General features: G+C 39.6%; 115 protein-coding genes, 2 tRNA genes and 4 pseudogenes (1 of these 121 running past the window's edge). 64 read left to right on the top strand and 57 right to left on the bottom strand.

Annotated features, from left to right (window positions below; genetic code table 11):
• From cxpE to F991_RS03260, 4 genes and pseudogenes are all read left to right on the top strand, one after another.
• Positions 1–724, top strand: partial view of a chloramphenicol efflux transporter CxpE gene (gene cxpE, locus F991_RS03275; RefSeq protein WP_004668933.1) — the 3' portion only. It extends 473 nt beyond the left edge of the window; 724 of the gene's 1,197 nt are visible here — the last part of the coding sequence; the start codon falls outside the window, past its left edge; the stop codon is at positions 722–724.
• Positions 725–744: 20 nt separating this feature from the next.
• On the top strand, positions 745–1,443 hold the full coding sequence (locus F991_RS03270) for a DnaA ATPase domain-containing protein (RefSeq protein ID WP_004668932.1): 699 nt from the start codon (positions 745–747) through the stop codon (positions 1,441–1,443).
• Positions 1,444–1,556: 113 nt separating this feature from the next.
• Positions 1,557–3,419: a rhombotarget A gene (gene rbtA / locus F991_RS03265; protein WP_004668931.1), complete on the top strand. Its 1,863-nt coding sequence runs from the start codon at positions 1,557–1,559 to the stop codon at positions 3,417–3,419.
• 14 nt (positions 3,420–3,433) lie between these two features.
• Positions 3,434–5,939, top strand: a pseudogene (locus F991_RS03260) (CSLREA domain-containing protein).
• A gap of 81 nt (positions 5,940–6,020) precedes the next feature.
• Here F991_RS03260 and F991_RS03255 read toward each other — a convergent pair.
• The 5 genes from F991_RS03255 to F991_RS03235 form a co-directional block, all read right to left on the bottom strand.
• Positions 6,021–6,410, bottom strand: a complete 390-nt coding sequence (locus F991_RS03255) for a DUF3106 domain-containing protein (protein WP_004668928.1) — start codon at positions 6,408–6,410, stop codon at positions 6,021–6,023.
• Entirely contained in the window at positions 6,400–6,726 is a 327-nt protein-coding gene (locus F991_RS03250) for a hypothetical protein (RefSeq protein WP_004668927.1), read from the bottom strand. Before F991_RS03250 ends, F991_RS03255 begins: the two co-directional genes overlap by 11 nt.
• Positions 6,719–7,330: an RNA polymerase sigma factor gene (locus tag F991_RS03245; RefSeq protein WP_004668926.1), complete on the bottom strand. Its 612-nt coding sequence runs from the start codon at positions 7,328–7,330 to the stop codon at positions 6,719–6,721. The genes F991_RS03250 and F991_RS03245 overlap by 8 nt, the downstream gene beginning before the upstream one ends.
• Positions 7,331–7,487: 157 nt before the next feature.
• Positions 7,488–8,264, bottom strand: coding sequence for a TrmH family RNA methyltransferase (locus tag F991_RS03240; protein WP_004668925.1), 777 nt, complete (start codon positions 8,262–8,264; stop codon positions 7,488–7,490).
• A 60-nt stretch (positions 8,265–8,324) separates the two neighbouring features.
• Positions 8,325–9,296, bottom strand: a complete 972-nt coding sequence (locus F991_RS03235; protein WP_004668924.1) for a class 1 fructose-bisphosphatase — start codon at positions 9,294–9,296, stop codon at positions 8,325–8,327.
• 176 nt (positions 9,297–9,472) lie between these two features.
• Here F991_RS03235 and F991_RS03230 point away from each other — a divergent pair, with 176 nt between their 5' ends.
• Positions 9,473–9,664, top strand: coding sequence for an NF038105 family protein (locus F991_RS03230; RefSeq protein ID WP_004668923.1), 192 nt, complete (start codon positions 9,473–9,475; stop codon positions 9,662–9,664).
• Between the two features lie 41 nt (positions 9,665–9,705).
• Here F991_RS03230 and pal read toward each other — a convergent pair whose 3' ends face one another.
• The 10 genes from pal to F991_RS03180 all read right to left on the bottom strand — a co-directional run bounded on the left by pal (position 9,706) and on the right by F991_RS03180 (position 18,915).
• The gene (pal, locus tag F991_RS03225) at positions 9,706–10,269 is read right to left on the bottom strand and encodes a peptidoglycan-associated lipoprotein Pal (protein WP_004668922.1); all 564 of its coding nucleotides are present in this window, start codon (positions 10,267–10,269) and stop codon (positions 9,706–9,708) included.
• 40 nt (positions 10,270–10,309) lie between these two features.
• Positions 10,310–11,593, bottom strand: a complete 1,284-nt coding sequence (gene tolB / locus F991_RS03220) for a Tol-Pal system beta propeller repeat protein TolB (RefSeq protein WP_004668921.1) — start codon at positions 11,591–11,593, stop codon at positions 10,310–10,312.
• Positions 11,594–11,692: 99 nt separating this feature from the next.
• On the bottom strand, positions 11,693–13,072 hold the full coding sequence (gene tolA, locus F991_RS03215) for a cell envelope integrity protein TolA (RefSeq protein ID WP_004668920.1): 1,380 nt from the start codon (positions 13,070–13,072) through the stop codon (positions 11,693–11,695).
• Positions 13,073–13,075: 3 nt separating this feature from the next.
• Positions 13,076–13,528: a protein TolR gene (gene tolR / locus F991_RS03210; protein ID WP_004668919.1), complete on the bottom strand. Its 453-nt coding sequence runs from the start codon at positions 13,526–13,528 to the stop codon at positions 13,076–13,078.
• The gene (gene tolQ, locus F991_RS03205) at positions 13,528–14,226 is read right to left on the bottom strand and encodes a protein TolQ (protein WP_004668917.1); all 699 of its coding nucleotides are present in this window, start codon (positions 14,224–14,226) and stop codon (positions 13,528–13,530) included. Before tolQ ends, tolR begins: the two co-directional genes overlap by 1 nt.
• A gap of 18 nt (positions 14,227–14,244) precedes the next feature.
• Positions 14,245–14,658, bottom strand: coding sequence for a tol-pal system-associated acyl-CoA thioesterase (gene ybgC, locus F991_RS03200; RefSeq protein WP_004668915.1), 414 nt, complete (start codon positions 14,656–14,658; stop codon positions 14,245–14,247).
• A 156-nt stretch (positions 14,659–14,814) separates the two neighbouring features.
• The gene (locus F991_RS03195; RefSeq protein WP_004668913.1) at positions 14,815–15,708 is read right to left on the bottom strand and encodes a hypothetical protein; all 894 of its coding nucleotides are present in this window, start codon (positions 15,706–15,708) and stop codon (positions 14,815–14,817) included.
• A 168-nt stretch (positions 15,709–15,876) separates the two neighbouring features.
• Positions 15,877–16,872, bottom strand: coding sequence for a Holliday junction branch migration DNA helicase RuvB (gene ruvB / locus F991_RS03190; protein WP_004668912.1), 996 nt, complete (start codon positions 16,870–16,872; stop codon positions 15,877–15,879).
• Between the two features lie 18 nt (positions 16,873–16,890).
• Positions 16,891–17,493: a Holliday junction branch migration protein RuvA gene (gene ruvA, locus F991_RS03185; RefSeq protein ID WP_004668911.1), complete on the bottom strand. Its 603-nt coding sequence runs from the start codon at positions 17,491–17,493 to the stop codon at positions 16,891–16,893.
• A gap of 81 nt (positions 17,494–17,574) precedes the next feature.
• Complete coding sequence (locus tag F991_RS03180) at positions 17,575–18,915, bottom strand: deoxyguanosinetriphosphate triphosphohydrolase (protein ID WP_004668910.1); 1,341 nt, start codon at positions 18,913–18,915, stop codon at positions 17,575–17,577.
• Between the two features lie 397 nt (positions 18,916–19,312).
• On the opposite strand from F991_RS03180, the gene purL reads away from it, so the two are divergent.
• From purL to F991_RS03160, 5 genes are all read left to right on the top strand, one after another.
• Positions 19,313–23,143 carry a phosphoribosylformylglycinamidine synthase gene (gene purL, locus F991_RS03175; protein WP_004668909.1) on the top strand — a complete coding sequence of 1,277 codons (3,831 nt, stop codon included), beginning with the start codon at positions 19,313–19,315 and terminating at the stop codon, positions 23,141–23,143.
• A gap of 67 nt (positions 23,144–23,210) precedes the next feature.
• The gene (locus F991_RS03170; RefSeq protein WP_004668908.1) at positions 23,211–23,603 is read left to right on the top strand and encodes a hypothetical protein; all 393 of its coding nucleotides are present in this window, start codon (positions 23,211–23,213) and stop codon (positions 23,601–23,603) included.
• A 42-nt stretch (positions 23,604–23,645) separates the two neighbouring features.
• Positions 23,646–24,059: a hypothetical protein gene (locus tag F991_RS03165; RefSeq protein WP_004668907.1), complete on the top strand. Its 414-nt coding sequence runs from the start codon at positions 23,646–23,648 to the stop codon at positions 24,057–24,059.
• A 101-nt stretch (positions 24,060–24,160) separates the two neighbouring features.
• The gene (locus tag F991_RS17890; protein ID WP_004668905.1) at positions 24,161–24,292 is read left to right on the top strand and encodes a KGW motif small protein; all 132 of its coding nucleotides are present in this window, start codon (positions 24,161–24,163) and stop codon (positions 24,290–24,292) included.
• A 61-nt stretch (positions 24,293–24,353) separates the two neighbouring features.
• Positions 24,354–24,668: a YqfO family protein gene (locus tag F991_RS03160; protein WP_004668903.1), complete on the top strand. Its 315-nt coding sequence runs from the start codon at positions 24,354–24,356 to the stop codon at positions 24,666–24,668.
• On the opposite strand, the gene F991_RS03155 is transcribed toward F991_RS03160, so the two are convergent.
• The gene (locus tag F991_RS03155; protein WP_004668899.1) at positions 24,669–25,433 is read right to left on the bottom strand and encodes a nitroreductase family protein; all 765 of its coding nucleotides are present in this window, start codon (positions 25,431–25,433) and stop codon (positions 24,669–24,671) included. It abuts the gene before it with no gap.
• A 105-nt stretch (positions 25,434–25,538) separates the two neighbouring features.
• The gene (locus tag F991_RS03150) at positions 25,539–26,339 is read right to left on the bottom strand and encodes an enoyl-CoA hydratase-related protein (protein ID WP_004668897.1); all 801 of its coding nucleotides are present in this window, start codon (positions 26,337–26,339) and stop codon (positions 25,539–25,541) included.
• 109 nt (positions 26,340–26,448) lie between these two features.
• Between F991_RS03150 and F991_RS03145 the strand changes: the two genes are divergently transcribed.
• Together F991_RS03145 and F991_RS03140 are read left to right on the top strand one after the other, a co-directional pair.
• Positions 26,449–27,033, top strand: a complete 585-nt coding sequence (locus tag F991_RS03145; RefSeq protein WP_004668894.1) for a nicotinate-nicotinamide nucleotide adenylyltransferase — start codon at positions 26,449–26,451, stop codon at positions 27,031–27,033.
• A 4-nt stretch (positions 27,034–27,037) separates the two neighbouring features.
• Positions 27,038–27,433 carry a nuclear transport factor 2 family protein gene (locus tag F991_RS03140; RefSeq protein ID WP_004668893.1) on the top strand — a complete coding sequence of 132 codons (396 nt, stop codon included), beginning with the start codon at positions 27,038–27,040 and terminating at the stop codon, positions 27,431–27,433.
• 9 nt (positions 27,434–27,442) lie between these two features.
• Here F991_RS03140 and F991_RS03135 read toward each other — a convergent pair whose 3' ends face one another.
• From F991_RS03135 to dapD, 8 genes are all read right to left on the bottom strand, one after another.
• Complete coding sequence (locus F991_RS03135) at positions 27,443–27,805, bottom strand: glyoxalase superfamily protein (protein WP_004668890.1); 363 nt, start codon at positions 27,803–27,805, stop codon at positions 27,443–27,445.
• Between the two features lie 11 nt (positions 27,806–27,816).
• A complete protein-coding gene (locus F991_RS03130) occupies positions 27,817–28,386 on the bottom strand; it encodes a CAP domain-containing protein (protein WP_004668888.1) in 570 nt (189 codons plus the stop codon).
• Between the two features lie 122 nt (positions 28,387–28,508).
• Positions 28,509–28,973, bottom strand: coding sequence for a peroxiredoxin (locus F991_RS03125; RefSeq protein ID WP_004668887.1), 465 nt, complete (start codon positions 28,971–28,973; stop codon positions 28,509–28,511).
• Positions 28,974–28,983: 10 nt separating this feature from the next.
• Complete coding sequence (locus F991_RS03120) at positions 28,984–29,673, bottom strand: Dph6-related ATP pyrophosphatase (protein ID WP_004668885.1); 690 nt, start codon at positions 29,671–29,673, stop codon at positions 28,984–28,986.
• A 93-nt stretch (positions 29,674–29,766) separates the two neighbouring features.
• Complete coding sequence (locus F991_RS03115; RefSeq protein WP_004668884.1) at positions 29,767–30,183, bottom strand: hypothetical protein; 417 nt, start codon at positions 30,181–30,183, stop codon at positions 29,767–29,769.
• A 22-nt stretch (positions 30,184–30,205) separates the two neighbouring features.
• Entirely contained in the window at positions 30,206–30,883 is a 678-nt protein-coding gene (queC, locus tag F991_RS03110) for a 7-cyano-7-deazaguanine synthase QueC (RefSeq protein WP_212749346.1), read from the bottom strand.
• An 81-nt stretch (positions 30,884–30,964) separates the two neighbouring features.
• Positions 30,965–31,675 carry a 7-carboxy-7-deazaguanine synthase QueE gene (queE, locus tag F991_RS03105; protein WP_004668880.1) on the bottom strand — a complete coding sequence of 237 codons (711 nt, stop codon included), beginning with the start codon at positions 31,673–31,675 and terminating at the stop codon, positions 30,965–30,967.
• A 96-nt stretch (positions 31,676–31,771) separates the two neighbouring features.
• Entirely contained in the window at positions 31,772–32,593 is an 822-nt protein-coding gene (gene dapD, locus F991_RS03100) for a 2,3,4,5-tetrahydropyridine-2,6-dicarboxylate N-succinyltransferase (protein ID WP_004668878.1), read from the bottom strand.
• 287 nt (positions 32,594–32,880) lie between these two features.
• Between dapD and carO the strand changes: the two genes are divergently transcribed.
• On the top strand, positions 32,881–33,630 hold the full coding sequence (carO, locus tag F991_RS03095) for an ornithine uptake porin CarO (RefSeq protein WP_004668876.1): 750 nt from the start codon (positions 32,881–32,883) through the stop codon (positions 33,628–33,630).
• 84 nt (positions 33,631–33,714) lie between these two features.
• Here carO and F991_RS03090 read toward each other — a convergent pair whose 3' ends face one another.
• The 6 genes from F991_RS03090 to F991_RS03065 form a co-directional block, all read right to left on the bottom strand.
• Positions 33,715–34,638 carry a CysB family HTH-type transcriptional regulator gene (locus F991_RS03090; RefSeq protein ID WP_004668874.1) on the bottom strand — a complete coding sequence of 308 codons (924 nt, stop codon included), beginning with the start codon at positions 34,636–34,638 and terminating at the stop codon, positions 33,715–33,717.
• A gap of 80 nt (positions 34,639–34,718) precedes the next feature.
• Complete coding sequence (locus F991_RS03085) at positions 34,719–35,789, bottom strand: sulfate/molybdate ABC transporter ATP-binding protein (RefSeq protein ID WP_004668873.1); 1,071 nt, start codon at positions 35,787–35,789, stop codon at positions 34,719–34,721.
• A gap of 11 nt (positions 35,790–35,800) precedes the next feature.
• Positions 35,801–36,679, bottom strand: a complete 879-nt coding sequence (gene cysW / locus F991_RS03080; RefSeq protein WP_004668872.1) for a sulfate ABC transporter permease subunit CysW — start codon at positions 36,677–36,679, stop codon at positions 35,801–35,803.
• A complete protein-coding gene (gene cysT / locus F991_RS03075; RefSeq protein WP_004668871.1) occupies positions 36,676–37,509 on the bottom strand; it encodes a sulfate ABC transporter permease subunit CysT in 834 nt (277 codons plus the stop codon). The genes cysW and cysT overlap by 4 nt, the downstream gene beginning before the upstream one ends.
• A gap of 71 nt (positions 37,510–37,580) precedes the next feature.
• Entirely contained in the window at positions 37,581–38,183 is a 603-nt protein-coding gene (locus F991_RS03070; protein WP_004668870.1) for an RBBP9/YdeN family alpha/beta hydrolase, read from the bottom strand.
• A gap of 36 nt (positions 38,184–38,219) precedes the next feature.
• Positions 38,220–39,221 carry a sulfate ABC transporter substrate-binding protein gene (locus tag F991_RS03065; protein ID WP_004668869.1) on the bottom strand — a complete coding sequence of 334 codons (1,002 nt, stop codon included), beginning with the start codon at positions 39,219–39,221 and terminating at the stop codon, positions 38,220–38,222.
• A 552-nt stretch (positions 39,222–39,773) separates the two neighbouring features.
• Here F991_RS03065 and pabC point away from each other — a divergent pair.
• Genes pabC through tmk form a run of 3 tightly spaced genes read left to right on the top strand, consistent with a single transcriptional unit; the run spans position 39,774 to position 42,265 of the window.
• Complete coding sequence (gene pabC / locus F991_RS03060; RefSeq protein ID WP_004668868.1) at positions 39,774–40,586, top strand: aminodeoxychorismate lyase; 813 nt, start codon at positions 39,774–39,776, stop codon at positions 40,584–40,586.
• A 2-nt stretch (positions 40,587–40,588) separates the two neighbouring features.
• Entirely contained in the window at positions 40,589–41,665 is a 1,077-nt protein-coding gene (gene mltG, locus F991_RS03055) for an endolytic transglycosylase MltG (protein WP_004668867.1), read from the top strand.
• Entirely contained in the window at positions 41,666–42,265 is a 600-nt protein-coding gene (tmk, locus tag F991_RS03050) for a dTMP kinase (protein ID WP_004668866.1), read from the top strand.
• A 230-nt stretch (positions 42,266–42,495) separates the two neighbouring features.
• Here the strand turns inward: tmk and nadB are convergent, their stop codons facing one another.
• Positions 42,496–44,133 carry an L-aspartate oxidase gene (gene nadB, locus F991_RS03045; protein ID WP_171063404.1) on the bottom strand — a complete coding sequence of 546 codons (1,638 nt, stop codon included), beginning with the start codon at positions 44,131–44,133 and terminating at the stop codon, positions 42,496–42,498.
• A 350-nt stretch (positions 44,134–44,483) separates the two neighbouring features.
• On the opposite strand from nadB, the gene F991_RS03040 reads away from it, so the two are divergent.
• The 11 genes from F991_RS03040 (at position 44,484) to F991_RS02990 (ending at position 53,848) form a co-directional block, all read left to right on the top strand.
• Complete coding sequence (locus F991_RS03040; protein ID WP_004668863.1) at positions 44,484–45,860, top strand: Do family serine endopeptidase; 1,377 nt, start codon at positions 44,484–44,486, stop codon at positions 45,858–45,860.
• Between the two features lie 115 nt (positions 45,861–45,975).
• Positions 45,976–46,440 carry an acyl-CoA thioesterase gene (locus F991_RS03035; protein ID WP_004668861.1) on the top strand — a complete coding sequence of 155 codons (465 nt, stop codon included), beginning with the start codon at positions 45,976–45,978 and terminating at the stop codon, positions 46,438–46,440.
• A 155-nt stretch (positions 46,441–46,595) separates the two neighbouring features.
• Positions 46,596–48,413 (top strand): translation elongation factor 4, encoded by a 1,818-nt coding sequence (lepA, locus tag F991_RS03030; RefSeq protein WP_004668859.1) that lies wholly within the window; start codon positions 46,596–46,598, stop codon positions 48,411–48,413.
• Positions 48,414–48,490: 77 nt separating this feature from the next.
• Complete coding sequence (gene lepB / locus F991_RS03025; RefSeq protein WP_034594949.1) at positions 48,491–49,354, top strand: signal peptidase I; 864 nt, start codon at positions 48,491–48,493, stop codon at positions 49,352–49,354.
• Positions 49,355–49,383: 29 nt separating this feature from the next.
• Entirely contained in the window at positions 49,384–49,761 is a 378-nt protein-coding gene (locus tag F991_RS03020) for a DUF4845 domain-containing protein (RefSeq protein WP_004668857.1), read from the top strand.
• Positions 49,730–50,425 carry a ribonuclease III gene (gene rnc, locus F991_RS03015; RefSeq protein ID WP_004668855.1) on the top strand — a complete coding sequence of 232 codons (696 nt, stop codon included), beginning with the start codon at positions 49,730–49,732 and terminating at the stop codon, positions 50,423–50,425. The genes F991_RS03020 and rnc overlap by 32 nt, the downstream gene beginning before the upstream one ends.
• 4 nt (positions 50,426–50,429) lie before the next feature.
• On the top strand, positions 50,430–51,455 hold the full coding sequence (era, locus tag F991_RS03010) for a GTPase Era (RefSeq protein ID WP_004668854.1): 1,026 nt from the start codon (positions 50,430–50,432) through the stop codon (positions 51,453–51,455).
• A 29-nt stretch (positions 51,456–51,484) separates the two neighbouring features.
• Positions 51,485–51,679 carry an NF038104 family lipoprotein gene (locus F991_RS03005; RefSeq protein WP_004668853.1) on the top strand — a complete coding sequence of 65 codons (195 nt, stop codon included), beginning with the start codon at positions 51,485–51,487 and terminating at the stop codon, positions 51,677–51,679.
• 15 nt (positions 51,680–51,694) lie between these two features.
• On the top strand, positions 51,695–52,402 hold the full coding sequence (gene recO / locus F991_RS03000) for a DNA repair protein RecO (RefSeq protein WP_004668851.1): 708 nt from the start codon (positions 51,695–51,697) through the stop codon (positions 52,400–52,402).
• Positions 52,403–52,458: 56 nt separating this feature from the next.
• Positions 52,459–53,187, top strand: a complete 729-nt coding sequence (gene pdxJ, locus F991_RS02995) for a pyridoxine 5'-phosphate synthase (RefSeq protein WP_004668849.1) — start codon at positions 52,459–52,461, stop codon at positions 53,185–53,187.
• Between the two features lie 4 nt (positions 53,188–53,191).
• Positions 53,192–53,848 carry a MiaE family protein gene (locus F991_RS02990; RefSeq protein WP_004668846.1) on the top strand — a complete coding sequence of 219 codons (657 nt, stop codon included), beginning with the start codon at positions 53,192–53,194 and terminating at the stop codon, positions 53,846–53,848.
• A gap of 109 nt (positions 53,849–53,957) precedes the next feature.
• On the opposite strand, the gene F991_RS02985 is transcribed toward F991_RS02990, so the two are convergent.
• A tRNA-Asn gene (locus F991_RS02985) sits at positions 53,958–54,033 on the bottom strand.
• A 236-nt stretch (positions 54,034–54,269) separates the two neighbouring features.
• Between F991_RS02985 and F991_RS02980 the strand changes: the two genes are divergently transcribed.
• Positions 54,270–54,701 carry a hypothetical protein gene (locus F991_RS02980; RefSeq protein WP_004668844.1) on the top strand — a complete coding sequence of 144 codons (432 nt, stop codon included), beginning with the start codon at positions 54,270–54,272 and terminating at the stop codon, positions 54,699–54,701.
• A 117-nt stretch (positions 54,702–54,818) separates the two neighbouring features.
• Positions 54,819–55,244, top strand: a complete 426-nt coding sequence (locus F991_RS02975; protein WP_004668842.1) for a GFA family protein — start codon at positions 54,819–54,821, stop codon at positions 55,242–55,244.
• Between the two features lie 69 nt (positions 55,245–55,313).
• Here F991_RS02975 and F991_RS02970 read toward each other — a convergent pair whose 3' ends face one another.
• Positions 55,314–56,549, bottom strand: coding sequence for a pyridoxal phosphate-dependent aminotransferase (locus F991_RS02970; RefSeq protein ID WP_004668841.1), 1,236 nt, complete (start codon positions 56,547–56,549; stop codon positions 55,314–55,316).
• Between the two features lie 215 nt (positions 56,550–56,764).
• Here F991_RS02970 and F991_RS02965 point away from each other — a divergent pair, with 215 nt between their 5' ends.
• Positions 56,765–56,944, top strand: coding sequence for a hypothetical protein (locus F991_RS02965; protein ID WP_004668838.1), 180 nt, complete (start codon positions 56,765–56,767; stop codon positions 56,942–56,944).
• Between the two features lie 36 nt (positions 56,945–56,980).
• On the opposite strand, the gene F991_RS02960 is transcribed toward F991_RS02965, so the two are convergent.
• Positions 56,981–57,775 carry an A1S_2505 family phage non-structural protein gene (locus tag F991_RS02960; RefSeq protein ID WP_034595381.1) on the bottom strand — a complete coding sequence of 265 codons (795 nt, stop codon included), beginning with the start codon at positions 57,773–57,775 and terminating at the stop codon, positions 56,981–56,983.
• Between the two features lie 203 nt (positions 57,776–57,978).
• Between F991_RS02960 and uvrB the strand changes: the two genes are divergently transcribed.
• From uvrB to proB, 8 genes are all read left to right on the top strand, one after another.
• A complete protein-coding gene (gene uvrB, locus F991_RS02955) occupies positions 57,979–60,003 on the top strand; it encodes an excinuclease ABC subunit UvrB (protein WP_004668836.1) in 2,025 nt (674 codons plus the stop codon).
• 120 nt (positions 60,004–60,123) lie between these two features.
• Positions 60,124–60,708, top strand: a complete 585-nt coding sequence (locus tag F991_RS02950; protein ID WP_004668835.1) for a lipocalin family protein — start codon at positions 60,124–60,126, stop codon at positions 60,706–60,708.
• Between the two features lie 107 nt (positions 60,709–60,815).
• Positions 60,816–61,754, top strand: coding sequence for an EamA family transporter RarD (gene rarD, locus F991_RS02945; protein ID WP_004668834.1), 939 nt, complete (start codon positions 60,816–60,818; stop codon positions 61,752–61,754).
• Positions 61,755–61,977: 223 nt separating this feature from the next.
• Complete coding sequence (locus F991_RS02940) at positions 61,978–63,435, top strand: glyceraldehyde-3-phosphate dehydrogenase (RefSeq protein WP_004668833.1); 1,458 nt, start codon at positions 61,978–61,980, stop codon at positions 63,433–63,435.
• Between the two features lie 133 nt (positions 63,436–63,568).
• Complete coding sequence (locus F991_RS02935; protein WP_004668832.1) at positions 63,569–64,312, top strand: hypothetical protein; 744 nt, start codon at positions 63,569–63,571, stop codon at positions 64,310–64,312.
• Positions 64,312–64,992, top strand: coding sequence for a hypothetical protein (locus tag F991_RS02930; protein ID WP_004668830.1), 681 nt, complete (start codon positions 64,312–64,314; stop codon positions 64,990–64,992). The genes F991_RS02935 and F991_RS02930 overlap by 1 nt, the downstream gene beginning before the upstream one ends.
• A gap of 116 nt (positions 64,993–65,108) precedes the next feature.
• Entirely contained in the window at positions 65,109–66,329 is a 1,221-nt protein-coding gene (gene cgtA / locus F991_RS02925; protein ID WP_004668828.1) for an Obg family GTPase CgtA, read from the top strand.
• A gap of 66 nt (positions 66,330–66,395) precedes the next feature.
• A complete protein-coding gene (gene proB, locus F991_RS02920; RefSeq protein WP_004668826.1) occupies positions 66,396–67,529 on the top strand; it encodes a glutamate 5-kinase in 1,134 nt (377 codons plus the stop codon).
• A 72-nt stretch (positions 67,530–67,601) separates the two neighbouring features.
• Here proB and F991_RS02915 read toward each other — a convergent pair whose 3' ends face one another.
• From F991_RS02915 to F991_RS02895, 5 genes are all read right to left on the bottom strand, one after another.
• Complete coding sequence (locus F991_RS02915) at positions 67,602–69,236, bottom strand: ABC transporter permease (protein ID WP_004668824.1); 1,635 nt, start codon at positions 69,234–69,236, stop codon at positions 67,602–67,604.
• 93 nt (positions 69,237–69,329) lie between these two features.
• Entirely contained in the window at positions 69,330–70,346 is a 1,017-nt protein-coding gene (locus tag F991_RS02910; protein ID WP_004668822.1) for an extracellular solute-binding protein, read from the bottom strand.
• Between the two features lie 25 nt (positions 70,347–70,371).
• Positions 70,372–71,493 (bottom strand): ABC transporter ATP-binding protein, encoded by a 1,122-nt coding sequence (locus tag F991_RS02905; RefSeq protein ID WP_004668820.1) that lies wholly within the window; start codon positions 71,491–71,493, stop codon positions 70,372–70,374.
• 51 nt (positions 71,494–71,544) lie between these two features.
• Entirely contained in the window at positions 71,545–72,237 is a 693-nt protein-coding gene (locus F991_RS02900) for an HAD-IB family hydrolase (RefSeq protein WP_004668818.1), read from the bottom strand.
• Positions 72,204–73,409, bottom strand: coding sequence for a DUF1615 family protein (locus F991_RS02895; RefSeq protein WP_004668816.1), 1,206 nt, complete (start codon positions 73,407–73,409; stop codon positions 72,204–72,206). The genes F991_RS02900 and F991_RS02895 overlap by 34 nt, the downstream gene beginning before the upstream one ends.
• A gap of 82 nt (positions 73,410–73,491) precedes the next feature.
• On the opposite strand from F991_RS02895, the gene dusB reads away from it, so the two are divergent.
• On the top strand, positions 73,492–74,517 hold the full coding sequence (gene dusB, locus F991_RS02890; RefSeq protein ID WP_004668814.1) for a tRNA dihydrouridine synthase DusB: 1,026 nt from the start codon (positions 73,492–73,494) through the stop codon (positions 74,515–74,517).
• Positions 74,518–74,579: 62 nt separating this feature from the next.
• Here dusB and oxyR read toward each other — a convergent pair whose 3' ends face one another.
• The 4 genes from oxyR to rubA all read right to left on the bottom strand — a co-directional run bounded on the left by oxyR (position 74,580) and on the right by rubA (position 77,943).
• Positions 74,580–75,485, bottom strand: coding sequence for a LysR family transcriptional regulator OxyR (gene oxyR / locus F991_RS02885; RefSeq protein ID WP_004668812.1), 906 nt, complete (start codon positions 75,483–75,485; stop codon positions 74,580–74,582).
• 6 nt (positions 75,486–75,491) lie between these two features.
• The gene (locus F991_RS02880) at positions 75,492–76,436 is read right to left on the bottom strand and encodes an alpha/beta fold hydrolase (protein WP_004668810.1); all 945 of its coding nucleotides are present in this window, start codon (positions 76,434–76,436) and stop codon (positions 75,492–75,494) included.
• An 83-nt stretch (positions 76,437–76,519) separates the two neighbouring features.
• Entirely contained in the window at positions 76,520–77,701 is a 1,182-nt protein-coding gene (rubB, locus tag F991_RS02875; RefSeq protein WP_004668808.1) for a rubredoxin reductase RubB, read from the bottom strand.
• Between the two features lie 77 nt (positions 77,702–77,778).
• Positions 77,779–77,943 (bottom strand): rubredoxin RubA, encoded by a 165-nt coding sequence (rubA, locus tag F991_RS02870; RefSeq protein WP_004663059.1) that lies wholly within the window; start codon positions 77,941–77,943, stop codon positions 77,779–77,781.
• 347 nt (positions 77,944–78,290) lie between these two features.
• On the opposite strand from rubA, the gene F991_RS02865 reads away from it, so the two are divergent.
• Positions 78,291–78,728: an SRPBCC family protein gene (locus F991_RS02865; RefSeq protein WP_004668806.1), complete on the top strand. Its 438-nt coding sequence runs from the start codon at positions 78,291–78,293 to the stop codon at positions 78,726–78,728.
• A 162-nt stretch (positions 78,729–78,890) separates the two neighbouring features.
• Positions 78,891–80,417: a lysine--tRNA ligase gene (gene lysS / locus F991_RS02860; protein ID WP_004668804.1), complete on the top strand. Its 1,527-nt coding sequence runs from the start codon at positions 78,891–78,893 to the stop codon at positions 80,415–80,417.
• 65 nt (positions 80,418–80,482) lie between these two features.
• Here lysS and F991_RS02855 read toward each other — a convergent pair whose 3' ends face one another.
• Complete coding sequence (locus F991_RS02855; RefSeq protein ID WP_004668802.1) at positions 80,483–80,980, bottom strand: DUF2059 domain-containing protein; 498 nt, start codon at positions 80,978–80,980, stop codon at positions 80,483–80,485.
• A 167-nt stretch (positions 80,981–81,147) separates the two neighbouring features.
• Here F991_RS02855 and F991_RS02850 point away from each other — a divergent pair, with 167 nt between their 5' ends.
• From F991_RS02850 to F991_RS02830, 6 genes are all read left to right on the top strand, one after another.
• Positions 81,148–82,593: a capsule assembly Wzi family protein gene (locus F991_RS02850; protein WP_004668800.1), complete on the top strand. Its 1,446-nt coding sequence runs from the start codon at positions 81,148–81,150 to the stop codon at positions 82,591–82,593.
• Between the two features lie 256 nt (positions 82,594–82,849).
• Positions 82,850–82,948, top strand: coding sequence for a hypothetical protein (locus F991_RS17395; protein WP_004668798.1), 99 nt, complete (start codon positions 82,850–82,852; stop codon positions 82,946–82,948).
• A complete protein-coding gene (gene cysD, locus F991_RS02845; protein ID WP_004668796.1) occupies positions 82,941–83,849 on the top strand; it encodes a sulfate adenylyltransferase subunit CysD in 909 nt (302 codons plus the stop codon). The genes F991_RS17395 and cysD overlap by 8 nt, the downstream gene beginning before the upstream one ends.
• 83 nt (positions 83,850–83,932) lie before the next feature.
• Entirely contained in the window at positions 83,933–85,546 is a 1,614-nt protein-coding gene (cysN, locus tag F991_RS02840) for a sulfate adenylyltransferase subunit CysN (RefSeq protein ID WP_004668794.1), read from the top strand.
• Positions 85,547–85,688: 142 nt separating this feature from the next.
• Positions 85,689–86,204 (top strand): hypothetical protein, encoded by a 516-nt coding sequence (locus tag F991_RS02835; protein ID WP_004668792.1) that lies wholly within the window; start codon positions 85,689–85,691, stop codon positions 86,202–86,204.
• Between the two features lie 64 nt (positions 86,205–86,268).
• Entirely contained in the window at positions 86,269–86,532 is a 264-nt protein-coding gene (locus tag F991_RS02830) for a ribosomal protein L7/L12 (RefSeq protein WP_004668790.1), read from the top strand.
• 40 nt (positions 86,533–86,572) lie between these two features.
• Here the strand turns inward: F991_RS02830 and F991_RS02825 are convergent, their stop codons facing one another.
• A complete protein-coding gene (locus F991_RS02825) occupies positions 86,573–87,901 on the bottom strand; it encodes a polyamine export protein PaeA (RefSeq protein WP_004668788.1) in 1,329 nt (442 codons plus the stop codon).
• Between the two features lie 132 nt (positions 87,902–88,033).
• Positions 88,034–89,023, bottom strand: a complete 990-nt coding sequence (locus tag F991_RS02820; protein ID WP_004668785.1) for a LysR family transcriptional regulator — start codon at positions 89,021–89,023, stop codon at positions 88,034–88,036.
• A gap of 534 nt (positions 89,024–89,557) precedes the next feature.
• Here F991_RS02820 and F991_RS02815 point away from each other — a divergent pair.
• Entirely contained in the window at positions 89,558–91,159 is a 1,602-nt protein-coding gene (locus F991_RS02815; protein WP_004668784.1) for an isocitrate lyase, read from the top strand.
• A 111-nt stretch (positions 91,160–91,270) separates the two neighbouring features.
• On the opposite strand, the gene F991_RS02810 is transcribed toward F991_RS02815, so the two are convergent.
• The 3 genes from F991_RS02810 to cysS all read right to left on the bottom strand — a co-directional run bounded on the left by F991_RS02810 (position 91,271) and on the right by cysS (position 93,503).
• Complete coding sequence (locus F991_RS02810) at positions 91,271–91,747, bottom strand: copper resistance protein NlpE (protein ID WP_004668782.1); 477 nt, start codon at positions 91,745–91,747, stop codon at positions 91,271–91,273.
• Positions 91,748–91,930: 183 nt separating this feature from the next.
• Positions 91,931–92,006: transfer RNA gene (locus tag F991_RS02805), tRNA-Gly, on the bottom strand.
• A gap of 75 nt (positions 92,007–92,081) precedes the next feature.
• Positions 92,082–93,503 (bottom strand): cysteine--tRNA ligase, encoded by a 1,422-nt coding sequence (cysS, locus tag F991_RS02800; RefSeq protein ID WP_004668780.1) that lies wholly within the window; start codon positions 93,501–93,503, stop codon positions 92,082–92,084.
• A 266-nt stretch (positions 93,504–93,769) separates the two neighbouring features.
• Between cysS and F991_RS02795 the strand changes: the two genes are divergently transcribed.
• The 6 genes and pseudogenes from F991_RS02795 to F991_RS02770 form a co-directional block, all read left to right on the top strand.
• Complete coding sequence (locus F991_RS02795; RefSeq protein WP_004668778.1) at positions 93,770–94,747, top strand: KpsF/GutQ family sugar-phosphate isomerase; 978 nt, start codon at positions 93,770–93,772, stop codon at positions 94,745–94,747.
• A 3-nt stretch (positions 94,748–94,750) separates the two neighbouring features.
• A complete protein-coding gene (locus F991_RS02790; RefSeq protein WP_004668776.1) occupies positions 94,751–95,290 on the top strand; it encodes a KdsC family phosphatase in 540 nt (179 codons plus the stop codon).
• Between the two features lie 46 nt (positions 95,291–95,336).
• Complete coding sequence (gene lptC, locus F991_RS02785; protein WP_004668774.1) at positions 95,337–95,885, top strand: LPS export ABC transporter periplasmic protein LptC; 549 nt, start codon at positions 95,337–95,339, stop codon at positions 95,883–95,885.
• Complete coding sequence (lptA, locus tag F991_RS02780; protein WP_004668773.1) at positions 95,869–96,417, top strand: lipopolysaccharide transport periplasmic protein LptA; 549 nt, start codon at positions 95,869–95,871, stop codon at positions 96,415–96,417. Before lptC ends, lptA begins: the two co-directional genes overlap by 17 nt.
• Positions 96,417–97,163: an LPS export ABC transporter ATP-binding protein gene (gene lptB, locus F991_RS02775; protein ID WP_004668771.1), complete on the top strand. Its 747-nt coding sequence runs from the start codon at positions 96,417–96,419 to the stop codon at positions 97,161–97,163. Before lptA ends, lptB begins: the two co-directional genes overlap by 1 nt.
• Before the next feature lie 305 nt (positions 97,164–97,468).
• Positions 97,469–98,488 (top strand): annotated as a pseudogene (locus F991_RS02770) (TolC family protein); the annotation flags it as partial.
• A gap of 23 nt (positions 98,489–98,511) precedes the next feature.
• Here the strand turns inward: F991_RS02770 and F991_RS16990 are convergent.
• A protein-coding gene (locus F991_RS16990; RefSeq protein ID WP_155757138.1) for an IS3 family transposase occupies positions 98,512–99,656 on the bottom strand; the annotation gives its coding sequence in 2 pieces (ribosomal slippage) (positions 98,512–99,392 and positions 99,392–99,656; 1,146 coding nt in all).
• A gap of 78 nt (positions 99,657–99,734) precedes the next feature.
• Here F991_RS16990 and F991_RS02755 point away from each other — a divergent pair.
• The 6 genes and pseudogenes from F991_RS02755 to F991_RS02730 all read left to right on the top strand — a co-directional run.
• Positions 99,735–100,289 (top strand): annotated as a pseudogene (locus tag F991_RS02755) (TolC family protein); the annotation flags it as partial.
• Positions 100,286–102,409: a type I secretion system permease/ATPase gene (locus tag F991_RS02750; protein ID WP_004668761.1), complete on the top strand. Its 2,124-nt coding sequence runs from the start codon at positions 100,286–100,288 to the stop codon at positions 102,407–102,409. The pseudogene F991_RS02755 and the gene F991_RS02750, both read left to right, overlap by 4 nt.
• A gap of 20 nt (positions 102,410–102,429) precedes the next feature.
• Positions 102,430–103,620 carry a beta-barrel domain-containing protein gene (locus F991_RS02745; RefSeq protein ID WP_004668760.1) on the top strand — a complete coding sequence of 397 codons (1,191 nt, stop codon included), beginning with the start codon at positions 102,430–102,432 and terminating at the stop codon, positions 103,618–103,620.
• A gap of 154 nt (positions 103,621–103,774) precedes the next feature.
• Positions 103,775–104,359, top strand: coding sequence for an IMPACT family protein (locus F991_RS02740; RefSeq protein WP_004668759.1), 585 nt, complete (start codon positions 103,775–103,777; stop codon positions 104,357–104,359).
• Positions 104,360–104,450: 91 nt separating this feature from the next.
• Entirely contained in the window at positions 104,451–105,065 is a 615-nt protein-coding gene (locus F991_RS02735; protein ID WP_004668758.1) for an acyltransferase, read from the top strand.
• A gap of 116 nt (positions 105,066–105,181) precedes the next feature.
• Positions 105,182–106,024: a universal stress protein gene (locus F991_RS02730; protein ID WP_004668757.1), complete on the top strand. Its 843-nt coding sequence runs from the start codon at positions 105,182–105,184 to the stop codon at positions 106,022–106,024.
• Between the two features lie 119 nt (positions 106,025–106,143).
• On the opposite strand, the gene F991_RS02725 is transcribed toward F991_RS02730, so the two are convergent.
• From F991_RS02725 to F991_RS02700, 6 genes are all read right to left on the bottom strand, one after another.
• Positions 106,144–106,812 carry an O-methyltransferase gene (locus F991_RS02725; RefSeq protein WP_034595405.1) on the bottom strand — a complete coding sequence of 223 codons (669 nt, stop codon included), beginning with the start codon at positions 106,810–106,812 and terminating at the stop codon, positions 106,144–106,146.
• Positions 106,813–106,932: 120 nt separating this feature from the next.
• Positions 106,933–107,640 carry a D-Ala-D-Ala carboxypeptidase family metallohydrolase gene (locus tag F991_RS02720; protein ID WP_004668755.1) on the bottom strand — a complete coding sequence of 236 codons (708 nt, stop codon included), beginning with the start codon at positions 107,638–107,640 and terminating at the stop codon, positions 106,933–106,935.
• Between the two features lie 124 nt (positions 107,641–107,764).
• On the bottom strand, positions 107,765–108,094 hold the full coding sequence (gene fdxA, locus F991_RS02715) for a ferredoxin FdxA (RefSeq protein ID WP_004668754.1): 330 nt from the start codon (positions 108,092–108,094) through the stop codon (positions 107,765–107,767).
• 226 nt (positions 108,095–108,320) lie between these two features.
• Positions 108,321–108,887 carry a GNAT family N-acetyltransferase gene (locus tag F991_RS02710; RefSeq protein WP_004668753.1) on the bottom strand — a complete coding sequence of 189 codons (567 nt, stop codon included), beginning with the start codon at positions 108,885–108,887 and terminating at the stop codon, positions 108,321–108,323.
• A 126-nt stretch (positions 108,888–109,013) separates the two neighbouring features.
• On the bottom strand, positions 109,014–111,653 hold the full coding sequence (mutS, locus tag F991_RS02705) for a DNA mismatch repair protein MutS (protein WP_004668752.1): 2,640 nt from the start codon (positions 111,651–111,653) through the stop codon (positions 109,014–109,016).
• 378 nt (positions 111,654–112,031) lie between these two features.
• Entirely contained in the window at positions 112,032–112,502 is a 471-nt protein-coding gene (locus tag F991_RS02700; protein WP_004668750.1) for a hypothetical protein, read from the bottom strand.
• Between the two features lie 312 nt (positions 112,503–112,814).
• On the opposite strand from F991_RS02700, the gene F991_RS02695 reads away from it, so the two are divergent.
• From F991_RS02695 to F991_RS02680, 4 genes and pseudogenes are all read left to right on the top strand, one after another.
• Entirely contained in the window at positions 112,815–113,219 is a 405-nt protein-coding gene (locus F991_RS02695) for a transposase family protein (RefSeq protein WP_000669095.1), read from the top strand.
• Positions 113,220–113,256: 37 nt separating this feature from the next.
• Positions 113,257–113,649 (top strand): annotated as a pseudogene (locus F991_RS16985) (transposase family protein); the annotation flags it as partial.
• 557 nt (positions 113,650–114,206) lie between these two features.
• Positions 114,207–114,368, top strand: coding sequence for a hypothetical protein (locus F991_RS17615; RefSeq protein WP_004668748.1), 162 nt, complete (start codon positions 114,207–114,209; stop codon positions 114,366–114,368).
• Between the two features lie 377 nt (positions 114,369–114,745).
• The gene (locus F991_RS02680; RefSeq protein ID WP_004668746.1) at positions 114,746–115,024 is read left to right on the top strand and encodes a hypothetical protein; all 279 of its coding nucleotides are present in this window, start codon (positions 114,746–114,748) and stop codon (positions 115,022–115,024) included.
• The last annotated feature ends 319 nt before the right edge of the window (positions 115,025–115,343 follow it).

Here is a 115,343-nt window from a genome sequence, read left to right as displayed (position 1 = left end):
GGGTGGGCTTATTGTCCTAATTCCAGTCATTTCTTTCTACTTTTTACTGGATTGGAACAGAATGCTGCAAAGCTTCCGTCGTTTGATTCCACGTCCTTATGAAGCATCAACTTTAACTATTATTCGTGAATGCCACAGCGTATTAGGCGCTTTTGTGAAAGGGCAATTTTTGGTTATGTTGTTGTTAGGGATTATTTATGCAGTTGGATTACAGTTAATTGGCTTAGAAGTCGGTCTAATTATTGGCATGATTGCGGGTTTGGCCAGTATTATTCCTTATTTAGGATTTGCTGTTGGTATTATCGCTGCCGTAATCGCATCGTTATTTCAATTCGGTTTGGATTGGGTGCATCTACTTTTGGTGGGTGGTGTATTCTTGTTTGGTCAAATGGTGGAAGGATACGTACTACAACCCTTTCTATTGGGTGATAAAATTGGTTTATCTCCAGTCGCTGTTGTATTCGCAGTTCTCGCAGGGGCACAACTTGCAGGCTTTCTTGGAATGTTGATTGCGTTACCTGTGGCAGCAGTCATTGTGGTTTTGTTAAGACATGCGCGAGATAACTATATAAAAAGTCGGCTGTATGGTTTGCCAACTGAAATAGTAGCTATAGACGGTGGAGCTCAACATGTCAGTGTGGAAACTGAACAAGTAGCGCTTGATATTGAAATAAAAAACTCTCAAGATACAGAGACTTCAAACCCTAATGATGGCTCCAAATAAGCGGGGAAAAAATTAAATCCATGCGTCAACTGCAATTAGATATTGAACCACAACTTGATGCCCGAATTAGTGATTTTTCGGGACCAGGTTGGGGACCTATGGTTGATGCAGTGAGACAATTACATGCGGGTTTGGTTAGTCGATTTTATGTTTACGGTGGGGCAGGTACAGGTAAGAGCCATTTATTATCTGCAATTTGTGATTCTTACTTAGAGTTGGGTCGTCCTGCTATCAAAGTTTCTTTGTTAGAATTATTGGATGCGCCGATTGAAGCAATTACTTCATTAGAGTTTTATGATTTAGTTGCATTAGATGATATTGAAGCCATCAGTGGCGTTCCCCATTGGCAAAAAGCCGTTTTTCATTTGATGAACAATCATGAAGGACAGTTGGTGTTTTCTTCACGATCAGCCCCGATTGAGTTGAGACTAGAGCTCCCTGACTTACAATCCAGATTAACTCAAGCCGTCAGTGTCAAAGTTCCGAGCGGCAGTTCATTTATAGATCGACAAGCGCTGTTGCAATCCGTGATGACGCGACGAGGGATTCATTTTGATCAACAAATCGTTGATTACTTATTGCAAAACGGACCTCATCAAGCTTCGATCTTGTTACAGACACTTGCACAGCTTGAAAAAATGTTAAAAGGCGAAAAAACTAAACTCTCTAATACCACCATCAAGCAGATTTACGCATTAATAGACGAATATCGCCAATAGCATAAAATTTCTTGAGTAATTACGAGAGCTATGACAAAGTACGCACAAAGGATGTGATTGCGAAATTTGGATTTTGCAATATCAAGAAAAATGAAAAATAGAAGGAGAACGGTATGTTCAAGCGGACGCTTGCCTGTGCTTTATTTGCGATTACTGGACATGTATATGCTGCAGATATTCAAGTTACAACATTAGTTGATGAAGACAAGGATGATACCGTTTGCTCATTACGTGAGGCTGTGTTTTTTTTAAACAATAGAACAGAAGAACAATATAAAAATGGTTACAGAGGTTGTGGCAATAAAGATTCTAGCTCGACTATTATTCTTAAACGTGATCAAGAATATAAACTGAATGCTCCAATTGAAATTAAAGCAGCAATGACGATCTCGACTCAGGCGAGCACGGATTTTAATGATAGGAAAAGAGGCTTAAATAACGCCACAATTAGTGTAAATGGACAACACCGTATATTTGATATTGATGATGGTAGTGTTGAAGATGCTTTGGTTGTTGTTAACTTGAAAGATCTTAATCTTCAAGGGGCGTCAACTCGAATTGATAGTACTGGTGGTTTGATTCTCAACCGCGAAGATTTAAGAATTGAATATTCACGTCTAATCAATGGGCATGCAAATAAGGGCGGTGCAATTTATAATGCTGGTATCTTATCCAATACGCAAAAAACAGCAGGAAAATTGCTGATTTTGAATAGTATATTTCAAAATAACAAAGCTGAACAAGGTGCTGTGATTTATAGTGAAATGCCACGATATTTAATTACGCATTCAATCATTCGAGATAATGAAGGGAGTTCAGGTGCGACTGGAGCATTACTATATGTTCAAACAGGTCTGAGCGATGAAACCATTGGAAATGCCCTTTATAATCGAGACTCAGGTATACGAAATACTACAATCTTCCACAATAAAGGTGGATTTGTCGCTAATATCCGAGAAGGTATGATTCTAAATAATCTGACGATGATCAAGAATGTCGCAGGATTGTACTTGGATTCAATAGATCGAGTTGAGGTTGAAGATGGTGAAGAAGAAGATAAGACATATCCAAGTGCATATGTTTCAAATAGCATTATAGTAGAAAATGGAACGCAGAATTGTGTCGCCGCACCGAATGATACGACTATTGTTCAAAGCAATCTAACAACAATAGAATGTGATCGTAACTCAACAGATCGATTACCAAATTTTATGATTGGAAACAATAAGCTGATTGCTGGTATAAATGACGAAGGTATCTGTGATGCACCTCCAGCTGATGGATTATTGTGTCCCTATAAAATTCCTAAGGATCAAATGTTAGGTTTTTTTAAACCTCGACTATTAGCTTCATATACTAAACTATCTGATTCACTTATCGTCAATAAAGGACGCATTTATAGTGATGGAACAAGCTTCAGTTTAGCGAGTTGTGAGAGAACAGATCAACGTGGGATCAACCGTACTGGTTATAATGAATTATGTGATTTAGGTGCGATTGAGTTGGTAGTTGATCGTAGTAATATTCCAATTGCAGGTCAGGATATTTTATTTAAAGAAATCGCAAAATTTAGTATATCAGAGAGCCTGGCTGATGGTGAATTACTAGATCCAGCAACATGTGAAAAAATATTAGGTAAACGTTCAGATGGACAAGACTGGCGCTATGGATGTTTAGAAGTTGTGCAAAATCAAACACCATCAAAGGGAACTTTGACTTTGGATCAAGATGGAAATGTAACTTATGTTCCACATAGTAATTGGCATGGTGCAGATTTGTTTAAAATGCGAATTATAACCACCACCACACGATTTAATGATGCTTCAAGTAACTATATTGAAATTCCAACTAATATTGTGCAAGAGCCAAAAAATAATTTTCAAAGTAAAAAAGTGAATGTCGGTGGTGGTAGTGTCGGGTTTGGTGCAATTTTGATGCTGTTAGGTTTAATGGGATTACGCCGTTTTAAGTCATAATCAAGGATGATGAGATGAAAAATTATAAGAAAGCGTTTTTAGCGACTGTAGTAGTTGCATCAATGCCGTTGATTGCAGCAACTAACGATGGTCCAATTAAAGTCACCACTTTTTTGGATGAAGATGGTGAAAATTCTAAGGCATGTTCACTTCGTGTGGCATTGGAAACTGCAAAACGACGTACTTCTTATGGGGGATGTAAGGTAACTGACACCTCAGTGGGGACACAAAAAAGAATTCAGCTTGAGGCTGGTATCTATACTTTAAAAAGTGAGCTTACGCCACAAGTTAATGTGGCAATTTTGGGTTCTAGTCCTGTTGATTGGGACGAGAAAAATATTTTGCTTAACGATGTAGTTAACCAATATCCAGCTCAAATTCCATTACAAACAACAATCAAAGCAGAGAATTCGCGTATTTTTAATACGGCATTTTCGCAAAAGAGCTTAGTCTTAAGTAATGTGATTTTAACTGGTGGCCGTACAGCAGATTTGGGAGGTGCAATTTATGCGGGGGCCGATGTTTCATTAAATAGCACCCAAATATTGGACTCGCAGGCGGGTAAAGCTGGAGGTGCAATTTATTTAGCTGGAAATACGAGCAATTTAACGATCTCAAAAAGTTTAATCGAGAAAAATCAAGCACCAACAGGAAGTGTGCTTGCAATGCATGATAAGAATGATTTGGGTTACACGAAACGCAATATTACGATTGAATCGAGTAGTTTGGTCGATAATGGATCAGCGACCTCGAAAAGTATGCTGGAGTTTGTAGGTGAGCCAATTGTTATATTAGAGTCCAATACAATTGCTGGAAATAAAGCAAATGTCAATAGTGGTAATTTGATTAAATTTACAGGGGACACTGAAGCCGGAACGATAGGGAGTAATAGCTCTAGCGTATTAAGTAGTTTGAGTCGTTTAACTTTGCAAAATAATACGATTGTTGAGAATAATGCATTCACCACTCTGTTATACGATAAGATTGGCACTAAACGGTTAAATTTGAATATATTGGCATATAACGGTGGTGCAAATAGCTATGCTTGTCGTTATTTGCTTGGGAATACTAACGAACAGGAAGATTTTTCGTTCTCATTAGTAAGCTACAATGCCTTTGCAAGAACTGGTGCGAATCGTTGTGATTTGCCCGACGAAGTATTTAATGAAGATGAAGATAAAGAAACAAATATAGATATTAGCGGAGAACCAATTGAAAAATTCTTAAGTGGACGTATTGATGCTTCACCTTATACAGCATTTCTGCCTTTGTATTATCCAATCAATAATAAATCTGAGGCCGATAAAAAAATCAAAAGTCTAGTCGACACAGGTGTCACATCGTGTAGCCCATGGGATCAACGCGGTTTAGCTCGAATTACAGACGGTGCTTTACATTATGATCCAAAAGCTGCGAATACTTGTGATATTGGCTCGGTAGAGTTAATGCAGTTTGACTGCAGGTGATATCTTCGACCTATCTAATACATCAATTAGTAATATGTTAGACAACAATCAACGCAGTTATGATTTGTTTGAAGATTTGGTCAAAAAACCGAATAATGCGGACTTCTTAACCTATTATAAATTCCGATCAGCACAATACAAAAAAATATTGGATGCTTTTTCAGACGCTGAAAAAAGAAAAAATGCCCTTAAATATCGAGCGATTTATGTAGATTTGCGTAACTATGGATTACCTTTACCTCGAGAAGTCTCTACTGGTGAAGGAAAACCGAACGCTTTAGAATTTTTTAATCCTGAGCTATATAATATTCATGTTGAAGCTTTAGGGGTGGGGCAGATTAACAGTGCTATTACTGATGTAGAAGATGATGAAAACCTTTTTTGTAAATGGAATGCTGATCTAGAGCAAATCATGATCTATCGTATTGATGATCAGATTACACAAGCTGGTGATAAAGAGTTTTGTAAATATACCATCACATTAAAGGCTAATCCTGACATTACATCATCTGGTTTATTGCAAGCAGCATTTAATAATATTGCACCTGTTGTAAAAGATACATCTGTGACATTGAAATATAAGCAAAGTGAAACAGCCACTTTGAATCTGCTTAACTTTGCGAATGATGATGGTGACACGGGTAAAAACGGTTTAGGTCCTGAATTGAAGCCTAACAAACCATCTTTTTGGCGCAATGCTGAAGGAGTAGAACTACCGATTCGGTTATCAAATGTATCGAGTAATCTGGTCATTACCGCTGATCGTCAAGGCAAATGCCCTGCGCCTGATCAACAGGAAACCTGTTACGGTGGAAATATTTATATTAAAGAAGCCAATGCTTTCAACCCCTTTAATTTCTCATTTAACTACCAAGTTTATGATAATGATTTTCCAGAACCTATGATTTCAAATTTAGGAACTGTGAAAGTCATCAGTACAGCGACTACCACGGATGACTCGCGTAAAGCTAGTCATGGCGGAGGCGGTAGTACAGGTATCTTCTCTTTATTTGGTCTGCTGGGATTACTCACTTATCGCCGTTTAAGAAAATAGATTAAGACCAAAAAATAGCGCCTATCGATGGCGCTATTTTTTGGGATTGATTTTATATTCTTTTGATTGGCACTATATTCATTAATATTCAGCGTATTTGGCTAGATATTCTTCTCTGATGTTAACACGTTCTTCTAAGCTGGCGTTTTGCATACGTTTACGTAATGTAGTTCGTTCTTGTGTACTCATCTTTTGCCATACATCACGCATTTTTTGTTTTTCGTCATCAGGCAATTGTGTAAACCATTCCATCCGTTGTTGCAGTTGCGAACTTTGATCGGTTGGAATTTCTTTTAAGGTTTGATAGCGCTGAATAAGAACTCTTTGTTCTTCTGGGGATAAATCATCCCAGGCTTCTTCAGTCGTTGCTTTGATTGGCTTTGAAAATGGCCAAAAACGTTCCGAACCAGCAAAACTGGTTTGTAATAAACTTAATGTACACACAACAAGTGCTAATCGTTTAGCTGCCATGTCTGACCTTATCCTCACCCAAGACCATTAACATTTCCATGTCTTCTACCATTTGTGGTGAAAGTTTTGGATTGATAACAACTTGATTTTGTGGTTTATCTGCTAATTCTATAGAGTTCGGTAAAACCACAATTCCCGTAATGGCTGCGGCTAATGCAAAGCCACCCATTTTCCAAATACTATAGTAGGACGTTGATTTTTTTTGAACCTTATCCAAAACCTGATTCATCACTAACATTTTATTGTGATGTTGTGCTTTCTCAAGCTGATCAAGTTTGGAAGTCACTTGTTTGGTGAACTCATCTTTATTATTCATCTGATGATCCTCCCGTGTGTGGATTTAAATGCGCTAACGTAACTTTAAGCCCTTGAATCGCACGGTGGTAATGTGTTTTGACACTGCCTTCGCTGCAATCCATAATCTGGGCTGTGGTCATCGTATCGAAACCTTCCCAGGCTCTTAGCATAAATGCTTGTTGTTGACGAACAGGGAGTTGATTAATCGCGTTTTGAATCTCTTCCATCGTGACTGCTTGATTCAGAAATTCGAATGGGTTTGGTGTGGACTCATCTACGATATCAATAACTTCTTCATCGTCATCTAAATTCATTTTTTTAAATAAAGAAAATGGATTTGCGCGACGTGCTTCTTTGCGTCTCCAATCTTGTAATTTGTTATTTAAAATCGTATAGAACAGTGGATACCATTCTTCAGTATTTTTTTCGGCATAGGACTTATGTAAAGAGATAAACGCTTCTTGTACTAAATCCATGGCAATGCCTTGTTGGCCTTGAGTTGCACTTTCCATCATGACCAACGCACGACCTGTCACGTCTTGCATAAAAAAACGAAGACGTTGTTCAACAGTACTACAATCAGTACTGTTGTCAGTTCGAGCCTGTTTCGGTGCTAAATCCATAGAGATGGAAAATCCTGTCATGGATACCCACCATTATTCTCAATTCATTAATCATATAACGTTGAAAATGGCAGGTGCGTTGACAACTGAAGCAATTATTTTTGTAGTGTAATTGATTTCATCATCAAAAAAATCGGCTTTAATGTAATTTAACGTTTTATTGGCGCTGACGAACCATTTCAAAAAAACAGATTGAACCTGCGATAGCAACATTCAAAGATTCTTGTCCACCGGGTTGAGGAATCGCTACAGCTTGGGCATGTTCTAAAGCGTAGTCACTGGCACCTTGTCCTTCGTTGCCTAATATCCAAACACAGGCTTGGGTTAAGTCTTGTGAATATAAGCTTGTAGAGCGATGTGAACTGGTGACAAAAACTGGGATTTCAAATTTTGAAAGAATGTCATTCAGTTGAATATTTTCAAAACAGCTTAAACTAAAGTGTGCACCCATGCCTGCACGTAAGACACGTGGTGACCAGAGTGATGCTGAGCCTTGAGTACAGATAATTTGTTTGATATTGGCTGCTGCGGCTGAACGTAAAAGTGTTCCAACATTGCCTGGATCTTGAACATTTTCAAGAATGAGTGTGTCTTTACTAAAGTCAATATCTTGTGAATTTTGGGGTAAATCAATAATTGCTAGACAAGGCAACGTCGTGTCTAAAATACTTAAATCTTTGTATAAAGACTCACTAATGACAAAGACATGACCAGGATATTGGTCAATGATTTTCTCTAAATCGGGGTGTTCTAATGCTTTTTCAGTGGTAAATAAAGACGCGATTTTATTTTGTTGTTGAAACCATGCAAGACAAAGATGGATACCTTCTAGAACGGTTTGCTGATTTTTTTTTCGAGCACTATTGAGTTCGATCAGCCCACGCAAATGTTTGATTTTTGCATTGTCTTTTGATTCTAGAAAAATAAGTGACATAAAATAAACATCCAAAAGGGCAGTATAAATTTATTATAATGCCCTGATAATTAAAAGTAATTAATGATAACTTGTGACGCGTTCAACTTCATTTTTTGAACCAATAATCACGGGCACACGTTGGTGTAATTCCGTTGGTTGAATTTCCATAATACGAACACGCCCTGTTGTTGATGCACCACCAGCTTGTTCAATCAACATACTCATCGGGTTTGCTTCATACATTAAACGCAAACGGCCCGCTTTTTTCGGGTCTTTTAAATCGTAAGGGTAGAGGAAGATACCGCCACGACATAAAATACGATGGATATCGCCAACCATACATGCAACCCAACGCATATTGAAGTCTTTTTCACGTACTGAGGTTTTCCCAGCGAGAAGTTCATCAATATAACGTTTTACAGGATTTTCCCAATGACGCTGGTTGGATGAGTTAATCGCAAATTCTTGAGTATCTGCTGAAACTTGAACTTGTTCAGTCGTCAATAAGAATGTTTGAGACGTTGGATCAAATGTAAAGAATGCGACTCCAGCACCCACAGTAAGTGCTAACATCGTTGATGGGCCATAGAGTACATAGCCTGCAGCAACTTGTTCTGTACCTGCTTGCATAAAGTCAGCAGATTGAGTCACTGCATTTTTAGCAGGTAAGATAGAGAAAATCGTACCGACACACATATTAATGTCGATGTTGCTTGAACCATCTAAAGGATCAAACAAAACAAGATATTTTCCATTTTCTTGGGCAGGGGTAAAATCATCTAATTCTTCAGATGCTAGGCCGCCAACCTGAGGGTGAACTTTTAAAGCGTCAATTAAATAATCATTAGAGATTACGTCTAGTTTTTTTTGTGTTTCACCTTGAACATTTTCATTTTCAGCACTGCCTAGAATTCCTGCTAAAGCACCTTTTTGAAGTGCTAGATCAATGGTTTGACATGTCGCTGCAATTGTTTCGATGACTTGTGCCAACTCTGGAGTCAAATTCCCGTTTTGTTGTTCTAGGTATTGGGTCAAGCTGAGGTTTGACATAATTAAATAGCTCCGATTTAGCAGCGTCAAAATTGATGAAAATGAATGTGGCTATTCTAGATGAGAACGCTCAAAAATAAAAATTATCTTACTTTATTTATGTTGCTTTTATGATTACAAGCATGCCATTACATGCTATGTTGGACGGATAATAGACAGGATGTTTGGAGATTAAAATGTCAACCAAAAATTTTGAAGCGACACCGACCGAGAGTGAAGCAATCAGCTTAGAGAAAATTTCTAAAGAAAGTGTCAAGGATGCTTGGACAGCTTACGAAGCTAAACCTGAATATAAGGAATTTAATAAGCATGATTTGATTGAGTCAATGCAACCAGCAGAATCAGACGATCCCCAATCACAGACATAAAAAATGCTCACATGGTGTGAGCATTTTTTATTGCAATGTGCTTATCTCAATAATGGTGGAACTGCTTCATAGTTAATTTCTACACGGCGATTTTCTTTCCATGCAGCTTCGTTATGACCTGCATTGACTGGTGCTTCTTTACCATAACTTACAGCTTCAAGTTGCTGTGGGCTTACACCATTGGTGACCAAAAAGCTTTCAACTGCTTTGGCACGACGTTCACCTAGTGCCATGTTGTATTCACGTGTACCACGCTCATCCGTATGTCCAGTAAGTGCAACACGTGAGTTTGCATTGGCGATTAGAAATTGAGCATGCGCTTGTAGTGTTTGGTAATCTTCATTTGATAGATCACTACTATCAAAACCAAAATGTACAACACGTTTAGCTAAGAATGCTTTGTTGGCAGCGGTTACGCCTTTAGATGATGCACCCGCTAAGTTTTGAGCGTTTAATGCGGCATCTTCACTTAAACCTTCAGTACTGACAGTCGTACCCGTAGGTGTGTTTCCAGCAGTAATGTCAGTCGCTGGTTTACGGCTTGCACAACCAGTAAAAACAAGTGTAGCTGCAATGAGGGGGAGGGTTAGGTATTTCATATTCATGTGATTCTCCAATAGATCCGATTTCTTCAATAGATTAAAGTTATTTTGGTGCCCAAGCGGGTTCACGTACTTCGCCTTGCTCGCTTGGTAAATTCATACGGAAACGACCATCAGTAGACATGATCGACAATAAACCTCGATTGCCCTCACGGGTCGCATAAACAACCATTTGACCATTCGGTGAGAAGCTTGGTGATTCATCTAAACTGGTTGGGGTTAAAATATTGGTGATGCCTGTATTAATATCTTGAAGGGCTACTTTATAATTGCTACCGCTAGGGCGATGTACTAAAGCAATCTTTTTACCATCGGCACTTAGCGTACCGCGTGCATTGAAAGCGCCTCTGAATGTCAAACGTCTAACAGAATTATCAGCAAAGGTGTAGCGATAAATCTGTGGAGAACCACCACGATCAGAGGTGAAAATAAATGATTTACCATCTGGTGCATAGCGTGCTTCAGTATCAATCGCAGTATCGTTAGTCATACGTTGTACTTGGCGTGTATTCAGATTCATTTGATAGATTTCTGGATTGCCATGCATTGATGCGGTGAAGAGCATAGATCGACCATCTGGAGAGAAGCTTGGTGCCCCATTTAGTCCTCTAAAACTTGCTAAGACTTCACGTTGACCTGTCGCTAAATCCTGGAGATAAATCGCAGGACGTTTGGTTTCAAATGAAACATAAGCAATTTTTTTAGCGTCAGGTGTCCATGTTGGGGAAAGTATTGGATCACGTGATGCCAATACTGTTTTTGGTTGCTCACCATCGGTATCTGCAACTTGCAATGTGTAGCGTTGAGCAGGAGTTGCTTGGTTACGCAATACATAGGCGATGCGCCCACTAAAATCTCCAGCAATGCCTGTCAAGGCTTGATAGATTGCATCACTGATCATGTGTCCAGCTTGGCGAACACGTCCCGCAGGTACTGTTAAAACTTCATTGAGTAAGTATTGTTGCTTTTGGACATCGTAGAGTTGATAGTGAATTTCAAATGTATTGGCATTAATGGCTTTGCTTTGACCAACAACAACGTATGGAACGCCAGCATTTTGCCAATCACCAGCCTGAATCTGATTCATACTTGCTGTTGCAGGCAGATTTTTTGAGGCGCTGGTAAAGCGACCAGAACGGTTTAAATCATTTTCAACAATCGGGTAGATCGCAGAGTCATTTGTAAATGGCACGATTGCGATTTTAGGTGCTTTTTCGGGTGCTTTTGCAATTTCTAGGTGAAGTTGAGCAAAAGCTGTTACCGGAATAGCGGCACTAATCGCAGTGAAAACTGCGATGGCGATGAGATGCTTACGAGTCTTTTCCATATTTAAAATTACTTGCTTTCGTGTTTTTGTGGCTGTTGATTATTTAACATAGTTACATGCTTTGTGCTATTAAAAGCATGTAACGTTAACTATTTATTACTATTTCGCTGTGAAACTCGAAGTAAAGCTTCTTGCTTCTCGACGTGCATCAGGATCTTCTGGCATTGGGTAGGGGGCAGCAGATCTTACAGCGGCTTCTACACTTGCTTTTACGTCAGGGTCACTTGCATTAACAATGACAGATAAAACGGCACCACTATCACTGAGTGTTACACGAGCTGTAGCTTTTTGTCCTGACGACCCTGTTGGTAAGTTCCAAGCACGCTCAATTTTATTGGTGAAATCTCGCTTAGCTGTTGAAGCAATACGTCTAGATTCAGCTTTTTTCTGTGCGGCTTCTTGTTCAGCTTGTTTTGCAGCAGCAGCTTTCGCGTCTGCATCAGCTTTTGCTTTAGCATCTGCGTCGGCCTTACGTTTGGCATCTGCGTCAGCTTTCGCCTTAGCGTCTGCATCGGCTTTACGTTTCGCATCTGCATCAGCTTTTGCTTTAGCATCTGCGTCGGCCTTGCGTTTCGCGTCTGCATCAGCTTTTGCCTTAGCGTCAGCATCGGCCTTACGTTTCGCGTCTGCATCAGCTTTACGTTTAGCATCTGCGTCAGCTTTTGCCTTAGCGTCAGCATCGGCCTTACGTTCCGCGTCTGCATCAGCTTTACGTTTAGCATCTGCGTCGGCTTTTGCCTTAGCATCTGCATCAGCTCTGCGTTTAGCATCTGCATCGGCTCTGCGTTTAGCATCTGCGTCGGCTTTGCGTTTAGCATCTGCGTCGGCTTTGCGTTTAGCATCTGCATCAGCTTTTGCCTTAGCGTCAGCATCGGCCTTACGTTTCGCGTCTGCATCAGCTTTACGTTTAGCATCTGCGTCGGCTCTGCGTTTTGCATCAGCCTCAGCTTTTACCTTAGCATCTGTGTCAGCTCTGCGTTTCGCGTCTGCCTCAGCTTTTGCCTTAGCGTCTGCATCGGCTCTGCGTTTTGCATCAGCCTCAGCTTTTGCCTTAGCGTCTGTGTCAGCTTTACGTTTGGCTTCCGCATCGGCTTGTTTAGCTTTGATTGCCTCATCAGCCTGACGTTTTTGTTCTGCCAATTTAGCTTGTTGCGCTTGTTCAGCTTTTTGCTTTTCAGCAGCAAGCTGTTGTTCATTCGGTTGAGAAGGTGTTGCAGGTAAATTTTGTGGCAATGTATCGTCGACGATAGGACCTTGAATTTCTGTAGCTTGGTTCTCAGCTGTAGTTTCAGAGTCTATTTGTTTTGGTAAATCTTCGGGTTTTACCAAAGTAGTCGTCAACTTTTTAGGTTGCTCAAGTGGTTTGCTCATACCCAAATACAATAAGCCAACAACAGCCACGACATGAACACCGAGTGTAAAACCCAGTGCAATCGCATTTTGTTTTTGTTGATAAGGTGGCTTTTGAAATTTTTTCATAGCTTATTTTAACGGCTCTGTCAGTAAGCCCACTTGGGTCAAACCTGCATCTTGTAAACTTGCCATGAGTGCAATCACTTCTCCATAAGGGCGTGATTGGTCACCATTGACTAAGACGGTAAGTGTTTTATTGTCTTGTTCAGCTTTGGTCTGAGCTTCAGTTAAAATATTTTCTAATTCCTGCAATGATAAAATTTTATTTTTATCGTGATCTTGGAATTCTAGATAAATATTACCACTGCTCCCTAGTGTAACGATAGGTGGTCGCTCTTGGGTTTCAATAGGAGGTGTGTTTGCTTGAGGTAAGTCAACTTTAATGCCGCTCGTGATCATGGGTGCTGTGACCATAAAAATAACCAACAGCACGAGCATGACATCAATATAAGGAACGACATTCATATCACTTTTAAGTGGTTTTTTGATGCGTTCAAAACGTCCAGATCGTTGAATCGCCATTATGCATCTTCCTGAGTCGTTCCAACAGATTGGCGTTGTAACAGGGCAACCATTTCTTCTGCAAATAAAGCACGATCTGTATAAATTGCTTCGCCTTTAGCAGTAAAGTGGTTAAATGCAAGTACAGCAGGGATCGCAGCAAATAAACCAATCGCTGTCGCAATGAGTGCTTCGGCAATACCTGGTGCAACAGTTGCCAACGTTACTTGATCAACTGCAGCAAGACCAATAAATGCGTTCATGATGCCCCAAACAGTACCAAATAAACCAATATATGGGGCAACAGAACCAATACTTGCAAGTACACCTAAACTTTGTTCTAAGTGACCTTGTTCACGACTTAAACCCACACGAAGAATACGTTCGGTTCCATCAATGGTTTGTGTGGTGTCAGCTTTGCGTTTTTTTAGTTTAAAAAACTCAGCTAAACCTTGATAAAAAATATCTTCCAAGCCATGACGTTTAGAGTTGAGTTGAGCATTATTGTAAAGCGTATTTAACTCGGCACCTGACCAAAACATTTTTTGAAAATGTTCATCAGCTTGTCCTGTTTTTTTATAGCTCATATGTAATTTAGCAATTACATACCAGCTATAAATAGAAGCAAATAACAAGATCAGCATGACCAGTTGTACAACAGGGCTTGCTTGTAAAATAAGGTCGGAAATATGCATTGAAGAGTCTAAATTAGTTGCCATAAGTTCAGTGCCAAAAGTTTATTTTTCGTCCTGTGCTAATTCTTTTTGAATCAGATCACGAATTTCATCAGGAAGTCTACGTGGCATCAACTCTTTGTTGAGACATGCCAACACAACCTCACCTGAAGCCAGCAAGATTTCACCACGATAAATATTTTGTTGCAACACAAAAGATGCTGCTTTACACGAAATAACACGTGCTGTAACGGTAATCAAATCATCCATTAATATAGGACGTACATATTTGACCTGAATTTGATGTACCACGAAGTTGTAGTCTTGTTGATGCCAGTAGTGATCTACGCCTGCTGCACGTAGCCATTCGGTACGGGCGCGCTCCATAAAACGGATATGATTGGCATGGTAAACAATACCGCCTGCGTCAGTGTCTTCGATATATACACGGATATTGAATTCAAAATGATTTGCCATGTCCTTTAACCTATTTCAGTATGTTTCGGGCGATGGTGGAATGATAGAGTTTCGAGATAGCGATGGAAATAGTAATAAATAACATATTGGTGACAGAGGGGAAAAATAAAGCCCTAACAAGTAGGGCTTCTTAAAGAACGATGAATCATTGTTACCTTAATTCAAATCATCCCATTCAATCGTTTTTGGATATCCTGTGACTGTGTTACCATCCGCATAAGCACGAATTAATGCTTTGTAATTGCTTGTATTTGAAATCTTAATTGAATTTTTCATGTTGTTCGTATCTTCAATAATAATTTCAGCAAAATTAGGGTGGAAAGTTGCCTTATCCATATCGCTTTCAAATCTAAGATCACTTTTGAAATTTACTGAGAATGTTTTATTCTCTGGATTACCTTCGATGTTTCCTAGTGCTGTAATTATCAGATTATTCACATTAAGTTGATAATTATTGATAATCAACTGTTGCGTTTTTTTCGTTTTGTCATCAAATACACTAAGCGACATTTTTTTAATTTGATATTGAGTAGAGATAGAGCTGTATTTACTCACGATATTGCCGTTGTAAGTAAGTGTTACATCATTAGGTGGAGTGATTGTGAAGTTTCTTAGCGTAGTCTCATAACGTCCTGAATCTGTAGATAATGTTTCTTTGCTATTTACTGATCCAGAGATGGTCATAATTCTTAGGCGATTTAGACGACTGTCGTCATCGTTAGCGAAGTCTAGAAACTCACATTTATTAAATGTAATGCTCTTATCGCTGTTTTTTGTATATGAACCTTTTGAACATTTAAAATTGTAGCCAGCATGAATATTATAATAGAGACTTTCTGCAAACTTAGTGCCAATCGCTATGATATTGTCTTGTTCCTGAGATAAATTGATGATTGGTTCATAAATTGATTCAATAGACTCTGGTTTTGTGTAGTCTATTTTTTCTTTGCTTTGAAATGAATCGCTATTATTTGAGCCATCACTTCCCCCCCCGCATGCTGTAAGTAATAATGTACTACCACAGAAGATCGTTAAAAGTTTATTTTTCATTTTTACCCTAAACAAATTAATAAAGTGATCAAAAGACTTCTTTCATTATTATTTATACCTTTTTATATTTCTCCCATCGAGAGAAAAAGGATTTATGAAAGAAGTCTAAAATAGTCTATATATTATATTAATCACTTTATTATAAGAAGAATTTTATTGATTTTTATCTTATTCAGGCGGTGTTAAACCAAACTGTAAATACGCCATATTGGTTGCAATACGACCTCGAGCAGTACGCATCACATAACCTTGTTGGATTAAATAAGGCTCAATGACATCTTCCAATGTTCCACTATCTTCTGCCATAGCTGCGGCTAATGCCTCAACACCAGTCGGTCGTCCCTCAAAACGCTCTAAAAGCATAGATAAATAACGACGATCTAAAGTATCTAAGCCATCTTTATCGACATTGAGCATATCCAAAGCGCGTTGAGCCATGTCTTGCGTTACTTCACCATTGCCTTTGACTTGGGCATAGTCACGGACACGACGTAATAAGCGATTGGCAATACGTGGTGTACCACGCGCACGACGAGCAATTTCGGTTGAGCCTTCTTTGGTAATCGGAACATCCATCAAGTTAGCAGAGCGTGTGACAATGTGAGTGAGATCTGCGACTGAATAAAATTCTAAACGTTGCACAATACCGAAGCGGTCACGTAAAGGCGAGGTGAGTAGACCTGCACGTGTTGTTGCAGCGACCAAAGTGAATGGTGGGAGGTCTAATTTAATTGAGCGAGCAGCAGGACCTTCACCAATCATAATATCGAGTTGGTAGTCTTCCATCGCTGGATAAAGAATTTCTTCAATCACTGGAGATAGGCGATGAATTTCGTCAATAAATAAAACGTCACCTTCTTCAAGATTGGTTAGCATTGCAGCTAAGTCACCTGCACGTTCTAATACAGGCCCAGAGGTTGACTTTAAATTACCACCCATTTCACGTGCGATAATATTTGCGAGTGTCGTTTTCCCCAATCCTGGTGGACCGAAAATCAAGGTGTGGTCTAAGGCTTCACCCCGTCCACGAGCAGCCCCAATAAAGATTTCCATTTGCTCACGCACTACAGGCTGACCAATATAGTCAGCGAGTGAAGTTGGACGAATGGCGCGATCAAAATGATCTTCAGGTTTTTCAGAACCACTGATTAAACGGTCTTGCATAATTGATTCGGTCTGTCTTTATTTATTTAATGATTTAAGTGCAGCACGGATGATATCACTCGCTTCGGTAAATTCGGCTTTAACGGATTGAATCAGTTTTTGAGCTTCAAGTGGTTTATAGCCTAATGATTGTAAAGCAGCTTCAGCTTCAGCAACAGCAGAGTTTCCAGTGAATTGTATTTGAGTTGATGCTGAGTTATTCGAAGTCGTATGAGTTGAAAATGCTTTGAAACGATCACGTAGTTCAATCATCAAGCGTTCAGCGGTCTTCGCGCCGACACCAGGAACTTTTACCAATGTTTTGACATCACCATTTTCAACGGTATGTATCAGCATATCCACGCTTAAGGTTGAAAGAATACCGAGCGCCATTTTAGGGCCAACGCCATTGACTTTAAGTAAGGTGCGGAAAATGGTTTTTTCATTGGTGTCAATAAAACCATAGAGTTGTTGTGCATCTTCACGAACCACCAAATGCGTCCATAAAGTCACTTTCTGTCCTTTTTGTAATTGGCAAAATGTTGAAAGTGGCGTATCAATTTCATAGCCGACACCATTTACATTCAGTAATACAGTTGGGGCTTCTAAGGCAAACACTTCGCCAATTAAACATCCGATCATGAGGTATATTTCACTATTTTATAAATGATTGAGTTTGTAGGATAAAAGCAAAACGAATCTTACACAGGTCAATCTGGATCACTAAAAGAAACCTATTTTATTGCCTTTCAGTTCTTGTGCCAAACTATAGGCTTGGTGGTCAGAGAACTTACTAATAATATCCAAGACCTGCATAATATTTTGATAATGATTGCTTTGGAAATTTGCCCCAGAGTGCTGCAAAATCGAAAGCAAACGCTGTTCTTTAAAACTTAAGCTCTTATGTGGCATGGTCAATGGAACAAAAGCATCTAAAATCGTTTGTAAGCTTTGATGTGCAATAATTTCCAAACCTGATTTTTGTGGATGTTCAAAGATCCGATCTCGGGCAAGATTTTTTGCAGTTTGAATACCTGCTTCGATATCAGGTGAACAATATTGTAAAAGGCTACCTTTGAGCTGACCTGTCAAGATTTCATAATGATGCTTGGCAAATGCTGAACTGACTTCTTCGACTAAACGTTTCATGACACGTCCACGTAAAGCTGCGATTTTTTGTTGCCATGTGGTGTGGGGTAAATACAACTCTTCGGGACGACCAAAGTCGGCAATTAAATTCAGGAATATTGGCTCGACTTCATCATAGTCCAACATATTTAAAATAATGCCATCTTCTAAATCAATCAGCGCATAGCAGATGTCATCTGCTGCCTCTAATAAATAAGTCAATGGATGACGACAATAATGATATTCACCAAGTTGGATTAATCCTAGTTGTTCAGCAAGCTGTTTTAAAATTTCTTTTTCTGATTGATAACAACCAAACTTTGCTCTTTGGTGAGATGGGATATCACCTTGTGCTTCAATGGTTTTGGACAACCACGGATATTTAAGATAAGCCCCTAAAGTGGCACAAGTAAGTCGCATACCACCATCGTCAGGATGATAATCAATACGACTCAATAAGCGAAGACCTTGAGCATTACCTTCGAATTGACGTACATCGGCGGCCTCTTCTGGAGTCAATTTTGTAAGAAAGTCTCGATGTGATGCATCATCAAACCATTCTCGAATGGCATATTCACCCGCATGTCCAAAAGGTGGGTTGCCAATATCATGGGCGAGACAGGCTGCTTGAATAATTGCACCGACATCCGCAGGCGAAATCCATACAGGTAGTTCATCTTTAATCTTTTCCGCAGCGAGCATGCCTAAAGAACGTCCGATACAGGACACTTCCAGTGAATGGGTTAAACGAGTATGGATACCATCGTGTTGGGTAAGTGGGTGAACCTGTGTTTTTCTATTCAGTTGACGAAAGCTTTGGGAAAATATAATTCTGTCATAATCTTTATGAAATGGACTTCGAGCCAATTCTGAACTGCTTTTTTTACTACCTAAACGAATTGCAGAAAGCAATTCCAACCAACGCATTTGTTCCATGTATCATGATTCACTATCTATTCACGATCATCATGCCAAAAAAAATATCAAAGCACTAGGGTGGAGCGACATAAGTTGTCTTAGATCAGTCTGCGTCATAAATGTCGAGATGAATAGAAATATAACGCATCGTGATAAGTGCTTCTTCAAGTTGGAAATTATTTAAAAAAGATGCAGTAAAAATAAGTGATATTGAGTGTTTTACAAACTAAAAGAATTGTTACGAATACAGTCACAGTCATAAGGCTAAAAGGAATTCGCTCATTTACAGCAGAAAACTCTAGTTTTTAAGATGGATATGGCTAGCTGAAAAGAGGCTTTCACAGTAGAATATGCGCTCTTTCATAAGTCACATTGCGGTGGGTCTGTTCGATCTGCCCGTGGAGCCAAAGTCAACATGTTTATCGTGGCCGGTGCATCAGCACATTCTTCTTTTAAGAAAGCTCAACTCTTAAACCGTTTAACGTCAATGAGTTCTGTTCAATCTTTTGACAGCCAGTGGGTTTATTTGTTTGATCAAGCGCTCAACGAGCAGCAGTATCAATCGGCATTACAACTATTAAACGATGGTCAATCTTTTGAACTTCGCCAAGCTGCAAGTGATGAAATCCAGATTTTAGTAACACCACGTGTCGGCACAATCTCGCCGTGGTCATCTAAAGCAACCGATATTTTCCAAAACTGTAATACGCCGATTCATCGTTTAGAGCGTGGTCTTTTATTTACCTTAAAAGGGGTAAAAGAAATTTCGAACGAAGTGAAATTGGCATTACATGACCGCATGACAGAAAATGTTTTTGCTCAAATTGAAGATGCAACTGCACTGTTTTCTGAAACTGCGCCAAAACCGTTGAACTCGATTGATATTTTGGGTCAAGGCAAAGATGCACTAGTTAAAGCCAATAATGAATTTGGTTTTGCGCTCTCTGATGAAGAAATTGATTACTTAGTGGCAGCATTTTCTAAGTTGGGGCGTAATCCAAATGACATCGAATTGATGATGTTTGCACAGGCAAACTCTGAACATTGTCGTCATAAAATCTTTGGTTCTGAATGGACAATTGATGGTGAGAAACAACCATTATCATTGTTCCAAATGATTAAGAACACCTATAAAGAATCTCCAAACGATGTGTTATCAGCTTATAAAGATAATGCTTCTGTGATCGTCGGTTATGACACCATGCGTTTTTATCCAAAAGCGGATGAAAATGGTCACTTCGTATATAAATATAAGAGCCAAGCAGCTCACATCTTAATGAAGGTTGAAACGCACAACCATCCGACCGCAATTTCTCCATTCGCTGGCGCTGCAACAGGTTCTGGCGGTGAAATTCGTGACGAAGGTGCGACAGGTCGTGGTGGTAAACCTAAAGCAGGTTTAACAGGCTTTACGGTTTCTAACTTAAATATTCCGGGCTTTGAACAGCCTTGGGAAGAGAACTACGGCAAACCTTCACGTATGGCATCGCCATTGCAAATTATGATTGAAGGTCCATTGGGCGGCGCGGCATTTAACAATGAATTCGGTCGTCCTGCGCTGAATGGTTATTTCCGTACTTTCGAACAGAATGTAAATGGTGAAGTGAAAGGCTTCCACAAACCAATCATGATCGCAGGTGGTTACGGTAATATCCGTCCTGACCATGTGGAAAAAGATGCGATTCAACCAGGTGACTTGCTCATTGTATTGGGTGGTCCTGCCATGTTGATCGGTCTTGGTGGTGGTGCTGCATCTTCTGTAGACAGTGGTACGATGGGTGAAAGCCTTGATTTCGCTTCAGTACAACGTGAAAACCCAGAAATGGAGCGCCGTTGCCAAGAAGTGATTGATACGTGCTGGCGTTTAGAAGACTTCAACCCAATCGTTTCTGTACATGATGTCGGTGCGGGTGGTTTATCAAATGCAATGCCTGAACTTGTGAATGATCACGAGTTAGGTGCGGTGCTAAATCTTCGTAAGATTCCATCATTAGAGCCGGGCATGAGCCCAATGGAAATCTGGTCAAATGAAGCGCAAGAGCGTTATGTCCTTGCGATTCGCCCAGAGTCTTTAGCACAATTTGAATCAATCTGTGCACGTGAACGTTGTCCGTTTGCTGTATTGGGTGAAGCGACAGAAGCACGCCATTTAACCGTTGAAGATCCATTGTTTGAAAACAATGCAGTCGATATCCCGATGCAAGTGATGTTGGGTGGTACGCCACGTATGCAACGTGCGTATGAAACCATTGAACGTACAGGCACTGACTTTGATGCTTCAAAAGTTGATTTGAAAGATGCGATCTTCCGCGTATTGAAAAATCCAACCGTTGCGTCTAAATCATTCTTGATCACCATTGGTGACCGTTCGATTACAGGTATGGTTGCACGTGACCAAATGGTCGGTCGTTGGCAAGTTCCTGTTGCAGATGCAGCAGTAACCACAACGAGCTTACAAGGCTTCACAGGTGAAGCAATGGCAATGGGCGAACGTCCACCAGTTGCATTGTTAAACCCTGCTGCATCTGCTCGTTTAGCAGTTGCTGAAGCGATTACCAATATTGCATGTGCCAACATTGAACAAATCAGTGATATCAAACTTTCTGCAAACTGGATGGCTGCGGCTGGTCAAAAAGGTGAAGACCAAGCGTTGTTTGAAGGTGTGAAAGCGATTGGTATGGAAATGTGTCCTGCATTGGGCATCGCCATTCCAGTTGGTAAAGACTCACTTTCAATGCGTACTACTTGGAATGATGGTGAAGACAAAGCAGTCACATCTCCAATGACAGGCGTGATCACTGCATTTGCGCCAGTTTTGGATGTACGTAAAACCTTAACACCTGAATTGAAGGACTTAGCAGATTCAGTACTTGTACGTATTGATTTGTCTAAAGGTCAATTCCGTTTAGGTGGTTCGATCCTTGCTCAGGTTTATAAAGCAATCGGTTCTGTTACCCCTGATGTTGATAGTTTTGATGACTTCAAAGCATTCTTTGCATTGATTCAAGATTGGAACAATCGTGGTTTGATCAAGGCTTACCATGACATCGGTGATGGTGGTTTATTAGCGACTGTTGCTGAAATGATGTTTGCTTCACGCTTAGGTGTTGCTCTAGAGAACCAATCAACTGAAAGCTTATTTGCTGAAGAAATTGGTGCAGTACTTCAAATTACTGCTGTTGATTGGGCGCAATTAGAATCAGAAGTTGTAGCGTCAAGTTTGAAAGATGCCATCGCTGTTGTTGGTCACGTGGACACAACTGATCAACTGGTTGTAAATGGTTTAACTTTAGAGCGTGCTGAATTACAACAAGCATGGGCTGAAGTATCACATCAGATCCAGCGTTTACGTGACAACGTTGAAACTGCTGATCAAGAGTTTGCCTTAATTGCAGATTCAAACCACAAAGGTTTAATTGCACAAGCAACCTATGACTTAAATGAGCCTGTAGAAGCGCCATTTATCAATACACGTCGTCCAAGTATGGCGATCTTGCGTGAGCAAGGTGTCAACGGTCATGTCGAAATGGCGGCTGCTTTTGATAAAGTCGGTTTCAATACCATCGACGTACATATGAGTGACTTGCTTGCTGGTCGTGTGAGCTTAAGTGATTTTGAAGGCTTAGTGGCATGTGGCGGTTTCTCATACGGTGACGTAATGGGTGCTGGTGGTGGTTGGGCGAAGTCAGTATTGTTCAACGCGAAACTACGTGATCAGTTTGAACAATTCTTCCATCGTGAAGATACCTTCAGCTTAGGTGTGTGTAACGGCTGTCAAATGATCTCTCAACTTGCACCACTGATTCCGGGTGCAGAGCATTGGGGACGTTTCCATCGCAACATGTCAGAAGTATTTGAAGCGCGTGCAGTCAATGTTCGTGTAGAGAAATCGGTATCTGTCTTGCTTGAAGATATGCAAGGTTCAATTTTACCGATTGCGGTTGCGCATGGTGAAGGTCGTTTAGTTGCAACTGAACAACAACTTGCAGCTTTAAATGCTGAGAACCAAGTGGTGTTACGTTATGTGGATAGCTTGGGTAATCCAACTCAGCACTATCCGTTGAACCCGAATGGTTCACCTGAAGCGATTACAGGCTTAACCTCTAAAGATGGTCGTGCGACAGTGATGATGCCGCATCCAGAGCGTAACTTCCGTGCTTTACAGCATTCTTGGAAGCCTGAAGATTGGGCTGAAGATGGTGCTTGGTTGCGTATGTTCCGCAATGCCCGTAAATTTATTGGTTAATGTGACTTAACCATAAAAGCCACCGAAAGGTGGCTTTTTTATTTTTAATGTTGATGAGGTTTTTGAAATGAATACTTCGCACAGTGTGGTTATAAAAAATGATATTTATCAAGAAGATATAAAGCTTTTAACGTCCTTTATATTCGATACTCCTGAAAGTGATATTCTGATTTTTAATATTGGTGATGAGGTAAATTTAGATGTGAACTTGTTGTTTTGCATGGTCTCTTTGTTGAAAGGAGATGTATTTTGTGAATTGTTTTTTATAAATATACCGGATACAAGTCCTGAAGTTTTTTTGAGTAAATTAAAGAAATGGACAATCAATAACGGAATGATATTTTATGTGAGTGTTTTTAATTCTCAGTATGATGATGGTTGTTTTCATAGAATAGCGAAAGGAAATGTGACTAGAGAGTATCTCAGTATGGATGGTGATGATAATTGTTTTTTTAATTAATTCACTGAACGTGTGTAAATATTATTTTCGAGTAAGTATTAGATGATAGTAGATGTATTATGTATAAAAAAATTATTGATGACTAACAGTTTTAGTGAAATATTTTTAGATCAGACTAAAGAAAATATCTTAAAAATATTTGGTAATCCTATAGATTCATCACCACAAAGAAAGAATAACAAAGAAATATTGTCTTATGGTGTGTTACAGATTTATCTGTTCAATAGTTTAGTAAAAGGTTTCACATTTGATTATCAAAAGGAAAAATATTTCGATGTTGATTTTACTTTATTAAAAATTCATCAGGATGAAATTGTTAAATTTTTAATGACTACTAGTATTGAATATGTAGAAGATAAACAACTTCCTTTTCAAGTCGGTACTATATTAAAAGTGAATAAAGTTTACCTAGGTTTTTGTGATGGATTTTTAACCATATTTGGGATGTGTGAATAGTCTTCTTGGATAAACTCGGAGCGTAACAATCTTGCATTTACTTAATAAAACTGGTTCAATTTTTGCTTTCTCAATAATGATCATAAAAATCGGAGAACAATATGATGAAAAACGAAAATCACATAAGAATCATCTATAGCAAAGACAAAGGTTGGTTTTGGTTTGGCTTAACCATCGTCATCCAAATTTTATTTATCTTAGTGAGTTATCTTGTGATGAATATTTCACTTTGATTTTTCTTTATTTTTAAGGCTATGATCTAGCTAATTTGTAAAGATAAAAGCTGCTAAACATATGCTAAAACTCATCTACTATGTCCCTGAATCACACCTAGAATCAACCAAACAAGCCATATTTTCAGTTGGTGCAGGTGGGATAGGGAATTATGAACACTGTGCATGGCAAGTGAAAGGCATCGGGCAGTTTAAGCCCGTTAAAGGTGCAAATCCATTTTTAGGGCAGTTAGATGAACTAGAACAACTCGAAGAATGGCGTGTTGAAACGATTGTGCCTGAAGAAAAAGCCAGTGCTGTGGCAAAGGCATTAAAGGCAAGCCATCCTTATGAAGAGCCTGCCTTTGAGTTTATCCAAATATTAGATATTGAATAATTAAACTTTTTGAATAAATAGGTCACGGTCAAAGCGGTACTGCGGGAAGAACACACCATCTTCTGCTCGTTCACCTGCGCTAATCACCATCACTGGATATTGTTGATCACTTAGGTTTAAGATTTTACGGACCAAAGGCTCATCAAATCCCTCCATCATACAACTATCAAAACCATAGGCACGTAATGCCAATACAAGATTTTCACATGCTAAAGCGGTCGTTTTAGTCGCCCATAGTTTTGCATCGGCAGGGTTAAATGCAGTCACAGGAAGTTGTTTATCGAGTGTGCGGGCAACTTTAAATGCGACTTTCTTAAAATTACCCAATGCATTGAAGTAACCAGTTTTATAGTTATATGGAATAAAACGATAATACTTTTGTACAGCAGGTGGTGCTTCGGGGAAAGGGAACTCAGTGATATTCAGTTTTGCCATTTCATCAACGCGATCCGTACGAGCGACACATACGATTAACTCAGGTGCTGTTTTCGCCGCAAGTTGGTTTAAACATGCTTTGACCAGTTGTTTTTTCTTAGCTGGATTTTGTACAACGTAAAAAGTCCAAGGTTGTAAATTCGATGAGTTGGGTGCAAGCAATGCCAAATCCAAACATTCATCTAAAATTTCGCTTGGAATCGGTTTATCGGTAAATTTACGTACTGAACGGCGGCTTTCAACGACTTTGCGGAAGTTGGCAACATCAATGTCTTGTGGCGCAGCTTCGTAGTAGCGTTTCTTTTCAGCGGATGCATTAGAAGTGGTCATGAGTTCGATATTTTCCTAAATGTTTATTCTTCTATTGGGACGATCAATAAAAAAACCACCGAGTTCTATAAACTAAGTGGTTTTTTAGGTGATTTGAGCGTCAATTTAGTTAAACTGAGAAAAATCAGGCTTACGCTTTTGCATAAAGGCTTGAACTGCTTCCATCATTTCAGGTGAGCGTACACGCTGCATAAAGATTTCTGCTTCTTCATCGACACATGCGATGATTTCAGCGAGGTCTTTTTTCATGAGTGCTTTTGTTTGTTTGATTGAAGCCAACGGTAGAGCAGCTAGATGTTGTGCTGTTTGTTGAGCAGTTGCATATACATCTTCAACCACATCATTCACAAGGTTTGCTTTTACCGCGGTAGCCGCATCAAACTTCTTCGCTGTAAATAACAGCTCAGCAGCTTTTTGATAGCCTGCTTGCTTGACCAGTAAACGACTTGCTGCACCTTCAGGAGACAAACCTAGGCTCACAAATGGAATTTGGAATAGGGCAGTGTTGTCAGCAAATACGAGATCAGCATGGAGTAAAATCGTAACGCCAATACCAATTGCAACACCTTTAACTGCAATAATCAGTGGTTTAGAAAAACGAGCTGCAGCTTTTAATAATACAAATGGTGGTTGATCACCAGCTTTACCTTCATAAGGCTTTTGCATAAAGCCCATGAAGTCTTTCATATCATTACCCGCAGTGAAATCTTGTTCTGCACCACGGAAAATCACCACACGAACATTTTTATCCGTATCTGCTTCATCAAATGCTTGTGCAATACAAAGATAAAGCTCACCATAAAGCGCATTTTTAGCTTCTGCGCGGTTAATGGCTAAGGTGAGTACGCCATCTTCTAAATTTGCTTGCAAATGTGGATGAGGTTGTTGAATACAGCTAAGTGTCATCGTACTATCCTTGCTTTAAACCGTCTTGTTAATTTTTAAGTGTTCATTATGTCGCATCTTGCTGCAATTTGGTGTAACTGATGAGTTCATAAAAAGTGAATTTCTATTTATGTACAAATTTGACTATCTTGTTTTTATTGGACGCTTTCAGCCATTTCATTTGGCGCATATGTTGACCATTGAAATTGCGCTGCGACAAAGTCAGCATGTGGTTCTTGCTTTAGGCTCAGCGCAAGCAGAACGAAATATTAAAAATCCTTTTCTCGCCAATGAAAGGGAGGCCATGATATTGTCCAATTTTTGTGATGAAGATAAGCAACGCATCCATTTTGTACATGTGATTGATGTTTATAATGATGGAAAATGGGTCAAACAAGTCAAGGATTTGGTTGCCCAAGTGGTTGGCTTAAATGAAAAAGTTGGATTAATCGGTCATTTTAAGGATGAGTCATCTTATTATTTGCAACTGTTTCCTGAGTGGACTATGGTTGAGTTAGAGAGTCTTAAAGCTTCGATGTCAGCAACGCCGATGCGTGAAGCTTACTATCGAGGTGAAATTAAAACTCAAGCTTTCCCAAAAGGAACGATTCAATTTTTAGAAAAATTCCAAAAAACAACCATTTATGCTGCATTACAACAGAAGTTTTTAGCTGGTGATCGCAGTAACTTAGATGTGATAGATCTAGAGGAATAACTAAATGTCTAAGCCAAGTGAACAATACCACGCTGACATAGTAGCAATACGATTGCAGTTGCAAAGGTATTTTGATGGTCTATATCGCAGCGATGTGGCTTTACTCAATCAGGTCTTTCATCCAGATGCCGTATATATTTGTGTTACGGATCAGCCCTTACTGAAACTCACGTTAGATGAGTATTTCCCAATCGTTGAACAGCGGATTTCACCTGCTTCAAAACAACAGTTGAGGCAGGATAAGATCATTTCGGTCAATATCATCAGTGCAAAAACAGCAATCGCTCATGTTGAATGTGCGATTGAACCGAAATATTTTTATGATGTCTTAACCTTTATCTGTGACAAAGGTATTTGGAAAATTATAACCAAAGTGTTCGATTATCGAGTGATTGAATAGATTGAAATGCTAAGCATCTTCCCAAAAAATTAGACGATTAGAAAATGGGTCTGTGATGCTCAATTCAAGTGTTTCCCAGTCTGTTTTTTCAATTTGTGGTTTGGCAAACTTATAGTCTTTTACATTTAGTTCTGCATGCAGCAAACTTATATTTTCCCAGTAAATACGGATAGCACTGTGTGGACTTGCATCACCAAAATGTTCGGATAAATGAATAATGCAATCACCTTTAGAAATCTGTAGATATAAGGGGAAGTTATCTCCGAAAGTGTGCTGCCAATCGATGTTAAACCCGAGATAATCCATGTAAAAAGATTGGGCGACTTCGATATTAAAGATACGAAGAATAGGGGTGATTGAACCAGTTTGCATGATTATTCCTTTTAGCGAACACCAAATTGTTGGGTCCAGTAATTGCTTGGTTGCTTTGCTTGGTCGGATGCGCAAGCAATTGCGTAATCCGTAAATTTAGGGTGCATGATATTGCTACAGTGTACAGGGCTGGTTAGCCATTTTTGGGTAACGTCATTCAGATTCTGATGACCACGCGCTACATTTTCGCCACCACCACGACCTTTGAATTGAGATTGTTTTAACCGCGCTTTTAGATCGAGTCCTGTGCTGCTGACATGCCCTAAAAAATTATGCTCGGTCATATCTTTGCTGTGAGCAAATGCGCTTTGGTATAATTGATTATTCCATGTGAGAGCTGCAGCAGCTGGGAAATGTCGTTGTCCACATTGGCGGGGCTGTTTTCGAATTTCATTGATCGCATTCAGCATTGCTTGTTGAAAGGCTGGATTTGATAAATCTTGACAACTGATTTCGGTGCTTGATTTTTGAGTTTGTGGGATGGATGCTGCTGTCGTTTGAGGAATACTGGATGAACTGGCACTACATGCAGTGAGCAGAATAAAAACAGGTGCTTGAATAAATGATTTTAGATGATTCATTGGTCAGCCCTTACTATAATTATTGTCATGTTTTGATCATAAGCTAAGCGCACGATATTGCACAATTCTCTTTAAAAAAATAAAGTGAGCCGCAGACTCACTTTATGATAACGCTATCAAATTTATTGAGCAGCTTGGAGTACTTTTAAGTCTTCAAGCACTTGTTCTGCATGTCCAGCAGCTTTGACTTTTCGGTAGCTTTTTACCAATTGCTGATTATGGAAAATAAACGTTGAGCGCTCGATGCCCATAACTTGTTTGCCATACATGTTCTTTTCTTTGATCACATCAAAGTGTTTGCACAGCACTTCTTCTTTATCGCTAATTAGGTTAATCGTGAGTGCTTGTTTCTCTGTAAAATTCTGATGTGCTTTTACAGAGTCACGTGATACTCCGATAATTTGACAATTCAACGCATCAAACTGATCTTTTAAGCAAGAGAAGCCGACGGCTTGAGTGGTACAGCCCGGTGTTGAATCTTTTGGATAGAAATATAAAACCAACCATCCATTTGCGAGTTCAGCTAAATTAATTTCACCTTGCGTTGTTGGGAATGTGTGATTCGGTAGTTGGATATTCTCAGACATTTTTCATCCTTCAATCTATTTGATCTAATTCGAGTGGTAAAAAAGCATATTCCTCATGATAAACAATATTGCCCCGACGTACAGGAATAGCTTTGTTAAAAATTGGACCATCAATCACAGTCGTATGAAACTCACCACCTTCACCGCACGGGTCGATACCGCGAGTCTCTAGTGCTTGGATATATTCTAAAGTTAAGATTTGACCTAAATCCTCAACTCGCATACCAAGTTTAAGATTGACCGTCACGATGACGCTGCGAAAGCCTAGGTTGATAAACTCTTCAACCACTTCTTTATGCGGGCGTAACCAAAGAGGCATGCCGAGTTTTAGACCGACTTGCTGTGTTACACGATCATGCCAGCAACCATGTTGAGGCATATCTAAATCGCCTGTAACAAGCACTTCAGCACCTTGATGCTTGGCTTGATTGAGCAGTTCTATAAATTTGCTTTCATAGTCAGTCCAACTTGAAAATGCCATGAAAACTGGCAAACCAATCGCATCGGCTTGGGCTTGAATCACATCAAGGGGCATAGCATGCGAGCGAGAACGTTGTCCTTGTTCTTCCAACATGACGATTAATCCAGTCACCGTGCCTGTTTGCATCGCATGGTACAACGCCAGTGAGCTATCTTTGCCACCACTAAATGAGACAATGCATTGGTTGTTATGGGTATTGGTTTTCCACTGATCCTGCATGGTGTCATTCAATTTATTTAAAGATAAGTGGATTTTAGCAGAGCTATAAAAAAGCCTGCATAAAAATGCAGGCTTTCTTCGAACAACAAGGGCTTATTTTTTCGGCGCTTGTTGTTGAGCAGCTTTCATGGCTTCTTCAGTGAGCTTTTCTAACTTGCTTACAAGGGGCGCACCTAAGCAGTTTTGCAATTCTTTATTTTGCTGTTGTACAAAAGCTAAAGAACTTGGGCTTTTCTTGGCATTAATTGCACTTTGAATTTCCCATTTTTGCGCTTCGGTTACTTTTCCTTGAGCATCAATCTGACAGCCACAGAACTTGCTTACTTCTGCTGCTGTAAGTTTACCGCCTTTAGCAGTTTGATCTTTACATACATTGACCAATCCTGCTTTAACATTGGTACTTTTATATGCAGCTTCAAGTGGATTAGTATTTGCATGTGTCGCTGTCGCAACTAAAGCAGCAGCAGACATCATGGTAGAAAGAATAAGATTTGATTTTAAAAACTTCATATATATGTACCTAATTATTACCCTATATCGTCTGTTCAGTATAACGCGTAGGATCCGCAATACCTGCCTCGATAAAACCTTGATGACGTAAACGGCAACTGTCGCATTTGCCACACGCACGTCCTTGAGCATCTGCTTGATAGCAGGATACCGTTTGACTGTAGTCTACGCCATGTCCGATCCCTAAGCGTATAATATTCGCTTTGGATAAATGTAACAAAGGTGTTTCAATTTTAAGGGGTTTTCCTTCAACGCCAGCTTTTGTTGCAAGACGTGCAAGATTGGCAAAAGCGTCAATAAATTCTGGGCGACAGTCAGGATATCCTGAATAATCAACAGCATTGACCCCAATCACAATGGCTTCAGCGTCAAAAACTTCGGCTGCAGCGAGGGCATAAGATAAGAAAATGGTGTTACGTGCTGGAACATAAGTTACAGGAATACCTTCTTGTAATTGTTCTGGTATATCAATGTTGTGATCTGTAAGTGCAGACCCGCCTAGATTACCTAAATCAATATTAATCACACGATGTTCTACACCAGCACTTTGTGCAAGTGTTCTCGCCGCATCAAGTTCTGTGGTAGAGCGTTGCCCATACATAAAGCTTATGGCAACACATTCATAGCGAGCTTGTGCCCAAGCAAGGCACGTTGTTGAGTCTAAGCCGCCAGATAATAATACGATGGCACGTGAACGCATATTATTTTCCATGATTCAACCTAAAGATAAATTTATGACACTTCTCATTTTGAAAGTATAAGAAGTACGACGAGAGAGATTTTAACGACCAGATTCATCATTCCATAACAGTTTATGTAACTGGAGTTGGAAACGAACGGGGAGATGGTCATCTAAAATCCACTGCGCTAAATCACGCGCAAAAGCGGGTAAAACAGCAGCGCCTTTTTCAACTGCAAAAGCAGGAGAGAACCAAACAGTACTGACTTTCGTATGTAGTTGGAACTGTTCAAGTTGTTGCTTTGACCATTCATAATCAGCGCGATTACAGATCACAAATTTGATCTGATCATGCTGGGTTAAATAGTCAAAATTGCTGAATAAATTACGATGATCTTCTTTAGATGTTGGTGTTTTTAAATCGAGCACTTTTGAAACACGAGGATCGACTTTAGAGACATCTAAAGCACCACTGGTTTCTAGAGAAACTTCAAAACCAAGATCACATAAGCGTTGTAATAAGATCAAACAATTCGGTTGTGCAAGCGGTTCACCACCTGTGACACAAATATAAGGTGTTTTGAATTGGTTGGCCGTTTCGATGATATGTTCAAGGGATAAACGCTCGCCACCTTCAAAAGAGTAAGTGGTATCACAATAGCTGCATCGTAATGGACAGCCTGTTAAGCGAATAAAAACAGTGGGTAGACCAAAAGTATTCGCTTCGCCTTGCAAAGAATAAAAAATCTCGGTAATGCGTAAACCAGCCGCAGGGTCAGAGACAGGAATTGCAGAAGAACGTAAGGAAGCCATATAATCAGAACCACACCATATAAAAGAACAAAATCTCTACGACCATGACTGATCGTAGAGACGCAAGACGACTAAAGTTGCGTAATAGGGATTAAATTAGTCAGCGCGTAATAAGTCGTTTAGACTTGTTTTAGCACGAGTTTTCGCATCTACTTTTTTCACGATGATCGCAGCGTAAAGGCTGTATGTACCGCACTTAGATGGAAGGCTACCAGCAACCACAACAGAACCAGCTGGTACGCGGCCATAATGTACTTCACCCGTTTCACGATCAAAGATTTTTGTCGATTGACCAATGAAAACACCCATTGAAATGACTGAGCCTTCTTCAACAATGACGCCTTCAACGATTTCTGAGCGCGCACCGATAAAGCAGTTGTCTTCAATGATTGTTGGATTTGCTTGTAATGGTTCTAAAACACCACCGATACCTACGCCACCTGACAAGTGAACATTTTTACCGATTTGAGCACATGAACCTACAGTTGCCCAAGTATCTACCATGGTGCCTTCATCTACATAAGCACCAATATTGACATATGAAGGCATTAACACGACGTTTTTCGCTTGGAAGCTACCACGACGGGCAACAGCAGGTGGTACAACACGAACACCAGCAGCTTTAAACTGTTCTTCAGTCCAGCCTGAGTATTTAGTTGCGACTTTGTCATAAAAACGAAGATCACACGCTTCGATTGGCGTATTGTCATTCAGCTTAAATGAAAGTAAAACTGCTTTTTTTAACCATTGGTGGACAACCCACTCACCATCGATCTTTTCAGCAACACGAAGTGTACCGTTGTCTAAACCATTCAATGCTTCTTCAACAGCTTGACGGATTTCGGTAGGGCAATCCGCTGCACTATAGTTGGCACGGTCTTCAAATGCTTGCTCAATGACTGTAGAAAGCTGAGACATGATCTTCCTTCTTCCAAAAAAATTTTGTTGATTTTACACTAGTTTGAACCAAGAATCTTTGAAAAAAGTTGTTACAATAAAATGATTAAAATTTATGCAATATGTTTGTCATAAAATGAAATATATTGTTTTTTATAAATTATTTCCAAATACACAATTATGTCTAATTTGTATCAAAAAATAACAAAAAGTAATCATTTTTTGTATAAAAACATAGCGATCAATCCTTTATGATGCAATCACAGAAACAATTATATTTAAGAAAAGTATTTTTTAAGGAGACTTCGATGAAAACTTTGCGTGTTATGTTGGCAGCTGGTGTATTAACAGCGATTGCGGGTACTGCGTTTGCAGATGAGCAAATTGTTAAAGAATCAGCTTATGCATTTCCTTCTTACTTGAGCCCAGTTTCAGTTCGTGCTGAAGTGGGTACGACAGGTTACGGTGGTGCGATTTCTTACCGTGTCAATCCATACGTTGGTGTAACTTTAGGTTATAACGGCGGTGATATTTCTTGGTCTGACGATATCAAAATCGATGGGACTAAGTATGATATAGATATGGATAACAATAACACCTACTTAAATGCTGAGATTTATCCATGGGGTGCAAATGAGAATGCATTTGCTCGTGCTCTTTATGTAGCAGCAGGTGTTGCATATCTAGACAATGACTATGATCTGCAAAAACGCACATCGGCTGGCCGTACATTAAGTATTAATAACAATGATTATCAGGTCGTTAATGCAAATCAAGAGGGTGGTGTAAATGGTAAAATGTCATATAAAAATGATATTGCTCCTTACCTAGGCTTAGGTTTGAATGCACCAGTTTATAAGAACCTTGGCTTGTTTGGAGAGGTTGGTGCATATTACACGGGTAATCCAGATGTGAAGCTTACTGCATATAACTTAGAGGGTGTTACTGGAGCTAAACCAATTGACCAAGCTGTAGCAGATGAGCAAAATAAAATTGCTAATAAAGGTCGCTACGAATGGATGCCAGTTGCTAAAGTTGGTGTGAGCTTCAAGTTCTAATCGATCTATTCAACATAAAAAAACGAGCGCTATGCTCGTTTTTTTATGTCTGATTTTTCTCAATAACAAGGTACTTATATGATTTTACTCTTCAGGATAAGCAACTTTTTTTAGCGTTTTGATATCAGTTTCTGGTGAGCATAAAGAAATAAACTCATAGCCATAGCCTCGAAGCAAATGCCCTTTGCGCACTGCGATCCAGGTGGTATTGACACCAAAAATATCGGTTTGAATCTGTTGTAAACGGTGGTCACGCTCAGCATCATAAGCCACAGCATTAACGATCCCAACGCCCATATTCATCTCAACATAGGTTTTAATGACATCGGCATCCAGTGCTGACATAACGATATCAGCATGTAATTGTGCATCATCAAAGGCTTTATCAATTTTAGAGCGTCCTGTAAAACCGCCATGATAAGTGATCAATGGATACTCAGCCAAAAGCTCTAGACTAATTTTATCGAGTTTGGCTAATGGGTGATCTTTGGGGGTAATGATGCTGTGATGCCATTCATAATAAGGTACGCTGGCTAAGTTTTCTTCTGTGGTTAAGGATTCTGTTGCGATCCCGATATCAGCTTCGCCTTGAAGTAACATTTCTGCAATTTCAACTGGGCTAGCCTGTTGTAAAACCAAATGAACTTTGGGGAATAATTTTTTAAATTGATTGACGATAGGGGGGAGTACATAGCGTGCTTGGGTATGTGTAGTCGCAATAGTCAGTGTGCCTTCATCGACTTTATTAAAGTCATCGGCTAGACGCTTAATATTGTCTGCATCGACCAACATCCGTTCAACGATATTAAGTAATGATAAACCTGGCTCAGTGAGACCAAGTAAGCGCTTCCCCTTACGCACAAAAAGTTGTACACCTAACTCATCTTCTAAATCTTTAATGTGTTTACTGACGCCAGATTGGGAGGTATAGAGTGCCGCAGATGCTTCAGTTAAATTAAAGTTTTGGCGAACAGTTTCTCGAATAATTCTGAGCTGTTGAAAGTTCATAAAAGTTTTTCCTTATCTCTAAATTCCCCCTCTTTTAAAAGAGGGGTAGCTGCGGTTACAGCAGCGCAAGGGAGATTTTTTTAAGCGACTTGCGTCGTTTGATCTGCAAATAAGTGAAATTGAGCTGCACTAATCCAAACATTTTGATTTGGTCTGAATTGATGCAAATTCGCCTCTTCTACAGTTAATAAAATTTCAATGCTATGTCCACTGCGATCTTGTAATTCAGCCACGACTTTACCAGCAATCCACACTTCACGTAAGAATGTTGCCTCAATTGTATTTGGCTGAGCTTGGGTGTGAATATGTAATTCATTTGGTCGTGCAAATGCAATGACTTTTCCTTGCGGTGCTTCCAATGCTGTTGGTAACAGAATACGATCATCACCGATACGGATAATACCGCTGGTATGTTCGCCTTCAAAACGATTTGCTTGACCCAAGAAATCAAAAACAAAGGGAGTTGCAGGTTGGTCATAAACTTCACGTGGTGAACCGATTTGTTCCACATCACCTTTATTCATCACGATGATCTGATCCGCAACTTCCAAAGCTTCCTCTTGATCGTGAGTCACAAAGATCGAAGTGATATGTAGTTCATCATGCAATGCACGTAACCAACGACGGAGTTCTTTACGCACTTTAGCATCTAATGCGCCGAAAGGTTCATCTAGCAATAACACACGCGGTTCAACCGCCAAAGCACGAGCAAGCGCAATACGTTGCCGTTGACCGCCAGAGAGTTGCGCAGGATAACGGTCTGCTAAGAAGCCCAGTTGCACGAGGTCGAGTAGGCGAGTGACACTTTTTTTTATTTCTGCTTCTGATGGTCGAGTCGAACGGGGGCGAACCCTTAAACCAAAGGCAATATTGTCAAATACCGTCATGTGGCGGAACAACGCATAATGTTGGAATACAAAACCGACTTGACGCTCACGCACATGCGTATTGGTCGCATCTTCGCCTTCAAGCAGAACTTGACCACCATCAGCCGATTCTAAGCCTGCTATGATGCGTAAAAGTGTGGTTTTACCACAGCCAGAAGGACCCAAAAGCGCAACCAACTGACCCTCAGGAAAGTCTAAAGAGATATTTTTTAGCGCATGGAATGCACCAAAGTGTTTTTCAATATTTTTAACTTGAATACTCATGTGTTCATTCCTTAAGGATTTGCTTGGTGTGCTTGCTCTTGGCGTATTTCCAACCAAGTTTTCAAGATCAAGGTGATGATTGCTAAAAATGCCAATAATGAAGACACCGCAAATGCAGCACTAAAGGTATATTCGTTATAGAGAATCTCAACATGTAAGGGCAATGTATTGGTTTCACCGCGAATGTGTCCTGAAACCACAGACACCGCGCCAAACTCACCCATGGCACGGGCATTACACAGAATCACCCCGTAGATCAAACCCCATTTGATGTTAGGTAGTGTGACCCTCCAAAAGGTTTGCCAACCAGAAGCACCGAGTACAATGGCCGCTTCTTCCTCTTCTGTTCCTTGTGCTTCCATCAACGGAATCAATTCACGTGCAACGAATGGTACTGTAATAAAAATAGTCGCTAGGACAATTGCAGGTACGGCATAGAGAACTTTAATGTCATGATCCATTAACCAGCCACCTATCCAGCCTTGCGAACCAAAAATTAAAACGATCATCAAACCTGCAATTACTGGTGAAACCGAAAAAGGCATATCAATAATCGTGGTTAATATGGCTTTACCACGGAACTGGAATTTCGCCACAGACCATGCTGCTGCAACACCAAACACCACATTTATCGGTACGGCTATCGCTGCTGTGAGTAAAGTCAGCTTTACTGCTGATAATGTGTCTGGATCAATTAAAGCATTGAGGTAGACTTCGATACCTTGCTTAAATGCCTCAACAAAAACTAAAATGAGTGGCAGGATTAAACAGCTCAAGAAGAAAATCAGTGCCACGACAATCAGGCTGTAACGCACCCAAGTAGGTTCACGGGTTGCATCTCGAGTTTGCAATTTAATTGCTAAGGTATCGCTAGTGTTGTTTAAGCTCATTGTGCAACTCTCCCTGTACGGCGGCTAGCCCATGCTTGTACTAAGTTGATCAAGAATAAGATGGCAAAAGAGAGCAGTAGCATGACGACTGCAATGGTGGTCGCACCTGCATAATCATATTCTTCTAAACGAGAGATAATCATCAGTGGTGCGATCTCCGTTTTATAAGGCATATTCCCTGCAATGAAAATCACTGAACCATATTCACCAACTCCACGGGCAAAGGCGAGTGCAAAACCTGTCAGTAGGGCAGGAAATAGAATCGGTAAAATAATTTTGGTAATGGTTTGCCAACGATTTGCACCCAATGCAGAAGCTGCTTCTTCTAGTTCGGTTTCGATATCACTCAGCACTGGCTGGACAGTACGAACAACAAAGGGTAAACCAATGAAAATCAATGCCAGAGTGATACCGATCGGAGTGTACGCAACCTGAATTCCTAGTGGTTCAAGATATTGTCCAATCCATCCATTTTTGGAATAGAGTGAGGTGAGCGCGATACCTGCAACAGCTGTAGGTAAGGCAAAGGGTAAATCGACTAAAGCATCTACTATTCTTTTACCAGGGAAGCTATAGCGAACTAAGCACCACGCTAGGAGTAAACCAAAGATCACATTGACAAAAGCAGCGATCAGCGCAGCGCTAAAGCTGAGTTGTAATGATTTTAAGATTCGCTCTGACGTTAGAATTTCCCATAATCCATCCCAACCAATTCCAAAAGATTTGATAAAGACGGCTGATAAAGGAATCAGTACGATTAAAGACACGTAAGCGAGGGTAAAGCCTAAGGATAGGCCAAACCCAGGCAGCACTCGGGAACGCTGCGACATGATATTTCCTCAAAGAGAAATGTTTGCTAAACAAGCAAATAAGCTAAATATAAAAATATAAGGAGCGAGAGTTAGGCAAATTTCACATTAAAATTTGCCTGAGGCATTCGAGTTCGCGGTTGCATGTTTTTTTCAGGCAATAAGTAATTCAGAATTTCTGGAAACGGACCAAATCCTGATGCCACATTGACATGACCAACAGCACCTAAATTGATCGGGGTGAGTTTCCATGCTTGTGCGAGTTGTAAAGCATCGACATAACCTAACCATGGGTCATTTTCACTGATCAATAAAGTCGTCGGTAAATCAATTTGAAGTTGATGAAAATATTGTTTGTAGTCAGTCAAACTGTGGCGTGCAAAACCACTTTCACCAAAACGTGCAGGGTTGGCTGGTGCAACTAAGACCAAGTTCTTTACCTTTGCTCTTAACTCTGGATGTTCGGCCAGTGCTGCGACACTGGTTAAGCAACCAAAACTATGTGCAACAACTTGGACTGGAGAGTTGATTGCTTCTAATGTGCTGAGAAACTCGGCAACCCATTCACTTAATACTGGTCGATCCCAATATTTTTGTTGTACACGAGAGCTAGACACTAGTTGTTGCTGTAACCAAGACTGCCAATGCTGTGCTTCGCTACCACCTACACCCGGAACAATTAAAGTGTGAACCATGTCTGCTCTCCTGAGAATTTCTTCTAAAAGCAATTCTTATCGGCTGTTTGCCTTAACAATCTGATCAAAGATCCCGCCATTATCAAAATGCTGTTTCTGCACTTTGGTCCAGCCGCCAAATTCTTTGTCGATGGTGATCAGTTTGAGCGGCTTAAATACGCTTTGGTATTTTTTCAGCACATCGGCATTACGTGGTCTGTAAAAATGACGTGCAGCGATTTCCTGACCTGCTGGTGAATAGAGGTAGTTCAAATAACCACGTGCAATTTGTAGGTTGCCATTTTTAGTCGCATTTTTTTCTACCACTGCAACGGGAGGCTCTGCCAAAATCGAGAGCGAAGGAATCACAATCTCAAACTTACCCGGTTGTTCACGTAGGGCAAGATGCGCTTCGTTTTCCCAAGCCAATAAAACATCACCAATGCCACGCTCAGCAAACGTTGTTAAAGAACCTCGTGCACCAGAATCAAGTACTTTGGTCTGTTTATAGATTTGGCGGACAAATTCTTGTGCTTTGGCATCGTTACCATTGGGCTGATGTTTTGCCCAAGCCCAAGCTGCTAAATAATTCCAACGGGCACCACCTGACGTTTTTGGATTCGGCGTAATAATTTCTACGCCCGGCTTAATCAGATCACCCCAATCTTTAATCTGTTTAGGGTTGTCTTTACGAACGAGAAAGACAATGGTAGACGTATACGGCGTTGAGTTATTTGGTAATTTTTTCTGCCAATCATTAGGTAGCAATTTTGCATTTTTGGCAATTTCATCAATATCCGCAGCCAAAGCTAAAGTTACGACATCGGCATTTAGACCATCAATAACAGAACGTGCTTGTTTACCAGAACCACCATGTGATTGTTTGAAATTAATATCTTGTCCAGTACGTTGTTTCCAAAAGCTACCAAATTGTTTATTAAAATCTGTATATAGCTCGCGTGTTGGATCATAAGAGACATTTAAAAAGTCTTGAGCAGCCAAACTGGATGCTGAAAGTAAAGCAGCCAAAAGACCAACTTTGAGTTGAGATAAACGCATAAAAACCCCTTAAAATTGCATAAGCATTTAGAATATGGATGCAGCATAACGCTGGTTTTTTTGCAAAAAAAATAATTAAAAACGCATTTGATATGAAAAATATAGAAATAGATAAAACAGATAAGCTATGCTGAATTTTTGATAAATAAGAAAATACTAGTTTTCAAAATTTGTTATTTAATTTTTAAAATCAATATCTTATTTTGCATAAGAACTATGGTTGTTATTAATTATTCAAAATAATTTAATGATCATAACGGAGTCATACTGGATTCTTCTCCAATTTTAGGATAAGCCACTACGTCTTGCACTTCAGTTGAAATATATTTCAACTTCGTTCAGGCTCGACCTGAGAAGCGTTTAAAGCTTCGCAAGTGTTTTGGCAAAAGTAGGCAAAACCATTGTCATCTGCAAAACCTGTTCACTTCTTTCATCTTTCTAATTTTATTGCAAAAACATTATAGTGTTGATACCACGCAGGTCACAGATGACGTTTCCGAGTACCAAATTTAAGGGTATTATTTAAAGAGTAAATCTAGGTTGTACTCAACGATGCAATGTTATAAAAATGGACAGTTGATTGATTCGATCCCTTTACTTGATCGGGCATTTCATTATGGTGATGGTTGCTTTACTACAGCACGAATGTTCCAAAATCATTTTGAACTCAAAGAACAACATTTGGCACGCTTAAGATTGGCTTGCCAGCGCTTAGGTTTAGATGCTGATTTGTCTCAGATTGAGGCTTCACTTGAAAAATTAAAACAACAATATGCAAATTTAAGTGGCACTTTAAAAATCGTAATTAGCCGTGGTGAAGGGGATCGTGGCTATAGTTTACCTTTACATGCTGCCGATCTTTATGTGTGGTATTACCCGAGAGCAACACAAGTTTTTCAACCTGAGTGGATTGAAAGTGGCGTGTTAAATCATACGATGGGCTTAAATATGCCGCATCTCGTTGGATTGAAAACCCTCAATCGTTTAGAGCAGGTTCTACTGAAACAAGAGGCTGATCAACGCGGTTGGCTTGAAGCACTGGTCAGTGATGTACAGGGCTATGTTGTTGAAGGGGTGAGCAGTAATTGTTTTATTCGTATAAATGATCGATGGATTACCCCAGAACTTCGTTATAATGGCGTCCACGGTGTTATGCGAGCCAAAATCTTATCAAGAATGCAGCAGTACGATGTGGCATGTGAGCAACGTTGTATGGGCATTGATGAAGTTGATCGTATTCAAAACCTTTTTTTTTGTAATGCATTGCATCCGATGAAGGCGGTTGTTCGATTCAATGATCGAGCTTTCGAGCAACAACCTTATCTTGATTTATTTGAAACTTTAAAACTTAGCCAGATTGATTGAATATGCCAAAGCCACCGAACCCAAGCAAAAGTAAGAAAAAACCAAAAGCTAAACCGAAATCTAGATTTACGTTTAAAGCATTTTTATTGGCCATCTGCATTTTTATTTTGGTGGTTTTTGGTGTGGTATGGGCAAATTTATTTAAGCCGTATCCATTAGATAGTAAAAAACAATTATTGGTGATTTCATCTGGTGATACCTATTCAAAATTTATTGATCGCTTAGCCCAAGATCAAAAGGTGAGTTTCCCAATTATTTTAAAGCTTTATCAGAAGTTTATGATACATGACAGTATGAAAGCTGGGGTGTATGAGCTTACGCGAGGCATGAGTGTTCGTCAGGTTTTAGAAATGCTGGCCAATGCAGATAATGCGCAAATGAATCGGATCTTGGTCATCGAAGGTACGAATTTTAAGCAGTTGGTGCAGAAGCTAAAAAATGATCCGAATGTCACCAAAACGATTTTAGATTTACCGCAAGATCAATTGTTAAAAGCTTTAGATATTTCTTATGCTCACCCTGAAGGTCTATTTGCTCCTGATACTTATTTTTTTGCTAAAGGTGAAACAGACAAGAAGATTTTGACGGATTTATATCGTCGTCAGATGAAAGCATTGGATGAGGCGTGGGCAAATAAGGCGGCTAATCTGCCGTATAAAAATAAATACGAAGCGTTAATCATGGCTTCGATTATTGAAAAAGAAACCAGTTTGGATAGTGAGCTTCAACAGGTTTCGGGTGTATTTGTACGCCGTTTAAAAATAGGTATGCGTCTACAAACTGACCCAACTGTTATCTATGGTATGGGTGATAACTATAAAGGCAATATCACGCGTAATGATTTGCGTACCCCAACGGCTTATAATACTTATACGATCAATGGCTTACCACCAACACCGATTGCATTGCCAAGTAAAAAAGCGATTGAAGCAGCGATGCATCCAGATGATGCGGAAAATCTTTACTTTGTTGCAACAGGAACGGGTGGACATAAGTTCACAACCAATTTGCAAGATCATAACCGAGCCGTTCAAGAGTATTTGGTGGTTTTACGTGCCAAGAGGCAGGAGCAACAGTAAATGTTTATTAGCTTTGAAGGCACAGAAGGTGTAGGCAAAACCACGTTGATTCGTAAGATTCATCAGTATTTTGAGCAGCAAGGTAAAGAGGTGGTGTTGACCCGTGAGCCGGGTGGCACGCCTTTGGCTGAACAGATTCGTTCGTTATTATTGGCGGTGAATCATGATGAGCAAATGAGTCATGATACTGAGCTATTATTGATTTACGCGGCACGTGCTCAACATCTACAACAAGTGATTTTACCTGCATTGGATGCTGGAAAAATTGTTTTAAGTGATCGTTTTACCGATGCAAGTTTTGCTTATCAATGTTCTGGACGTGGTTTGAGTCAGGAAAAGTTGCAACTGTTGAATCAAACTTTTGTTTCTCAAATGCCTAATATTACCTTCTGGTTGGATGCACCAATTGAGTTGGGAATGACTCGTGCTCGAGAGCGTGGCGCATTGGATCGTTTTGAGCAAGAGAAATTGAGTTTCTTTGCCAAGGTTCGTTCTGGTTATGAGACTTTATGGCAAGCAGAGCCTGAACGGATTAAGCGTTTAGATGCAACGCAGAATGCTGATGTTGTGTTTGAAGAAGCGCTGCAATATTTGAAATAAAGGCAGCTATATACTCAATCTGTACCATCTAAAAAGTTTGGGTGATGCTTTGGTTTTATTTCTTATGCCTTACTTTTCAGGGATGAAAAGTAACAAAAATCCTTTGTTGCGCTGACGGTACATCCTTGATACCGCAGCGCAACAGGCGACATCCATGTCGCCTGCCACGATAGTAAATAACAACTACAAAATCACTTATAAAGCTTCAGAAAATCAATAGCCTTAAAATATCACTCATTCACCAACGGCTGTTCCACCTTAAAATTTGGTGGCGTCAACACAGTTTTGCGAATTTCATTCGACAGTTCAGGATAATCGAGTGTGTAATGCAAACCACGTGATTCTTTACGCTCCATCGCACAACGTACAATCATTTCAGAAACCAAAACCAAATTACGCAATTCGATCAAGTTCTTACTGACACGATAATCTCGATAGTATTCATTAATTTCACGTTTCAACATTTCAATACGATGTAAAGCACGTTGTAAACGCTTAGTCGTACGAACAATACCAACATAGTTCCACATGGTTGAACGTAGTTCATCCCAGTTTTGTAGGATGACCACATCTTCATCTGCATCGGTCACTTGAGATTCATCCCAAGAGGGTACATCTGGAAATTCAAAGCTTGTGTTGTGTTTGCTCTGAATATCTTCTGCCGCACTCATACCATAGACAAAACATTCAAGCAGCGAGTTACTCGCCATACGATTTGCGCCGTGTAAACCAGTATAAGAGGTTTCACCAATCGCATATAAACCATCGAGATCAGTTTGGCTATGTTCATCGACCATCACACCACCACAGGTATAGTGCGCTGCTGGAACCACAGGAATCATATCTTTGGTGATATCAATACCGAGTTCAAGCAAACGTGCATATAAGGTAGGGAAGTGTTCAGTAATAAATTCAGGTGTCTTGTGTGTGATGTCCAACCAAACATGGCGGATACCGAGGCGCTTGATTTCATGGTCAATGGTACGCGCGACAATATCACGTGGTGCAAGTTCAGCACGTTCGTCAAAACGCAACATAAAACGTTCACCATCTGGCAGACGTAAATATGCACCTTCACCACGCATCGCTTCGGTGATCAAGAAGGAGCGAGCTTTTGGGTGATATAAGCAAGTTGGGTGGAATTGGTTAAATTCCATATTGGCAACACGGCAACCTGCACGATACGCCATGGCGATTCCATCACCGGTCGCAATATCAGGATTCGATGTATATAGATAAGCTTTCATCGCACCGCCACAAGCTAAAGCTGTGAATGGTGCTAAGAAGGTATGAACTTGTTCAGTGCTTTCATTTAAAGCATATAAGCCGATCGCGCGATTGGCTTGGTCTTGATGACCCAGTTTGTGCAGTGTAATGAGATCAATCGCAATATAATCTTCAAAAATCGTAATATTTTCGCGTTCTTGTGCGCGTTCGACCAAGGTTGTTGAAATCGCCTTACCTGTCGCATCTGCGGAGTGGATAATACGACGTTGAGAATGTCCGCCTTCACGAGTGAGGTGAAGTTGTTCATCATCATCTAAAGTGAATTGAACGCCTTGTTTAAGGAGGAAATCAACAGAAGGCTTACCACCTTCAACAGTATGTTTGACCGCATCTAATTCACATAGATGTCCGCCTGCAATCATTGTGTCATTAATATGTTGTTGAATAGAGTCCGTTTCGTCTAAGACCGCAGCAACCCCACCTTGTGCATAGAAAGTGCTCGCTTCTGTTAGAGCTGCTTTTGCTAAAATGGCAATGTTGTAATGACTTGGTAAAGAGAGTGCAAGACTTAAACCTGCACCGCCACTGCCCACAATAATCACATCAAAATGGTGAATTGCTTTTAAATCAGGCATGTCGATCTGCTTCAGTTTTGAACGTTCGCTAATGACAACGCTTTTTCATTAAAAAGGCAAGGGCTAATCTGCCTAGAGTTGAATGAATTTTTAGCAAATGTGATGATATTTAATCTACGTAGCGGTTCACTATATCTTTGTATCGAGTGATGGGTCTATTGTTGGTGATGCTCATACGCTCGAAAATGAAAGCATGAGTGATGCTCGGTATTTTGACTGTTTATTCATATTTCCACCTGCAACACATCTCCTTATATCTTGAAAAGATAAACATATTTTTACGAAAAAATGGGTGGGCTTATGCTAAAAACATAGTCTAAAATTTTTTTGATCATCAGTCTGTAGGTTCTTGCTTCATGAAAAGTCGCTATTTACAACAAGGAATGTATGCTGCGGTATTTACAGTTGCCGCTGCTCAAGTCAATGCCGCAGCGCCAGTAGATTTTTCAAATCTGGTTGAGCAGGTCAGTCCTGCTGTGGTGAGTGTCAATGTTGTGAAAAAAATGACTCAGGAAGAGTTGTTACAGCAACAAGTTCCAGAAATTCTACGCCGTTTTTTTGGCAATCAGGTCATTATTCCTCAACGACAAGGGCCGCAAGAAAAAACAGCTTTTGGTAGTGCATTTTTTATTAGTAAAGATGGCTACTTGGTGACAAACCATCATGTGATTTCAAATGCTTCACGTATCAGCATCACTTTAAATGACCGTCGTGAGTTTGATGCAACACTGGTTGGTAGTGATGAGCGTACCGATGTCGCGGTACTTAAGGTTCAAGGGGCGAATTTCCCTGAGTTAAGAGTGGGTGATGTAAACCAGCTCAGAGTTGGTGAACCTGTTCTGGCTATCGGCTCTCCTTTTGGTTTTGATTATTCCGCATCAGCAGGAATCGTCAGTGCAAAATCACGTAATATGAGTGGTGAGACCTCAGTTCCTTTTATTCAAACTGATGCAGCTTTAAATCCAGGTAACTCTGGTGGTCCATTATTTAACCAACGAGGTGAAGTGGTCGGCGTTAACTCTCGAATCTTTAGTGGTACAGGCGGTTATATGGGCTTGTCATTTTCGATCCCGATTGATGTCGCGATGGATGTGGTTCAGCAACTAAAAGCCAATGGTAAAGTGACCCGTTCTTATTTGGGTATCATGCTCCAAGATATTGATCGTAATTTGGCTGAAGCATATAAGTTACCAAAACCTGAAGGTTCATTGGTTACTCAAGTTGCACCAAAATCACCAGCAGAAAAAGCAGGTTTAAAATCAGGTGATGTGATCTTAAAAATTAATGGCACGGCTATTTCTCGTACCAGTGATTTACTCTATACACTAAACCGTACTGCACCGAATCAAACCATTCGATTAGATGTTTTACGTGATGAAAAAATTCGTACTGTTTCCGCAACTTTAAGTACTGCACCAGATGACACACCTGCAGCAGAAGATAAAAATAATCCAACCAATGGATTGGGGATGAGCATTCGAAATCTGACACCCGCTGAGCAATCTCGCTTAGAAGTGTCTGGTGGTATTTTGGTACAAGAAGTGAAACGTGGTGGGTTAGCTTCGTTGTCAAACATTGTTGCTGGTGATGTGATTCTTCAAGTCAACGGGGTTGCGATTACGGATAGTGCAGCTTTTGCTAGAGTGATTGCTGGATTGCCTAAAGGTAGCGTTGCGCGTGTTGCGATTATTCGTCAGGGCCAACGAGCAATATTGGGTTTACGCCTACAATAAGATTTCATAATGCGATAAAAACCACTCTCACTTTGAGTGGTTTTTATTTTGTCATATTGATGGGTTTAGATTACTGTGTGCAGCAGTGCAGGGATTTAAAAAGTATAGCTACATTATGAGTACGATTTTTGATTTAAAAATACAGGTTCAACCTGAACATATTGATGTGCTGGGTCATGTCAATAACGTGATCTACGTGCAGTGGATGCAAGATGTGGCGGCTGCGCATATTGAAACATTAGGCTTAGGTTTGGCGCAGTATTTAGAACTAAAACATGCCATGGTTGCAGTTGAACATCATGTGCAATATCGCAAAGCAGCGCTTGAAGGTGAAGAAATTATTTTACGGACATGGCTAGATGATATAAATGCGCTGTACTCGTTCCGTCAGTATGCATTTTATCGACCAAAAGATCAGAGTCTCTTGTTTATTGCCAATACCAAATGGGCTTGTATCGAGATTGCAACTGGTCGTCCAAAGCGTATGTCACCTAGTTTTACTCAGGCGTATCAACCTATCTCAAACGATTTGAATCCGATGGATTTTTCGGTTTCTTATGCGCAAATTTCTTCAGTTTAAATCTAAATAAGATGCTTATGTTTGCTCTTAAATAGGCATCATTATTTTGAATACTTTGAAAGGTCGTTCTGTTATAATCCCTAACAATTTTGTTAAACCGCTTTGGCTCATCACTTTTTTAAAGGATAGAGCGTTCTATTTTCTCAAGGTAACCCATGGCGCAAGCTAAAAAATCCGTAGATATCAAAAATATACGCAATTTCTCGATTATTGCTCATATTGATCATGGTAAGTCAACTTTGGCCGACCGCTTTATTCAAATGTGTGGTGGCTTACAAGATCGTGAGATGCAGGCTCAAGTACTGGACTCTATGGAGCTTGAGCGCGAACGTGGGATTACCATTAAAGCTGCGTCAGTTACGCTGTATTACACACATCCAAATGGTCAAGAATATCAACTGAACTTTATTGATACACCAGGACACGTTGACTTCTCTTATGAGGTTTCGCGTTCTTTGGCGGCATGTGAAGGCGCGTTGTTGGTTGTAGATGCTGCACAGGGCGTAGAAGCCCAGTCAGTGGCGAACTGCTACACCGCAATTGAGCAAGGCTTAGAAGTATTGCCAATCTTAAACAAGATTGATCTGCCTCAAGCAGAGCCTGAGCGTGTTATCCATGAAATTGAAGAAATTATTGGTATTGAAGCAACAGACGCACCGACATGTTCAGCAAAAACAGGTTTAGGCGTTGAAGGTGTCTTAGAGCGTTTGGTGGATGTGATTCCTGCACCTGAAGGTGATCGTGATGCACCGTTACAAGCTTTAATTATTGACTCATGGTTTGATAATTACTTAGGCGTTGTCTCGTTGGTTCGCATTAAACAAGGTCGTATCCGTAAGGGCGACAAAATGTTGGTGAGATCGACAGGTCAGACGCATCCAGTCACTTCTGTAGGTGTGTTCAATCCAAAACATAGTGAAACCGATATACTCGAAGCGGGTGAAGTTGGCTTTGTTATTGCAGGGATTAAAGATATTTTTGGTGCACCTGTGGGTGATACCATTACTTTATCAAGCACGCCAGATGTTCCAATTTTACCTGGCTTTAAAAAGGTTAAACCGCAGGTCTATGCGGGTTTATTCCCGATTGATGCTAGCGATTTTGAACCGTTCCGTGAAGCACTACAAAAACTACAGATTAATGACTCTGCTTTATTTTTTGAACCAGAAAGTTCAGATGCTTTAGGTTTTGGTTTCCGTTGTGGCTTCTTAGGCATGCTGCACATGGAGATCGTACAAGAGCGTTTAGAGCGCGAGTATGATCTTGATTTGATCAGCTCTGCACCAACAGTGATTTATGAAGCATTGACTAAGAAGGGCGATATCATCTATATCGATAGCCCATCAAAAATGCCAGATGGTTCAACAGTTGAAGATTTGCGTGAGCCAATTGCTGAGTGTCATATTCTTGTACCACAGGAATATCTAGGCAATGTCATGACCTTGTGTATTGAGCGCCGTGGTGTGCAAAAGGACATGAAATTCTTGGGCAATCAAGTTTCACTCACTTTTGAAATCCCAATGGCTGAAGTGGTCATGGATTTCTTTGATAAATTGAAATCTTGTTCACGTGGTTTCGCATCGCTCGATTATAACTTTGTACGTTTTGAAAGTTCAGCATTGGTTAAGGTTGATGTGTTAATTAATGGCGAAAAGGTTGATGCCTTAGCAATGATTTGTCACCGTAATGATGCACGTCACCGTGGTATTGCACTGGTTGAAAAGATGAAAGACTTGATCCCTCGTCAAATGTACGATGTGGCGATTCAAGCGGCCATAGGTGCGCAAATCATTGCACGTTCTACTGTAAAAGCGATGCGTAAAAACGTATTAGCAAAATGTTATGGTGGTGACGTATCGCGTAAGAAAAAGTTACTTTCAAAACAAAAAGAAGGTAAGAAACGCATGAAACAAGTGGGAAGTGTTGAAATCCCACAAGAAGCGTTCTTAGCTGTGTTGAAAGTTGAAAGATAAATAAATGTGGCTGGCAGAACAAAGTGTTGCTTTGTCCAGCCCAAGACAAGCAGCTTGTCGGCTGCAAGTGAGGGTGTGTGGATTTTGATTTTAATTTGATTCTGGTACCTGCCACACTTATATTTTTCATGGTGTGGTTGCTTGATAAGTTTGTACTCAAACATCGTGCAAACAAAGGGCGAGATCAGGAAAATTTTATCATTACGTGGGCGTATGATTTCTGGCCTGTATTGGCGATCGTACTCGTTTTGCGCTCTTTCCTATATGAACCATTTAATATTCCATCTGAGTCTATGGTTCCGACCTTAGAAATTGGTGATTTTATTTTGGTCAATAAATTTGATTATGGTGTGCGTTTACCGATCGTAAATACCAAAGTGATCAATGTTGGTGAGCCAAAACGTGGTGAAGTCATTGTCTTCCGTTATCCACCACAACCTACGATTAGTTATATCAAGCGCGTTGTTGGTTTGCCGGGTGACCATATTCAATATAAAGATGGTCAATTGGTCATTAATGGTGAGCAGGTTGCTAAAGTTGCGACTGAAGTTAAGCGTGAAAAAGATCTATTGGAAACACCAACAGTCTCTTACTTTAAAGAAACTTTAGGTGATCATCAGTATTCGGTTCGCTATATAGACGGACGTAATTCTTTGGTTGAAACCTATCAATTTGCACAAGCCAAAGGTGCAGATGCATTGGTTCCATTTGTTGCTAAAGCCAATGACGTGTTTATTCAAACTCAAGGGCAAGATTGGGAAGTGACTGTACCAGAAGGTCAGTACTTTGCTATGGGTGACAACCGTGATCAAAGTGCTGATAGCCGTTTTTGGGGCTTTGTACCTGAAGAAAACTTAACAGGTCGTGCTTTTTATGTATGGATGCATAAAGAACCTGGTTTTAAACTTCCAAGTTTTAACCGAAATGCTAAAATTGACTAATAAATAAAAAACACATAGGAAATATAAAGATGCGTAAATCTCAGTTGGGGACTTCGTATATTGCAATTTTATTTGGGGTGGTTTTATTTGCAGTTGCTGTGAAAGCAGCAATTGCAATTTGGCCAGCGTACTGGGATGACAAAGTGATCGACAGTCAAATTGAGGGACTATTAAAAGATAGCCCGCAAAATACGACACCGAGTAAATTTGCATCTCAGATGGATCAGCGTTTAGATATGAATGGAATACGTGATCTTCGTTTTAAGGATGTCGCACAAGCCACATATAAAGATGATTTGATCGTAAACAAAAAGTATGAAGTGCGGAAGCCTTTCATGCTCAATATTAGTTTAGTGATGACTTTTGAGAAGACTTTTGACCAAAAATCTGCCAAACAAGCTCAGTGATAGTCGCTTACAAGGGCGAATCGGTCACCAGTTTAAACAAGTTGACTTGTTGACACTGGCTTTAACCCACCGCTCTGTTAGCCATAAACACAATTATGAACGCCTAGAATTTCTAGGCGATTCATTATTGGGAATGATCATTGCCAATTATTTATATCAGGTCTACCCTTTAGAAAATGAAGGGCGTTTGACGCGTATGCGAGCGACACTTGTGAGACAAGAAGCGCTCGGTAAAATCGCCAATGATTTACAGCTCAGTCGGTCATTAATCTTAAGTACTGGTGAGTTAAAATCAGGTGGTCATCACCGCGAGTCTATCCTCGCCGATACGGTTGAGGCGATTATCGGTGCGATTTATTTAGACTGTAATGATCTAAACCAGCTACAAAGCATTGTGTTAAAATGGTATGAACCATACCTCGATTATATTGAACCTACAGATCAACTCAAAGACCCGAAATCACGCTTACAAGAGTATTTACAAGCACGTAAAAAACCTCTCCCAGTTTACGAGGTTGTAGATATTCAGGGCGATGCGCCAAATCAACATTTTACGGTGGAATGTTTGATTGATGGTTTGCCTAAAATCCATGGTGAGGGCTCAAGTCGTCGATTCGCTGAACAAACAGCAGCGGCTGAAATTTTAAAATTATTGGAGCAATAACTTGATGTCTCATTCAAATGACAATCAATCAGAACCTACTGAACAGCAAGATGATCAAAATGTAGTTGATCAATTTTTTAGTTCTAAAGAAGTTACCATTCCTTCGGATTTCAAAAGCGGCTTTGTCGCAATTGTAGGCCGTCCAAATGTGGGTAAATCAACGTTGATGAACCATTTATTAGGACAAAAACTTTCGATTACTTCACGTAAACCACAAACCACGCGTCATAAGATTGTGGGTATTGATTCGCGTGAAAAATCACAAGCAGTATTTGTTGATACCCCTGGAATGCACAAAAAAGAAGTCCGTGCGATCAATAAAATGATGAACCGTGCTGCACATTCTGCATTGCGTGATGTGAACTTGGTTTTATTTGTAGTTGATGCACAAAAGTGGACTCAAAATGATGAACTTGTTTTAGAGAAACTTAAAAACGCAGAAATGCCTGTGATTTTAGTGATCAACAAACTTGATACTTTTGAAAATAAAAATGAAGCACTTCCACTGATTCGTGAACGTGCCAAATTAATGAACTTTGCAGAGATTGTACCTGTTTCAGCTTTGCGTGGTGCGAATCTAGATCATTTGCGTGACACCATTGAAAAGTATTTACCTTATCAAGCGCCATTATATTCATTGGATCAGATCACGGATCGTTCAGAACGTTTCCTTGCAAGTGAAATTATCCGTGAAAAAATTATGCGTCAGTTGGGTGAAGAACTACCATACGATTTAACTGTACAGATCGAATCATTTAAAACTGAAGAAGCAGTGATGAATGAAAAGACAGGTAAATTGAAGTCTGCTTGTACTTATATCGATGCGACCATTTTTGTAGAACGCCAAGGTCAAAAAGCCATTGTGATTGGTGATAAAGGTGCGAAGCTGAAAAGTATCGGTATGGATGCACGTGCAGACATGGAAAGAATGTTTGAGCAAAAGATTATGCTGACACTTTGGGTTAAAGTGAAAGGTGGCTGGTCGGATGATGAACGTGCGCTGAAAAGTCTAGGTTATAGCGATATTTAAAACGATCTATTAAGTCGATGGAAGCAGGTATGAAAATCACAATACGAGTAATAGCGATCGTGACATGTATATTCATGTTGCAAGGGTGTATTCATAAAGTGGTGACTGTACCTGTTGAAGTTGCCTATAAAACCACCAAGGGCGTTGTGAAAGGCACAGCGGCTGTGGTGGGTGCTGTGATTCCTGATGGTGAAGATGATGAAAAAAAGGATGCAAAGGACTAGGGTGAGTCGCATGCTATGATGCGCAATGAAGTCTTGCATGGATATTTAATTCATCATCGTAAATATCGAGAAAAAAGCCATATTGTGCATTTGTTTACACAGGAATATGGTCGGGTGGATGGAATCCTGAGACAGACTCCGCCACCCCAATACCAACCGATTCGTGTGCAAGCCACAGGCAAATCTGAACTTAAAAATTTCACTAAGTTGGAAATTTTAAATCAACCGGTTTTTTTTCATGGCGATGCTTTCTTTGCTGGTTTTTATTTAAATGAAGTCATTTTACGTTTGTGTTCGCTTGAAGAAGCAATGCCGCAAACATTCCAACAATATCAAATGGTTTTATTGCAGTTACAGCTACTTGCGTCACATGAACAAGCCTCTTTGTTTTTGCGTCAAATTTTGCGTCAATTTGAGCATGTTTTATTGCAAGAGCTAGGCTATGCAATTGATTTCTCAGTTGATGCTAGCCAACAACAAGTTCAACCATCTCAGCATTATCAATTTCAGCTGAATGATGGTTTTATGCCTGTTGCAAAAGCCTCACGTTCAACGCTAGATGGTGCTCTAATTACATCCATGCACAGTTATGAACAAGGTCAGGATTTTTCTCACGAACAACTGCAATTATTGGGTAAACTATACCGTCAAATGATTAGCTCATTGTTGGGTGATCGACCGCTGAAAAGCCGTCAACTTTGGATTCAAAATACTCAAACTTAATCATTCAAAAGCAAAACTTTTAAGTGCTTTTGGGTGAAAAACAATAGGATATTTTTATGGCTGCAATATTAGGTGTAAACATTGATCATGTTGCGACATTAAGACAAGCACGTGGTACAACTTACCCTGATCCTGTACAGGCGGCATTGGTCTGTGAACAAGCAGGTGCAGAAGGTATAACCTTACATTTACGTGAAGATCGTCGTCATATACAAGACGATGATGTTCGTCGTATGCGTCCATTATTGAAAACACGCATGAACCTTGAGTTGGCAGTGACTGATGAAATGGTTGCATTTGCCAAAGAAATTCAGCCGCAACATGTCTGTTTCGTGCCTGAGCGTCGCCAAGAAGTGACAACAGAGGGTGGCTTGGATGTGGTTGGTCATTTTGAAAAAGTTAAAGCTGCGACAGAAGCACTCAAAGCGATTGGATGTGATGTGTCATTATTCATTGATGCAGATTTAGCCCAGATTGATGCGGCAGTAGCCTGTGGTGCGCCAACCATTGAAATCCATACAGGTGCGTATGCGGACGCGGAGACGGATGAACAACAGCAAGCAGAATTGGCACGTATCGTCAAAGGTGCTGAATACGCCGCTGCGAAGGGGTTAGTGGTCAATGCTGGACATGGTTTAAATCTAGAAAATGTCGCGCCTATCGCCGCGATCCCGCAAATTCATGAATTAAATATTGGGCATTCGATTATTGCAGATAGTGTATTTGTCGGTTTGACTCAAGCGGTAAAAGAGATGAAAGCAGCGATTCAGGCTGCTGCGAGATAAGTTGATGAGTAGTATAAATTACGATGAGTTGATGCAACCTGTGATTGGTTTTTTAGGTTGTACTACACCTCAAGCATGGTTAGATGAAGCTATCAATAATCTTGAGATATTGATGCAAGACCATGCAAATTGTGAAAAGAAAGCTGCCAGTACGGCAATGAACCTGATGTTTCGTTATAGCTTTTTTACTGACTTACAAGTGAAGTTGGCGCAGCTCGTGCGTGAAGAAATGCTGCATTATGAGCAAGTTCTTGAGTTTATGAACAAACGTGGTCAAGAGTGGAAGGGGTTGAGTGCAGGGCGCTATGCAGGTGGCTTACGCAAAGAAATCCGTACCTATGAACCTGAGGCCTTGATTGACGTGATGATCATCGGGGCATTTGTAGAGGCACGTTCTTGTGAGCGTTTCTATGCACTTGCACCAATTGTTGATGATGAGCTCGGTCGCTACTATCGTTACTTGCTTAAATCAGAATCACGTCACTTTGAGGATTATTTGGCGCTGGCTTTAGATGTTGCGAAAACGGCGAAACTAAAAGATCCTGAAGAAAACATTCAACAACGAATTGAGTATATTCGTGAAGTGGAGAAGAATCTGATTTTAACTCCAGATGATACTTTCCGTTTCCATAGTGGTGTGCCAGCAAAGATCGTCGCTTAATTTTGAACTAAAGTTGAGCAAACCTCTGACAATTTCAGAGGTTTTTTTATTTCTATTTTTTATTAAGCAATAAAAAGCCCATATCAGTGATATGGGCTTTTTAGAATCTTGGCTCTCCCACCTGGGCTCGAACCAGGGACCTGCGGATTAACAGTCCGTCGCTCTACCGACTGAGCTATGGGAGAATCTGACAGCCATTATAGGCGGCTTTTAAGATCGGTCAAGTTAAAAGTATCATGTTCCCTTTATTTTTGTGTCGTATGCTTCTTATTTGCACAATTGGCATTAAATCGAAAAAAATACTTGAAACTTGAAGATGCGATTGCTAGATTTAATTTAGAAAGAGCGTTTAGACATCGATCTAGACAGTGTGGATTTAACCCTACTTGCCAGCACTAAAATGGCTAAACCGGAGGTCAAAATGACTATTCTTCGTATTCAATCTATTTTTTCAAATCTATCTTTTTATCAAGAACATTATCTTGATATCCTCCAAGATTATGAGCGTTATTACACGCCTGTTGAAAGTTCATTTATCAATACTTTTCCTTTTAAGCAGCAAGCTTTGTTCTTGGGTGATTTATTGCAGTTATGGTTCGGTAATAAGTGGAAAATCATAGATTCACGCAATTTATTGAGTCAAAAAAATCCACTCACTGTAAATCAACAAAGCCCTTTATATTTATTTCAACTCGGTGGTGAATTGATTTTAGGCGCAAATACAGCTTTGGCGTGGTCTGTTGCAGAAGAGAAAATTGTTACGGTACAAGTGAAGAGTATTTGGCAATATGCGGTATTCAGTCATTTATGTACACGACCGAAAAATTTTAAAGTAAAAAAGGCAATTGCTTAATTTACTTAGATTATTTTTTAACATGAGGTTTTACAAATTGTCCGTTTGTTAAAAATATGCTTTGTTTTAAACTATTTCAACTTATGAAGAATAATTTAAAAGTAAGGTGAATTTATAATGAATGGACAATGTGTTTGTGGTGAAACCACTTTTGAAGTTGAATTAAAAAATCATGATGTGCATGTCTGCCATTGTTCAATCTGCCGTAGACAGACCAGTGGTGTAATCATGACGATTGATGTTGAGCAGGGAAGTCTAAAATTTCTTAAGCAAGATCACCTTTCGGTTTACAACTCATCTGCTTGGGGGGAGCGTGGTTTTTGTAATGTTTGTGGTACAACTTTGTTCTGGCGGACTAAAGACCAGAATTACTGCAATATCAATGTATTTTCACTGAATGAACAGCCGAAAGACTTAAACTTGGATATGGAAATCTACATTGATTGCAAACCTGCGTTTTATGCTTTCGAAAACTCAACCAAGAAATTGACCGAAGCTGATGTCGTTGCTTTATTTAATGCTGAATCTTCGGATCAGAATTAGGGATTTGATTGGATAATAAAAAAGGAAACTCCATTGAGAAGTTTCCTTTTTTTAAAGCGGAAAGGGTGGTTATTTAGCAGTTTTTTCTGCTTCAATTGAGGCAATCGCTGCATCTACACCATCAATAGAATCCGCTGCTTGTTTGATACGTGCAAGCGCATCAACTAAAACTTCGTCAGCCGTTGCATAAGAAATACGCATAAAGCCACCTAAACCAAATGCGTCACCAGGAACAACAGCAACGCCAGTTTCTTCGAGCAACCATTCAGAAAATTCTGTGCAAGATTTTAGACCTTTGGCACGAATTAAAGGGCGGATATTGGCATAAGCATAGAATGCGCCATCTGCTGTTAAGCAAGAGATACCTTTGATTTCATTCAAGCCATTTACCACTAAGTCGTGACGACGTTTGAATGCTTCAATCATCGGCTTAAGAACATCTTGTGAACCATTCAAGGCCGCTTCAGCAGCAACTTGGGAAATCGATGTCGGGTTAGACGTTGATTGTGATTGGATCTTTTTCATTGCACTAATAATTTTGGCTGGACCCGCTGCATAACCAATACGCCAGCCTGTCATCGCATAGGCTTTCGATACACCATTTAATACAATGGTACGGTCATATAAATCAGGCGCTACAGTCGCAATGTTATAGAACTCATCTTCCCAACGAATTGGTTCATACATATCGTCTGAAGCGACATAGACATGTGGATGACGACGAAGTACTTCAGCCAAAGCTTCTAATTCAGCTTTGGTGTAGATCATACCTGTTGGGTTAGATGGACTATTTAAGACCACTAAACGAGTATTTGCTGTGATTGCTGTTTCTAATTGCTCAGGGGTGATTTTAAAGCGTTGTTCTTCACCACACTTTACGATCACAGGTGTACCTTCCGCAATAATCACCATATCTGGGTAGCTTACCCAAAATGGAGCAGGGATGATCACTTCATCGCCTTTGTTTAACAAAGCAAGTGCTAAGTTAAAGAAGCTTTGTTTACCACCACAAGATACTAAAATTTGGTTAGCTTGATAATCTAAATTATTGTCACGTTTTAATTTTGCAATAATTGCTTTCTTTAAGCTTGGAGTACCGTCTACTGCTGTATATTTTGTAAAGCCTTTGTTGATCGCTTCAATTGCAGCATCTTTGATGTGTTGAGGGGTATCAAAGTCTGGTTCGCCTGCACCTAAACCAATCACGTTTTTACCAGCAGCTTTAAGCTCAGCAGCTTTGTTGGTAACTGCAAGTGTAGGAGATGGTTTGATGGCATTGACACGATCAGAGAGACGTACGTCCACGGCATTATTCCTTCTTATGGGATTAAAAATAAAAAAAGCATGTTATCTTAGCTTAAATAGAAATGGTTGTGGTTGAAACCCGCCTTAATCGTATAAAAAGTTACCAAATTGTAAGTATTGGTTTGGTTCTCATTTTTTTCATATTTTATTTTTATCATCATCATAAAAAATCTATTACAATAGTGGTTAGAAATTTTGATTTCGAGAGAATTTCAATGAGTGATCAACAACCAAAAGCCAAAAAAGCTTTGGTCAAATTACCTTTCCCGATGCCATCGGCACTGGATGATTCTGAGAGTGCTGTGCATAATCAGGTACGTCCAAAGCCTGAGCAATACGCAGATCGAACGTGGATGCCACCGCGTGGTACTCGTCGTTCGATGGGGAAACGTTAGAAAAAAGCCAATCATTATATGATTGGCTTTTTTATTTTAAGTACGATTAATCGGGTGCTGAATCTCAAGTTCGCCACGCCAAAGTTTGATGAAGTCTTGTTCATCTATGTCATAAAGTTCCATCAGCGCAATAATCACACTGACAAAGATCATCGCGCCTTCGGTGTTATTTTGAAAATGGAAAATTTTTCCATTTAACTTTCCTAAAATATCGTTGATTTCATGTTCGCGTCCACGTCCATAACGATCACGTGGGTATAGCTCTTCATTCAGAACAATTAAGGCAATAGCTTTTTCAGCAGGGGATAATTGGGTTTTATCTAAAGCTTCAGTAAAGGATTCATAGCCGTGATTGAAATAGAAGATGACGTCATCGGTGATAAAGGCATGAACCATATCTGCCGTTAAGTTTGGAAATTGTGAAACGGCATCTTCTTCAATGTAGGGACGGAATGATTCTGGGAAAATAACATTGGAATGAATCCCTTTAAATAAAGGTGCAATTTCTGACACTTTATAGCCCGCAATTCCACAACCGAGAGCAGTCAAAAAGTATTTTGTTTTGGGGTGATTTTCGGCATAGATTTTAAAATCATTCACATAATGCTCAATTTGTGAAAGTGGCATTTGCTGAATATGTTCATTCAGCGTTGGAATGGCAAAACTTTGACCTGCCCAACCACGTCCAACACCTTTGACTGCTGCAAAATGTTGTGCGGCAACCCGAGCTGCGCCACTGTCATGTTGACCTGCTAGATTACTGCCAAAAACAAAGACAGTATCTTCTGGGAGTTCGGTGACTATACTTTCATCGTGGTATTGGTAAGACATATTTTTATCATTAAAATTGTGTATAAGTTTCATGTTGCAACTGATTGCGTAGTTGGTCAAATAGAAAAATGAATACGTGAGGGTGTTCTATGATTATGATCATTTTGTGCGGTTGCTACATAATAGTGAATATTACAGCATTGAGTAATCCTCAATCATCCCCATAAAATGAATGAACTAAAATTTAGTATGACAGTATCTTTATGAGCGAAAACCAACCATTTGAATTAGTCACCAATTATCAACCTGCAGGCGATCAACCACAGGCGATTGAAAAATTGGTCAGTGGCATTGAACAAGGTTTTCGTAATCAACTGCTACTGGGCGTTACAGGTTCAGGTAAAACCTACACCATGGCAAATGTGATTGCCCAAACCCAACGTCCAACCATTGTCATGGCACATAATAAAACCCTTGCAGCTCAGCTTTATGGTGAGTTCAAATCATTTTTCCCCAACAACGCGGTTGAGTATTTCGTTAGTTATTATGATTACTATCAACCCGAAGCCTATGTGCCATCATCAGATACATTTATTGAAAAAGATTCAGCCATTAATGATCACATTGATCAAATGCGTCTCTCGGCAACACGTGCATTATTAGAACGCCGAGATGCGATTATTGTGGCATCGGTTTCTGCGATTTATGGTTTGGGTGATCCAAATGCCTACATGCAGATGTTGTTACATATTGTACAAGGTGATCGAATTGGTCGTGATGACATTATCCGTCGTCTGGTTGAGATGCAATATACTCGTAATGAACTAGAGTTTTTGCGTGGTACATATCGTATTCGCGGTGAAATTATTGATATTTTCCCTGCGGAATCCGATCAGGATGCGATTCGCGTTGAGTTGTTTGATGATGAAGTTGATTCGATCCGTTGGTTTGATCCTTTAACTGGAAAATTGGTACGCAAAGTTCCGCGAGTTACCATCTATCCAAAAAGCCATTATGTTACGCCAAAAGATCATTTAACCCGTGCGATTGATACCATCAGAGATGAGTTGCAAGATCAACTTAAGTTTTTCCGTGAACACGACAAACTGCTTGAAGCCCAACGTATCGAACAACGCACGCGCTATGATTTGGAAATGATGCAGCAATTGGGCTATACCAATGGCATTGAAAACTATTCACGTCATCTTTCAGGGCGTCCATCAGGCGAAGCACCGCCGACACTATTTGATTATATTCCTGAAGATGCTTTGCTGATTATTGATGAATCACATGTCACCGTTCCTCAAATCGGCGCGATGTATAAAGGCGATCGTTCACGTAAAGAAAACTTGGTGAATTATGGTTTCCGTTTGCCGAGCGCACTTGACAATCGTCCGATGAAGTTTGAAGAGTGGGAGCGAATTGTACCGACGACTGTTTATGTTAGTGCAACTCCCGCACGTTATGAAATGGAAAAATCTGAACAGATCGTAGAGCAAGTGGTACGTCCAACGGGTTTGATTGATCCTGAAATTGAAGTGCGTCCTGTACTAACTCAAGTTGATGATGTTTTATCTGAAATTAATCTGCGTAAGCATTTGAATGAACGCGTGCTGGTGACGACATTAACTAAACGTATGGCCGAAGATTTAACGTCATATTTGAAAGAGTACGGCGTCAAAGTCGCATATTTACATTCGGACATCGATACGGTTGAACGCGTTAAAATTATCCATGATCTAAGAACAGGGGTACACGATGTTCTGATCGGGATCAATTTATTGCGTGAAGGTTTGGATATGCCTGAAGTTTCTTTGGTGGCGATTTTGGACGCAGATAAAGAGGGTTTCTTACGCTCGGAACGATCATTGATTCAGACCATTGGGCGTGCAGCACGTAACGTCAAAGGCAAAGCAATCTTATATGCGGACCGTATTACTGATTCGATGCGCAAAGCCATAGATGAAACAGATCGACGCCGTGCGAAACAAGTTGAATTTAATCTATTGCATGGTATTACCCCACGCAGTACCGTGCGCCAGACAACCAAAGAAATTGATTCAGGCGAAGTGTTAACTGATGATGAAATCGATGACAAAGTGCTTGATCAAGCGCAAGCAATGAGTGCTGATGAACAACACCTCGTATCTGATCCAAAATTGTTTGCGAAGCAGATCGGTAAACTTGAGAAGGAGATGCTCAAAGCCTCTAAAGAGTTACAGTTTGAGCAGGCAGCAAGGTTACGTGATGAAATCGTGCGCTTAAAAGCATATATGCTGCAATCGTAATATAGGAGAGAAATTCTCAATAGTGATACATTTCTCAACAGTTTTTGTTTATAAAATAGGCTAGCTTAATAAGCTAACTATATGACTATTTATAACAAATTTCTGTTTTGAGGATTTATCATGCCATTGATTACAAATTTCCCAAAATCGAGTTGGCGTTTAGCAAAAATTGCAATTGGTGGCGTAGTCCTGACGGGTTTGGCTATCGGGACATACGCTTATGCTCAATCAAAGCCTTTGCCTACCGTTGAAAAAGTAGAATTAGATAAGTATTTGGGTATTTGGTATGAGGTTGCACGTAAACCGATGTTTTTTGAGCGTAAGTGCGCTTATAACATCTCTGCCACATATACAGTGAACGAAAATGGCAATATCGTGGTAGATAACAAATGCTACGATATTGATGGAAATTTACAGCAAAGTTTAGGCGAAGCCTTTGTCGCAAACGCGCCATTTAACAGCAAATTGCGTGTTAGTTTTTTACCTGAAGGTGTACGTTGGATTCCAGTTGGGCGTGGCGATTATTGGATTCTAAAACTGGATGAAGAGTATCAAACTGTATTGGTCGGTGAACCACGCCGTAAATATTTATGGGTACTTTCGCGGACTCCAACACCGAATAAAGAAATTATTCATGAATATCTGAATTATGCCAAAACGGTTGGTTATGATATTGGTGATGTGATTTATCCTGAATATCGTTAAATAAACTATATTCTCTAAAAACCATGCTTGCATGGTTTTTTTATTTGCATATAGTGGATAAATCATGCATTCGCTAGCGTTTTTTTCTAGCCTAGATAGAGGTCAAAATGCTCAAAGGTATTATTTACTCAGTTTTGGCCTCTGTAACCTTTGGTGTTTTATTTTTTTACACCAAAGTATTAGGCGCATTTGATAGCGAGCAAACTTTTGGTTGGCGTATCATTGCGACTTTGCCATTTTTAACCTTGTTCATGTGGTTCAGTGGCGATTTGATTCATATCAAGACCATATTTAAACGGATTATGGCAAAGCCAAGTTTGTTATTATTTCTAATGACGACCTCATTACTCACTTCAGTGCAACTGTGGTTATTCCTATGGGGACCAATGCATGGTCGTGGTTTGCAAGTTTCATTGGGCTATTTCTTATTGCCGCTGATCTTGGTTTTGGTCGGACGTGTGCTGTATGGCGAGAAGCTGTCAAAGTTTCAATGTGTCGCAGTTGCTTTGGCGATGTTTGGAGTAGGACATGAGTTTTGGCGCTTAGGCAGCATTGCATGGGAAACTGCGCTCGTCGCGATTGGTTATACCGCGTATTTTGTGATTCGTAAAAAAATTCAAACGGATAATTTAGGTGGTTTTTGGTGGGATTTATTGCTGATTCTTCCTATTGCAATTTTCCTTACTCAAACAGGGGATACGCCGTATCTCAAGTTTTTTGATGCGCCAGTTCTGATTGCGATCATCATGGGGCTTGGATGCTTAAGTGCAATTGGTTTGGGAAGCTTCATTTTAGCAAGTCGTTATCTGCCACTGATTATTTTTGGTTTATTGGGATATTTAGAACCGGTGCTTTTGGCGCTTGTTTCCTTGTTGCTTGGAGAGAAAATCGGAGCAGAGGAATGGTTCACTTATATTCCAATTTGGTTGGCTGTACTGGTTTTAGTGATCGAGGGTGCTGTACATTTATTGCAACAGAGAAAACGAAAGCAACATTTGGAACTTAATTTAAAACAGTACCCAAAACGCTTAGATGACGACCAATGAACAGTGATTACTTTAAAATGGATCACGGCTATTACGATGATTGAAAAAGATTTTTACCTAAAATCACAAAAATAATTATAGGTATTTTATGAATTTATGGCTGATTGCGACAAAATCTCAACAACTTGAGCAGCTTTTGATTCAATCTTGATGATAATTCTATTACAATTAGGCGTTTTTAAAATTCACGCCCAGTATAGATATTAAATTAGAGGACGTAACTGTGAGCAAAGACACTATCGTTGCCCTACACGCAGAACATCAAGGCCGTTGGAAAAACCGTGAAGAAATCGCGGAACACATGATTGCGTTGATTGGTCAATTATACCGTGAGAAGAATATTGTTGTTTCTGTTTACGGTCGTTCTTTAATAAACCGTTCGGTAATCCAGATCTTAAAATCACATCGTCGTACACGCATGCTTGATGTTGAGCTTTCAGTTGTCAATACCTTCCCAATCTTGGAAGCGTTAATGAAAGTTCAAAACATTGGTTCTGCTGAAGTTGATATCGGTAAACTTGCTGTTGAATATAAAAATGAAGGTGGTGATGTAGACGCTTTTGTTGCAAAAGCAGTTTCATCAATCGAAGGTAAGGCAACTTCTGAACAACCTAAAGATGTGGTGCTATACGGTTTCGGTCGTATTGGTCGTATCTTGGCTCGTTTAATCATCAGCCAATCAGGTTTAGGTCGTGGTTTAAGCCTTAAAGCAATCGTTGTACGTAAATCATCTGATGGTGACTTGGCAAAACGTGCTTCATTGTTACGTCGTGATTCTATCCACGGTACTTTTGCTGGAACGATCTCTGTTGATGAAGAAAATGAAGCAATCATTGCCAATGGTAACTTCATTAAAGTGATTTATGCATCAAGCCCAAGCGAAGTAGACTACACCGCTTATGGCATCAATAATGCACTTTTAATCGACAATACGGGTAAATGGCGTGATGCTGAAGGCCTGAGCCAACACTTGAAATGTGCAGGCGTTGCGCGTGTTGTATTGACTGCGCCAAGTAAAGGCGAAATGAAAAACGTGGTCTTTGGTGTAAACAACACTGATATTTTAGATGAAGACAAAATCATCTCTGCTGCAAGCTGTACCACTAACGCAATTACTCCTGTATTAAAAGTTTTAGATGACAAGTACAAAGTATTAAATGGTCATGTTGAAACAGTTCACTCATTCACAAATGACCAGAACTTGATTGATAACTACCATAAAGCTGATCGTCGTGGTCGTGCTGCAACTTTGAACATGGTCATCACTGAAACAGGTGCTGCGAAAGCCGTTGCTAAAGCTCTACCTGCATTGAAAGGTAAGTTAACAGGTAACTCTGTTCGTGTTCCTACACCAAACGTTTCTCTTGCGATCTTGAACTTGAACTTAGAGAAAGAAGTTGATCGTGAAGAAGTGAACGAATATATTCGTCAAATCTCGATTAACTCTAGTTTACAAGGTCAAATTGGCTATACCAACTCAAGTGAAGTGGTATCAAGTGACTTTATTGGTTCACGTACTGCGGGTGTGTTTGATGCGCAAGCAACAATTACCTCTGGTACTCGTTTAACTGCTTATGTTTGGTACGATAACGAAGTTGGCTATAGCTGCCAAGTGTTACGTATCGCAGAACAAATGTGTGGCGTAAACTATACAAAAATTCCTGCTGAAACAAATGCATAATTTGTTTTTAGGTTAAAAATTAAAACCCAGTTTCGACTGGGTTTTTTATTGACTGTACAGAATACAAGCAGATTAAAACACAAAAATCGTTGAGAATAATGAGAAAGGGAATTGATTAGTTAGGAATACTTCATTGTTGCAGTTTAAGCGTTTGTTTGCAGTTTTTGCTTTGATTATTATTGCCAACTTGTGTGGTGTCTATATCGCGATGTGGGTGTTTAAACACTTTAATATCAATATTCCATTGAAAGATCAAAAAGTCGCGATTGATTTACAAGAACCTTTACAAGTTCGGGTTAAAGTGAAAGATGCTTTAGATGTCGAGGTGAATGGACGTGTCGATGCGCAAATTCCAATTAATGAACAATTGAATGTTGCTTTAACTCAGACACTCACGCCACGTGTTTATTTCGATAGTTCAGTTCCGATTAGCACTATGATTCCAGTTCAAGAAGTGATTAAGGTCAATCAAAACTTACCGATAGATACAAAAGTACAGGTCAAAATTCTGGGTAAAGATGTGACTTTGCCTTTAAAAGGAACGATTCCTTTGCAACTGGATGTGCCGATCAATATCCAAGTACCGTTACAGCAAAACGTACATTTAAAGTTTGATGCACCTGTAAAAACAGTTTTAAAAGAGAATTTAAATATTCCATTAAAAACACAACTCAATGCCAATATTCCAATTCAAGGAAAATTAAATGTACCGATTACTTCAGAACTCAATGCCTCTGTTGATGTAAAAAATACTTTGCCTGTCAAAATTGCACAGGGTGAACTCAAGATTCCGCTATCGAGTATGTATTTGGGTCGCGTGCAATCTCAGTCTGTCGATGCGAGTCTAAATAAAAAAGATGCGAAAGCAGGTGAGTGATGCTGATGCTTAAATCATTTAAAAGTGTGTTGATTAGTTTTGTCATTTTAACCACCTTGGTTGCGATCTTGTTTTGGTTCTATCTCAATATTCAGGCATCAGTCATGGTGTCTGCGCAGCAAGCAGATATTCGGTTGCCTGAGTCACTTTCGACCAAGATTCAGGTCGGTGATCACCTACGAGTCAGGTCTGAGGGGGAGTTAAAGAGCACCTTAGTGATGGATCGTACTTTGCAATTACCTTTGCAAGGAAAATACTTAGCAGATCTGCGTTTTGAAGTGGAAACGCCGATTACAGTGAATATTGATTATGAAACCACACTCAAAGTCGATCAGGTGATGCCAATCGAGACGACAACTGATTTAATTTACCAAAAGAAGCTTCTGCCCAAATTTCCTTTAAAACTAGATATCCCCGTAAAGTTAGATATTCCATTTCAGTTGAAGCGTGCTTATACCATCCCTGTGAAAATCGTATTTGACGGACCTGTTTATTTTGCTTTTGATGAATCAATCAATTTACCGATTAAACATCAATTCAATCCAAGTTTTTATATCAACGATACCATCGATATGAATTCGATTTCATCGTTCAATGCAACCATGTTTAACGCTGTCCAAGAGACGAAGGCAAATTTAGAGATGCAAATGGACGTGCCATTGAAGAATGTAAGACCTTAAAAGAGCGAAATCACGCTTTTTTGCAGCCTATAAGGGCATTTGCTGATTTTAATATTCGAGTAATTTACGAAAATGTGGCAAAATATCCCGTTTTATAGAATTTAGAGGATTGGCGCATGCGCTTTGTTGATGAAGCAGTCATAATCGTAGAGGCTGGCGACGGTGGCAATGGCGTAGCTAGTTTTCGCCGTGAAAAGTTTGTCCCTTTTGGTGGTCCAGATGGTGGAGATGGGGGACGTGGTGGAAGTATTTATATCCAAGCCGATGATGATACCAGCACACTTGTAGACTTCCGTTATACACGTCGCTATCGTGCAGAACGTGGCAAAAATGGTTCGGGTGCGAACTGTTCAGGGCGTGGCGGTGAAGACGTTATATTAAAAGTTCCAGTTGGTACCACGATTGTTGATACAGAATCCGGTGACATTATTGGTGACTTAGTGGCTGATGGTCAGCGCGTTAAAGTTGCTCATGGTGGTGATGGCGGTCTAGGTAATACGCACTTTAAATCATCAACCAACCGCGCACCACGTAAATGTACCACAGGTATTAAAGGCGAATATCGCGAAGTTCGTTTAGAGTTAAAAGTACTTGCGGACGTTGGCTTACTGGGTATGCCGAATGCAGGTAAATCAACCTTTATTCGTGCGGTCAGTGCTGCAAAACCAAAAGTTGCAGATTATCCATTTACCACGATGGTGCCTAATTTAGGTGTGGTCGATGCCGATCGTCATCGCTCATTTGTAATGGCTGATATTCCAGGATTGATCGAAGGTGCGGCAGAAGGCGCTGGCTTAGGGATTCGTTTCCTTAAACACTTAGCACGTACTCGTATTCTCTTACATATCGTGGATGTAGAACCGATTGATGGTTCTGATCCTGCATATAATGCCAAAGCGATTTCGGCTGAGTTAGTGAAGTTCTCACCAACCTTGGCTAAGCTTCCAGTTGTTCTTGTATTGAACAAGCTTGATCAAATTGCAGAAGATTCAAGAGAAGAGTGGTGTCAACACATCTTAGATGAATTGCAATGGACAGGACCAGTGTTCAAAACATCTGGCTTACTTGCTGAAGGCACCAAAGAAGTCGTTTATTACCTCATGGATCAAATCGAACAACAACGTGAACGCGAAGTTGAAGATCCTGAGTATGCAGCAGAAGTTAAAGCCTTCCGTGAGCAGCTTGAAGTTGAGACACGTGAACAAACCATCGCAGCAAAAGAAGCTTATCGTGAGATGCGTAGAGCACAGCGTTTAGCTGGTCTTGAGAGCGATGATGAAGACTTTGATGACGATGAAGACGACAGTGATGTAGAAAGCGTCTACATTCGTGACTAGGCTTTTTTAGTTCCTCTTTTTGCGATGCTTTCGTCGCAATTCGGGGGGAAACAAATTGAGGGAAAAATGATAGAAGTGGTCGATATGCAACGTCAGCTCAATACGTGTAAACGAATCGTTGTTAAAATCGGATCATCTTTACTCACTGCAAATGGGCAAGGTTTAGATTTAAATGCAATTTCGCATTGGGCGAAACAAATTGCAGATCTACACAATGCAGGACATGAAATTATACTCGTGTCGTCAGGTGCAGTCGCAGAGGGGATGGTACGCATGAAATTTGCGAATCGACCCACTGATCTCCCTAGTTTGCAAGCATGTGCTGCCATTGGTCAAATGGGTTTGATTCATACATGGTCAAACGTATTGGATCAGCATGGAATCAAAACGGCGCAAGTTTTACTCACGCATGATGATCTCGCAGACCGTCGCCGTTATCTCAATTCTTGTGATGCATTGCAGAACTTGATTGATTGGCGCGTGATCCCTGTGATTAATGAAAACGATACGGTATCTACAGACGAAATTCGTTTTGGTGATAATGATACCTTGGCTGCAATGGTAGCAGGTCAGGTTCAGGCTGAATTGTTGATTATTTTGACTGATCAACAAGGTATGTTTGATTCCGACCCTCGTAGTAATCCAAATGCGAAGCTCTTTTCTGCTGTGCGTGCATTGGATGACAGTTTATTTGAAATGGCAGGCGGTGGTGGTGTTTTTGGTCGTGGTGGTATGGTGACCAAAGTTCGTGCTGCACGTTTGGCTGCACGTTCAGGTTGTCCAACATTGATTGCCAGTGGCGAAAGTGAACACGTACTTGCGCGTTTGATGGCTGGTGAAATGTTAGGTACTTTGTTCACCACTGATAATGATCGTGTCACTGCAAACAAAAAGTGGTTAGCTGCACATTTACAAACTGCAGGGCGTTTAGTGATTGATGCTGGTGCGGTTGAAGCAATCAAACTCAAGCATCGCAGTTTATTGCCCGTTGGTGTAAAAGCGATTGAGGGGCATTTTGATCGTGGTGACGTGGTTGAGTGTGTTGATCAGAAAGGACAGCGCATCGCGGTTGGGCGTGTTAATTTCAGCTCTCGTTCAGCAGATATGGTTAAAGGGCTGAGTTCTGATAAAGTGCATCAACTCTTAGGTGAGGCACGTTCATTGGAAATGATCCATCGTAACCATATGGCGATTTACTAATCCAGATATTGCTTTGTTAGCATAAAAAAGACTTCTCAATCAGAAGTCTTTTTTATGCCTAAAGTTTTTGGACTATTTATGTTGTTGAATATTTTTGCCCATACGTGCCAGTAAAATCACTGGAATAAGTCCTACCAACACAATCAATAGCGCAGCGATAGCACCATCTTCATAAGTGCCTCTTGAGGCTTCAGCATAGAGTTGGGTGGCGAGTGTTTCCATATTGAGCGGTCTAAGCAGTAAGGTAGCAGGCAACTCTTTCATACAGTCAACAAAGATCAATAATGCTGCTGAGATGATCGCTGGGCGTAACAGGGGTAGATGAACTCGCCATAAGATACCAAACTTATTTTGTCCTAAGTTCTGTGCGGCATCATCAAAGACACCATGAATACGATTATAGCCAGATTCGATTCCACCAATTGCGATCGCAAGGAAACGAACACAGTAGGCATAGATGAGGGTGAACGTGGTACCTAAAAATAATAAACCTGTGTTAATCCCAAGTTTAAATTCAAGAAAGTCCGCGACCGCATGGTCGATTTTTCCTAAAGATAACATTAACCCAATCGCAAGCACCGTACCCGGAATCGCATAGCCCAAGCTAGAGATGCGACTAAACCATGTGTTTTGGCTAAAGCGAGCGGCACTGACGATCAAGAAACCAATAAAAATCGTGATCAAAGTTGCAAGGCTTGCCAAGCTAAGCGTATTGATTGATGCTTGTAATAAATAATCTGAAAAACCTGCATATTGAAGGCGCTTATAAGATTCAACCAATAGATGACTGATTGGAATCAGAAAACCGATACAAATCGGAATCAAACCCAGCCCGAAGAATAACAGCGCTTTGCTTCCTGTGACAGCTTGAGCAGGCATCAGTCGGCTACGTTGGGCTGAATTCATATAACGTTGTTTACGTCGTCCCAGTCGTTCTACGACCACCAATAAGGTAATGATCATTAACATGAAGATCGCAATTTGAGCAGCACTGGCCAAATCAGATTGGTTGGTCCATGTTGAATAGATCGATAGGGTCAGTGTTTTTACACCTAAAAACTCAGTCGCGCCGATATCATTAATGGTTTCCATTAAGGCCAAACTCGCACCGACTGCGATTGCGGGGCGTGCAAGGGGAATGGCGACACGTAAAAAAACTTGATTTGGTTTCAATCCCAGACTACGTGCAACTTCAACCAGACTGGCTGATTGCATTAAAAACATGGCACGTGTACTTAAATAGACATAGGGATACAACACAAAACTTAATAAAAAAATACAGCCCCAAACCGAGCGAATATTGGGAAACCACCAAGGCTGTGCTTCCCAGCCAAACCAGCCACCGAGTACACTTTGTAACGGCCCAATGGGATGCAAGATATCAATATAGCTATAGGCAATAATATACGTGGGTACTGCGAGGGGCAACAATAGTGCCCAGTCTAAAAAGGCTCGCCCTCGAAATTGATAAGCCGTAACTAACCATGCACTGCCTGTTCCGATCAAAATCGTGAGTATACCTACGCCAAGAAGTAATAACGTCGTATCGATTAGTGTCGGTGGGAGGACATAACGAATCAGATGTTCCCAAATATCACTATTGCCTTGTAATGCCGTTACGATCAACGCCAATACAGGTAAACAGGCCAACAGCGTCAATAGCCCACTGAGTGAAAATAATAAATTAAAGGTATATTTTTTTTTCATCGTCGAGGGTTTGAGTATACGGAAAGGGAGGAAAGTTCAACTGGGTAGCTTAACAGGCGACAAGTCAGTTGCCGCCTGTCAGTCGGACAAGATTTAGTGATTAAATTGAACTTTATCGACTAAAAGATTGGCTGTTTTACGATGACGTGCAATATCACTGAGTCGAATTTTGTCAACTTCAAGTTTACCGAAGCTGGCAATAATCGGATCAATTTTAACGCCAGCTTTTACTGGGTATTCAAAACCACTTTGCGCATAAATTGCTTGGGCATGATCTGATGCTAAAAACTCAAGAAGTTGAACCGCTTCTTTACGGTTCGGCGCATGTTTTGCGACCACTGCACCTGAAACGTTGATATGCGTACCGCCATTTTTAAAACGTGGTAATACCACATTAATGGCATTGCCCCAACGTTGTTGTTCGGCATCACCCGTGCGCATCGTACCGACATAATAGGTGTTGGCTACGCCGATATCACAAATCTTGCCAAGGATGTCTCGTGCAACATCACGGTCACCACCACTTGCTGGACGCGCCAAATTTGCCTTTACGCCACGCAGCCATTTTTCAGTCGCTTTTTCACCATGGTGGGTGATGTAGGCCGCAATTAAGCTGGTGTTATATGAATGGCTACCTGAGCGAATACAAATTTTACCTTTCCACTTTGGATCGGCTAAATCTTCATAGTTGATTGCGGTGAGCGGGGTACGATCTTTTGAGGCATATACGGCACGTGCCCGCATAGATAAAGCATACCAGTGTCCATTTGCAGCACGTAAATTCCCTGGAATAGCACGATCGAGAACTTTTGAGTTGACACGTTGAGTTAAACCACTTTCAACGATATCGACTAAATTACCAAAATCAACCGTAAGCATGACATCGGCAGGAGAGCGACGACCTTCTGCTTTCACACGTTCAAGCAAACCATCTTTGATGAAAACAGTATTCACCTTAACACCCGTTTTCTCGCTAAATTCTTGTAACAGTGGTTGAATCAAAACAGGTTCTCTTGTGGTATACAGGTTGACTTGAGCAGCATTTACCCAACTACTCGCAAGTGCAACGAGTCCTGTTAAAACAATATGACGCTTAGACAGTTGTTCCATTTTTTCTAATTCCTAATCACAAGGTTTAAACTTGAAGTGTTTGTTCAGTACTAAGGTGATCTGTGTTGAAACTGTCATCCGATGCATAGAAAAAACATGTTGTTAAATCTACAGAAAGATAAACCTGTTCAGTTTCAGCAAAATTTTGTCGATGGTCAACGTGAGCCAGTAATATAATATCTTGCAAATCAAGCTGTAAACGCAGTAATTGAGTGTGTCCCATAAAGCTCGATGAAATCACTTTGGCAGCTAAAGTCCCCTCAGCGGGTACACGGAACACATTGAGTTGATGAGGGCGGAAACAACACTGAATTGGCTGCTGAGTTGCATTTAAGTGCTGAGGTACAGCGATCGTTCCAAAAATGCTGGTAATTTGGTGATCCAATCGTTGCGTTGGTATTTCATTTAAAGCAGAAAAATAACGTGCAGCAAATAAGGTTTTCGGTTGTAAATAAAGTTGTTTCGGGGTACCGATTTGAATGATCTTACCTTGATGCATCAGAATAATCTGATCTGAAATTTGCAGCGCTTCTTCAGGATCATGAGTCACGATAATTGTTGTCGTGGCTGTTTTTTTTAAAATTTCGATAGTGCTTTGTCTGATTTGATCTCGTAAACGGTGATCAAGATTAGAAAAAGGCTCATCCATGAGTAAGACATGAGGTTTTGGTGCAAGGGCACGTGCTAAAGCCACACGCTGTTGCTCGCCACCAGATAAGGTATAAGGATAACTGTGTAGATGATGATGCATCGAAACATGTTTTAATGCTTGTTCTGCTATCGATTGTCGTTGTGGTTTTGGGAATTTTTTTAATCCAAACATGACATTTTCCAACACACTCAAGTGTGGGAAAAGTGCATAGTCTTGAAACACTAAGCCAATATTGCGGTCTTCGGCGGCAACCTGCTGTTGAGCATCCCATAAGGTATTTTGTTCGAGTTGAATTGAACCGCTACTTGGCGTTTCTAAGCCTGCAATCAAACGCAGCATTGTGGTCTTTCCACAACCTGAATGTCCAAGTAAACAGACGATTTGCCCACTGGTCGCAGACCACGTCGCCTGATTTACAGCAAATCGTGAGCCATATTGTTTGCTCAATTGCTGGATAGTTAAGACATTGGCCTGAGGTGCAGTATGAGCATTCATGGTCAATTCACAAGACGATTTATTTGAACAAATGATAACTAATAATTCTTCTCATGTAGAGTCTTTTTCTAATTTCTTTTGCCTATGCATCGCTTCAATCGGATGTGCATCGACTAGCTCAGGTAGCGTATCGTCACGACCAACCATAAAGTATTGATCAGTGAGACTGAACATTTCAAGGTCCTCATGGCTATTGCCATAGGCATAGACTTGTTGGTAGTGGTCTAGATTATACTTTTCCAATACTCTGAGCTTCTTTTGCTCACAGCTACAATCTTTAGAATTGTAGTTACCCGATAGAATGCCATTGCTAATTTCTGTTTGCGTGCAAATCAGTTCAATATTTAGAAGTTCGCAAACTGGTGCCAAATATAAGTCAACTGAGGCTGAGACAAGCACCACATGATCACCACGTTGCTGGTGTAAATAAAGTTGTTGAAGTAGATTTTGGTCTAATTCTTTAATGATTTTTTGCGCATAGCGTGGTGCTAAACTTTGAGGTAAGTCTGCTGCAATTCCTCTAAACATGCTTTGAAATAAGCGCGGACGCATTGCATGAGCAGGATATAAGCCTAAATAATAAGCCATAACCCAAGGCAAGATTTTCAAGCCTCGGGTTACGATATGGTGTTTTGGAAAAGTGAAAAAAATAAATCCAGTAAAACTATCTTTCGGATAAAGTGTTCCATCAAAATCAAATAAAGCAAGGTTTAAAGTTTTATCTGTTTTGCTCTTTGCATGCATGTCTCATATCGTCCATTTACACGGCTCGCAAACCAATTGGTATTATAATCACGACTCAGCTTAGGACCTGAAATCACAACTTGGGGCATGATCGCATATTTTGCGTCTTTACCTGTTTTGCTTTGATATAAATTTTGTAGCGCAAGATAAGTTTGGGTGTTTTCTAGTTTTTTCGATTTTTCTTTTTTGAGATCGCTACGTACTTGACGCGGCGTGACCAAAACATTATTTGCAGCAAAAACCGAAATCAAGGCTTTTTCAGTTTGACTTTGCGTGGTGCGGATATTGCCTTCTTTATTATAAATAAGTAAATCGCCATCCAAACCGATTTCGATGTCGGTCAATGCATCCAACATGCTTTGGAATGCAGCATTGCGGCTCGAATACATTCCAGAATTATAATCAGCGAAACGATAAATTGCTTTATCATAATCGGCGGGGTAAACCATTAAACGATGGATGCCATAATATAAACCACCATATTGTGTATATAGATCATCGCGTAGTTCGGCTGTACTCATCCCGATACGTTTATGTTCTTTGGCATAATTAATATGGACTTGCATCGAACCAAGTGTCGTAATTGGATTCATCTTTTCACTGATGTCCTGACCCACCAACTTGGCTGCACCTGTTAAAGCACTGATATGATAGTGCTTTGCCATATAAGCAAAAATTTCACGATAAAGTAAATCAAGTTCTCGTTCAGTTTTAACGCGTCGCATTTGACGCATATAGTTATCTTCGGGTGAGGGTTGGGTTTTTAAAACCTCTTCAAAGTAACCTGCAATGGTTCCTCCGATATTTTCACCTAATTTGGCTTCAAATTTTTCTTTTAAACGCGTGTTAATTTCTTGGACTGCTTTCTCACCTAAGCCAGCCACTTGTGGATCTGCAATAAAATTTGATTCCTGATCCACCACAGCGACAATACTACAAACATTTTGTTTGGTTTGAGGAATACTTAATTCCTGCATAATGTCATGAATATCTTGCGCCCACGATTGACGGTCATTCACACGTGATGGAATGACTTTTTTAATGTGCTCAGCTTGCATTTCAGGTTCTTTACTATTTGACCACCATGCTTTATCACAAGCGGTTAAACCAACACATGTTGCAAGGATGCTCATCGCTTTTAATAAAGGATGAGTCGGAGAGGTTTTGTTCATAATCAAGACAACACCGCATAAAAAGATGAGCTGAATGGGCGAATGAAGTATACTATGTTGATCAAAAATTGTAAGAAAATATATGTATATTGGTTCCTATCAACTGTCAAATAATCTGATTGTTGCTCCGATGGCGGGTGTAACTGACCGACCATTTAGAACGCTGTGCAAATACTTTGGTGCAGGGCACGCCGTTAGTGAAATGATGACGGCCGATAAAACCTTACGTATGACCAAAAAAAGCTTATATCGAGCAAATTTCGATGGTGAACTTGCCCCGATTTCTGCACAGATTGCGGGTTCTGATCCAGAGCAGCTCGCTGAGGCCGCGCGTTATCAGGTTGCCAATGGTGCACAAATTGTTGATATCAATATGGGATGTCCAGCAAAAAAAGTCTGCAACAAACTCGCAGGCTCAGCGTTGTTGCAAGATGAAGACCTCGTTGCTCGTATTTTGGATACCGTAGTGGCCGCAGTTGATGTTCCTGTGACTTTAAAAACTCGACTGGGTTTTTTAAATGGCGAAGAAAATATTTTACGTGTTGCTAAACGTGCAGAACAAGCGGGAATCGCTGCTTTAGCTTTGCATGGACGTACGCGCGAAGATATGTATTTAAATAACGCGCGTTATGAACTGATCAAACGAGTAAAAGAAATTCTGAGTATTCCTGTGATCGCCAATGGCGATATTGATAGTCCAGAAAAAGCCAAATATGTTTTGGACTATACAGGGGCCGATGCCATTATGATTGGTCGTGCTGCGCAGGGACGACCTTGGATATTTAGAGAAATCGGTCATTATCTGCAAACAGGCGAACATCTGGCCGCACCAGATATTGCTGAAGTGAAAATGGTTTTATTGGGGCATTTGGCTGAGCTTTACCAGTTTTATGGTGAGTATTCTGGTTGTCGTATTGCACGTAAACATATTGCTTGGTATACCAAAGGTTTACGTTCAAGTAACGAGTTTCGTCAAAATATGTATAAGGTTGAAAGTACGGCCGATCAAGCAAAAGTGGTGGAGTCTTACTTTGATCAACTGCTTGATCAAGGTCAGCGTATGAGTGATGTGCAGGTTGAGCAGGTTAATTTGTTAGAGATAAAATGATCATTGATTTATTTTAGTTGAAAGTAGCCTGTAGTTGAATCGCTCGACTACAGGCTTGTTAATTATTCTAAATGTGATGTGATTTTTTTAAGAATATCTAAGATCACATCAAACTCACTTTGTAGTGGGGTGCTTTTACGGGTAATTAATGCAAGTGTGCGGCTTGGTGCATCTTGAATTGATTTAATCGCAATCGCATCATTGCCACTCAGCATACTATTTTTGATTGCAATTTCAGGTAGTAGCGTAAAGCCAAGATCAGAAGATACCATCTCGACTAAGGTCGGTAAGGAACTTGCTTTTAAGCGATGATCATTTTTACGCTCACCGACAGGGCATGCACTCAAAGCATGATCACGTAAACAATGACCTTCTTCGAGTAACATTAAACGGGTCAGATCAAGGTCATCTAAACTGTTTGCATGAATCGCATTACTATCGTTTTTGTTGTAAACAAGCGACAAATGCTCTTTCGCAATTTCAGAGACTTTTAGACCACGAGTATCAAAAGGAAGTGCCAGCACAATCATGTCAAGATTGCCATGTTCGAGCTTTTCTACAATTTTTTCACTTTGCGCTTCATGGAGATGCAGTTGGATTTTGGGTAAGTGTTGATGAACTTCATCAAGCAACTGAGTCAAAATAAACGGCGCAATGGTTGGAATAATACCCAGATGCAAATCACCAGTTAGTGGTTCACTCATTTCTCGACTTAAGCGCATGAGGTCCTGTGCATCAGCCAATAACACACGTGCGCGCGCTACAACTTGTTCACCTAAAGGGGTTAAGCGAACGTTTTGACGATCACGTTCAACTAAGACGCCACCTAACAGACGCTCTAATTCCATAATCCCCCCAGACAATGTGGACTGGGTAACAAATGAACGGCGTGCTGCTTCAGTAAAATGTAATGTTTCTGACAACGTAACTAAATATGATAGCTGTCTTAATGAGGGTAATGCAGCCATAGTGTCCTAGTGTGATGATCTAAAATGATGAACAAACAAACCGCTAAGTTGAGGAATGAAATGTGCTGGAATATCATGCCCCATTCCTTGAATTAATTCAAACTTAGCACCAGAAATTGCTTTTGCAACTGCTTTCCCATGACTTGGTGGTAACAAACGATCTTTTGAACCATGTACAACCAAGGTTGGTTGAGTAATATTCTTGTTTAAAGGTAACAAAGAACCCGTACATAATATTGCTAAAAATTGTTGAAGTACACCCGCTGGATAAAAACTACGGCGATATAATTTACGAATGGTTTGAATTGTTTCGAGTTGGTTCACATAACCTGGCGAGCCAATAATTTGAAATACTTTTAAACTGTGATTAACAATTGCTTCTTCATCATGCGCTTCAGGTCTACCGAGTAAACTAAAAAGTTGCTTTGGATGCGGTAATTTTAGAAAGGGCTGATTATTACTGGTAAATAATAAGCCAACCTTTTCGACTTTCTCAGGATATTTTGCTGCAACGATTTGGGAAATCATGCCACCCATTGATGCACCTAAAATATAGGTTTTCCCGAGACCTAATTGGTCAATCAACATCGCCACATCATCAGCCATATCATACAGCGTATAAGGCGCACCTTCATTTCCTAAGCCCAACATAAAGCGGCTCATCAATTTCATGGTATTGAGGCGTTGTTTTTTATTACGAATTTTTGAAGATAAACCGATATCACGATTATCAAAACGAATAACCCGAAAACCTTGATCAATCAAAGATTTACAAAAAAAATCAGGCCAAAACAGCATTTGAGCACCCAATCCCATGATCAGCAAAATCGTTGGGTGTTCAGGGTTGCCTCCAATTTCAACATGTAACTCAATTCCATTGCCCAAAGTGACTTTGGTTTCTTGCATAAATGAAGTATAAGGCGACGCATTGAATTGAAAGGCACTGTTCATGGGATTTGTTCCGAGTTGAATTCTTTTTATCAATCGTGAGTTTGTTGGTCTTGATTTCACAACAAACTCATTATAGTTAGATTTTAAACTTGTGCAGGAATTAAATCTGGAACAAGTTTGGTTAAAGTTAAACGTTGTTTACTTGCTGTTGCACCGAGCAGGACAAAACCTCTTAATGTACCTTCAGCATCATTGGCTTTTGCAAGCATACCATCATCAAATTCTTCAGTTTCCCAGTTTACTTCGACACCGATTGGTGCAGGTAAAACGGTCAATGGCGCAGCTGGCGTTTTTACAGCAACTGGCATCGCAGGATAATGTACCGCAGTATTTTGACCGCTCAGTGTTTTAGCCAAAGCGCGCGCTTGTTGCATGATTGGCATCACAAATGGAAGCAGTGTGCCATTTACTTCTGCACAGTCACCAACCGCATAGATATCGGCTTGATTCGTTTCCAATAATGTATTGGTAATGATTCCACGGCTGGTTTGAATTCCTGCTGCTTTGGCTAAAGCTGTATTTGGTTGTAAGCCAATTGCGGAAAGTACAATATCAGCGACTAAGGTTTTACCGTTGGCGAGAGTAACTTCGTAGTCTTCACCATTATTAATTTTAGTGACTTTTTCTACCGTAGTAGAAAGGGCGAATTTGATCCCTGCTTGTTCTAGGTTGGTTTTAAATGCATCAGCAACATGATTAGGCAACAAACGACCAAGGGGTTGTGGCGCGAGATCAATCACCGTGATGTCATAGTCACTATGCAGTAAGTCGTTGGCAAATTCACAACCAATTAATCCCGCACCTAGAATAACCACACGCTTGTCTTTACGTTTCGCTAAGTTCTCACGGAATGTGCGATAGTCGATCAGTGAGTTTACAACATGAATATCATCACTACCGTCACCAGAAATGGCTAAACGGATTGGATTTGCACCGACCGCAAGCACCAGTTTTGAATAGGGTTGGGTAATGCTTTCACCATTTTTTTCTAATATGATTTCATGATTTTCGGCATTGATTTCTTTGACCCAAGTTTCTGCTTCAATACGCATGTTCAGTTGGGTTGCCATTTTTGCGGCATCACCCAAAGCGATTTGTTCAGGTGCTTTTTTGCCAGCAAATGCATTGGATAGTGTTGGTTTTGCATAATTTACCGCATCATCTGCACAGATCATAACGAGTTCTTGTTCTGGGCTCAGTTTGCGAAACTCACGAGCAACGGTATAACCTGCCATACCTGATCCGATGATGATGATAGGATGCATTATATTCTCCAACATTTTTTCATTTAAAAATAAATTATAGAAAAAAAGACCATGTGATCATGGCCTTTTTGACAATCTTAGATTTCAATCATTTCAAAATCAGCTTTTGAAACGCCGCAATCTGGGCAAGTCCAATCATCTGGGATGTCTTCCCATTTAGTTCCTGCTGCAATGCCGTCTTGTGGCCAACCATCTGCTTCGTCGTAAATCCACCCACAAACGATACATTGATATTTTTTCATGTGACTCTCCAAACTGATAGGTATGCTCAAATTGCCTTTCAGTAAACTATTCCATAATGTCGCTACGATCGCTGCAATACAACAAACTTGTGTTGATTGGGAGTTAGATTTTTACGCAGATCGACTTTTAAGTAAAGTAAATGCAAGAGTTTAATCATTTATAGAAAAAGTAATATGGCAATTCTAGCTGAAAGTCTTGTTATTTGTGCAATTACTCTAATTTTTGTAGTCGTAAATATGACGATGTAATTTAAAAAGGTGTAAATGTATAAATATGGTTTGATTGAAAAATGAACACTTGGACTTAAGATATCATAATTATCACCACCAAGATGGAGCAACAATACATGGAAACCTTAACTTATACGATAAAAATAAATGCACCTAAACAGAAAGTTTGGGAGGTGTTATGGGCAACCGAAACCTATCAAACATGGACAAAGTTTTTTTCGTGCAGTTCAACGATGCAAACCGACTGGAAAGTCGGTGGCAAAACCTATTTTTGTGATGGGGAAGGAAATGGCATGGTGTCTACCATTGAACATTTAGATGAGTTGAATACGGTTGTCTTTAAACATCTGGGTATAATTATGGATGGGAAAGAAGACTTAGAAAGTAATGATGCAAACTCGTGGGCTGGTGCATTAGAAAAGTATCTGTTGACTGATGTTGAGGAGGGTACCCAGCTTCATGTAGAAGTGGATATTCAGCCAGAATATACCGAAATGATGAATAAAGGCTTTGATCAAGGATTGGCAATGGTGAAATACTTAGCTGAAAAATAAGTTAAACTTTATTGGATATTTATATTGTAATTACCCGATCGAAAAGACTGAAAATCGATAAAGATTCGCTTTTTTCGAGATTATAAAGCTGAAATGATACGAAAATGGGTTGTGATCTGCTATTCTATTCGCCTTTATTTTTTTACTTAAATCGAGGCAGAAATGACGCAACAAAACGCTCAATCGACTTCTGAACAAATACTTTCCGAAAACGATTTAATCGCACAGCGTCATGCCAAATTAAAGCAAATCCAAGAGACTGCAAAACAGACAGGCAAAAGCCCTTGGCCGAATACCTTCAAACGTGAGCATTATACGGCTGACTTGCAACAACAATTCAAAGATCAAGACAAAGCACAAATCGAAGGTGCTGAAAAAGTTTATGTAAAACTCGCTGGTCGAGTCATGCTCAATCGTGGATCATTTATTGTGATTCAGGATATGACAGGTCGTATCCAGTTATATGTTGACCGTAAAGGTTTAGCAGCAGACGTTTTAGAAACGATTAAAAGCTTAGACTTGGGCGATATTATTGCGGCTGAAGGCTACATTGGTCGTTCGGGTAAGGGTGACCTATATGTCCACCTTGAAGCATTTGAATTGCTCACCAAATCTTTGCGTCCACTTCCAGACAAATTCCACGGTTTAACTGACACCGAAGCAAAATATCGTAAGCGTTACTTAGACTTGATCGTAAATGAAGAAACGCGCAGAACTTTCGAGATTCGTGCTCAAGTGATCGCGGGTATGCGTAACTATCTAATCAATGAACGTTTCATGGAAGTAGAAACGCCAATGATGCATGTAATTCCGGGTGGCGCTTCTGCGAAGCCGTTTGTTACGCATCATAATGCTTTAGATATGGAGCTCTATTTGCGTGTTGCGCCAGAGTTATATTTAAAGCGTCTGGTTGTTGGTGGCTTTGAGCGTGTGTTTGAAATTAACCGTAACTTCCGTAACGAAGGTGTTTCAACCCGTCACAACCCAGAATTCACCATGATTGAGTTTTATCAAGCTTATGCTGATTATAAAGACTTGATGACACTGACTGAAAACATGCTTGAAAAGTTGGCCGTTGATATTTTGGGTTCTACTGATGTGCCTTATGGTGAAGAAGTGTATAGCTTCAAAGGTCCATTCAAGAAAATCTCAATGTTTGATGCGATTCTTGAGCATAATCCAGATTTCACACCTGAAAATGTTAATGATCGTGAATTCTTGGCGAAATTTACCAAAGACGTTTTAAAAGAACAGGTTAAACCGGGTTTTGGTTTAGGTAAATTACAAACCATCGTGTTTGAAGAAACAGTAGAGACTAAACTCCGTCAGCCGACGTTCATTACTGAATATCCAGCGGAAACATCACCGCTTGCACGCCGCAATGATGATAATCCACATATCACAGATCGTTTTGAGTTCTTTATTGGTGGTCGTGAATTGGCAAATGGTTTCTCGGAGTTAAATGATCCGATCGATCAAGCTGAACGTTTCCAAGCACAAGTTGCAGAGAAAGATGCTGGTGATGATGAAGCGATGCATTATGATGCAGATTTCATTGAAGCATTGGAATACGGTTTGCCGCCAACCGCAGGTCAAGGGATTGGTATCGATCGTTTGGTGATGTTATTTGCAAATGCAGCGAGTATTCGAGACGTTCTATTGTTCCCGCACATGCGTCGTAAAGACTAATTTGAAGTCAAATAAAAATAGCCACATCTGATTTGTGGCTATTTTTTTATGTGTGCTTTTATTTATTATTTTTCCTGCATCTCTTTTTCTAGTTTTTCACCTGCTTGTATGATTTTCGGCATTAATTCATTCATTTGCTGGTATCCAACTTGCATACTTTTTTTCATGACAATCGGTAATTTATCAATCGTAGATTGACCAACAGGCGTTTTGTAAAACTCAAGCATGCCGTTGATTTCTTGTTGGGTAAATTCCTCAACATAAATTTTAATCATTTCGGGTTCTAATTTTGCCCATGTAAAATCCTGTTTTAGGATGTTTGCAATATTTTGACTATAATTTTCAATGGCTTTCTTTTGTTTGGTATTGATTTCCTGCCCCTGAGTTATTTGTTCAATGCTTGAGGCTGTAAATTTATGGATATATTCGTTGGATTGATCGATGAGTTGTTCTGATTTAGTGATTTTTAATAACTCTTTTACCGACTCTGTTGATGCTTGTTGAGCAAAAGCTGGCATACAAATCGCTGCGCCAAGGACAAACGTTGGAATAAGTTTTTTCATTATCTGATTTCTATAGCATTAAAGAAAAACAAAGGGTACTCAGTGATATCCTGACCTGTCAATTTTTTATCACATGTTAAGAAATGTAATTGTTTGGTTTGGTGATTGAAAAGAATCTATAAAAAACCGATGATGTGCTCATAAATAAATTTGAGAACAGCTTCGATATGTTTTTAAAAAAATCGCTTTATGTTGCATTATTTGCTTCTCTTTCTTCTGTATCATTTGCACAAGGCATTGTGTTGAATGATGAAAACTTACGCACCGACTTGAATTGGTTGAATCAACAAGGTGTTATTCAAATCAGTACCTCAACATGGCCAATGAGTGGTGATGAGATTAAACGTGCATTATCACAGGCTCAAGTGAATAATAAAGCACAACAGAAAGTTGTCGACTCAGTTGTTCATGCATTAGCTGCTGACAATGCAACGGCTAAAGTTGGCTTGCATGCGGGAACGGATCTCAAAACTGTGCCACAAGCCTTTGGTGATAGCCAAAAATCTCAATACCAAGCAGCTTTAGAGTTTAATGCTGGTGGTGAAAATTGGGATGCAAAAATCAGAATCAATGGTGAGAAAGACCCGTTGATTGATCATGGACATGATGTCAATGTTGAAGGCTCTTATATTGCTGGAAAACTTTGGAATCAATGGGTTATCGCAGGTCAAATTCCAACGTATTGGGGGCCAGGTCATGATGGCAGTTTAATTCGTGGTGATGCCAGTCGACCTGTGTATGGTGTAACGGCACAACGCGCGGTACAAAATGCTTTCGAAACAAAATGGTTGTCTTGGATAGGTCCTTGGCAATATCAAGCTTTTGCTGGACAGCTCGATGATTATGAGGCAGTTCCAGACACAAAACTGATCGGTCTTCGTTTGACTGCTCGCCCATTCCAAGCTTTAGAGCTTGGAGCATCTCGTGCAGTTCAATGGGGTGGAGATGGACGTCCTGAAAGCTTCAGCTCACTATGGGATGCGATGTTAGGAACAAGAGACAATGGTGGTCGTGGTAAACCAGATCCAGCCAATCAAATTGCAGGATTTGATGCTCGACTGTTCTTACAGCCTTTATGGAATGTGCCGATTAGCTTATATACCCAATTTGTAGGGGAAGATGAAGCAGGAGGATTACCTGCTAAATATATGTATCTCGGTGGTGCTGACTTCTCATCAAGTTACAACAACATGCCTTATCAACTTTATGCAGAGTGGGCAGATACGCGTACCAATGGTGAGGTAAAGCGGATTTCTTATAATCATCATATTTATAGAGATGGTTACTATCAACACGGCTTCCCACTCGGTCATGCAATGGGCGGTGATGGGCAAATGTATTCGGTAGGCGGTGATATTCGCTTTGATACCATGAATCGTTTAAGCGGGCGAATGTTATACGCTAAAGTCAATCAATCCGATTTAGCGATTAATTCAGCTTTTGCGAAAAATGATAAAGTTAAAGGTTTGGATCTGACTTGGACACATTATGTGAAACCAACGATTCCATTGAAAATTAATGGTTGGATTAGTGATTCTGATGTGAATGGAAATGATGGTGGTGTTTCAGTCGGTGTGGAAATTCCACTAGAGCGAAATATATTCCGTTTTTAAGCGTTATTTGTAAAAAAAAGAGGCCTATCTAGGCTTCTTTTTTTGCATGAATAAAATCATGTGAATCCTAAAATATTTAGCGTACGTTATTCAGGTTTGTTGATATTTCATTGATGTTTGCATATCACAATTTTGCATATTGATATGAAAAAACAAGCTAAAGAAGTCGATCTAAATTATTATAATGAATAAACTTTACTGGCTGGTGAATAAGCCACTAGTAAGCATATTGATATCACGAAAAATTGGAGTTGTTATGGCACTCGTTCCTCCACACGGTCTTCCAAGTGGTGGTTTAATACCACTTATAGATTTTATGGGTAACATGGATAAGGAGGTAAGTGTACATGACTGAAAATAGATTAACGCACCTCAAACAACTTGAGGCTGAAAGTATTCATATCATTCGTGAAGTTGCTGCCGAATTTGAAAACCCTGTCATGCTTTACTCGATTGGTAAAGACTCAGCGGTGATGTTGCATCTGGCTTTAAAAGCATTCTATCCAGCAAAACTTCCATTCCCACTTCTACATGTAGATACGGGTTGGAAATTTAAAGACATGATCACCTTTCGTGACAACATGGCAAAAACACATGGCTTTGATTTGATCGTGCATCAAAACAAAGAAGGTCGTGACGCTGGAATTAACCCATTTGATCATGGTAGCTCGAAATATACTGACATCATGAAAACGCAGGGTTTAAAGCAAGCTTTGGATAAATACCAATTTGATGCAGCTTTTGGTGGCGCACGTCGTGATGAAGAAAAATCACGTGCCAAAGAACGTGTTTATTCGTTCCGTGATACCAAACATCGTTGGGATCCTAAAAACCAACGTCCAGAACTTTGGAATCTCTATAACGGTAAAGTCAACAAAGGCGAAAGCATCCGTGTTTTCCCATTGTCGAACTGGACTGAGTTAGATATTTGGCAATACATCTATTTAGAAAATATCCAATTGGTTCCGCTTTATTTCTCTGCTGTTCGCCCAGTGGTTGAACGCAGTGGTACGTTGATCATGGTGGATGATGAGCGTATGCGTTTAAAAGAAGGTGAAGTTCCACAAATGAAATCGGTACGTTTCCGTACACTTGGTTGTTACCCACTGACAGGTGCAGTTGAATCTGAAGCGGATAACTTGCCTGAAATTATCCAAGAAATGCTTTTAGCAACCAGTTCAGAGCGTCAAGGTCGTATGATTGACCACGATGAAGCCGGCTCGATGGAAAAGAAAAAGCAGGAAGGTTATTTCTAATTTCCTTAAGTAAGTCCCTCTTTTAAAAGAGGGGTTTAGGGAGATTACAAAATCCGATTTCAAATTTTGTGGAGTTTTGAGCAATGTCTCATCAATCAGATCTTATTAGCCAAGATATCTTGGGTTATTTAAAACAGCATGAACAAAAAGACTTATTGCGCTTCTTAACATGCGGTAATGTCGATGATGGTAAAAGTACCTTAATTGGTCGTTTGCTTTACGATTCAAAATTGATTTACGAAGATCAATTGCAAGCGGTCACGCGTGACAGTAAGAAAGTCGGTACAACGGGTGATGCGCCTGACCTTGCTTTACTTGTAGATGGTTTACAAGCTGAACGTGAGCAGGGTATTACCATTGATGTCGCATATCGTTATTTCTCAACGGAAAAGCGTAAGTTCATCATTGCGGATACACCAGGACATGAGCAATATACTCGTAATATGGCGACAGGTGCGTCTACTGCGGATCTTGCGATTATCTTGATTGATGCACGTTATGGTGTGCAAACACAAACGCGTCGTCATACCTTTATTGCAAGTTTACTCGGTATCAAAAATATCGTGGTTGCAATTAACAAGATGGACTTGGTTGAATTCTCAGCAGTGCGTTTCAATGAAATCCAAGTGGAATATGATGCCTTTGTTAGCCAGCTCGGCGATCGTTGTCCTGAGAATATTGTCTTTGTACCGATCTCTGCGTTGAATGGTGATAACGTCGTTAATCCATCTGACAGTACGCCTTGGTACAAGGGTCAAACCTTGATGAATATTTTGGAGTCGGTTGAAATTAATCGTACTTCAAGTAAAAAAGAATTCCGTTTCCCTGTTCAATATGTCAATCGTCCTAATCTCGATTTCCGCGGTTTTGCGGGTACGATTGCATTGGGTAGTATTAATGTTGGTGATGAAATCTTAGCTTTACCCTCAGGTAAAAAATCAACGGTTAAAGAGATTGTCACCTATGACGGCAATCTTGAACGTGCCTTTGCAGGCCAAGCCGTAACCTTAACTTTAAATGATGAGATTGATATTTCTCGTGGTAATGTTTTGGTGCGTGCGGGTGAGCAACCGCTGATTTCACGTAGTGTACGTGCATCTGTGGTGTGGATGACAGAACATCCTTTGGTTAAAGGTAAGTTGTATAACCTGAAAGTGGGTACGCAAACTGTTCCTGCCAAAGTGACTGCGATTAATTACCGTGTCAATGTAAATACGCTTGAGCATACTCAAGTTGAAGAGCTTGAGTTAAATGCAATTGCAGATGTTGTGGTCGAGTTTGATGCACCAGTGGTGTTTGACCAATATCAAGACAGTCGTTATACAGGTTCATTCATTTTCATTGATCGTTTAAGCAATGTAACGGTTGGTGCGGGTATGGTTGAAGCTGCAGTGGAATGGACTGCACATAGCAATCCTGTGACAGCGGAAGATCGTGCTGCTCGTTTAGGTCAAAAACCTGCGGTGATTGGAGTGTCTGCACAGTTGATCGAAAATGCTCAGGCTTTAGAGAGCTTGTTGATTCAACAAGGTGTGGTTGCAATTGCTAAAGCAGATTTAACTGTTGAGCAAATCAACTTGTTGCGTGAAACAGGTGTGGTTGTCATTACAACAACGGTTGATACTACTGATACTGAGGTAGCAGCTGAATCAGTTGAAGATGCAGCTGAAAAGATTGTGACATTAGTCCGTCTGTAATTGCTTGGATTGATTGAAAAGAAGCTCGCGCAAGCGGGCTTCTTTTTTTGTGGTTGGTGTCTAAAATCGTATTTAATTTTATCCTACTTTGAGATCGCTTTTATGCGACAATAGCCCTTTATATTTTTGTCCAAGGACTCCCATGACTGAGCACTCTCCTGAATCTTTAAGCGATATCGAAATTTTAGACATTTTACAGTCTATGAGAAAAGATGAGCTTGATGTTGAAGCCAAAGAGATGATCGTGAATGGTGGTAAAGCAGGTCGCCAAGAAGCACATAAACAAGCATTGGTGGCATTGCATACAAGTTTTGAAGATAAATTTGTTGAAGCTGTTACACTGGCATTGGGTTTGAATGCAGGGCAAGCAAAAAAAATCCGTTATAAAAAAGATCGTATCCGTATTTTAAAAGTACGTGGTATTGATTATCTTGCGATTGATGGTGCTGAAACTGCACAAGTACTTTCGCAAGTGGCTCAAGCAATTAGTCGTGAAGATGCAATTGTCACTGAAGGTCTGCACAATATTTTCCCGTTCTGGAAGGAAGGTTGGCCGATGGTTCAGTTTGATAACGCCTACAAGATTTTAGCTGAAGATATTTCGATTCATTATCAAGCAACACTCGATGAGTTAATTTCACTTTATGGTGGCAATTAAAACCTCATAAACGCGGTGTCCTGCTTGAATCCTCACATTGAAAATAACAAGGATTGTTGATTTTATGCGTTTAGCTACGAAGATTCCGCCAGAGGCTTTACAAGTATTACGAGAAGGTAAATTAATTGATGCCATCAAGATTACCCGTGAAAAAACGGGTTTAGGCTTAAAAGAATCAAAAGATTTGGTGGATCAATATTTACAAGATCATCCGCAAGAACAGGCGCGTATCCAAGAACAGTTGGCCCAGCGTAGTCGAGGGGGAATCAAACTTTTTGTTTTGATCTTCTTTATTTTGGCCATCTTAATTTGGTTTGTCATGAAATAAAATAAAGCCCAGTCAATGGGCTTTTTAATTCAGTGTGATTTTAATCTTCTGGAATTGAGAAGGATTCACTTTCTTGGCTAGATAGGATTTGAGTCACCAGCAGCTGATCAATCTTATAGTGATCAATATCGACCACCTCAAATTTGAAACCCGCATATTCTACAGCATCAGCGGGGCGGGGAATCTTGCGTAAACGATACATGATAAAGCCTGCGATCGTCTCGTAGTTTTCGTTTTCAGGGAATTCTTCAATTTCCAAGACATGCTTTACATCTTCTATCGGGGTACTGCCATCAATTAACCATGAATGATTATCACGTTTAATAATTTGTAGATCTTCTTCCAGCGGTGTAACCCAATCGCCCATCACCGTAATCATAATATCGCTCAAGGTAATGACACCAACCACGAATGCATATTCATTGATAACGACTGCAAATTTTTCTTTGGTTGAGCGGAACCGATCCAGTACCTCTGATAAGGTTAGGGTGTCTGGAAGCATGAGAACCGTACGAATCGTAGACTCATTGAGCTGTAGCAAAGATTGATTATTTAAAATACGGACCAAAATGTCTTTGGTATCGACATAGCCAATAACTTGGTCAATATGTTCATTGCAGACTAAAAACTTTGAATAAGGGTATTCAGCTAATTTTTGGCGAATACTACTTTCATTTTCTTTCAGGGTAAAATAAACCACATTTTCTCGCGTGGTCATACTTGATGGAACAGTACGTTCTTCTAGTTCAAATACATTTTCAATGAAATGATGTTCTTGTTTTTGTAAAACACCTGCTTGAGCGCCAGCATCCATGACTGCGGAAATATCATCAAAGGTAATATTGTCATCACGCACAGTATTCACTTTAAACAGACGGAATAACAAGTTTGCGATCGCATTGATGCCCCAAGCCAAGGGTTTGCAGACCTTAATAAAGATTTGGATCGGATCGATGACACTGATCGCAATTTTTTCTGGTGCGATCATTGCCAGACGTTTTGGCATCAAATCGGCAAATAGAATAAAAAGAGATGTAACGAAAGTAAAGGAAACGGCGAACCCAATGTTTTCTAACCATGGTCCCGTATAAAAGCGACTAATCAGCTCAATAAAATGAGGTCGAAACGCTGCTTCACCTAAAATACCACCTAAAATAGCAACAGCATTTAGCCCGATTTGTGAAGCGGCAAAGAAATCAGCAGACTGTTCTTGTAGGTCGAGCACTTTTTGAGCGCGATGCTCTCCAGATTCCGCGAGAATCTTAAGTTTAACTTTGCGAGCACCTGCTAGCGCGATTTCAGTAAGTGATAAAAAGCCTGCTGCAACAATCAGCATGGCAATGATAATGATATTTTGTACGAGACTCACACGTCACCTAGATTTTCATCATTATTAATTATCATAATGTTTTAACATAAAAAAGACGCTGAGTTAATCTTTAGATCAACTCAGCACTACTCATATTTTAAAGTGAAAAGACTTTAAGGTAATGAGCTAATTTTAGTATTGTGAAAACTGTGAATTATTTAATAAAAACTCACGGTTTTCTTCTTCAATCATTTGTCGCGCGACAAATAGAATCAGTTGTCTTAACCAACGGTGCGCTGGATGATGATGAAGTAAAGGACACCAAGCCATTTTAAGTTCAAATTCTGGAATATAAAAAGGAGGATCTTTGATGACCAGTCTTTGATTTTGTGTTTGTAGTTGTGCCATCCGTGTTGGGAGCGTTGCGATTAAATCAACATTTTGAGCTAAAAGGGCAGGCATTTGATAGTGTCGGGTAAAGACTGAAATCTTACGACGTTGACCGATACGCTCTAATGCTTGATCAATCCAACCTAAACCCGCTTGTTTGTCTGGATTTACACCGAAGCCAACGCCCATCCCTGTTTTTGATACCCAAATATGTTGAGCATCTAAATAACTTTTGAGGTTGAGGTGGGTAACGGCAGGGTGCTTATCATTCAAAATACAACTAAAGCTATCACGCCAAACCAAGACTTGGTGAAAGCTTTGCGGAATTTCATTGAAACGGTTAATGGCTAAATCGACTTTGCCTTGTTCCATGTCTCGATATGAGACATCGCTTGGCGTCAAAAAGTCGAGTACGACATTGGGTGCTTCTGAGCGTAATGCTTTGACTAAGCGAGGAACTAAAGTTGCCTCAGCATAGTCAGATGTCATAATGCGAAACACGCGAGTACTGGTATACGGTCTGAACTCGGTACGCGGTTCCAAAATCATCGAAAGGTCTGATAGTGCATCACGAATACGAGGTTGTAATTCTAATGCACGTTCAGTCGGGGTCATGCCTTCTGATGAACGGATCAATAAAGGATCATTAAATAAATTACGTAAACGACGTAAAATATTACTCATCGCTGGTTGGGTAACACCGAGCTGTTCCGCGGCGCGTGTGACATTTTTTTCACGAAGAAGTACATCAAGATATATTAATAAATTGAGATCGACCCGTTCCAGATTCATAAAAAAAATACCGAAAATAAAATCTTTAAATTGTGCTGGATTATGACATATTTAAAGCAGTTTGCGTAACTTAATACGATATAAAAACAATTGCACAGTAATGAATGGCGTAAGCTATTGAAAGCATAATTCTGTCTTGTTCAGCAGTCAATTTACGCTGTTTTTTGGGAGGAAAGAATATGGGTATAATAAAAAAGATCAGAATGAAGCGCTATTGAATCAGTTTTTTTAGACGCTTTTTCTGATTTAAAGAAAGCAGATATTGCGTGTTACAACAACATCGAGACAGTGTTGATGAACTTTTAATGAAAAAAATATAATTTAAAACAATATCTTAAATTGGTTATATGTTATTGTGAATACGTCTTTATCCATGTATTTTTTAAAAAAATACTGAAGATTAACCTAGAATATTGGATAAATTCGTTTGCAAAGACTAAGCTGTGAAACATGTTGATGAAGTGCTTGAAATCTAGACTGCGAAAAGCATGATTTTTAGCAATCATTCGATGCCAATCCTCAAAGGAATATATCATGACTACATATCAAACAGCGATTGATGCAATCCGCGAACTAAAAGCAAAATTCGGCGACACTTGGCGCGATATTAGCCCAGAAGATGCTGCGCGTATGCAATTGCAAAACCAATTCAAAACAGGTCTAGATATTGCTAAATATACCGCTGCAATTATGCGTCGTGATATGGCTGAATATGATGCTGACTCTAGCAAATACACTCAATCATTAGGTTGCTGGCACGGTTTTATCGCGCAACAAAAAATGATTGCGAACAAAAAATACTTCGGTACAACTGAACGTCGTTATATCTACCTTTCTGGTTGGATGGTTGCTGCACTTCGTTCAGAATTTGGTCCACTTCCTGACCAATCTATGCATGAAAAAACTTCAGTTGCTGCGTTAATTGGTGAAATCTACACTTTCTTACGCCAAGCTGATGCGAAAGAATTAAACGATTTATTCCGCGCGCTTAAAAAAGCAAAAGAAGCGGGTGATACAGCAAAAGCTGCTGAAATCACTGCTCAAATCGATGGTTTCCAAACTCACGTTGTGCCAATTATTGCTGACATCGATGCTGGTTTCGGTAACGAAGAAGCAACTTACTTACTTGCTAAGAAAATGATCGAAGCAGGTGCTTGTGCACTTCAAATCGAAAACCAAGTATCTGACGCGAAACAATGTGGTCACCAAGCTGGTAAAGTAACAGTTCCACATGAAGACTTCATCGCTAAGATCCATGCATTACGTTATGCATTCTTAGAAATGGGTCTTGATGACGGTATCATCGTTGCACGTACTGACTCTGAAGGCGCTGACTTAACTCAAAAAATCCCAGTGGTTAAAGAGCCAGGTGACATCGCTTCTCAGTACATTAGCTACTTAGAAACTTCTGAAATTGATATTGCTGATGCTCAAGAAGACGAAATCTTGATCAAACGTAATGGTAAATTACACCGTCCTAAGCGTTTAGCTTCTGGTTTATATCAGTTCCGTGCTGACACTCAAATTGACCGTGTTGTACTTGACTGTGTATCTAGCCTTCAAAATGGTGCTGACCTTCTTTGGATCGAAACTGCGACTCCAAACGTTGACGAAATCGCTCACATGGTTAACCGTGTACGTGAAACTGTTCCAAATGCGAAGCTTGTTTATAACAACAGCCCATCATTCAACTGGACTTTAAACTTCCGTCAACAAGCTTACGATCGTTGGGTTGCTGAAGGTAAAGACGTTTCTGCTTACGACCGTGCTAAATTAATGAGCGCTGAGTACGATGAGACTGAATTGGCTGCTGATGCTGATGCTAAAATCCGTACTTTCCAAGCAGATGCTTCTCGTGAAGCGGGTGTGTTCCATCACTTGATCACACTTCCGACTTACCATACTGCTGCGCTTTCTACTCATGAGCTTGCACAAGGTTACTTCGGTTCTGAAGGTATGTTGGCTTATGTTGCTGGCGTACAACGTAAAGAAATCCGCGGTGGTATCGCATGTGTTAAACACCAAGCAATGGCTGGTTCTGACATCGGTGATGACCATAAAGAAATCTTTGCTGGCGACAATGCATTGAAAGCTGGTGATGACTCTAAAAACACAATGAACCAATTCGGTGGCTAAGCCCTGATTTGATTCAAAAAACCCTGCTGATAAAGCAGGGTTTTTTTATACTTAGATTGATATTTATCGATAAAAAATGCTCACAATGTGTGAGCATTCATCGCAGAAAAATTATTCTGCTTCTTTGTTGAGTTGGTATTTATCTGCGAGTGTACCTGTGATTTCATTGCCTTCTAAATCAAGTGCTTTTAAGTAGCCTTCGGCAACAAAGTATTTGCGGCTATCACCAGCTTTGTCTAGTTCAATAATAGATGTGTTGTTACGATCAAACTGGAAGCTACCTTTACTTTCAAAAGATTTCCCATCGCCTTTACCGAGATAAGTTTCTTCTAATTCAAAAGTTTTATCCGAATTAAGCTCTAGTTTTGTTTCGATACCTTCACAATCGGCGCAAGGTAATACACCTTTATAGCTACCATTCCAATCTAAAGAGTTTTCTGCAGTATGTTCACGATCGATCATCGGTTCAGATGCAGCCTCTGTTGTTACTGCAGGAGGGGTTGAGTGGTCATCTTTTGGTGTTTCTGACTTATTACAAGCCACTAGAAATACAGATGCAAGCGAAACTGCGATTATTGATTTTTTCATCTTAGATACAACCCTGTGAAAATATTGATACCCAAGTTATGAGATTTTAAAAGAAAATAATAGTAGGGGAGTGTAAGTGTTATTTAATTTTTGGTAAAACAGGACGGTTAAGATGAAACTGAGATGTATCAAATATATAAGAAAAAAGGCACTTATCTTTCGATAAGTGCCTTTCTTTGAATCTGGAGCGGGAAAGGAGACTCGAACTCCCGACCCCAACCTTGGCAAGGTTATGCTCTACCAACTGAGCTATTCCCGCAATATGGACGCATTATAGAGTGTTTAATAAAACTGTCAACTCTCTAAGTTGTTGATTGGTTGTTTTTTGACTAAATTAGTCAGCGCGACGCCAAATCGTGCCTTGACGGCTATCTTCAAGTACCACACCTTGATCGAGTAAGGATTGACGAATTGCATCTGCCTTCGCAAAGTCCTTGGCTTTTTTTGCATCTACACGTTGTTGTATGAAATCTTCAATTTCTGTATCAGATAGAGAAAGGGCTTCTTGACCAATATCAGACTTTAAAAAATCATCTACATCGTGTTGAACTAAAGCTAAAACATTGGTTAGGTATCGTAGCGTAGAGTATAGAACGGTCGCTTGTTCAGCCTGTTGTTCTTTTACAGCACGATTCAATTCTTTATTTAGTTCAAATAATACTGCCATCGCTTCAGCAGTATTAAAGTCATCTCGCATGGCATTGTTAAAACGTTCAACGAAACTGGCTTCTAATGTTTCGACCGTTTTTTGCCCATAAACTTGTTGATAGGCTTTAAAAGAATGATAAAAACGGCTAAGAGCTGTTTTGGCTTCTTTTAATGCAACATCGGAAAAGTTGACTGGACTACGATAATGCGACGACACGATGAAATAGCGAATGACTTCGGGATGGAATTTTTCTATCACATCACGAATGGTAAAGAAGTTGCCTAAAGATTTAGACATTTTTTCGCCATCAACATTGATGAAACCAACGTGCATCCAATAATTTACATATTGTTCGCCAGTAGAAGCTTCACTTTGCGCGATTTCATTCTCATGGTGAGGGAACATCAGATCTGAGCCGCCACCATGAATGTCAAAGTGATTGCCTAAGCAGCAGGTCGACATGGCAGAACATTCGATATGCCAACCGGGACGACCATTGCCCCAAGGAGAAGCCCAAGCAGGTTCATTGGCTTTGGCGTGTTTCCAAAGTACAAAATCAAAAGGGTGTTTTTTATCAACTTCGACATCAACACGTTCTGATGCACCTGCTTGCATATCATCTAGTTTACGACCTGATAAGCGACCATATTTATTGAATTTAGTCACTTCAAAATAGACATCACCATTTGCAGCAGGATAAGCCGCACCTTTATCTACTAAAGTGCTGATCATGCTTTGCATCTGATCAATATAATCTGTGGCTTTCGGTGCTTCATCAGGTGCAATACAACCTAAGTTTGCCGCATCTTCATTCATTGCCTCAATAAATCGAGCCGTGAGTTGTTGAATGCTTTCACCATTTTCATTAGCACGTGCAATGATTTTGTCGTCTATGTCAGTAATATTGCGAATGTAGCGAACTTTCCAGCCTTGACTACGCAAGAAGCGGGTAATGAAGTCGAATGCAACCATAACGCGAGCATGTCCAATATGACAGTAATCGTATACGGTCATACCACAGACATAGATATCGATTTGTCCTTCGTTACGTGGGACAAATTCAACTTTTTTACGTTGCTCTGAGTTATATAAAACAAAAGGTTGCATAAGGGTTTTCAAACACTCTACAAAAATCGTGATTCATCATAACGTATGCACCATATTTCATAAAGTTGTCTGGAGAAAAAAGATCAGAGGGAACAAGTATTTTTATTATGGTTGATTTTAGCTTGTTTTATATCTCTTCATCTTCCTTGAAAACTTATACATTTAGAAACGTGTATAATTCACAGTTATGCTAGAATCTGCCGTATTCTTTTGATTAAAATCATCTACTATCAAGTGGATTGAGCATTACTTTGAGTCAAACTCACATGTCACAAGTCATAAATTTCCAAAAAAGCGCATTGGAAACCTTGCGTATTGAACAACAAGCCATAGAAGTGCTTGCCACACAAATTGATGAGCGCTTTGATCGTGCATGTGAAATCTTATTGCAGTGCAAAGGGCGCGTCGTGATCACGGGTATGGGCAAGTCAGGTCATATCGGTCGCAAAATGGCAGCGACTTTTGCTTCAACAGGTACGCCATCATTCTTTATGCATCCCGGTGAAGCAGGACATGGAGACTTAGGCATGTTGGTGCGTGGAGATGTTTTGATTGCGATTTCTAACTCTGGAAAGAGTGATGAAATTATGATGTTGATGCCTTTAATCAAGCATCTAGAGGTGCCTTTGATTACCATTAGTCGTGATGATAAAGGTCCAATGCCACAAAATGCGGATATTGCTTTGACGCTGGGTTTAGCAGATGAAGCCTGTCCTTTAGGTTTAGCACCGACATCGAGTACCACCGCAACACTTGTGTTAGGTGATACTTTGGCAGTTGCATTATTGGAAGCGCGTGGATTTACCGCTGATGATTTTGCGCGTTCACATCCAGCGGGTGCGTTGGGCAAGCGTTTACTTCTACATGTGAAGCACTTGATGCATACCGGTGCAGAGTTGCCAAAAGTTCATCCTGATACACCGATGAATAAGGTGCTGTATGAGATTTCTGATAAACGGTTGGGCCTGACCACTGTTGTGGATGAGCAAGATACCTTATTGGGGATTTTTACCGATGGTGATTTGCGTCGAATGATCGATCGGCAACAGGGTTTTGATGTGAATGCTGCTGTATCCGCTGTGATGACGGAAAATCCGATGACGATTTCTCAAGAAGCTCGAGCAGTGGAAGCATTGGAAAAAATGCATGAGAAAAAAATTAACCAATTCGTTGTTGTTGATGATGCTAAAAAAGTAATTGGTGTTATTAGTATGCACGATCTTATTGAAGCTGGAGTAAATTAAGCCATGGCATCGTATGCTTTACAAGAACAAGCACGTCATTTACAAGCACTGGTGCTTGATGTGGATGGGATTTTAAGCGATGGCTTTGTAACCTTAACCAATTCTGGCGATGAAATTAAATCATTTGATATTCGCGATGGTTTAGGGATGAAATTGGTTCAAAAAGCGGGCATGAAAGTGATTATTATCACAGGCCGTAAAAGTCATATTGTTGAAAAACGTATGTCGGATTTGGGCGTAGATTTGGTTTTCCAAGGGCGTGAAGATAAAGGCGTGGCACTACGTGAAGCTTGTGCGCAGTTCAATATCTTACCTGAAGACTGCTTATATATGGGCGATGATTGGCCTGATTTATCTGCATTTGCCATTGCGGGTATGAGTATTACAGTACCGAATGGCCATGAAGAAGTACGTCGACGTGCCCACTTGGTGACGCAAGCAATGGGTGGCCGTGGGGCTGTAAGAGAGGTCTGTGATATGTTATTGATGGCAAAAGGTGTTTACCAAGAGCTGCTTGAAAAATATCTTGCGGTACCACATTAATATACTTAATAGCGTTGATTTGCTCAAAGGTTAGGTAACCCTGTTTATGGATACCAAAGTTTTATATGTTGTTGCTATTGTGGTCGCTTCTGTAAGTGGCTGCTTTTACTACTTTAGTGGCAAGGCAAAAAAGTTGGATGTAGACTCAGCGAAGAATATGACTTATTCAGCGCACGGGGTTCATTTAACGCAAACAGATGAACAGGGTAATTTGTACATTCGTGCTGAAGTAAAACAACTACAGCAGGATATGCAGCAGAAAACCTCGCAGCTTGACCAACTTAAAGCGGTTATGTACAAACAGGGAAAACCTGATGCCACTTTTTCTGCCCTACGAGCAAATGGTTATGATGAAAACCGTAAGATTGTATTGGCTGGAGATGTTGTCGTCACAAACTTGTCGGATCAGGGCAACATGGAGTTTCATACAGATGAAATCACCGGTTATCCAAAAACAAGAGAACTAGAAACCCAACACCAAGTTATTGTTCAATCCCCAACAACCGAATTTGTGAGTCAGGGTTTAAAAGCAAATTTGAATGATGGTCAATATGAATTTTATAAAGTTCGAGGAAAGTATGCGCCAAGCTCTTAATTCTAAATATCGTTTTACTTTCTTAAAACAGTTTACGTGTATTGCTGTGGCTGCATTATTTTCCAGTTCAAGCTTTGCTTTGCCGTCTGATCGTAATCAACAACTTTCTTTAGTTGCAGATCGTGCCACATACAATGATCGAACAGGTATCACAACTTATACGGGAAATGTTGTGATTGAACAGGGAACGATGAGACTTCAGGCAGATTCAATTATTGCTACCTTAAATAGTAAAAAAGAAATTCAGACCATTACGGCTAAAGGGCAACTGGCGAAATTTCAGCAGCAAATTGATACGAATAAGGGTTTAGCGCGCGGTGAAGCACAACAGATTGTTTATAATGCGGATACGGGTATTCTGACTTTATCTGGAAAGGCCTATCTTTATCAGAATGGCTCAAGTATTCGTGGTGATAGCTTAAAATATAGTATGAATAAAGGCGATGTTGAGGCTCAAGGTTCTTCAACAAATCGTGTGCAAATTATTATTCCACCATCAAGTTCAAAAAGTTTTCCAGGGGCGCGTGATTAATGGAACAATCGGTGCAACAACCACAAACTTTATGTATTAAGCATCTAGCGAAAAACTATAGTAAACGTTGGGTGGTAAAAGATGTGTCTTTTACCATGCAAAGTGGGCAAATCGTCGGATTGCTTGGTCCGAATGGTGCGGGTAAAACGACGAGCTTTTATATGGTCGTTGGTTTGGTTCGGATGGATAAAGGCGAGATTCATTTAGATGATCTTGATTTATCTGATCTTGCCATGCATGAGCGTGCTCGTAAAGGAATTGGCTACTTACCTCAGGAAGCTTCGATCTTTAGAAAGTTGACCATTGCCGAAAACATTATGGCGATTTTGGAAACGCGTAAAGATTTGAATAAGCAGCAACGTCAGCAACGTCTGAATGAATTATTAAATGATTTTAAAATTAATCATATTAAAGATTCATTAGGCATGAGTGTTTCTGGTGGCGAGCGTCGTCGTGCCGAAATTGCACGTGCTTTGGCTGCTGACCCTAAATTTATGCTGCTGGATGAGCCATTTGCAGGTGTAGATCCTATTTCTGTAGGTGATATTAAGGACATTATTCAGACCCTTAAAGACAGAGGAATTGGCGTACTTATTACGGATCATAATGTACGAGAAACGCTGGCAATTTGTGAAAAAGCCTATATCGTTAGTGAGGGGGCAGTGATTGCTGAAGGCACGCCGCAAGAAATCCTTGATAATGAGCAAGTACGTAAAGTTTATTTGGGTGATGATTTTGTTGTTTAGACAATAGATTTGAGCTTTGAAAAAGAACCTTCAGGGTTCTTTTTTTATGCCAGTAGCAATCATCATGTTATTAGAAATTTGAATTTGACCGTGATCTGGTATTTTTCTCCCTATTTCATTAATAAATATAAGTTTTTTGATTGGATGGTGTATGTACCATCCCCGTTGCATGATAAGAAAAGTGTGAACTAATTTACAAAAAACAAACACTTATCCGTCGAGAAATTGGCATTTGAAACGTGGTGTTTTCTACAAAAATAAGAGTAGAATGAAGACGCTTTGAACGATAATTACATGACAAGAATATGAGCATTAATAAAGATATAGATATAGATGAAGGATCACGTAAAACATGTATAGATCTAAAGTGGCTATTTTGTATAGCAACTTTATCTGTACCCGTTACACATGCCTCAACGCCAAGCGAACAGTATCATTCTCTCAAGAATAATTTGTCTCAGCTATTTACGCCTAAAAGTAATGATGAATTTAAAACTGCAAGTATGCAGAAGTTGAGCAATTTTTCACTTCATTCATCGCCTACTGAATTACCTGTCGTTGGATCTGGTCGTCCAATGGATGTTGTTCCTACTGCATTATGGGAGAACCAAAACAAAACCTTAAAAGATGCGATACAGATTGCAGTTCAGCGCAATCCTGAAATTTCACAAACCCTAGCAACTTTAGCCGCACAGAATGCCAACATAGATGTAGCGAAAGCAGGGTTTTATCCACAAATTTCAGGGGGCGTGAATACAGGTGATTTGACGAGAAAGGGGGAGCGAGGTCGACAAGTATTAGCTTTAAATGCCTCTCAAATGCTGTATGACTTTGGGAAGGTGAAGTCTGGCGTTACCACTGAACAAGCAAAATTAGTAATAGAACAAGCGAATGTTTTAGTCAAAATTGATGATATCTCGCTGGATGTAACACAAACGATTATTAATATTCAGCGTTATCAAAAGCTCATAAGAATTGCCAATCAGCGGATTGCTGGGGTTAAACGTATTCAGGAAATGGCGAACTTAAGAGCAAATGCAGGGATCAGTAGTCAGGCAGATCCTGTCCAAGCACAATCATATTTGCAATCAGCTCAATCAGCGTTGATTGCACAACAATCATTACTCAGTCAGTTTCAACAACATCTTTATACGTTATTAGGTTTTGATGCGCGTAATGTTCAATGGGCGATTACAGATGATTTTATTAAACAATCTGATTTATATGTAGAGCCACAATTTAATACCATTCCGCAAATGATTGCAGCGCAGGCTGGAATTGAGGTTGAGAGGTGGTCCCACTTGTTTGAACAACTAAAAGCTTATTTATAAGTGATACTCTGCTCTAGTTAAGCTACCTTATTTTGTTGTGGTAGCTGGTCATAGTAAAACTCATCTGGAGTCATTTTGTCCAGACTCGAATGAGGTCGTTTCAAATTATAAAATTCAAAATATGCGTTTAATTGCTTCTTCGCATCCAAAACATTGCTGTAGGCTTTGAGATACACCTCTTCATATTTAACGCTCCGCCATAATCGTTCAACCATCACATTATCAACCCATCGACCTTTACCATCCATACTGATTTGAATGCCATTTGATTTCAATACATCAATAAATGCATCACTGGTAAACTGACTGCCTTGGTCTGTATTAAAGACTTCAGGTCGGCCATATTTTTCAATAGCTTCATTTAATGTTTCTATGCAAAATGTAACCTCCATACTAATCGATACTCTATGCGCAAGTACCTTGCGGCTATGCCAATCAATCACAGCACATAAATAAACAAAGCCTTTTGCCATAGGGATATACGTTATATCCGTAGACCACACTTGATTACTGCGCTGAATAGCCAATCCTTTGAGCAGATATGGATATTTACGGTGAGCTTGATTAGCCTGGCTTAAATTTGGTTTGCAATATAACGCATTAATGCCCATTTTCTTCATTAAAGTACGTGTATGACGTCGTCCTATATGATGTCCTTGACGATTCAATAAATCACGCATCATACGGCTACCTGCAAAAGGGTATTGCATATGTAACTCATCCATACAGCGCATCAGCTTCAGATCTGATTCACTCACAGGTTTTGGGCGATAGTAATAACAACCACGGGAGACTTTCAGCAGCTTAGCTTGCTTAGATACTGAAATCTGAAGTGAGTCATCGATTAACTTTTGTGGTTGAAGCGACCCAGTTTCTTCAACACACCTTCTAAAAAATCAATTTCTAATGCCTGCTCACCGATTTTTGCATGTAGTTTTTTTAGATCGATGGGTGGTTCTGTTGGAGCTTTTGATTGATCGAAAGCTTGCGAGGAAGCTGAAATCAGTTGATTTTTCCAGTCAATAATTTGGTTTTGATGAACATCAAATTCAGCACTCAATTCAGCAAGTGTTTTTTCTGCTTTAATCGCAGCAAGTGCTACCTTAGCTTTAAAGTCATTTGAATGATTTCTTCTTGGTCTACGTGTCATAAAATACTCCATATATTGATGTTTATAACATCATTTGGGGAGCAAAATATCACTTATAAGTGTTGTTCAAATTTCCTGATCCACCTCTTTGCACGTAGTCAGAAAATACAAACCAAAGTCAGTAATTATCCAACATTGGCTGTAAAAGGTGAGTTAAGCCAAGCAATACATGGGCGCAATCCAAACAATGATAAAAATGGTGGCTTTGATAGCGCGATTATGTTGGAAGCAAGTAGCCAATTTTATCAAGGCGGTGCGACATCTTCGAGAATTAGAGCCGCTAGTTTTGCTGAAGAAGCGGCAAAAGCACAGGTCAATACCGTTTACTTAAATGTGCTAGATCAGATCAGAACCAGTCGAGAGCAAATTGAAAATAAGCAACGTCAAATGCAAGTGTTAGCAGGACAACAAGCAACCACTGTACGGACACGCGAGCTTTATCAGGAACAATATAAATTGGGAACTCGTACCCTGGTCGATTTACTTAATGCTGAACAAGCCATTCATAGTGCAAACACAGAAGTCGAAATAGCACGTTATGATATTTACAGTAGTATCGCTCAATATATTGCAGCCACAGGCCGTTCTCGCCAAGCCTATGACCTGAATAATATAAAAATTCAAGGGTTTGAGGTGCAACAATGATGACAAAAATAGATTACCAACCTTGGTTACAGGCAATATTAACCATTGCCAAGCATTATCGGATTGAGCCTTCGGAAGAGCGTGTCCGCTTACAGTTGGACTGGAATCAAAATCAGAATCTTGATGAGGTTTTGACGTTGATCAGTCGGCAAATTGGGCTCACTTTACGCAGAGTAAAATTCAGCAATGATGTCATTAACCCATGGCGCTTACCGATATTAGTTGAACTGGCCGATGGCCAAGTGGGGGTCATTGATAAAGCAGATGGCTCTGGGCATGTCAGTATTCAACTCAGTGGCGATCAAGGTTTATCACAAAAGTTCGCAGTAGGTGCTTTAAAACACATTGTAAAAAGTGTGTATATTTTACGTCCTGAGCAGTCCGTTCCTGATGCACGTATTGATGAGTATATTAAGCCCTATAAGCCAAGCTGGTTTTGGTCAATCGTTTTAAGTGATTGGAAGCGCTATATCGATATTATGTTTGCATCTTTGATTGCAAATGTTTTAGCATTGGCGACCATCGTTTTCTCTATGCAAGTCTATGACTGTGTTGTTCCTTCACAGTCGATACCTACACTTTGGGTGCTTGCTGGTGGTGTACTGATTGCAGCAATCTTTGAGTTTGTTCTGCGTATTTCGCGTGTTTATATCTCTGACATTATCGGAAAGCGTGCAGATCTACGTATTTCTGATCGGGTGTTTGGTCATGCATTAAGAATCAAAAATAGCGAGCGCTCGAAGTCAACGGGAACCTTCATATCTCAGATTCGTGAATTGGAAGGGGTGCGAGAACTTGTCACTTCAACCACGATGGGTGCGATTGCAGATCTTCCTTTCTTCTTTTTATTCTTGTTTATCTTTGCAATTATTGGCGGAAACTTATTTTGGGTCATGTTGTTGATCGTACCGCTGATGATTTTGCCTGCGATCTTGGTACAAAAGAAGCTGGCTAAACTTGCACAAGAGGGTATGCGTGAATCCTCAATTCGTAATGCAATTTTGGTTGAGGCTGTACAAGGGATTGAAGATATTAAGCTATTACGTGCAGAGTCTCGTTTCCAAAATCAGTGGAATCATATGAATGAGATTTCTGCGGATATCAGTATGCAACAACGTAAAATTGTTGGTGTACTGACTGCTTGGACGCAGAAGCTACAAGGGCTTACTTATGCCATTGTGGTATTGGTTGGGTGTTTTGCTGTGATGGAAGGTGAAATGACCACAGGCGCGCTGGTTGCTTGTTCGATTTTATCATCACGGATGTTGGCGCCAATATCACAGATCACAGGTATTCTTGGTCGTTTTCAACAAGCCAAAGTGGCAAAGCAAAGTTTAGATGAATTGATGCAGCGCCCAGTTGATCAAGCTGATCATGCACATTTGGTACATAAAGAAGTATTACATGGTGATTATGAGCTGAAAAATGTGGTATTCCAGTATGGTGAGGATGATCCTCGACCAAGCTTGGCGATTCCAAAATTAAAGATTCGGGCGGGTGAGCGAATTGCTATTCTCGGTCGAAATGGCGCTGGTAAATCAACGTTATTGCAAATTCTCTCTGCAATGCAGACTCCAAATTCAGGTTCGGTACACTTAGATGATTTGGATATGAGTTTGATTGACCCTGCTGATGTCCGTCGTGATATGGGTTTACTCAACCAGAACGCCTATCTTTTCTATGGAACCATTCGTGAAAACTTAACTTTAGGTGCGCCGTTGGCACGCGATGAAGATCTTTTAAAAGCTTTAAAAGTAACAGGTGCATTGAGTTTCGTTCAAGAAAAGAAAGAAGGTTTGGATCATCTGGTTTTAGAGGGTGGTGTAGGCTTTTCAGGTGGGCAAAGACAAGCATTGTTACTGGCAAGATTATTAGTCCGTGAGCCGAATATTTTGCTACTCGATGAACCGACTGCAGCGATTGATGATGTCGCAGAAAAACAATTGATAGATCATTTAAAGGGGTGGCTGGGCTATCGTACTTTAATCGTCGCGACACATCGCCGAGCGGTGTTGGAATTGGTTGATCGTATTATTGTGATGAATGATGGCAAAATTGTCATGGATGGACCTGCTGATAAAGTCTTGCAACAATCATCGGCAAAACAAAAAATAGTTTAATAAAATAAAGAGGATAATTCATGAGTGAGCAAGAACAAACCAGCAGTCGTCCCATGAATGTGAGTTACAAAGAACCGAAGTTACCTGGTTCATCGATTATTGTATGGTTAATTGGGATTGGTTTAGTGATATTGCTCGTGTGGGCATGGGCATTTAGTTTAGAAGAAGTATCGACAGGTACGGGTAAAGTTGTCCCTTCTTCAAAAGAGCAAACCATTCAATCACTTGAAGGGGGTATTTTAACTAAACTCGCTGTTAGAGAAGGCGATATCGTTGAAAAAGGACAAATACTAGCGCAGTTAGATCCGACACGTCTTGCTTCAAATGTGGGAGAGTCACAATCTTTACTGAGTTCTGCACAAGCGACAGCAGCGCGTTTACGTGCCGAAGTCAGTAATACTGCTTTGGTTTTTCCAGAAGAAGTTTTAAAAGAACCTAAACTCATAAAAGAAGAAACAGCACTTTATTATTCACGTCGCATGAATTTAGAGGAGGCTATTTCTGGTAATCAACAAGCACTTAAATTGGTGCAACAAGAATTGGCTATGACTGAGCCGTTGGTTGCAAAAGGGGCCGCCAGTGAAGTTGAAGTGTTGCGTTTAAAGCGTGAAGCCAATGATTTACAAAATAGAATCAATGATATTCGTAATCAATATTATGTAAAAGCACGAGAGGAGCTATCAAAAGCCAATACCGATATTCAAACTCAACTACAAGTGGTCAAAGGTAGAAGTGATAGCTTACAACGTGCTGTATTTAGAGCACCTGTGCGTGGTGTAGTGAAAGAGATTGATGTCACGACTGAAGGTGGTGTCATTCCTCAAAATGGTAAGTTGATGACGATTGTGCCTTTAGAGGATAAATTGTTAATCGAGGCACGTATTTCTCCACGTGACATTGCATTTATTCATCCAAATCAAGAAGCTTTGGTCAAAATCACGGCTTATGATTATGCTGTATATGGTGGGCTAGAAGGTAAAGTTACCACGATTTCACCAGATACCATTCGTGATGAAGTGAAGCAAGATCAGTTTTATTATCGTGTTTATATTCGGACAGATTCGGATCGACTTTATAACAAAGCGGGTACAGCATTCGATATTACCCCCGGTATGGTGGCTACTGTAGATATTCGGACTGGACAAAAAACCATTATGGATTATTTGCTTAAACCATTTAATAAAGCCAAAGAAGCATTACGTGAACGATAGTTTCTGCTGATTTGAAACCTTTATCGTCGGGTGTGGTGATAATCAATCATCACACCCATTTTTTATAATGGAATGTCAACAGACCCTATCATCGCGCCCTACATTGCGCCAGAAAATTGCTATAATCATTTTTTAAAGTTTGTATTTATGTTTTATGCCATTCACCATTGCCAATCCGGTAACTTTTGAAGAAGAAATTAAAAAAAGTCGTTTCCAAGCGATTGCTGCGATTGTTGAAAATGAACAGCAGGTCAAAAACTTTTTAGAAGAAGTGAAAGATCCATCGACGACACATCAATGTTGGGCATGGAAGATTGGATATCATGTTCGATTTAATGACGATGGTGAACCTTCTGGCACCGCAGGACGTCCGATTTTAGCAACCATCGAAGGGAATGATTTGACCAATGTGATTGTATTGGTCAATCGTTGGTATGGTGGTATTAAGCTTGGTACGGGTGGTTTAGTTCGTGCTTATGGTGGTTGCGCTGGGCAATGTTTACTATTGGCTGAAAAAATTGAGCTGATTGAGAAAAAACAGATTCAATTGAGTTGTCTATTTAATGAATGGGCAATTATTCAATATGAGCTTATGCAGCAACACATCGAATACCAAGAAAGTTATACCGAAAATGGTGTTTTCATTGAGGCACGGCTACAAATTCATCAAATTGAACCTTTAAGACAAAAACTTCAAGATGTTACTAGAGGGCGTGAGCATTTACATGTTGAAGATTAGAATTTACAAGCCCTCTCTTGCGAGTTTGGGGAACAGTGTTCCTCGCTCTCAGGGAGTGAGTAATTGAAAGGGGTAGAGAGGCAACAACTTGATGAATGATCCTTTATTAAAATATAGAGAGCAGCATAAACATCGTCTCAATTATATGCCGTGGTTGTATTGGTCGCTCAAGCCTAAACAACGTGAATGGGCTGAAGCATGGCAAGCTGAATATCAAGCGTATTTGATGGAAATGGAAACAGTTGAGATTGGCCAGAATTGTTTTATTTCACCATTGGCACATATTTTTGCTGAGCCAGGACGCAAAATTACCATTGGTGATAATACTTTTATTGCCGCTGATTGTACCTTGCATGGTCCTTTAGTTATTGGCAATGAGGTTGCAATAAACCATCACAGTATTTTGGATGGTGGGCGCGCAGGGATTCAGCTACACGATCAAGTCAGAATAGCGGCCTATAGCCATTTATATGCTTTTGATCATGGGATGGCTTTGGACCGTCCAATCTACCAGCAACCCGTGACATCCAAGGGCATTGAGATCGGCAAAGATGTTTGGTTAGGAGCGCATGTGGGAATTAAAGATGGGGTCAAAATTGGAAATCATGCTGTGGTTGGGATGAATAGTATGGTGACCAAAGATATTGAAGATTATGCCATTGTGGCAGGGAATCCAGCAAAATTGATTCGTTATAGAACTGAATAAAAAGCATTAAAAAGCGTATGAGATTCTATACATAAATTTAACCTATCCTGCTTTTATCTGTGTTAAGTTAAAAATAAGTAGAAGACCTAAGGTGTCAAACCTAAAGAGAGGCCAACATGAATCGCGTAATTGCATGTATTGATTCTTCACCCTGTATTGATGCTGTGGCTGAGGCTGCAGTTTGGGTTGCGAAACAAACGCAAAGAGAATTAGTGCTGTTACAAATCTTGGACTATTATCCTGCAAGCTATCATTTAGGTGAAATTAGCGGTGTGATTGGCTTTGAGAGTAATGCCATGTTGCTCAAAGAGCTTGCTGAGTTAGAGCAAAAGCAAAGTGAGTTAGCACTCGATTATAGTAATAACCTACTCAATCATATTTCAGAGTTAATCGAGAAACAATACGGTTTAACCAGCAGCAAAATTCAAGAAAAAGGCGATTTTCTTGAACAAAGTTTTAATCTTCTGCATGAAAATGACGTGGTGATTATTGGTCGTGTTGGCGAGCGTGCTGCAGAGAAAAATAAACCAATTGGTAGTAATGTTGAGAACTTCATACGTGGTGCAAATTGTACCGTAATAACGGTTGGAGAGCATTTTGAACCACCTAGACGTTTTATTTTTGCATACGAGTATTCACCAACCTGTCAGAAAATGTTGCAGCGGATCGCTCAAAGTGATTTGTTGAAAAAGCTACAGTGTCATTTGCTTTATGTCGGTGATCATCCCGAAATGCTCACTGAGCCCGCAAAGTATTTAACGGATGCTGGCTTAGATGTAATGCCTGTTTATCGTTATGGTGATGTGGCTCAGAATATTTTGGAATATCAAAGAGAACATAATGTGCAGTTAATCGTATTAGGTGCTTTCAGCCATAGTAAAATTCATCAATTTTTCTTAGGTAGCATTACTACTTCGATATTTAGAAATGCAAATGTACCGTTATTGGTCGCTAAGTAATTCATTTTATTCCATATAGTTATCCGCAAATACTGTGGATAACTATATGGAAAAGCACTATGTAAATTTGTATCTATTTGATATCTAATAATTAAAAAAATCAGTTCGTTTTTTGATCTTTACTTTACAATCGCAATTGCGAAGCCATCATGTCCTTTTGAACCCACTGTTTGTAGTGCTGTACAAGATAAAAGCTGAGGATGATTTTTCAGTGCAGCGAAGGTTTCCCGAATGCCTTCAATACTTGGTTTTTTATTATTTTCATCCAATATCGCGCCTGAACGAATCACATTATCCAATACAATAATCGTTCCTGAATGAGATAGCTTCAAGCTGAGTTCCAAGTATTCAGGATAACTTTGTTTATCTGCATCAATAAAAATCAAATCAAATGCCTCACTGGATTCTGCAATGAGTTGATTCATGATATCTGCGCCGCGTCCTTTTTTAAGTTCAATATGGGTAGGCATATCGGCATAATCAATATTTTCTTGGGCGATGGCCGCATGGCTATCTCGTCCTTCAACCGTAAGTAGGTACCCATCAGCAGGTAATGCTTGCGCCAACCAAATTGTGCTATAAGCGGCAAAAGTTCCAAGTTCTAATACACGTTTACATTGATTCATTTGAATCAACATTTGCAGGAACATACCTTGATTCGGTGCAACAGCCAAATGATTAGAAAGACCTTGCGTATCGGTATTGTCTAATGCATGTTGAAGCTTAGGATCTGAGGGGATTAAATGTGAATTGATATAGTCATCAATGTCGGTCCACATCTGTTGCATAATCAGGCTTACCTTTGAATCTGTTTGCAGCATTTTAAACATTTATGCTCAGAGTGCAATTTGATTACTGAATAAAAAAAGAGATCATTTAGATCTCTTTACTGAAAGTGATCTTTTATTCTAAAAGTTACACATTGAGCTGTTACGTGTTAGGTCTGGGCCCCAAGTGCGATAACCCTGAGTATCAATATGAATCTGACCTGAGCGATATAGACCAATACCGAGATTTAAGCTTTGACCATGCTGAACCCAAAACTGACATAATTTAAATTTGGATTGTTCGATAAATGCATAATCCTGCGGCTGAGGGTATTCAGGACCAATACGAAAATCGATGGCAGAGTTAAATAAATGTTTAGATGAACTTGCACCGCCAGCGCATTCGTTTAAAGGTAAATCACGATAGACAGAGGTCACTTCAAAATCGGTTAAAATTTTTGCAGAAATAAGATATTTAAATACACGCAAAGTTGAAAGAGAGTTGCCCCACAATTCACGGTTTGGCACAGCATACTCATTGCGACCACATTTTTGCCAATCTCTTGCGGTTCGTAATAATTCAAAACTTGGGATAATGTGAGCGACTTGATTACGTGTTAAAAATTGTTCATATTCACGCACACGAGCATAGTTTTCGCCTTGTGCCAACCAACGACGATAAGAAGCTGGCTCTACTTTGTCTGGCGTTGGTCGTGTAAAAGTGACTTTTTCTTGAGGAATATGGATTCTTTTGCCTTTATTTACTTCTGTCTTTGAACTGACACAGCCGACCATCATCACAGGGATGATAAAAAACGATAAGAAACCCTGTAATTTATTTCGCAACATAAAAGCCAGTTCACAATCTAAAGACACGTTATTTTAATGCAAAATAACGTATACATAATGGGACAATTGCAAAGAAATGTGTGATTCAAGTATTAAAAAAGACCAGTAAAACTGGCCTTTTCAATTACTTTTCTAAATATTGCAGTTTATTCGGTTTTCCATTCCATTCTTCACGATCTGCAGGTTGTTCACCAATTTGGGTGATATTGTTACCCGCCCATTTTTCAGATAATTCAGTATTGAGCTCAATAAAGATTTCTTGACCTTCAGGTAGTTCATCTTCAGAGAAAATCGCATTTGCTGGGCACTCAGGTTCACAAAGCGCACAGTCAATACATTCATCTGGATTGATGACAAGGAAGTTAGGACCTTCATAAAAACAATCGACAGGGCAAACTTCAACACAATCTTGATATTTACATTTAATACAATTTTCAGTGACAACAAAGGTCATGGCGACAGCTACCTAAAAATACGGTTTTTGTTTGGAATGGGCTATTGTAGGCAAAAATGGGGGGAACAAACAATTGCTTTTATTGATATTGTTTATTTATACATATGAAAAACAGGATAACATATTGATAAAAATAAATATGTTCTATTGATTCGTTGATTTTTAAAGACATAATGCGATTAAGTATTTGTCTTAATCAGTTGTTTTTATCTTTCCCTTTAGGATTTCATTGTGCGCTGTTTTTGATAAATGACGCTATAGAACACATCAGGTGAATATCCTCTGGTTCTAATTTCCATAGATGTTGATCCGGTTGCGCTAATAGTTGGGCACCATGTTTGAGATAAAAGTCTACCGTTCGTTTACTTGGTGTTGCTGAAATATAGAGTTGTTTAGCACCCAATTGTTGTGCTGATTCTACTGCGGAATGCATGAGCACTGCCCCAATGCCTTGACCTTGGTGATCTGCATCAACATAAAAGTATTGCAATAATTTTGCTTCAGGATAATCTGGAATAAGTTGATTGGATACGACTTGAACACCAATTAACTGATCATGTGAGTTAAATACCCCGATACATAATCCACCTTGTTGATGGATTTGTTTTAATAACGGTGGATCATTATCTAGATGAAAGGCATCCCAATTCTCAACATCATAAAAACAATCGACTATGTCTAAATGTTGTTTGTGTTGCACGTACATTTGAGTAATTAATTCGCGACGACTGATCTGTTGCCAGATTAAATCGATTTCTGAAACCTGTAGTTTTCTGAGCACAAAATTCAGCATTTGTCCCTTCGATTGATTACTCATTTTATTCTGATGATAGGGTGGATGATATAACGATGCGGTTTATCTTATTCATAAATTTTTTTCCCAGAACAAGTCTCATTCACTTGTTCTGGGAAAATGTCTTTAGGATCTCAGTGCTGCTTTTAGTGAATAGAGTTGTTCAAGTGCTTGACGGGGCGTAAGATCATCTACATCAATGCGTTGTAACAAATCTAAAGCTGGTGAATGGACTTCCACTTCAATAATTTTCTCAATCACTTGGGTTTCTATTTGAGGATCAATTGAACTGAATAAATCTGTTTGCACTGTCTTTTGCAAGATATGATGTTGTTGCTTTTCAAGAATTTTCAAACGCTTTTGCGCTTCTTTAATCACACTTGCTGGAATACCCGCCAATTTTGCGACTTGTAAGCCGTGACTTTGACTTGCGGGGCCATGTTGAACTTTGTGTAATAAAATTAAATTACCATTCAATTCCTGTGCAGTAACGTGATAGTTATCGATACCTGTTTCACTACCAAGTTCAGTCAGCTCAAAATAATGTGTGGCGAAAAGGCATAGACATTTCACACGCTTAGTCAAATCAAGTACACATGCCCAAGCCAAAGAAAGGCCATCATAAGTACTGGTTCCACGACCAACCTCATCCATTAACACCAAGGACTGGTTGGTGGCATGATGCAAAATCTGTGAGGTTTCGGTCATCTCGACCATAAAAGTTGATTTTCCAGTTGATAAATCATCGGCTGAACCAATACGGGTAAAAATACGATCAATTGGACCAAGTTTTGCAGATTTTGCGGGAACGAAACTTCCACAATAGGCAAGAAGGCTAATCAGTGCGGTTTGACGCATAAATGTCGATTTCCCCCCCATGTTTGGACCAGTAATGATCGCCATACGGTGTTGTGCATCTAAAAATGTATCATTTGGGGTAAACGGTGTTTTATTTAAAGCTTCTACCACAGGGTGACGACCTGCTTGAATTTTAATCCCTGTTTCAGGACTGAATTCTGGCCGTGCCCAATTGTTTAATCGTGCTTGATGGGCAAAGTTGGCTAGTACGTCAATATATGCAATTGCAGCACTCATCATTTGTAAATGTGCAATGTTTTGGCGTAATTCATCCAACAATGACTCAAATAACAGTTTTTCACGTGCTAATGCGCGAGACTCACTAGAAAGTACTTTGTCTTCAAAGCTTTTCAGTTCAGGGGTGATATAACGTTCAGCATTTTTAAGGGTTTGACGACGGATGTAGTCCGCTGGTGCTTGTTCTGCTTGAGCACGAGTGAGTTCTATATAATAGCCACTGACACGGTTATAGCCGATTTTAAGTGTATTGATTCCAGTACGTTGACGTTCTCTAATTTCTAAATCAATTAAGAATTGACCTGCATGATCACGGATCTTGCGGAGTTCATCCAACTCCTCATCATAGCCTTCTGCAATTACATTGCCATCACGCAAGAGTACGGGTGGATTTTCTACAATCGCTGCCATTAACTGCTGATACAAGCTTTTAAAGTCACCAAGCTCATGATCAAGTTGGGTCAGTAATTTAGATTGTTTGGCTTGTAAAACAGGCGCTAATGCGTGTCGTAGAAAAGGAATTTGAGCACAGGCATGACGTAGTTGGACTAAATCACGTGGACGAGCACTACCTAAAGCCACGCGACTTAAAACGCGTTCGATATCACCAATTTCTTTTAGCACTAAACGCAGCGGTGCTTCATGGTATCCCTTTAAAAGCTGTTCTGTAGCATCAAGGCGGGCATCTAAAACGGCTGTATCACGGATGGGCTGCATGAGTGTTCGGCTGAGTAAGCGTCCACCCATTGCAGTTTGACAGTCATTCACCAGTTGAAATAAGGATGTACCATGGTCAAATAAAGGATCAATAATTTCTAGATTACGACGCGTAATTGGATCGAGGGCTATAAAATCGGTACTTTGTTCTATTTGAATCGCGCGAATATGAGGCAGCGCTGTTTTTTGTGTTTCTTTTGCATAGTGAATCAATGCCGCAGCGGCAGCCTTTGCTAGCGGAATGGGATCTAATCCGAAACCAGATAAGGTCGAGACAGAAAACTGATCACATAAGGTTTTTTGCGCGTTATTTAAATTAAAATCAACATTTGGTCGCTTGGTAATTGGGCAGTCAATATTCTTTTTAATCTGTTCAATAATATCTTGATCAACTAAATCTTCGTCGATCAAAATTTCACTTGGCATTAAGCGAGCCAGTTCAATGGGAAGCTGTTCTGGCTTATAGTCTTGTTGCTGAACTTTAAAAATACCCGCACTGAGGTCTAGTAAAGCAAAGCCGACTTGATTTTGTTGGATACATAGCGCAACAAGATTCGAAGACTGATAGCTACCTAGTAAAGCATCATCGGTTAAAGTACCCGGTGTTAGGATGCGAACCACTTGCCGATCCACAGGACCTTTTCCAGTAACCTCACCGACCTGTTCACAAATGGCAACCGTTCGACCTGATTTAACCAAACGCGCAAGATAGCCTTCTGCTGCATGATAAGGTACGCCTGCCATTGGAATCGGTTCACCACTGGCTTTACCACGATGGGTTAATGTAATACCCAACAGCTTGGCAGCAAGACGAGCATCTTCAAAGAATAGTTCGTAAAAATCTCCCATACGATAAAACAGCAGGGCATGTTGATGCTCCATTTTTACTTTTAGATATTGCTGCATCATAGGGGTGTGGGAAGAGAGATCAGCCATGATTTCATTGCTATTCATGTATAAAAATCCTTAAAAATAAACACTAAATCTCATGCTTTAAAAAATTTGGCTGTCTAACCAATTGCTAGTCGAATCTAGGTAAATCTATACAAAAGCATACCTTCAGGTGTACTTTTATTTGAGCCAAAATTGAGTCAACAGTGTTTGAGAATGTATTACGATTTTCTCAGGTTTGTCATCTTAACAAATTTGAGCTGATTGAGAAAAAGTAATCTTGAAAAGGATGGCAAAATAAGTAGCGAAAAAGAGCTTATTAATTAAATCGTAGTTTTTTTATCATATAAAAAAGAAAACCGCCCCGTACAGGCGGTAGCTGAATTTACTCAGCAAATAATAGAGGTGTGAACGGTCAAGGGCACACTTCTATTTTTTGAATTATTGCTCTTTATTCAGACCAGTTGTAAATTCTTCCGATTTGAAATAAGTATCTATTTGTTCGACACTTTTTGAATACTCTGTAATGTTTAAAAGAGATTTATCACGTTTTTGGGTAGGATTGAATTGAAAATCTGGCGGGATATCACTTCTGAGAGGAGGAGGTGCTTTTCTCTTACCATCTGTAGTGATTCTTTGAATAAAACCTGCCAACCATAAAATGAACTCATCTTCATTTTTAATTTTAGGAATTAAACTTATATCTAACTGAACCTTACATTCTTGATTAGGCTTATTTAAACACTCTTCAAAATCAATAAAGTTGTAAAGTAGTTTTAATTTAGTTCCTTTAATTTCTTTACGAATTTCAATGATTAATGTATTGAGTTTTTCTATGGGATCATTGTTCGTATCTTTGTTTTCTTGCAAGTTTCTATAGACTTTTTCAGCTATACGTAAAAATTGTGGCATGTCTTACTCCTGCCAAGTCCATATCATTTAGAGATTATGAAGGTTTTTAGGTTGCTGATTGTATTTGTTTTGGCGACTCGTGTGAGTAATGATGCTTTTGTGAAACAAAAGTTATGTGCAGATATTGATTGATAATAGTTGTATTTTTATATTGTTGATTTTTATGTTTATTTTTAATTTTGATTAGGTGGTTTGGTTTACATAAAAAATAGGATTGTAAATATTAGACTTCCGTCATAAATCAAAAAACGTACAATTTATTTGATCTTAAATTAATCAGCAAAATTATTTAATTCAAGAGATAATCCTTGGATGAAATTCAAAGATATTCAAAAATTATCAAACGTTAAGTTTCGTAGGCTTACCGGTGTTAGTTGGGCTACATTTAACCTCATGTTGGCCGAGCTAAATAAGCATTTACCTCGTCATATTGGTAAAGGACGACCGCATAAATTACCGTTGGAAGATCGTTTGCTCTTATGTATAGAATATTGGAGAGAATATCGAACATTTTTCCATCTTGGTATGAGTTACGGTGTATCTGAAACGAGTGCAATTCGTATCACACGTGTTATTGAAGATACCTTAATCCGTTCTGGAAAATTCAACTTGCCAAAACAACTTCCTAATCGAGATGAAGTGGATTGGGAAGTTGTTGTGATTGATGCCACTGAAATATTAGTTCAACGTCCAAAAAAAACAGAAGAAATGGTATAGCGGTAAAAAAAAGCGACATACCTTTAAATTTCAGCTATCTATGCACTATATAACAGGTGAAATACTGAGTGTATGTGGAAGTCATGGAAGCATGCATGATTTTAAAATATTTAAAAAAAGCATGAGGAAATTAAAATTTAAGCCCTTTTTTATCGTTGATAAGGGTTATTTAGGGATAAAGAAATTGGGTTTTGGATGCCTCATGCCATCTAAAGCAAAGAAAACTGAAAAACTAGATTCTGAATTAAAAAAGTTAAATAAAGAGATTGGTCGTAGACGAATTCAAGTAGAGCATGTATTTGGAAGGATGAAATGTTTTAAGATTTTATCTTGTGTATATAGAAATCGTCGTAAAAGATTAAACCTGCGGTTTAATTTACTTGCTGGCATATACAATTTAGATTGGGTGAAAGATAAACAATTAAATTGATTGAAAAATGATTTATGAAGGAAGTCTATTATATAATTATAAAATATAATGTTGTGTTTCTGTTCTCTGATTTAATAACTATTTAATTTAAAATAAACTATTCATATTTATAGACAATCAGCGTAGTAAAGAGAGGGTTTAATGAATTGTTGCTGTGACAATGACTTATATTCTTAATATTTACTTTATGATTATAGTTGGTGATCTCTTCTCTTAGCCATTTGTTAATGGAGTCTTTTAAATCTTGAATTGATTTAGCTTTAAAAAATTTTATTTTGGAAATTTACTAAGCTCACCTGTCTGATAAATAGATTAGATCGTTAAATTTTTGTAATACTTTTTATTTGTAAATTTTTTAATATAAAAAAGTGTTTAGTAATGTTTAGAAATAATTTAAATTAAATTTAAGATTTTGATTTGTATTAATATTTATTTTTAATAATAATGCTTTTTACATAAGTTTTCATTATTTAAAGAAAAGCTATAGAAGAAGGGCTTAAAGATTACAATAAAAATGCTACTAATATAAGTGTTCAAATACATTAAAGAGGTATCTCATGTTAAAAACGATTATTACTTTGGGTACAGGTGTCGCTTTGGGTTGTTATTATAAATCTCACAAGGATAAGAGTAGATTGTCTGATGATAAAAAAAGTGATGCTCATGGTTTAAATGAAGAGGTTAAAGGGAAAAAAGTTTTGAGTAAATTTATGAAATAAATATAGATTAAAAAAGAAGCTTAAATCAAGCTTCTTTTTTAATGAATTCCTATCTTGGTGATTTTCGGATATAGACATATACTTTTTTAAGTTATATGAAGTAACAGAATTAAAAATGGTTCATTTCATAGAGCGTAGGTCAAGAACCTTCAAAAACATATTAAAATTACTGATGACGAGGGTTCTTATCGGCAAAAGTTGGAGGTGATGGTAGATGATAAAAGTAACTCCAGAATAAGATAGCTTGAAATAAACTGGCTAAAGTTTTTATTTGTGAAGTAAAACAATATACCAGCTCAGGTTATGGAAAATAGTCAGGGTTATAAAAGTATAGAACCTATTATCTATTAACTAAGAAAAAATAGAGGTACAAAGTGATGAATAATCTATTATTAAAAATTTTAACATTATGTTTTGTATTCAGTGTAGCTGGATGCGAAAAAAATAAAGACGCTGATACAATGAGTCGAGAGGAGACAACGACTCCCCATGCTTTAGAAACGGAACCAGTAGAAATAGATCATTCTAGAGAGGCTCAGTTACATGATGATTTACAACATGGTAGTTCTGCTCCTGTTATGAATGAAAATGATGAGGCAGGTTTAACAAATGATAATACTCAAACAAACTTATCAAGTAGAACTCCTTCTAATTAAAAACTAAGAATTTTAAGGATGTTGTGGTTAAGAATTTTCTATGAAGTTTTTAACCACAATTAATTTATGATCTTTGTGCTTGGAGATAAAAATTAATTCAATATCTTTATATAAATTTATAACTTGTGAACTTTGTCACAAAAAACCTTATTTGTGATACCTAGAATTTTTTCTAATGTACTTTCTATGTTTTTTTTACGAGATTTAATTTCATAATTTAAAACAATAGACTTCCTTCATAAATCATTTTTCAATCAATTTAATTGTTTATCTTTCACCCAATCTAAATTGTATATGCCAGCAAGTAAATTAAACCGCA

It is taken from the genome of Acinetobacter sp. CIP-A165 (genome assembly GCF_000367985.1).
GTDB lineage: Bacteria > Pseudomonadota > Gammaproteobacteria > Pseudomonadales > Moraxellaceae > Acinetobacter.
The sequence above is the reverse complement of the archived record's forward strand: the minus strand, read 5'-3'. Positions and strand labels throughout refer to the sequence as shown.

Bases quoted from the DNA above. Each gene is read 5' to 3' on its own strand.
- F991_RS03085 (WP_004668873.1), bottom strand. From the start codon at position 35,789: ATGAGTATTCAAGTTAAAAATATTGAAAAACACTTTGGTGCATTCCAT.
- F991_RS03115 (WP_004668884.1), bottom strand. From the start codon at position 30,183: ATGAAGTTTTTAAAATCAAATCTTATTCTTTCTACCATGATGTCTGCT.
- F991_RS02700 (WP_004668750.1), bottom strand. From the start codon at position 112,502: ATGCCACAATTTTTACGTATAGCTGAAAAAGTCTATAGAAACTTGCAA.
- lptC (WP_004668774.1), top strand. From the start codon at position 95,337: ATGGATACCAAAGTTTTATATGTTGTTGCTATTGTGGTCGCTTCTGTA.
- queC (WP_212749346.1), bottom strand. From the start codon at position 30,883: ATGCGTTCACGTGCCATCGTATTATTATCTGGCGGCTTAGACTCAACA.
- F991_RS03235 (WP_004668924.1), bottom strand. From the start codon at position 9,296: ATGTCAAACCTCAGCTTGACCCAATACCTAGAACAACAAAACGGGAAT.
- F991_RS02820 (WP_004668785.1), bottom strand. From the start codon at position 89,023: ATGAATCTGGAACGGGTCGATCTCAATTTATTAATATATCTTGATGTA.
- F991_RS03195 (WP_004668913.1), bottom strand. From the start codon at position 15,708: ATGAAAAATAAACTTTTAACGATCTTCTGTGGTAGTACATTATTACTT.
- F991_RS03270 (WP_004668932.1), top strand. From the start codon at position 745: ATGCGTCAACTGCAATTAGATATTGAACCACAACTTGATGCCCGAATT.
- F991_RS03120 (WP_004668885.1), bottom strand. From the start codon at position 29,673: ATGCAGGATCAGTGGAAAACCAATACCCATAACAACCAATGCATTGTC.
- cysN (WP_004668794.1), top strand. From the start codon at position 83,933: ATGTCTCATCAATCAGATCTTATTAGCCAAGATATCTTGGGTTATTTA.
- F991_RS03250 (WP_004668927.1), bottom strand. From the start codon at position 6,726: ATGAATAATAAAGATGAGTTCACCAAACAAGTGACTTCCAAACTTGAT.
- mutS (WP_004668752.1), bottom strand. From the start codon at position 111,653: ATGAATAGCAATGAAATCATGGCTGATCTCTCTTCCCACACCCCTATG.
- F991_RS03090 (WP_004668874.1), bottom strand. From the start codon at position 34,638: ATGAACTTTCAACAGCTCAGAATTATTCGAGAAACTGTTCGCCAAAAC.
- F991_RS02815 (WP_004668784.1), top strand. From the start codon at position 89,558: ATGACTACATATCAAACAGCGATTGATGCAATCCGCGAACTAAAAGCA.
- era (WP_004668854.1), top strand. From the start codon at position 50,430: ATGTCTCATTCAAATGACAATCAATCAGAACCTACTGAACAGCAAGAT.
- rarD (WP_004668834.1), top strand. From the start codon at position 60,816: ATGCTCAAAGGTATTATTTACTCAGTTTTGGCCTCTGTAACCTTTGGT.
- lysS (WP_004668804.1), top strand. From the start codon at position 78,891: ATGACGCAACAAAACGCTCAATCGACTTCTGAACAAATACTTTCCGAA.
- F991_RS02960 (WP_034595381.1), bottom strand. From the start codon at position 57,775: ATGTCTTACCAATACCACGATGAAAGTATAGTCACCGAACTCCCAGAA.
- F991_RS03145 (WP_004668894.1), top strand. From the start codon at position 26,449: ATGTACAAATTTGACTATCTTGTTTTTATTGGACGCTTTCAGCCATTT.
- dusB (WP_004668814.1), top strand. From the start codon at position 73,492: ATGTATATTGGTTCCTATCAACTGTCAAATAATCTGATTGTTGCTCCG.
- cysT (WP_004668871.1), bottom strand. From the start codon at position 37,509: ATGTCGCAGCGTTCCCGAGTGCTGCCTGGGTTTGGCCTATCCTTAGGC.
- F991_RS02910 (WP_004668822.1), bottom strand. From the start codon at position 70,346: ATGGAACAACTGTCTAAGCGTCATATTGTTTTAACAGGACTCGTTGCA.
- purL (WP_004668909.1), top strand. From the start codon at position 19,313: ATGTTTATCGTGGCCGGTGCATCAGCACATTCTTCTTTTAAGAAAGCT.
- rbtA (WP_004668931.1), top strand. From the start codon at position 1,557: ATGTTCAAGCGGACGCTTGCCTGTGCTTTATTTGCGATTACTGGACAT.
- F991_RS17890 (WP_004668905.1), top strand. From the start codon at position 24,161: ATGATGAAAAACGAAAATCACATAAGAATCATCTATAGCAAAGACAAA.
- F991_RS03170 (WP_004668908.1), top strand. From the start codon at position 23,211: ATGAATACTTCGCACAGTGTGGTTATAAAAAATGATATTTATCAAGAA.
- cysW (WP_004668872.1), bottom strand. From the start codon at position 36,679: ATGAGCTTAAACAACACTAGCGATACCTTAGCAATTAAATTGCAAACT.
- tolQ (WP_004668917.1), bottom strand. From the start codon at position 14,226: ATGGCAACTAATTTAGACTCTTCAATGCATATTTCCGACCTTATTTTA.
- pabC (WP_004668868.1), top strand. From the start codon at position 39,774: ATGCAATGTTATAAAAATGGACAGTTGATTGATTCGATCCCTTTACTT.
- cysD (WP_004668796.1), top strand. From the start codon at position 82,941: ATGACTGAAAATAGATTAACGCACCTCAAACAACTTGAGGCTGAAAGT.
- F991_RS02740 (WP_004668759.1), top strand. From the start codon at position 103,775: ATGCCATTCACCATTGCCAATCCGGTAACTTTTGAAGAAGAAATTAAA.
- rubB (WP_004668808.1), bottom strand. From the start codon at position 77,701: ATGCATCCTATCATCATCATCGGATCAGGTATGGCAGGTTATACCGTT.
- F991_RS03155 (WP_004668899.1), bottom strand. From the start codon at position 25,433: ATGACCACTTCTAATGCATCCGCTGAAAAGAAACGCTACTACGAAGCT.
- F991_RS02810 (WP_004668782.1), bottom strand. From the start codon at position 91,747: ATGAAAAAATCAATAATCGCAGTTTCGCTTGCATCTGTATTTCTAGTG.
- ruvA (WP_004668911.1), bottom strand. From the start codon at position 17,493: ATGATCGGATGTTTAATTGGCGAAGTGTTTGCCTTAGAAGCCCCAACT.
- F991_RS02835 (WP_004668792.1), top strand. From the start codon at position 85,689: ATGACTGAGCACTCTCCTGAATCTTTAAGCGATATCGAAATTTTAGAC.
- lptB (WP_004668771.1), top strand. From the start codon at position 96,417: ATGGAACAATCGGTGCAACAACCACAAACTTTATGTATTAAGCATCTA.
- F991_RS02975 (WP_004668842.1), top strand. From the start codon at position 54,819: ATGAATGGACAATGTGTTTGTGGTGAAACCACTTTTGAAGTTGAATTA.
- tolA (WP_004668920.1), bottom strand. From the start codon at position 13,072: ATGAAAAAATTTCAAAAGCCACCTTATCAACAAAAACAAAATGCGATT.
- F991_RS02850 (WP_004668800.1), top strand. From the start codon at position 81,148: ATGTTTTTAAAAAAATCGCTTTATGTTGCATTATTTGCTTCTCTTTCT.
- F991_RS02720 (WP_004668755.1), bottom strand. From the start codon at position 107,640: ATGTTGCGAAATAAATTACAGGGTTTCTTATCGTTTTTTATCATCCCT.
- F991_RS03020 (WP_004668857.1), top strand. From the start codon at position 49,384: ATGCGTAAATCTCAGTTGGGGACTTCGTATATTGCAATTTTATTTGGG.
- F991_RS03035 (WP_004668861.1), top strand. From the start codon at position 45,976: ATGAGTACGATTTTTGATTTAAAAATACAGGTTCAACCTGAACATATT.
- F991_RS03040 (WP_004668863.1), top strand. From the start codon at position 44,484: ATGAAAAGTCGCTATTTACAACAAGGAATGTATGCTGCGGTATTTACA.
- F991_RS02750 (WP_004668761.1), top strand. From the start codon at position 100,286: ATGATGACAAAAATAGATTACCAACCTTGGTTACAGGCAATATTAACC.
- F991_RS03130 (WP_004668888.1), bottom strand. From the start codon at position 28,386: ATGAATCATCTAAAATCATTTATTCAAGCACCTGTTTTTATTCTGCTC.
- F991_RS03065 (WP_004668869.1), bottom strand. From the start codon at position 39,221: ATGCGTTTATCTCAACTCAAAGTTGGTCTTTTGGCTGCTTTACTTTCA.
- F991_RS02745 (WP_004668760.1), top strand. From the start codon at position 102,430: ATGAGTGAGCAAGAACAAACCAGCAGTCGTCCCATGAATGTGAGTTAC.
- F991_RS02725 (WP_034595405.1), bottom strand. From the start codon at position 106,812: ATGCAACAGATGTGGACCGACATTGATGACTATATCAATTCACATTTA.
- ruvB (WP_004668912.1), bottom strand. From the start codon at position 16,872: ATGCAAGACCGTTTAATCAGTGGTTCTGAAAAACCTGAAGATCATTTT.
- dapD (WP_004668878.1), bottom strand. From the start codon at position 32,593: ATGTCTCAGCTTTCTACAGTCATTGAGCAAGCATTTGAAGACCGTGCC.
- tolB (WP_004668921.1), bottom strand. From the start codon at position 11,593: ATGGAAAAGACTCGTAAGCATCTCATCGCCATCGCAGTTTTCACTGCG.
- carO (WP_004668876.1), top strand. From the start codon at position 32,881: ATGAAAACTTTGCGTGTTATGTTGGCAGCTGGTGTATTAACAGCGATT.
- F991_RS03240 (WP_004668925.1), bottom strand. From the start codon at position 8,264: ATGTCACTTATTTTTCTAGAATCAAAAGACAATGCAAAAATCAAACAT.
- pdxJ (WP_004668849.1), top strand. From the start codon at position 52,459: ATGGCTGCAATATTAGGTGTAAACATTGATCATGTTGCGACATTAAGA.
- F991_RS02790 (WP_004668776.1), top strand. From the start codon at position 94,751: ATGGCATCGTATGCTTTACAAGAACAAGCACGTCATTTACAAGCACTG.
- F991_RS02930 (WP_004668830.1), top strand. From the start codon at position 64,312: ATGCTGATGCTTAAATCATTTAAAAGTGTGTTGATTAGTTTTGTCATT.
- tmk (WP_004668866.1), top strand. From the start codon at position 41,666: ATGTTTATTAGCTTTGAAGGCACAGAAGGTGTAGGCAAAACCACGTTG.
- mltG (WP_004668867.1), top strand. From the start codon at position 40,589: ATGCCAAAGCCACCGAACCCAAGCAAAAGTAAGAAAAAACCAAAAGCT.
- tolR (WP_004668919.1), bottom strand. From the start codon at position 13,528: ATGGCGATTCAACGATCTGGACGTTTTGAACGCATCAAAAAACCACTT.
- fdxA (WP_004668754.1), bottom strand. From the start codon at position 108,094: ATGACCTTTGTTGTCACTGAAAATTGTATTAAATGTAAATATCAAGAT.
- F991_RS03180 (WP_004668910.1), bottom strand. From the start codon at position 18,915: ATGGAACAAATGCGTTGGTTGGAATTGCTTTCTGCAATTCGTTTAGGT.
- queE (WP_004668880.1), bottom strand. From the start codon at position 31,675: ATGGCTTCCTTACGTTCTTCTGCAATTCCTGTCTCTGACCCTGCGGCT.
- F991_RS02865 (WP_004668806.1), top strand. From the start codon at position 78,291: ATGGAAACCTTAACTTATACGATAAAAATAAATGCACCTAAACAGAAA.
- F991_RS02980 (WP_004668844.1), top strand. From the start codon at position 54,270: ATGACTATTCTTCGTATTCAATCTATTTTTTCAAATCTATCTTTTTAT.
- F991_RS02710 (WP_004668753.1), bottom strand. From the start codon at position 108,887: ATGCTGAATTTTGTGCTCAGAAAACTACAGGTTTCAGAAATCGATTTA.
- F991_RS03160 (WP_004668903.1), top strand. From the start codon at position 24,354: ATGCTAAAACTCATCTACTATGTCCCTGAATCACACCTAGAATCAACC.
- F991_RS02795 (WP_004668778.1), top strand. From the start codon at position 93,770: ATGTCACAAGTCATAAATTTCCAAAAAAGCGCATTGGAAACCTTGCGT.
- F991_RS03070 (WP_004668870.1), bottom strand. From the start codon at position 38,183: ATGGTTCACACTTTAATTGTTCCGGGTGTAGGTGGTAGCGAAGCACAG.
- F991_RS02965 (WP_004668838.1), top strand. From the start codon at position 56,765: ATGAGTGATCAACAACCAAAAGCCAAAAAAGCTTTGGTCAAATTACCT.
- F991_RS03135 (WP_004668890.1), bottom strand. From the start codon at position 27,805: ATGCAAACTGGTTCAATCACCCCTATTCTTCGTATCTTTAATATCGAA.
- F991_RS17395 (WP_004668798.1), top strand. From the start codon at position 82,850: ATGGCACTCGTTCCTCCACACGGTCTTCCAAGTGGTGGTTTAATACCA.
- F991_RS17615 (WP_004668748.1), top strand. From the start codon at position 114,207: ATGTTAAAAACGATTATTACTTTGGGTACAGGTGTCGCTTTGGGTTGT.
- proB (WP_004668826.1), top strand. From the start codon at position 66,396: ATGATAGAAGTGGTCGATATGCAACGTCAGCTCAATACGTGTAAACGA.
- F991_RS02735 (WP_004668758.1), top strand. From the start codon at position 104,451: ATGAATGATCCTTTATTAAAATATAGAGAGCAGCATAAACATCGTCTC.
- lepA (WP_004668859.1), top strand. From the start codon at position 46,596: ATGGCGCAAGCTAAAAAATCCGTAGATATCAAAAATATACGCAATTTC.
- F991_RS02915 (WP_004668824.1), bottom strand. From the start codon at position 69,236: ATGAAAAAAAAATATACCTTTAATTTATTATTTTCACTCAGTGGGCTA.
- F991_RS02680 (WP_004668746.1), top strand. From the start codon at position 114,746: ATGAATAATCTATTATTAAAAATTTTAACATTATGTTTTGTATTCAGT.
- F991_RS03255 (WP_004668928.1), bottom strand. From the start codon at position 6,410: ATGGCAGCTAAACGATTAGCACTTGTTGTGTGTACATTAAGTTTATTA.
- recO (WP_004668851.1), top strand. From the start codon at position 51,695: ATGATGCGCAATGAAGTCTTGCATGGATATTTAATTCATCATCGTAAA.
- F991_RS03005 (WP_004668853.1), top strand. From the start codon at position 51,485: ATGAAAATCACAATACGAGTAATAGCGATCGTGACATGTATATTCATG.
- F991_RS02880 (WP_004668810.1), bottom strand. From the start codon at position 76,436: ATGAACAGTGCCTTTCAATTCAATGCGTCGCCTTATACTTCATTTATG.
- F991_RS02695 (WP_000669095.1), top strand. From the start codon at position 112,815: ATGAAATTCAAAGATATTCAAAAATTATCAAACGTTAAGTTTCGTAGG.
- F991_RS02895 (WP_004668816.1), bottom strand. From the start codon at position 73,409: ATGAACAAAACCTCTCCGACTCATCCTTTATTAAAAGCGATGAGCATC.
- F991_RS03125 (WP_004668887.1), bottom strand. From the start codon at position 28,973: ATGTCTGAGAATATCCAACTACCGAATCACACATTCCCAACAACGCAA.
- cgtA (WP_004668828.1), top strand. From the start codon at position 65,109: ATGCGCTTTGTTGATGAAGCAGTCATAATCGTAGAGGCTGGCGACGGT.
- F991_RS02990 (WP_004668846.1), top strand. From the start codon at position 53,192: ATGAGTAGTATAAATTACGATGAGTTGATGCAACCTGTGATTGGTTTT.
- F991_RS02855 (WP_004668802.1), bottom strand. From the start codon at position 80,980: ATGAAAAAACTTATTCCAACGTTTGTCCTTGGCGCAGCGATTTGTATG.
- uvrB (WP_004668836.1), top strand. From the start codon at position 57,979: ATGAGCGAAAACCAACCATTTGAATTAGTCACCAATTATCAACCTGCA.
- F991_RS03230 (WP_004668923.1), top strand. From the start codon at position 9,473: ATGTCAACCAAAAATTTTGAAGCGACACCGACCGAGAGTGAAGCAATC.
- F991_RS03165 (WP_004668907.1), top strand. From the start codon at position 23,646: ATGATAGTAGATGTATTATGTATAAAAAAATTATTGATGACTAACAGT.
- pal (WP_004668922.1), bottom strand. From the start codon at position 10,269: ATGAATATGAAATACCTAACCCTCCCCCTCATTGCAGCTACACTTGTT.
- F991_RS02730 (WP_004668757.1), top strand. From the start codon at position 105,182: ATGAATCGCGTAATTGCATGTATTGATTCTTCACCCTGTATTGATGCT.
- cysS (WP_004668780.1), bottom strand. From the start codon at position 93,503: ATGCAACCTTTTGTTTTATATAACTCAGAGCAACGTAAAAAAGTTGAA.
- lptA (WP_004668773.1), top strand. From the start codon at position 95,869: ATGCGCCAAGCTCTTAATTCTAAATATCGTTTTACTTTCTTAAAACAG.
- F991_RS03140 (WP_004668893.1), top strand. From the start codon at position 27,038: ATGTCTAAGCCAAGTGAACAATACCACGCTGACATAGTAGCAATACGA.
- F991_RS02830 (WP_004668790.1), top strand. From the start codon at position 86,269: ATGCGTTTAGCTACGAAGATTCCGCCAGAGGCTTTACAAGTATTACGA.
- F991_RS03245 (WP_004668926.1), bottom strand. From the start codon at position 7,330: ATGGATTTAGCACCGAAACAGGCTCGAACTGACAACAGTACTGATTGT.
- F991_RS03150 (WP_004668897.1), bottom strand. From the start codon at position 26,339: ATGACACTTAGCTGTATTCAACAACCTCATCCACATTTGCAAGCAAAT.
- F991_RS02950 (WP_004668835.1), top strand. From the start codon at position 60,124: ATGCCATTGATTACAAATTTCCCAAAATCGAGTTGGCGTTTAGCAAAA.
- oxyR (WP_004668812.1), bottom strand. From the start codon at position 75,485: ATGGCTGCATTACCCTCATTAAGACAGCTATCATATTTAGTTACGTTG.
- F991_RS02900 (WP_004668818.1), bottom strand. From the start codon at position 72,237: ATGCATGCAAAGAGCAAAACAGATAAAACTTTAAACCTTGCTTTATTT.
- rubA (WP_004663059.1), bottom strand. From the start codon at position 77,943: ATGAAAAAATATCAATGTATCGTTTGTGGGTGGATTTACGACGAAGCA.
- F991_RS02905 (WP_004668820.1), bottom strand. From the start codon at position 71,493: ATGAATGCTCATACTGCACCTCAGGCCAATGTCTTAACTATCCAGCAA.
- ybgC (WP_004668915.1), bottom strand. From the start codon at position 14,658: ATGGCAAATCATTTTGAATTCAATATCCGTGTATATATCGAAGACACT.